Genomic DNA, 108862 nt, shown 5'->3' on the forward strand with positions numbered 1-108862 from the left:
GCAAGACGGCATTCAGGCACAGGATGATGATCGTTCCGACAATCGCGACGATGTCCGTCAGCCGGTTGTTGATGAAGTTACCCATGATCTTGCGGTTTCGAGTGAACATAACGAGTGCGATCATCGGGATCGGCAGGGCGAAGGACAGCACCATCTGGCCATAGACCAGTGCATCGGTCGTGTTGGCGCCTAGACGCACCACGGCGAAGGTTGGAAGCATCGTAACCAGGCGGCGCAACCAGACCGGGATACGGAAGCCGACGAAGCCATGCATGATCATCTGCCCGGCCATCGGAAGGCTTCCCTCACCTCCAGGAGCAACAGACCCTTCGCCCCTGTCCTCTCAGGCCCCGTCTCGCGCCTTCAACTCTAGCCTCCGCGCATGCAGCACCGGCTCGGTGTAGCCGTTGGGCTGGACGCGGCCCTTGAAGACCAGGTCGCAGGCGGCGAGGAAGGCGATCGACTTGTCGAAATCCGCGGCCATCGGCCGATAGAGCGGATCGCCCTCGTTCTGGCGATCGACGATCGCGGCCATGCGCTTCATCGTCGCCATCACCTGATCCTTGCTGCACACGCCGTGATGCAGCCAGTTGGCGATGTGCTGCGAGGAGATGCGCAGCGTGGCGCGGTCTTCCATCAGGCCGACATCGTTGATATCCGGCACTTTCGAGCAGCCGACGCCCTGGTCGATCCAGCGCACGACATAGCCGAGGATGCCTTGCGCGTTGTTGTCGAGTTCCTTCTGGATGTCGGCCTCGCTCCAGTTCGGCCGCACCGCGACCGGCACCGACAAGATGTCATCGAGTTTTGCCTTGGGCCGGTTCTTCAGCGCTGCCTGCACGGCGTGGACATCGACCTTGTGGTAGTGCGTGGCGTGCAGTGTCGCCGCCGTCGGCGACGGCACCCAGGCGGTGTTGGCGCCGGCCTTGGGATGGGCGATCTTCTGCTCCAGCATCGCCGCCATCAGGTCCGGCATCGCCCACATGCCCTTGCCGATCTGGGCGTGGCCGGCCAGCCCGCATTCGAGGCCGGTGTCGACGTTCCAGGCCTCGTAGGCGGAAATCCAGGCGGCCTGCTTCATGTCGCCCTTGCGGATCATCGGGCCGGCTTCCATCGAGGTGTGGATCTCGTCGCCGGTGCGGTCGAGGAAGCCGGTGTTGATGAACACCACGCGCTCGCGTGCGGCGCGGATCGCCTCCTTGAGGTTGATCGTGGTGCGCCGCTCCTCGTCCATGATGCCCATCTTGATGGTATTCCTGGCCATGCCGAGCAGCGCTTCGACACGATCGAAGATCTCGACGGCGAAGGCGACTTCTTCCGGCCCGTGCATCTTGGGTTTCACAACATACATCGAGCCGGCGCGGGAATTGGCGCGGCGGCCATTGGACCCGACATCGTGCAGCGCGATCAGCGCCGTCATCGCCGCATCCATGATGCCTTCCGGGACCTCGTTGCCGTCGCGGTCTGTTATCGCCGGGTTGGTCATCAGGTGGCCGACATTCCTGACCAGCATCAGCGAGCGGCCGGGTACCGTCAGCGTGCCGCCGGCGGGCGCGGTGTAGGACCGGTCGGGGTTGAGCTTGCGGGTGAACGTGCGGCCGCCTTTGCTGATCTCCTCGGCCAGGTCGCCCTTCATCAGGCCAAGCCAGTTGCGGTAGACGACGACCTTGTCCTGCGCATCCACCGCCGCGACCGAATCCTCGCAGTCCTGGATGGTGGTCAGCGCCGATTCCAGGATGACGTCGGCGATCCCGGCCGGATCGGTGCGGCCGATCTGGTTGTTGCGGTCGATCGATATCTCGATGTGCAGCCCATTTTTCACCAGCAGCACGGCGTCGGGGTTGGAGGCGTCGCCGCGATAGCCGACGAATTGTCTGGGGTCGGCCAATGTCGTGGAGCCGGCACCGGCGCTCAGCCGCAAGGCGCCATGCGCCACCGAAAGGCCGTTGACGCCGGCCCATTTGCCCAAGGTGAGCGGGGCGGCCTCATCGAGAAAAGTCTTCGTCCAGGAGACGACCCTGGCGCCGCGCGCCGGATTGAAGCTCTTGCCCTTTTCGGCGCCATCCGTCTCGGGAATGGCGTCGGTGCCGTAGAGCGCGTCATAGAGAGAACCCCAGCGCGCATTGGCGGCATTGAGGGCGTAGCGGGCATTCATCACCGGTACGACCAGCTGTGGCCCGGCGACCACGGCGATTTCCGGGTCGACATTGTCGGTGGTGACGCTGAAGGCCGGTCCCTCGGGGACGAGATAGCCGATCTCTTTCAGGAAAGCCTTGTAGGCCTCCATGTCGACGGGCGCGCCATGGTCGCGATACCAGCCGTCGAGCTTCTCCTGCATGGCGTCGCGCTTTGCCAGCAGCGCCCGGTTTTTCGGGGCGAGGTCATGGACGATGACCGAGAAGCCGCTCCAGAACGCGTCCGCCGCGATGCCGGTGCCGGGCAACGCCTCGTCAGCCACAAAATCATGCAGCTCGCGGGCAATCCGCAATCCGGCGATCTCGATGCGATCGGTCATAAGGCTTCTCCAGACGAAAGGCTTCGCGGGCCTTTGGCATGTCAGGGGTGCAGGGTCAATTCAGCTTAGGGTGAAGGTGAGCATTTTGAGCTCGTTCGAAGTACCGGGTGTTCTTCGTCCTCGGTGCTGTTTGCGCATGCCATTCTGAACCATTGCATTCCACGTCCAACGTCACGGCATGGACCCTAGGGTCTCCGCGACGTCGCTTCGCTCCTGCTCCGCCCTAGGATGACGAAGGCGGGGGATTTCAGGTCAGGCCGAGCCGAAAATGGTGGTGTCCGAGAACCGGAGCGGAGCGTACTTTTGGGTACGTGAGCACCGGAAGCGCAGGAGGCCGCCATTTGCAGGCCGGCCTCACCTGAATCTAAACCGCGATGCGCGGCCTTCCCGAGGCCACCGCCACGACATGCGCCTCGATGAACATGCGCTGGGCTTCGACGGTCGAGACACGGAATTCGGTCGTGACGTCGATCTCGGCGCTGTCGGTGCCGGCTTCCCTCGCCCGCTGGGCGACGATGGCGCGGACATCGGCCTCGGCCGCCGCGATCGCCATGGCTTCGTCGAGGAAATCGCGCACGGTTTCACCCGAGGCAAGACGGAACAGCCCTTCCTTGGGCTGGCTGACCCGCGCCTCGGCCGACACCCGCACCTGACCGACGACGGCGCCGAGCGCATTGGCGACATCGGTATCTTCCGGCACCACGCAGTCATTGCCGACCAACGGTGGCAGGCCGGCATAATGCAGCGGCGCCGAGGCGCCAAGGCCGATGACCGGACGGTCGAGCGCGACGCTGAGGCGGGCGATGCCGGGATGCGCATCGACGGCGCGCTGCACCAGCGCGTGTGCCACCGTCGCCGCGCCATCGAGCCCATCCTCGGTAAAGGCGGTTTCGAGGATGTATTCGGCCGACCAACGCGTCAGCGTCACCAGCACGCGCTCCGAGATTGCTTCGGGCGAGGCGGCGATAGGCTGGCCACGGCCGTCCCGCTTGCGCGCGAACAGCTCGGCGCCCAGCCGAGCCGCGACCGGATCCCAGTTGGCCTGCTTGCCCAGCACATGAGCGGCATCCGACGGCGTGAAGCCGGCGACATGCACCAGCCCGCGCGACACCAGCCGGTTGAGCGTCGCGTTCTGCGCGTTCGACATCAAAAGCTTGTCGATGGCGACCGGCACCGCACCGATCGTCTCATAGAGCCTGGCCTCGGCGCCGGTCAGCCCTGCGGCAAGCCGGTCCGGCACGCCGGTGCGCACCGCGAAGCGGCCGTCCATGCGGCCCGGATTGGGTGCCCGCAGCTGCCGTTCGAGTTCCGCCGTGACGGCGGCGCCATGCGCCATGCCGGCCAAAGCCAGCGGCACCAGGCGGCGCGGTCCAAGCAGGATCTTCGGGTTGAGCGCGCCGTCCTCCAGCGCCACTTCGGAATCGCCGCCGAGGCCGTAAGTGCGCATGGCGACCGCCTCGACCATGGTGCGGAAGCCGCCGACCGTGGCGCCTTCCGGATCAAGCCGCGGGCGGCCGTTGTCGAGCACGGCGACGTCGGTGGTGGTGCCGCCGATGTCGGACACAACGGCATTGTCGAGCCCGGTCATGTGGTGGGCGCCGACCAGACTGGCGGCTGGGCCGGAGAGGATCGTCTCGATCGGCCGCTGGCGGGCGAAGGCGGCCGAAACCAGCGCGCCGTCGCCGCGCACCACCATCAGGGGCGCCACGATCCTGCGTGCTTCCAAAAAGCCTTCGGTCGCCGCCACCAGCCGGTCGATCATCGAGATCAGCCTGGCGTTGAGCAGCGTGGTCAGCGCCCGGCGCGGGCCACCGAGCTTGGCCGACAGTTCGTGGCTGGCGGTGACCGGCAGGCCCGTCCTTTCGCGGATCAGGTCGCGGGCGGCAATCTCGTGCGCCGGGTTGCGGGTGGCGAAATAGGCGCAGACGGCAAAGCCGGACACCGAGGCGCCGAGTTCCGGCAAGGCGGCCTCCAGTCCGGACAGATCGAGCTGGGCGGCATTGCCATGGACATCGTGGCCGCCGGGGCAGAACACCACCGGGTCGGTGCCGAGCGCGGCCTTCAGCCCGTCGCGGGCGAGGTCGGCCTCGGAAAAACCGATCATCACCAGCGCGACGCGGCCACCCTGGCCCTCGACCAGCGCGTTGGTGGCAAGCGTCGTCGACATCGAGACCAGCTTGATGGCTGCCGGATCGGAGCCGGCCTTCCGCAGCACCGCGTCGACGGCGCCGGAAATGCCGACGGCCAGGTCATGCCGCGTGGTCAGCGCCTTGGCCTTGGCCAGCACCTTGCCCTTGTTCGGCCCCTGCTGCGGGCCCTCCGTCTCGGACCACAGCACGGCATCGGTGTAGGTGCCACCGGTGTCGATCCCGAGGAACAGCGGCTTTGGCTTGGTCTTGGCGGTCATTCTTTTGGCGGATCCGGACGGGCGAGGCTTTTTGCTCCCCGCCCTTAGCCGATACGGGCCGGCCGATAAAGCGGCGAGCGCTGGGCCAAGACGCGATGAGCGCCTGATCTCCCGTGTTGGGGAAGATCAGCAGCTTTGGCCGCAACGATATAGCGCCGCGTTGAGCCGGATTCACGCGACGCGCTTTAAGTCCTTGTTTTCATGCATGTCGTTGTCCCAAGACCGCTGCTCACCCCTTTGGGCGACATGCATTGGTGACCATCTCCCGCCAACGCTGGAGGTATTCTCACAGAACAGAAGACCAAGCCCCGCGAGGATGCCGCTATTTCGCCGTGACGGTGCCCTTCATCGAGCTGTGGATCGCACAATGGAATGGGTGCGCGCCGGCGGCCGATATCTTGACCTTGGCGCTCTTGCCGGTGGCGAGATGGCCGGTGTCGAAGGAGCCGTCGAGCGCGGTGGCGGTGTGCGTCATCGAGTCGGCATTGGTGAAGGTGATGGTGTCGCCGACGGCGACCGAGATTTTGGACGGGTTGAATTTCATGCCCTTGATCTGGACCGCGTGATTGGCGGCGTAGGCGGGCATGGCAAAGGCAAGCAGGGCAAGAACAAGCATGGTGCGCATGACGAATTTCCTCCTGAGCGCGAACCCTCATCCTACACTAACGCTGGCGAATGGCCTTTCATGCCACGAAGCCTATCTTTTTATGCGTGCCGTCGCAAAATGGCTTGTTGGCCGAATGGCCGCAGCGGCAGAGGAAGGTGCGTTGCGTGCGGTCGATCGTGTGACCGGTGCCGGTGACGATCTCGACATTGCCCTCGAGCTTGAGCGGGCCGTTGGTGGTCGGCGTCACTTTAAGCGGGCCATTCCTCGCCTCCAGCGCCGGCGTGTCCTTGAGCGGCGGTTCGCCGGTGGCGGCAAAACCTGATTTGGTGTGGTTGCCGTCGCAGAACGGCTTGTTTTCCGAAGCGCCGCAGCGGCAGAGCGTGGCGCGATAAAAGGTCTCGCCGTCGAGCACGATCTCGGCATGGACGGCCAGCGGGCCGTTTTCCCGCAGCCGCACGGTGTTGACCACCGGCGGCTGTTCCTGCGGCCCGCCGTCCTTTCTGACGTATGTGATGGCGCCGGAAGGACAGCTCTCGGCGATCGCCACCACCTTTTCGACGCTGGCCGCGTCGGGGTGGATCCACTGCCCCGGCGCGTTGGGTATGAAGACGTGCGGATCGCCAAGCACGCAATTGCGCGAATGGATGCAGCGTTTGCCGGAAAATCCGACGTCGATCTTGTCGCTTTCGACCATGCCTGCCATCGCCGCGCTCCTGCTGGCCCCGCCAGGGCTTCCTGTCACGCCGGACCGGCTCCCGCAAGCTAGTCCGATTCACGGGGTCAATTCAATTTCCTCGGTCTCGCCGCCGCTGCAAGTGTAGCAGCAGTCGTCGCATTTTTCCTTGTTGCCGGGACCGACGCCCCAATAGGTCTCTTCGTCGCCATCGACCCAGGCGCCGTAGCAGATCGACTCGCCCTCGTTGCAGGAGACCGGTATCTGCTTGGTCTCGCCATCGTCGAGATAGAAATCCTTGCCGTCGCCCGGCCAGACATAGTCACGGTCCTGGCTGTAGAGCTCGACCCGCATGGCATTGGGGTGGCTGTTCTTGATGGCGAAGGTGATATCGGCGGCATGCGCCGCCGGCGCGAACAGCGCGCCAAGAGAGAGCGCGAGCACCGTGCGGCGCGCATAAGCATAAAACATGACAACCCCCAGGAAAGAAACGGCCCACCCGGCCGTGCGGCGACCATCGCATGCCGCATTGAATCGCGGAAGTGGGCCATGCGGGCTGACCCCCGACTAAATTTGGGTCCGACGCCTCATGGCACCAGGTCGATCGTCTCGGTGGTATGTTCCACGCAGATGAAGCAGCAGGTGTCGCAGGGCTGGTCATTGTCCGGCCCGACGCCGGCGGAGATGCTGTCGTCGCCGTTGACCCAGGCGCCGTAGCAGATGTGCTCGCCCTGATTGCAGGACAGCGGCACCGATTTCTGCGAGCCCGGATCTATCAGGAACACCTGGTCGTTGCCCGGCCAGACCGTTTCGCGGTCATGGCTGAACAGCTCCACCGCAACCGCTTCCTTACGCAGGTTCTTGATGAAGAAGGCCATGTCGGCGGCCCCGGCCGAAGTGGTGAAGACAAGTGCCGCGAGCGCGGCCATGCGAAAGAGCGTCACGATCGGACCTCCCGAATCATCCCGGCAGAATCGCATGCCTGCCGCGAACTAGGAAGACGTGGAGCTCTCCGCCGTTATTTCCCGCCCCAGCCGCACCGTTTCACGCATCAGGAGGTCGAGATCCTCTCGCCGGGTGCGATGGTTGTTGATCGCCACGCGCAGGCAGTGTTCGCCATGCACCGTGGTGTCCGACAGTGCGGCGATGCCCTGTTCCTGCAGCCGCAGCATGATCTCGGTGTTGAGCGCCTTCAGCGCCTCGCCGGCGAGGCCGGGCTGATAGCGGAAGCAGACGATGTTGATGGTGGGCGGCGCGACCAGTTGCAGCAGCGGCTCGGCCTCGATCAACCCTGCGAGATAGGCCGCTTGCGCGATGTTCTGGTCGATCAGGCGGCCGAACTTGTCGACGCCATGCTCCTTCAGCGCCATCCACACCTTGAGCGCGCGAAAACCGCGCGTCGTCTGCAAACCGTAGTCGTGCAGCCATTCGCCGGAGGCGAGGCCACGCGGCATCGATTCCAGATATTCCGGCGTCACCGCGAAGGTCTTGCGGTGCGCGACGGCGTCCCTGACCAGGGCGCAACCGACCTCGAACGGCGCATGCAGCCATTTGTGCGGGTCGAGCGCGACCGAATCGGCCCATTCGATGCCGGCAACGCGATAGGCGTTCCGTGGCGCGATGGCGATGAGCGCGCCGATGCAGCCGTCGACATGGAACCAGAGGTCTTCCTCGTGCGCCAGTTTGGCAAGCGTCCGCAGGTCGTCGATCGCCCCGGTGTTCACCGTGCCGGCATTGCCGATGACACAGGCCGGCTTGAACCCGGCCGCGCGGTCCTCGGCAATCGCCGCGCGCAAGGCGGCGATGTCGATGCGCAGGCTGGCATCGGTCGCAATGCGGCGCAGCGCCCGGTTGCCGAGGCCGAGCGCTTCCATTGCCTTGCGATGGCAGGAATGGATCTGGTCCGAGCCATAGAAGCGCAATGGCTTTTCGATGGCGCCAACGCCGTGCTCGCGCACGTCGATACCGGCCTTGGTGTTGCGCGCCACCGTCAGCCCGATGATGTTGGCCATCGAGCCGCCGCTGACCAGCGTGCCGCCGGCCGAAGCGGGAAAGCCCAGCATCTGCTTGCACCAGTTGACCACCTGGCCGTCCATCAGCCCGGCGGCGTGGTTGCCGCCGCCGAGATTGGAGCCCTGGACCGCCGCCAGGAAATCGCCAAGCGCGCCGGTGAAGTTGCTCGACCCCATATACCAGGCCCAGAAGCGCGGATGGATGTTGCCCATCGGATAGGACATCACGGTGCGGGAGACCTCGCCATAGACGGCGGCAAGGGACGCCGGCGATCGCGGCAGGGGCGTCGCGAAGAACTCTCGGACATCCGCCGGCATCTCCCGCCAGACCGGGCGGTCGCGCACATCGCTCAGATAAGCGACGGCATCATCGATGACCCGGTGCGACAGGGCTTGAACATCGGCCCAGTCGGAGGGATCAAGCGTTTCCTCGGCCAGCATGCCAGAGGCTTCCTGCACGGCGTCCATGCTTCGGTCTCCCGTCAAGCCGCCGGGAACTGGCAGCCCGGCGTCGAGCGCGACAGCGCCATCTCGTCGGCGTCCATCTCGGCCTCGATGCCGTCGAACAGCGGCGTCGACATGTAGCGCTCGCCGGTGTCGGGCAGCATGCACAGGATCACCGCGCCGGCCGGAGCTTTCTCCGCGACCTGCCGCGCCACCGCGAAGGTGGCGCCGCCGGAGATGCCGGTGAAGATGCCTTCCTGGCGCGCCAGCGCCTTGGCCCATTTGATGCCTTCGGGCCCCGCGATCGGCATCACCTCGTCATAGAGGCTGGTGTCGATGGCTTCCTGCAGCACGTTGGGGATGAAATCCGGCGTCCAGCCCTGGACAGGATGCGGCTCGAAGGCAGGGTGGCTGGCGGCCGGGGCGCCATCGGCACCGCGCTGCTGCGCCTTGCCGCTGCCGACAAGCTGCGCGTTGGCCGGCTCGGAGAGCACGATGCGGGTCTCCGGCCGCTCGCGGCGCAGCACGCGCGCCACGCCGACGACGGTGCCACCGGTGCCATAGCCGGTGACGAAACAGTCTAGCCGCGAGCCGGCGAAATCATTGATGATCTCGCGCGCCGTGGTGGCCTCGTGGATGGCGGCATTGGCCGCCGTCTCGAACTGGCGGGCGAGGAACCAGCCATTGGCCTCAGCCAGTTCCACCGCCTTCTTGTACATGCCGAAGCCTTTTTCGGCGCGCGGCGTCAGCACCACCTTGGCGCCCAGCATGCGCATCAGCTTGCGGCGCTCGACGGAGAAACTGTCGGCCATGGTGACGACCAGCGGATAGCCTTTCTGCGCGCAGACCATGGCCAGCCCGATGCCGGTGTTGCCGCTGGTCGCCTCGACCACGGTCTGGCCCGGCTTCAGCGCGCCGCTGCGCTCGCCCTCCTCGATGATGTTGAGCGCCAGCCGATCCTTCACCGACGCGCCGGGATTGAAGAACTCGGCCTTCACATAGATCGTCGCATGGGCCGGCCCGAGATTGTTGATGCGGATTGCCGGCGTGTCGCCGACGGTGTCGAGAATGCTGTCGAACAGGCGGCCGCGGCCGGCCGTGGTCCTGATTTTCCGTTGCTGCAACATCTTTGATCTCCTCGATCGTCGTGTTTGTGATCACAGGCCGGTTACAATCCGGCGAGTTGGGCGGCGAGGTTTCGAGACCTTGCCGCGATAGGAATGACTTGCCGGCACTGCGGCAATGGCGGCATCCGGCGCGGAAGTTCGCCGCCGGATGCGCCTTGTCGCGTTCGGTGATACAGGAGAAGCCGACAGGCCAGCGTGGGAGCAGGCGTGGAAATTTACGTGGAATCAACCCGATCGAGACTGGACGGCGAAACGGCCGGCCTGTCGGTGCGTATGCTCGGTCCGCTGACGATCTCACGCAACGGCGTTCCGGTGGTCTTGCCCGCGTCACGCAAACTGCGCGCGCTCCTTGCCTATCTGGCGCTGGCGCCGCATCCGGTCGGCCGCGGCCGTTTGTGCGAGCTTCTATGGGACGTGCCCAACGACCCACGTGGCGAGTTGCGCTGGTGCCTCAGCAAACTGCGCGGCGCGCTCGATGAGCCGGGCCGGCGCCGGGTCTCCACGCAAGGCGACACGGTGGCGCTTGACCTGAGCGATTGTGTTGTCGACGCGCTCGAGGTTGCCGGCGCCGCCGCGCAAGGGTTCGGCACGCTCGAGGTGGAGCGCTTGCGTGTGCTGGCCAGATTGTTCACGGGAGATTTTCTCGACGGGCTGGAGCTCGAGCGCAACCCGCATTTCAGCAGCTGGCTGATCGCGCAGCGCCGCCGCTTCGGTTCGTGTCACGCGGCGGTGCTGGAACAGCTTGCCGGCAGCCTGCCTGCGGGCTGCGACGAGGCGATCAGCCATCTGCAAAGGTGGGTGGAACTGGCGCCGTTCGACGGGCGCGCGCATGCGACGCTGCTGGCCGGACTGGTCGGACGCGGCGAGATCGGCGCGGCCGAGCAGCATCTGGCGGCGGCGGCGCGGCTGTTCCAGTCGGAGGAGCTCGATTTCGCACCGGTCAACGCGGCCTGGCGGGCGATCCGCGACAGGTCGCCGGCTGCCTCGCCTCCGACCCCGCAGCCGCAGGCCCTGGTGCCCGCGGCACCACGTCTGGTGGCCACGCCCCTGGATGCTGGCCCGGTGGAACCAAACCATGCTTCGCTGGCGGTGATGCCGTTTGTCGAGGAAATCAGCGACGGCACCGGCGGCGGGCTCGCCGACGGCCTCACCCACGACATCATCACCCGGCTTGCCAAGCTCAGGGATTTCTTTGTCATCGCGCGCGGATCGGTGTTTGCGCTAGCCGAGAAGAATATCGCCCCGGAGGATGCCGGCCGCAGGCTGAATGTCGACTATGTCGCCACGGGTACGGTGCGCAGCCCGACAGGCCGGCTCATTGTCAGTGTCGAACTCATCGAGGTGCGGTCGGCCAGGATCGTCTGGGCCGAGACGTTCGAGCGCCGGCCCGACGACATCTTCGCCGTGCTCGACGATATCTGCGACAGCATCGTCTCATCGATCTCGGCCGAGATCGAAACGGTCGAACGCAACCGCGCGATGCTGAAGGCGCCCAACTCGCTCAACGCCTGGGAAGCCTACCATCGCGGCCTCTGGCACATGTACCGCTTCACCCAGACCGAGAACGAGCAGGCGCGGCATTTCTTTGACATGGCCCTGCGGCTCGACCCGACCTTCGCCCGCGCCTATGCCGGGCTGTCCTTCACCCACTGGCAGAACGCCTTCCAGCGCTGGGGCGACCGCGACCGGGAAAGTGCGCTCGCCTTCGAGAGCGCCGGCCACAGCCTGCTGCTCGACGACCACAATCCGGCCGCGCACTGGGCGATGGGCCGGGCGCTGTGGCTGCGTGGCGAACAGGACGGCTCGCTGCTCGAACTGGAACGGGCGGTGGACCTCAGCCCCAACTTCGCGCTTGGCCACTATGCGCTGTCCTTCGTGCACTCGCAGTCGGGCGACCCGCGAGCGGCGATCGGCTCATCCGACCATTCGCGCCATCTCAGCCCCTTCGACCCGCTGCTGTTCGGCATGCTGGGGGCGCGGGCCATGGCGCATGTCCGGCTCGGCCAGTTCGAGGAGGCGGCCGAATGGGCGCTGAAGGCGGCGGCGCGGCCAAACGCGCACACCATCATCCTGGCGATCGCCGCGCATTGCCTGGCGCTGGCGGGCCGGCTCGACGAGGCACGAGGCTTTGCCGCCGCCATCCGCAAGACATTGCCGCACTACTCAAGCGACGATTTCATCGACACTTTCCGCTTCGAGCCAGATGCCGCGGCCCGCTTCCGGCAAGGCGCCAGGCGCATTGGGCTGGGCTGACGCCGGGCGCAACTTTCCGCCGGTTAACAAAGTCGGAAGGGGTTGCTTAACCGTTGGCGGCTATGTCACGCCCCTGGGGGGCAAGACAAAGTGAGTATGATGAGCAACAGCCCCGAGAAGCGCAGCGAATGGCGCGCCATTTTCTATGTGCAAGCCCGCGTTGCGATCCTGTTTGTGCCGGTCGTTGCCAGTCTGCTGATCATAGCGGCACTTGCCGGCAACGAACGCAAATCCGTTCCCAATGCGCTCGACCCGACTGTCACGGGGTCGGTGCGATAAACGACTCGGCAGCCGGCAGCCAACGTCTGCCCGGAGGCTTCGAACCGCACCGACCTAAAGAATCCCGGTCACCAGTTTGTCCAGCCGGGACTTCTCCCGGTAAGCCAGCCGCACCATGATGGCACCCAGAACGCCGGTGATGGCTCCGCCGACAATGTCGGTCAGGTAGTGCGTTCCGATGTAGATTCTCGACCAGCAGATCAGCAATGCCATGACCAGAAGCGCGATCGTCCGGCGCGGAAGAGCTTGCATCGCAAAGGCCGCGACAATCGCAATGGCGGCTGTCGCGTGATCGGACGGGAACGACCAGTCGGCGCTGGGCGCAATCAACAGATGCGTCACACCGGCATCGTAGGGTCGTATCCGATGCAGGAAGAGAAGAATGAACTGGTTGGCCGCAAGACCCAGCAGAAACGCCAGGCCGGCCGAAACCGCCGCGTGACGAACATGATAACGGTCGGCCTTCGCCCACCATTGCAGGAACCACGGCCAGCACCATGAGGGGAACGCCGATTTGTGAGACGCCTATCATTGCCTTATCAAGTAAAGGGCTGATACCGGCCGCGGCGTTTATCCAGTGCGTTAAAGCTGCATCCATTTGGCGTCGGTTTCCGCGATTGGTCGTGAGGTGGATCTTTGAAGGCCGTCGATGAACACCGCATCCATCAGATTTTTGAAGTCGGCGTCTGGCTCAAGGGCGCGCATGCCCTGATCGAATGCATCGGTGGGATACTGCTCTATGTCATCTCCACCGACACCATTGCCGCCTGGGTCAAGGCTCTGACCCAAGAGGAACTGATCGAAGATCCGAACGATTTCATCGCGGGTCATCTGTTGCAGATGGCAAACCATTTTTCGATCGCCAGCAAGGAGTTTTACGCCTTCTACCTGCTCAGCCACGGCCTGATAAAGCTGGCCCTGGTCGTCGGCCTCCTGAGAGGCAAGCTCTGGTCATATCCGGCATCGCTCGCAGCATTGAGCTTGTTCATGGTCTATCAAATCTACCGCTACTCCTACACCCATTCGTTCGGCCTGCTCGTCCTGACCGTCTTCGATGCGGCCGTCATGGTGCTGATCTGGCAAGAGTGGAAGATCGTGCGACGGCGCAAGCCGGCATGACAGTTGAACTGCCGGCTGCAACGCCTGGCCGCAAGGAGCGCCCCGTTTGCCGGGGAACTCCACGCACCGTCGGACATTGTGTTCCAGACATGCAATCGGAGGATATGATGACGCGAGCCCTCGACGTGAACGAAAACACCGCGCAAAATCCGAAGCGCCCGCCGCAAACGCAGACCGGTGACACGCTCAAGAAAAAGACGGTCCGAGGCAAGGCCTTGCGGGTAAACGACAACAGCGTGGAGAACCAGGAAGCCGCCCCGCCGCCTAAACGGCAAGACTGATCGAGGAGGTGGCCGGGGTCCGGAGCCCTGTCTTAATGCGGTTCCGGACGGAAAACCGTTTCACGCTTTCCTGAGGTTGTTCAGGAGCCCGTGGCTTCCGGCAGCATTCGCTTGAGCACATCGTCCTTGCGGATGAAATGATGCCAAAGGGCCGCCGCCGCGTGCACTCCGGCTAGGATGAGGATCAGATTGGCGCAGAGGCTGTGCAGTTCCCTGATGAACCGAGCCGTGTCGCGGTCGGGAGTAACCGGAGCCGGGATGGTGAAAAGGCCAAAGAAGCTCAAGGCGTCGCCCCTGTACCACGTCAGCAGGATGCCAAGGACGGGAATGGCGACGAGCAGCCCATAGAGCAGCAGATGCGCGATCTTAGCCGCCCATCGTTCAAGCTCCGACATTTCCGTCGGCAGTCCTGGCGTTCCCAGCACCAGCCGCAGGCCGACGCGGATGACGACCAGCGCGAACAGCAGCAGCCCAAACGAAATATGAAGCCACCAGACGAGCGCACGACCGGGGTCGCCGCGCGGAAAAAGCTCCTCCATGTAGGTCAAGCCGTAAAGGCCGATGACCAGCAGAAACACCGCCCAGTGAATGGCCTTCTGCGCGCTTGTGTAGGTGGGGTTCATGCGAGTCTTCCAGTTTTGAATGATTCCAAACTATCCGCGATCATGTCAAAGCTTTGTCGGGCGGCGTTCCCTTTTTGGGCGCACTCGATGACACAGTTACGATTCCGCTGAAGAAAGCGTCCCAGGATCGGGCTCCGGTGATCGTGATCTGCCGGACAGTGGAACAGGAAACCTGTCAGTTCGCTGACAATCGGGCACCGGACGACAACGATGCGTCAGACAAGGAAAAGCCCGGACGAACCGGGCTTTTCCTTGGGCTCCGTGCGCCATCCGGCTGACGCTGCTCAATAGAAGCGCGGGATCGGGCCGTTCTGTGGCGTGGTGCGGTCGCCGAGGTCGAGAAAGACCTCGTCGACATAGCACCATCCCCAGCCTTCCGGCGGATCATAGCCCTCGATGATCGGGTGGCGGGTGGCGTGAAAATGCTTGGTGGCGTGACGGTTGGGCGAGTCGTCGCAGCAGCCGACATGGCCGCAGGTTCGGCAGAGCCGCAGATGCACCCATTGCGAGCCACTCTTCAGGCATTCCTCGCAGCCGAGCGCGCTCGGCGTCACGTCCTTGATCCCGGCTGCATGTCTACATTCATCCGCCATCACACTCTCCGATCCGTTCAGGCTCAACTATTCCCTTTGCGCAATTCCCCAGGGGAAAGCGCTACGCGCTTTTCCCGGGAAAACCGTCACACACTTTTCCTGGAATTGCCCTGCGTGGCGTGGCCGCCGTCTTGCGCGAGATATGCATGCAATGCCGCGACCACCTGGGCACCCTCGCCGACTGCCGCCGCGACACGTTTGACCGAGCCGGAGCGGACGTCGCCGATGGCAAACACCCCGCTGCGGCTCGTCTCCATCACGCCATGCGCCGATCCCAGCTCCGATCCGGTGCGCACGAAACCCCTGGCGTCCAGCGCCACGTTGCAGTTCGCCAGCCAGTCCGTATTCGGGTCGGCGCCGATGAACAGGAAGAGATGGCGGATCGGGCGCGTCGCCTGCACGCCGCTCGCGCGGTTGCGCCAACGCACGCTGGCAAGATTGCCCTCATTGCCTTCCAGCGCCTCGATCTCGGTCCCGGTCAAGATCTCGATGTTCGGCTGCGCCTTGATGCGCTCGACCAAATAGCGCGACATGCTCGCCTCGAGGCTGCCGCCGCGCGCCAGCAGCGCCACCTTGCGCACATGGCTGGCCAGGTAGACCGCCGCTTGGCCCGCCGAATTGCCGGCGCCGACCAATGCCACTTCCTGGCCGCCACAAAGCCGTGCTTCGATCGGCGAGGCCCAGTAGTGCACCGAGGTTCCCTCGAACTGCGCCAGGTTGGCGACATCGAGCCGGCGATAGCGCGCACCGCTGGCGATCACTACCGTGCGCGTCCGCACGCTCTCGCCGTCGCCGACATCGAGCGTGTAACGGGCGCCGTCGGCCGCGGCGCTCAGCAGCTTCGCCTCGTCCGGTATCACCATTTCGACGCCGAACTTCTGCGCCTGGTTATAAGCGCGCGCCATCAGCGCCATTCCCGAAATACCGGTCGGGAAGCCGAGATAGTTCTCGATGCGCGAGGAGGCGCCCGCCTGCCCGCCAAAGGCCCGGCAATCGAGCACGATGGTCGACAGCCCTTCGGAAGCCGCATAGACGGCGGCCGCCAGCCCCGCTGGCCCGGCGCCGACGATAGCGACGTCGTATAGCCTGGAAGCATCGATCGGCCGCAGCAGGCCGATGCAACGGGCGAGATCCTTCTCGCCGGGGTTGAGCAACAGCCTGCCGTTAGGACACAAAACGATCGGCAGATGATGAGGATCGACGTCGAAGCGCTCGACCAGGGTTTTGGCGCAGGGATCGCTATCGGAATCAAGCACGCGGTGCGGCTGGCCGCTGCGGGCCAGGAACCCCTGCAGCCGCAACACGTCGCCATTGTCGACGGGTCCGATGATGATCGGCCCGCTGGTGGCGCTTTCCAGCAACCCGACACGGCGCAGGATCAGCGCCCGCATGATGCGCTCGCCAAGATTTGCCTCCTGCACCATCAGGTCGCGCAGCCGCTGCGAGGGAATGACGAACGCCTCCACCGGCTCGGCGGCCCGCGCATTCACCAGCGAGGGGCGGGCCGAAAGCTGGGCCAGTTCGCCGACGAAGCTGCCCGGACCGTGGGTGACGATCGTTTCGCGCCGGCCGAGCCCGCCATCCTGGGTGATGTCCACCCTGCCCGACAAGACGACGATCAGACCGGGCGCCACATCGCCGGCGGTGACGATGTGCTCACCGGCGGCATAGGCGCTAGCCTCGCCGAAACGGCGCATGCGCTCGATGTCGGCCTCAGCCAGCGTGGGGAAGGCCTGATCGCGACGGGCGCCGAAGATGGCGGTGGCGGATTGAGACATGGCTGCGAGCGTAGCGAAGCCATCGCGCGGTTTGAAGTGGTTTGTTTGGTGCCTGGCCAGGAGGGCCGGTCGGTGGCAACAAAAAAGCCCGAACGAGCCGGGCTTTTGGGCGATCCCCGATGGAGTCGACAATGAGACCGGCTGGCTTGTCGCGGAACACCCGGTACACACGGGCGATGAGCGCGCTACGCGATCAGTCCGTTCAAAGGCCTGACGGCGATGCTGGACGGGAACACACGCTGCGACAGGGTGAACTCCGAAATACCGAGATGGTCGCGCAAAAGGCCCTTCAGCACCGCCCGAAGATCGGTCGTCGGCATAAGGTCTCGGCCTTGATGTAGTTGGGAGTCTCCGAGTCCCGGCCAGTCCGCCACAATCCGTCCGCCCTTGACGGCGCCACCCATCAGGAAGGCCGTCGTGGCGGTACCATGGTCGGTCCCCTCATTGCCGTTGATCCGCGCCGTACGACCGAACTCGGTGATGGCGACGATCACGGTATCGTGCCAGACGGACTTCAGGCCGCTGGCCAACCCCTCCAAAGCGTCATCCAAGGCCGCCAACAGCCTTGCCAGCTTTCCGTGTCCGGCGCCCTCGTTCGCGTGCGTGTCCCAGCCGTCAAAGCTGAGTGCGGCAATTCGCGGCCCAGACTCGGCCGCGAGCAGTTTCGCCGCGCCCTCCGCCGCCTCGCGGAAGGAAGGCCCTGCCGTCTTTGTGCGCGGCACGGGAACGTCGCCATGACCTGACAGACTGTCGATTTCGCGGCCTTCGACGAAGGCACGCAACAGCGCCGGATCGGTTTCGCCATAAAGCTCCATAAGACGACTTTGCGTGTCCGGAGAGGCTGACTGGAAATTTGGCGGCGTCCACGTCAATGTGGGCGCGGCACCACGGAAAATCAGCGGAACAGTGGGACTGATGGCCAGCCCGACCGGACGGGCGACCTCTATTCGGTCGCCAACCGGAAGTTCCAGTACCGCACGATTGAGCCAGCCGGATGCTGTGTCTCTTGGCCCAGGCATGCCGCTTTCCAGGACATCCTGGCCGTCGAAATGGGAACGATCCCTGTAGGGGGTGGCCGCGGCATGGACGATCAGGGCGTCGCCGGCCGCGTAGTGTGCGTGCAACGTCCGCATCGCATCATGCAAGCCGAAAAACCCATCCAGCGACAGGACACGCCCGATGCCGGCCACGCCAATTGCAAGCTCGCCCCGCAAGCGCGCATAATTCGGGTCCCCGATGGGTGGCACAATAGCCAGACCGTCCAAAGCTCCGCGCAGGACAACGACTACCATTCGTGGATCGCGCGGCGCAGCGTAGACCGTGCGTGGCATTCTCGACCAGGCAACGAAACTGCCGCTTGGGACACGTGTTGGCGGCATCGCCGTCATCTCCGCTGGAACTCCGGACTCATGAGCAACAAAGCCAGTGCCTGCGATCTGGTTGGGGCACGGGCAATATGCTCCCGCGTACGTGTGGAACAACGCTTGCCCAATACCGCATCGGTGACAGCCAGCGGGTCCAGGTCAATACGGACCCGCGCCGCCAGCTCTTCGGCGAAATCGAGACGATCGGTCATCGCATTGCCAGCCAGCCAGCTATCGGCGTGATCGGGAAAACCATTGGGGGCGTGTGGATTCCACAATGGCTGACCCAGGGCGCTCAACACGCGTGCGACCTGCGCGACATCGATGCCGAGACCCAGAGCCCTGAGAGCCGACCACAGGAATTCACATGGGCTCTTGATCTTCACCACCGGCCCCCACGCCTTGTCGTGGAGAAGCAGCGTTCGAACACACGCTTTGAGATCCCCGCCACTCTCCAGGAACACTGCCGTGATCTCTTCGGCAATGTCGGGCGCGGGGTGATCGTCAACGAAGTGACGGACGAGCTTCCAAGCGATCCGCCTTGCTGTTGCTTCATGGGCCGCGAGAGTGGACAGAACCGCTTCGCCCTGATCCACGCCGGTTTGCGGATAGTCGACATCCATGACCCGCTGGCCGCCAGGCTCATGTGCGTCCGCGACGAACCAAAAGCATCCATAGTCATCGGCAAGGTCATCGTCCCCGCTTGCGCCCCTGTAGCTCCAGCCGGTCAACACTTTTGACAGCGCGGTAACATCTGCTTGCGAATAGCCAGCCTCGACCCCTACCGTGTGCAATTCGAGCAGCTCGCGCGCGTGGTTTTCATTGCACCCGCGTCCGGACTGGCGCCCGATCACCGAATTCGGTCCGACCGAAATCGCGCTGTTGAAATAGGAAAGCATTGCCGGGTGCCGGGTTACGGCGACAAGCATGTCTTCGAATCGCCCAAGTACGAAAGGCCGAATGGCTTCCCGCTCGAATGCCGCGGCGGTGCGCCGGACAGTGCCATTGGCACCGGTCTCGACCACGAAATGGTTCGTCCAGAATGTCACGAGCCGCTCGACGAGCCCTGTCCTGACGATCAGGGCGCGGTCTATCCGGGCCTGCACTTCCGCTTCGAACACCCGGCGATCGACCGGCACGAAGAAGGAAAGGCGTCGGATCGCCGCCGAAAGGTACCCACGCGGAAGCCGATCCTGGCGATGTCGCTCCGTGATGATCTCGGCCGCGGACAGGAGATCCCCACCATTCAGGAGGGCAATGCCAGGTTCATCCAGCTCATCCAGAAGGACACTACGCGGATCGTCACCCAATAGAGACAGGTCACCCGATCGCGGCCCGAGACCGAAGCGATGAAAACCAATCGAGGCGGATGCGAAAGCCAACCTTTTGCACTCCGGATACGGAGGTAATATTGAATGGAGGTGATATTGAATGTATTTTGCAATATACGTTGCAAATCAGCAGAAAAAAGTAGCCCGTAGAGGTACTCAATTGTGCAATAGAGGTACCTGGCGGTAGGTTGATCCAGGCAGATTTGTCCTTTTGGTTTGCCTCCACCAACAGCATCCGCTTGGCTGGATCGCCGCTTAGGCGGCTGCCGGGCAGTCAAAGTCGACCACCCGGGCACATGAAATCGCCGCCATCACTTATCTTCCGGGCAGTGTCGTCCCTTTCAAAGTCGCGCTTTTGTGCGCCGGAAAGGGGCATTGTTGGTATCCCTCGCGGCGTGCCACCGCGAATGCGGCCGCAATACCAACGGAGATACAAACAAATGCGGCGGGTACCAACGCACGGCTGCGGACGCCACAGAGCACAGGCAACAAAAAAGCCCGGGGAAACCCGGGCTTTCTGTTGGTCGTCTGAACTGCTTCGGACTGTCCGAAACGGGAATTTGGTGCCCAGAAGAGGACTCGAACCTCCACTCCTTGCGGAACACGGACCTGAACCGTGCGCGTCTACCAATTCCGCCATCTGGGCTGGTGCGGGCTCATGTAAGCGGGCAAGCGATGTGTGTCAACGCGCTTTTTTCAAAGCGGTTTGCCGCTTGCCGGCTCAGCTCTCCAGCACTTCCTTGGAAGCCACGGTGGAATCGGCGTTGAGCGTGTAGATGATCGGCACGCCGGTGCCGAGCTCCAGCTTGACGATCTCCTCGCCCGACTTGCCGTCGAGCGCCATGATCAGCGCGCGCAGCGAGTTGCCGTGCGCGGCGACCAGCACCGTGCCGCCGCGCAGCACGTGTGGCTGCAAATCGTGCAGATAGTAGGGCCAGACGCGGGCGCCGGTGTCCTTCAGGCTCTCGCCGCCGGGTGGCGACACGTCATAGGAGCGGCGCCAGACATGCACCTGCTCCTCGCCCCACTTCTTGCGGGCATCGTCCTTGTTGAGGCCGGAAAGGTCGCCATAGTCGCGCTCGTTCAGCGCCTGGTCGCGGATGGTCTTCAGGTCGCTCTGGCCGACCGCGTCGAGAATGTGCAGGCAGGTTTTCTGCGCCCGGATCAGCGCCGAGGTGAAGGCGATGTCGAATTTCAGGCCGCGCGCCTTGAGCTTCTGGCCGGCGGCCTTGGCCTCGGCGTGGCCCAGCTCGGTCAGGTCGACGTCGCGCCAGCCGGTGAACAGGTTCTTCAGGTTCCATTCGCTCTGGCCGTGGCGCACGAGCACGAGGGTTCTCGACATGTTTGCTCCCTTCAGGTTGGCAAATTTGGCAGATTGGCCGCTCAGCTGAGGCCGAGCACGTCCCGCATCGAATACAGTCCCGGTTTGCGGCCACGCGCCCAAAGCGCCGCCTTGACTGCGCCGCGAGCGAAGATGGCGCGGTCCTCGGCATGGTGGGCCAGCGTGATGCGCTCGCCGGTGCCGGCCAGGATCACGCTGTGATCGCCGACCACCGAGCCGCCGCGCAGCGTGGCAAAGCCGATCGAGCCCACTTTTCGCACGCCGGTGTGGCCGTCACGGACACGCACGTCATTGCCGGCAAGCGCGATGCCGCGTCCGGCGGCGGCGGCCTCGCCGAGCAGCAGCGCCGTGCCCGACGGCGCGTCGACCTTGTGCTTGTGGTGCATTTCGAGGATCTCGATATCGAAATCGTCGGCGTCGAGCGCGCTCGCCGCCTGTTCGACCAGCACCGCCAACAGATTGACGCCGAGGCTCATATTGCCCGACTTGACGATCGTCGCGTGGCGCGCCGCCGCCTCGATCCTCGCATTGTCTTCGGCCGAGCAGCCGGTCGTGCCGATGACATGGACGATGCGCGCCTGCGCCGCGTAGCCGGCGAACTCGACTGATGAGGCCGGCGTGGTGAAATCGAGCACGCCGTCGGCCCCGGCGAAGACCGGCAGCGGATCGGCGCTGATCGGCACGCCGATGCGGCCGATGCCGGCCAGTTCGCCGGCATCCTTGCCCAGATGGGGCGAATCCGCACGCTCGACCGCGCCGATGACCCGCGCGCCGCGAATGGTATGGATGGCGCGGATCAGCGTCTGGCCCATGCGGCCGGCCGCGCCGACCACCACGAGGCCCATATCGGTTGCTGGCGTAGCGGGCGTGTCGCTCATGTCGTGCTCCCGGCGATGCTCTGCGTCTCGATGTCTTGTGATGGGATTGGCGACGAAGTCTGGATCGGCGCGGCGTCGTCGACAAGCCCCAGGCCCTTGATGCCCTGCACCCTGTGGAAGCGCGCATAGACGCTGTGCGGATCGGCCATCAGCGAGGCATGGGTGCCTTCCTCGACCAGCCGCCCCTGTTCCATGACGACGATGTGGTCGGCATTGACCACCGTCGACAGCCGGTGCGCGATGACGATGGTGGTGCGCCCTTCCATGACCGTCGTCAGCGCCTGCTGGACGCGCGCCTCGGCCTCGTTGTCGAGCGCCGATGTCGCCTCGTCGAGCAGCAGGATCGGCGCCTGCCGCACGATGGCGCGGGCGATCGACACGCGCTGGCGCTGGCCGCCCGACAGCGTCACGCCGTTCTCGCCGACCGGCGTGTCATAGCCCTGCGGCTGCTGGCGGATGAAATCGTCGGCCGCCGCCTGCCGCGCGGCCTGTTCGATCTCGGCGTCGGTGGCGCTCAGCCGGCCGTAGCGGATGTTGTCGCGGATGCTGCCTTCGAACAAATAGGGCTGCTGCGAGACATAGGCGATCGAGTTGCGCAGCGACTGCTTGGTGACCTTCGAGATGTCCTGGCCGTCGATCTCGATCGTACCGGCCTCGACGTCGTGGAAACGCTGCAGCAGCGCCACCAGCGTCGTCTTGCCGGCGCCCGAGGCGCCGACGATGGCGGTCACCTTGCCGGCGGCGGCGACAAAAGTTAGGTCCTGCAGCACCGGCGCCTCCTCGACATAGCGGAAGGACACGTTGTTGAAGCGCACTTCGCCGGAGGTGAATTTCGCCTCGGCGGCTCCCGCCACATCACCTTGCTGCGGCTCCAGGTCGAGAAGCTCGTAGATCATGCGCGCATTGACCAGCGCGCGCTCCATGCCGACCTGCATGCGCGCCAGCCGGCGGGCCGGATCATAGGCGAGCGTCAGCGCCGTGATGAAGGAAAAGACCGCGCCCGGCGGCTGGCCAAGAACGGTGGCCCGGTAGCCCGAATAGGCGATGACGCTGGCGAAGGCGACACCGGCCAGCATCTCGGAAATCGGCGTCAGCCGTTCCGAGACGCGGGCGATCTTGTTCGACCGCTGTTCCGCGTCGTTGGCAAGCTTGCCAATGCGGCGCGCCAGTTCGTCCTCCATGGTGAAGGCCTTGACGATGGCAATGCCTTGCGTCGCCTCCTGCATGGCGCCGATCAGCCGCGAATTGATCTGCACCGATTCGCGGGTGATGCGCCGCACCCGGCGCATCAGGTAGGTGACGGTGTAGATTAGCGGCGGCCCGATCAGCAGCGAGCTCAGGGACAGCACCGGATCCTGATAGATCATGACGCCGACCAGACCGACCAGCGAGACGGCGTCGCGCGCGATCGACGTCACCGTCATCGACAGGAGGTCGCGAATGCCGTTGACGTTCTCGTTGATCTGCGCCGCCAGCCGCCCGGAACGGGTGTCGTTGAAGAAGCTGACGCCGAGCTTCATCAGATGGTTGAAGATGCGCTGCTGGTATCGCGCGACCAGATTGTTGCCGATCCTGGCCATCGTCACCGCCTGGCCGTAGCCGGCAAGCCCACGCAGGATGAAAGCTCCCAGAAGTGCGGCGCAGATCCATGGGATCAGATCGCCGCGCCGTTCATAGAAGATCTGATTGACGACCGGACTCATGATCCAGGCGGAGAGGGCCGTTGTCGCGGACACGGTCAGCAGGCAGAGGATCGTGAAAATATACGCCCCTCGATAGTCGCGGCCGTTCTCCTCGAGGATGCGGCGGATGACCGCCACGATCTCGCCCGCACGGGGTTTCGACAGGTTGGGGGGTGGAAGTGTCAAATCGGAGCGCTTCGTAGGTTTCCGCTTCCCGCGGCCGGGCAATTCGGCACCCCTCTTAACGCCAAGGAGCCGGCTTGCCTATGCCTTGGGCTGACTAACTTCGTCGCGCCAGCGCCGGCCCGCCGTCTGGACGCCGAACAGCGAGGGGTTGCGGGCATAGGCGGCAAGGCCCAGGAGCGCCGCCAGCGGATGGGTTATCACGTAGACGGGCATGGTGCGCATCAGCGCGCTGTGCGGCGCCTTGTCTTCGAAGGCGGCGCGGAAATTGCCGGCTTTCAGCGCCGGCACGATCTTCTGCGCGATGCCTCCGGTGAGGAAGACGCCGCCGCGGCTCATGAACACCAGAGCGAGGTCGCCGGCGGTGCGCCCGAGGCAGGTGACGAAGGTCTCCAGCGCTTCTTGCGCGACGGGATCGGTCTTGGCCAGCGCTGCTGCGGTGATCTCGGCCGGCGTGGTGAAGGGCGACGGCTTGCCGTCCGCCTTGGCCACCGCCCGGTAGACGTTGACGAGGCCGCGTCCGCACAGGATCTGCTCGCCCGAAATGCGGCCCTCGAGCTTCTCGATATGCGGGAACACCTCGAAATCGCGCGGCGTGCGCGGGCCGATGTCCATATGGCCGCCTTCGCCGGGCACCGGTATCCAGTGACGCAGCGCATAGACCAGCCCGGCGACGCCGAGGCCGGTTCCGGGACCGAGCACCACGCGCCCGGCATTGGGTTCCGGCGCTCCGCCGCCGATCTTTTCCATGTGCTCCTCGCCGAGCGCGACGACGGCCAGCGCCTGTGCCTCGAAATCGTTGAGCACGACGATGTCGCTCAATCCCAGGCTGGCGAACATCTGCCCGGGCTTGACGATCCAAGGGCAGTTGGTGAGCTCGATCTCGTCGCCATCCACCGGGCCGGCCACCGCCAGCACCGCTGAATTGGGGCGAACGGACGAGCGGTCGAGCACCGCCGCCTGGATCGCCTCATCTATGGTGTTGTAGTTGGCGGTCTGGACGATGGTCGGCTCACCGGCCTCGGAATTGGCGTCGAGCACGATCGAGAAGCGCGCATTGGTGCCGCCAATGTCGCCGATCAGGATCGGAAACCGCAGCAAAGTATCGTCATCGCCTGTGCCTGGCATGCTCTCGTCCGTCCCCGGCGCCCCCTGACGGCGTGTCGCCGTTCTCCCGTTGACTAGCGCATGAGTTTGAAAAGGGAAAGCTGCTTCGGCGGCAGTTCGTTTCAGGTTTCGAATTGGTCCTCCATCTTTCCGAGCGCCGGTGCCGCCCCTCACCTGCCTGCCGGCATCCTCTCCCCGTATAGTGACGGGGAGAGGGGCGCTCTCAACACCGGACTCGCTAATCATCGGGGTTGCAAGAAGGGCGCCGAGGTTTCGGCCAGCCCCCTTCTCCCCGTCACTATACGGGGAGAAGTGCCCGGCAGGGCGATGAGGGGCAGCGCTGACATCAGCGACCAACTCGTCTCCAGCCCAAGTTGGAAGCTGGAGCGACTTGCCTGACGTCAGTTGCCAGGCGGCCGTGGCCGCGGCACCGGGACGCCAACCTCGGGTGTCGCGGTGAAGGCGTTCATCGAGGCCGGCAAGCCGGCCGTGCCACTGGCCGTGGTTGCGGGCACGGACGGCGCCTCAGGCTCGGGCGCGGCGACCGCGACCGGGACGGCGCCGCCGTGATAGGTAGCGGCCTCGACCGAGGCCGGCCCCGGCGCGTCGAGCACGGCGCGGCATTCCCCGGGCAGGTTCGCCATCGTCATGAGGTCGCGGGCTTTCGGCGCATCGGGGTTCTTGTTGGGACGCCAGGGCTGTTCGGTGAACCACCAGGCCAACGGCTTGCCGCAGCCATCATCGCCCGGTGTCGCCTCCTGCGCCTTGCAGTTTGGCGAGCCCGGCTGGCAGCCGATGCGCATGTGGAAATGATAGTCGTGGCCCCAGAACGGCCGGATCTTGCGCAGCCAGGAGCGATTCCCCTTGACGGTGTCGCAGAGCTTTTTCTTGATGCCGGGATTGACCAGGATGCGCTCGACCTCGGGGTAGCTCGCCGCCCGCTTCAGAAGGTTTGTGTGCTGTGGCGTCCACAGCGCGTCCTTCACCAGATGCGTCTTCTCGTCGACCATCAAGGTGGCGCTCATGCTTTCGCGTTGCGCCATCGACAGCGGGCGACTGGGCATCGGCGTCAGCCAGATGTCGGCGTCGAGCCCGATCTGGTGCGACGCGTGGCCGGTCATCATCGGACCGCCGCGCGGCTGCGAAATGTCGCCGATCAGCAGTCCCGGCCAACCGTCGGCGGCGGCGTCGCGCGACAGTTTCTCGATCAGCGCGATCATCGCCGGATGGCCCCAGCGGCGGTTGCGCGACGGCCGCATCACCTCCCAGGTCGGACCGTCCATGGGAATGGCGACGCCGCCGGCAAAACAGCCCTTGGAGTAGAAGCCGATCGACTGTGCCGATGTCGCCGCCGGCAGTTTCTTGGCGCCGAACAGGTCCTTCGCCCGTTCCTCGGCCGCTGCCGGCCACGCGGCGAGCCCGGCCAGGACGGCCAGGCCAAACGCAGCGGCCAGGATTGTCCTGCTGCCCAACGGCGACCGAACCGATGACATCATGCGACCTTTCCCTCCGCGAACCGCTGAACGGCAACCCGAATCATATCACGCCGCGCCGCCGGCTACGATCGCTAGCGCTTCATCGGGCTGCGCGGCTCGCCGTCGCGCCAGTCGCCGCTTGCCCACATATGGTCGAGAGCCGAGCGGTAATCCGGAAAGCGAAAGCGATAGCCCGCCGCCTTGATCGCCGCGTTGGCGACCCGCTTGTTCTCACCATAGAAGGATCGCGCCATGGGCGAAAGTTGGGCGGCGTCGAAGGGAATTTCGGGTGGCGGTGTGACACCCATCAGCGACGCGGCATAGGCGACGACATCCTGCGGCGGTGCCGGCAAGTCGTCGGTGACGTTGAAGATGCCGCCGGCATTGCCCCCGATGAGCTGCCAGAGCGAGCCGGCAATGTCGTCGCAATGGATGCGGTTGAACACCTGGTCGGGCTTGACCAGCCGTCTTGCGGTGCCGTTCTCCAGATTGACCAACGCGTTGCGGCCCGGTCCGTAGATGCCGGAAAGGCGCAGGATCGCCACCGGCCGGCCGATGCCCCGGCCGAGTTTCAGCCAGTCCTGCTCGGCCTCAACCCGCATCACCGAGCGCTTCGACACCGGCCGGCATTGCGCCGTTTCATCGACCCATGCGCCGTCATAATTGCCATAGACGCCGACGGTCGAGAGATAGCCGATCCATTCCAGCGCCGGCATCTGGCTGATTGCCGGACGGGCGGCGTTCAGCACCGGATCGCCGGCCTCTTCCGGGGCGACCGAAATCACCAGATGCGTCGTTTGCTTCAGCGCCTCGCCGATTTCGTCCGTCAGCGCGCCATCGAACTGCAGCGGCGCGATGCCGGCCTGGCGCAGCGCCTCGAATTTCTCCGGCGAGCGTGTCGTGCCGAGGATCGTGGCGGCATCCTTGTTGGCGCGGGCAAAGGCCTTGCCGGAATAGCCGGCGCCAAAGATGAGGATCTGGCGTTCGCTCATGCATGTGTCCCGGTTGGATTTGGCCGCGCCAGGCGCCATTCATCGCGCACGGCCCCGTCGCCCTCGGTTTTCAGGCCGGTCGCGGCCCGTTCGTAATATTCAGCATCGGGCACCAGCCGCGCCAGCGCCCATATTGCCGCGCCCCGCACCAGCGGCGAGGCGTCGTCCAGCAAGACACGCACGGTGCCGGCAAGCGAGGCGTCGCCGGAATTGCCGGCGGCGATCAGCACGTTGCGGATAAAACGATCGCGGCCGATGCGTTTTATCGGCGACCCGGAGAACAAGGCGCGGAAGGCCGCATCGTCCAGTTGCAACAGCTGGGCAAGCGACGGCTCGCGCAAATCGTCGCGCGCGGCGAGCTTGGCCTCGGAAGCCGTCTTGGCGAACTTGTTCCACGGGCAGGCGGCGAGGCAGTCGTCGCAGCCATAGATACGGTTGCCGATCTTCTCGCGAAATTCATGCGGGATCGGCCCCTTGTTCTCGATGGTGAGATAGGAGATGCAGCGCCGCGCATCGAGCCGGTAGGGTGCCGGGAAAGCATCAGTCGGGCAGGCGTCGAGGCAAGCGCGGCAAGAGCCGCAATGGTCGATCTCCGCCCGGTCGGGCACGAGTTCGGCCGTGGTGAAGATGGTGCCGAGGAACAGCCAGGAGCCATGTTCGCGGCTGACCAGATTGGTGTGCTTGCCCTGCCAGCCAAGCCCGGCGGCCTCGGCCAGCGGCTTTTCCATGACCGGCGCGGTGTCGACGAACACCTTCACGTCGCCGCCGGCGCGCGCCACGATCTTGCCGGCGATTTCCTTCAGCCGGCCCTTCATCACGTCATGGTAGTCTCGGTTCTGCGCATAGACCGAGATGGCGCCACGGTCGCGCTTGGCCAGCACTTCGCGCGGATCATGGTCGGGGCCGTAATTCATCGCCAGCACGATGATCGAGCGCACCTGCGGCCAGAGTGCGGTCGGTTCGCCGCGGCGCGCAATCGTCTCGGCGATCCAGTCCATCGAGCCGTGAAAGCCGTCGGCAACGAATTCGGCGAGGCGGGCCGGCGCCAGCGGGATTGCATCGGGAGTGGTGACTGCGACGGCATCGAAGCCGGCGCGATGCGCCTCCGCGTCGATCAGCGCGCGCAGTTTCGACGCGTCAGAAGTCGAGGTCCGCATAATGTGACACCGGCGACAGGCCGCGCACCCGATCGGTCAAAAGCGGCCGGAAGGAGGGCCGCGACTTCACCCGCGTGTACCATTCGCGCGCAGCAGGGTGCTCGCGCCAGTCGATCTCGCCGAGATAGTCGAGCACCGACAACGTCGCCGCCGCCGCGAGGTCGGCGTAGGTGACCCTGCTGCCGGCCAGCCAATGGCGGGTGCCGGCCAGCCAGTTGGTGTATTTCATATGTTGGCGGATGTTGGCGCGCGCCGCACGGATCGCGCCCGAATCGGGCGAGCCGCCGCCCGCGGTTTCCGGCATGATCGGCTTCAGCACGCGTTCGCGCACCAGATGCCGGGTGACTTCGCTTTCGGCCTTGTTGAGATACCAGTCGATGAGCCGGCGGATTTCGGCGCGCTGCATCGGGTCCTCGGCGAACAGCCGCTTGTCGCGCTTCAAGACGCCGCGCGTTTCATCGAGGTATTCGGCGATCACCGTCGCGCCGACGATCGGCACATCGCCCTCGGCCAGCAGGATCGGCAGCGTGCCGGCCGGGTTCAGCGCCAGGAACTCCTTGCGCCGGGTCCATGGCTTTTCCTCGATCAAAGCCAGCTCCTCGCCATACTCGCCGAAAGCGAGGCGGACGAAGCGGCAGGTGGCGAACATGGGATGATGGAAAAGCGTCAGCATGGTTCCGCGATGATAAAGCGCACTGGCGAATCGCCGGGCGCACCGGTAAGTCTTGGCCGCCCGGTTAGCGGGCCGTCATGGTGTTGCGACCTATAGGGGGACTTGCAGGCCATGACAAGCAAACCGTTCTGTCAGCCGTCACGCCAATGCCGAGGTAGCCATGGAAAGCCAGACCATCGTCGAAGCCTTGCTCCTCGGCCTGCTGGAGGGGCTGACCGAGTTCATACCGGTTTCGTCGACCGGCCATATCCTGCTCGCCGGCCATTTCCTCGGCTTCCATTCGACCGGCAAGGCCTTCGAGATCCTGATCCAGCTCGGCGCCATCCTGGCCATCCTGAGCGTCTATTTCCGCCGCCTGTGGCAGATGCTGCTCGACCTGCCGCATGACCGGCTGACCCGGCATTTCGTCATCGGCATCCTGGTCGCCTTCCTGCCGGCGGCCATCATCGGCGCGCTGGCGCATGATTTCATCAAGACGGTACTGTTCGAATCGCCACGGCTGATCTGCATCATGCTGATCATCGGCGGCGTCGTCCTGCTGGCGGTTGACCGCATGAACCTCAAACCGGTCTACCGCGACGTCGAACGCTTCCCGACCCGGCTTTACCTGCAGATCGGGCTTTTCCAGTGCCTGTCGCTGATCCCCGGCACGTCGCGCTCGGGATCGACCATCGTCGGCGCGCTGCTTCTGGGCGTCGACAAGCGGGCGGCGGCCGAGTTTTCCTTCTTCCTCGCTATCCCGACAATGGTCGGCGCCTTCGCCTTCGACCTGTTCAAGAACCGTAACGTGCTGAGCAGCGCCGACCTGCCGATCATCGCCATCGGCTTCGTCGCCGCCTTCGTCACGGCACTGGTCGTCGTCCGCTACCTGCTCGATTACGTCTCGCGCAACGGCTACGCGCTGTTCGGCTGGTGGCGGCTGGTGGTGGGGATCGTCGGGCTGGTGGCGCTGATGGTTTGGGGCTGAGCTCGGGGCATCGCTTCGCACATGGGGCGTCAGTGCCGCCCCTCACCTGCCTGCCGGCATCCTCTCCCCGTATAGTGACGGGGAGAGGGGTCTCTCCTCAACGATTTCGCCAATCGCCAACGTTGCAGGGATAAGCGCAAAGGTTGCAGCAGCTCCCTTCTCCCCGTCACTATACGGGGAGAAGTGCCCGGCAGGGCGATGAGGGGCGGCGCCGACTTCGGCGAATGAGTCGCCTCCAACAACAGGTCTAATTCCTTCCATAAAACGCATTCTCGACATGCACCGGCCAGCGCCAGGGCAGCACCGCGACCATGTCGAAACGCATCGACAGCTTGCCATAGTCGGGCTGGCGCGACAGCCAGATGTCGGCCGCCGCCTCGATGCGGCGTTCCGATTCATGGCCGATCGCCTCCATGGCTTCGATCAGCGTACGGCGTGCCTTGACCTCGACGAACAGCACCAGATCGCCGCGCCGCGCGATCAGATCGATCTCGCCGAAGCGGGTGCGATGGCGGCGTGCCAGGATCCGGTAGCCTTTCAGCATCAGCGCCGCCGCGGCCAGCCACTCGCCGCGATGGCCGCGCCGATAGGCTTTCTGGCGGCTGGCACTTGGGCGCTCAGCCACCGTCGCCTTCTCCGGAATTTTGTCTGACCATGATCTCTGGACAAACGGAACCGTTTGTCGGGGAAAACCGGTTTCCACTTTTCGGGATCATGGTCTGTCCTTGAGCTCCAGCAGCCGCCGATAGAGCGCCTGCTTCTGGCCGCCGGTCATCTTCGCGGCTTCGGCCGCTGCCTTGGAGGCCGGCATCTCGGCGGCGAGCGACAACAGCAGACGATCGATGTCGGCCGGCTCGTCGGCCCCGGCCTCGGCCGGACCGACGCAGACGACGATCTCACCCTTCGGCGTATCGGCCGCCGCGTAGTGGTCGGCGAGCACCTGCAGCGTGCCGGTGCGCATCTCCTCGAAGGTCTTGGTCAATTCCCTGCCGATTGCTGCTTTCCGCTCGCCGCCCAATGCCTTGACCATGGCAGAGAGGGACTCGGCCAGCCGGCGCGGCGATTCGAAGAAGATCAGCGTCGCCGGCACGGCCTTCAGGGCTTCCAGCCGCGTCAGCCGCTGGCCTGTCTTCACCGGCAGGAAGCCGGCGAACAGGAAGGCGTCGGAGGGCAGGCCGGACGCGGTGAGCGCGGCGAGGGGCGCCGACGGGCCCGGGATCGGCACGACGCGAATGCCATGCTCGAGCGCCTCGCCGACCAGCCGGTAGCCTGGATCGGACACGAGCGGCGTGCCGGCGTCCGAGATCAGCGCCACGCTCTGTCCGGCTTGCAGTGCCGCGATCAGTTTCGGCCCGGCCTCGCCGGCATTGTGCTCGTGATAGGCCGTGGTGCGGCGGCGAATGCCATAGCGGTCGAGCAGCACGCGCGACACCCTCGTGTCCTCGCAAGCGACGATGTCGGCGGCGGCCAGCGTCTCCAGCGCGCGCAGCGTGATGTCGGCCAGATTGCCGATCGGCGTCGCCACCAGATACAGCGCCGGTTCGAGCGGACGGGCCGCGATCTCGGTCTGCCCGACCACATAGCTGCGCTTGCCCGTTTCGCCGGTCACTGATGCCTTCTCCGTTCGGCCCTGTTTGGCACGGCTCACGCCCGGTTGCAAAAGCGTCGAGCGAAGTGAAATTCCCGCCATTCCTTTGCCACAGTAAGGAACGAAACCGGGTTTGGCAGATTTAGCCCCTGATTCCGAGGAGGACAGGATGGACAGCCTGAAGATACAGGACGCTTTCACGCCCTACTATGCCGGCCGCAAGCGCTTTGCCGCACCCAAGGACAGGCGTCGGCCTGCCAGGACCGAAAGCAGCCTGACCAACGAGCTGGCCGCAAGCGCCCTGCCAGCGGACATCAGGCCTTCCGACACCGAACCCGACAGCACGACGGAGCACTGACCGGACGATGCCCAATCGCTTCGATATTTTCATCACCCGTCTTGAAACAAAAAGCGCTCGCGAGGGCGTTCCATCGCATCCGATAGGCGACCAGCATCGCGCCCGCCGCGACAAGGTCGATGCCAAGCCGGTTCGCGCCGGAGAGCCACTCGCCGAGAAAGACCGCGCCAAACACCGCCACAAGCACGACGCCTGACTTCCGCCAGGCCTCCGCGCCTCCGCGATTGGATTCTGCTCCCGCCGCCGGCGCAGGTCGCGGCATGGATCCTCGGGTCCGAGGATGACGACGGCGCGAATTATTCAGCCGAGATATCGCGGCACTTTGGCCTCGAGAAGCCGCACCAAGTCCGGGTCCATGAATTCATAGTCGTCTGGTATATCGAGGCAGATGACCTTGGCTTTCTTCAGACTGGCCTTGAATTTCTTCTGCAATTTGGCACGGTGTGCCTTTTCCATGACGAAGATGATGTCGGCCCACACCACCAGCTCATGCGTCAGTGGCGTGTCGGCATCGTGGTTGGTTCCCGCCGACGCGACCTCGATGTCCCTGCGACTGGAAAACACCTGCTCGGCGGTCGGGCTGCGCAAGCGGTTCTGGCTGCAGACGAAGAGGACGTTCTTCAAGGCTTTTTATTCAAGCATGATCTCTGGACAAACGGTAACCGTTTGTCTGAGAAAACCGGCTTCCACTTTTCGGGATCATGCTTACCGCGCCAGATCGGCCACCACGGCGTCGAGCACGATCATGCCGGCCGGGGTTGCGCGGAGCCGAGCATTGCCGATCGGCGCCACCAGCCCCTCGCCCTGCAGCATCGACAGCCGCGCGCTCGACAGGCCGCGGCCGGAAAATGCTTCGTAGCGGGAGAGGTCGATGCCTTCCGCCAGCCGCAGGCCCATCAGCAGGAACTCATCGGCCTCTTCGGAGCGGGTCAGGATCTCGCCGCCGGTGACGCCATGGCCCTTGGCCTCGACCAGGTTGGCCCAGGTTTCCGGCATCCGCTCGGCGATCGTTACCGTACGGCGGCCGTTCTCGACAAAGCGGCCATGCGCGCCGGGGCCGACGCCGACATATTCGCCATAGCGCCAGTAGGTCAGATTGTGCCGGCTTTCGGCGCCCGGCCTGGCGTGGTTGGAAATCTCATAGGCCGGCAGGCCGTGCGCCGTGGTGATCTCCTGCGTCAGCGCATAGAGGTCGGCGGCATGGTCATTGTCGGGAATGACGAATTTCTTCGCCGCATGCAGTGCATGGAAGGGCGTGCCCTCCTCGATGGTCAGCTGGTAGAGCGACAGATGATCGGCGGCATGGCCGATCGCCTGTTCGAGTTCCGATGCCCAAGCCTCCGGCGTCTGGCCAGGCCGCGCGTAGATCAGGTCGAAGGACAGCCTCGGGAATATGTCCCGCGCGAGCCCGATGGCATGCAGGGCTTCCTCGACATTGTGCAGCCGGCCGAGGAAACGCAGATCCTTGTCATTCAGCGCCTGCACGCCGAGCGAGACGCGGTTGACGCCCGCCGCCCGGTAGCCGCGAAAGCGCTCGGCCTCGACCGAGGACGGATTGGCCTCCAGCGTCACCTCGATGCCATCCGGAACGGTCCAGTTCTTCGCCACTGCGTCGAGGACCCTGGCCACCGTTTCCGGCTTCATCAGCGACGGCGTGCCACCGCCTAGAAAAATGCTGGTCACCTCGCGCGGACCGGTGCGCTGGCGCATCGTCGCCAACTCGGCCTCGAAGGCGGCGGCAAAGCGCTCCTGGTCGACCGGCTGGTGGCGGACGTGGCTGTTGAAGTCGCAATAGGGGCATTTGGCCGCGCAGAACGGCCAATGGATGTAGACGCCAAAGCCGGGCGTCCGGTCGAGCAGCATGCTCATGTCGAGCCCAATCTGGCCAGATTCAATCGTGCTTCGGCAAACTTCTGGAAGGCGCGGGCACGGTGCGACAGCGCCGTGGCCTGGCCAGGCTTCCAGCCGTGCTTTTCCTCGGCGCTCATCTCGCCAAAGGTCTTGTCGAAGCCATTCGGCAGGAACACCGGGTCGTAGCCGAAGCCGAGCTCGCCGCGCGGCGGCCAGACCAGCGTGCCTTCGGCCTCGCCGCGATAATATTCGGCGTCACCGTCGGGAAACGCCAGGCAGATGACGGCGACAAAGCGCCCCTTGCGCTGCTCGGCCAAGGCAGCGCCGACTTCCTGCAGCGCCACTTCGGTGCGCTGCATGGCCATGCCGAAATCGCGCGACCCGTCCGGGGTTTCGGCCCAGTTGGCGGTGTAGACGCCGGGCGCGCCGTCGAGCGCGTCGACGCACAGGCCGGAATCATCCGACAGCGCCGGCAGGCCGGTGGCCTTCGCGGCGGCCAGCGCCTTGATGTAGGCGTTTTCCTCGAAGGTGGTGCCGGTTTCGTCAGGCTCCGGCAGGCCATACTCCTTGGCCGATTTCGCTTCGAAGCCGAACGGCGCCATCAAGTCGGCGAATTCGCGCAGCTTGCCGGCATTGTGGCTGGCGACGACGATCTTCTTTCCATCGAGAGAATGCATCAAAGGCCCCAGATTCTTGGCTCGGCGAACTCGATCGAATTGCCCGAGGGGTCGCGTATATAGATCGAACGTCCGCCTTGCGGCCACTCGAATTCGCTTTCGATGGCGATCTTCTTGCCCTCGAGATGCGCTTTCCAGCCGGCGATTTCGTCGGCGGTCGCCGCAAAGCAGAGATGGCCCTCGCCGACCGCGCCGTGCGGCGGCACCGGCAGCCGGGCGTCGGGCGCCGGCGGCACCCTGGTCGCCTCGGCATTGAAGACCAGCAGCACGCCGGGGCCGCAGCGGAAGAAGATGTGCCTGCCCTCGACCTTGCCGAGGAGGTTGAGGCCAAGCACGCCGGTGTAGAACTTCTCAGCGGCGTCAAGGTCGGTGACGTAGAGAGCCGATTCCAGAATTGCAGAGGGAGTCATGAGGCACCCCCTCTGCCCTGCCGGCCATCTCCCCCGCAAGGAGGGAGATTGGAAGCTTCGGCGTCGCCGCGCTTTCTGCTGCCTTGAAAATTGGCGAAGGCCATCGGCACAGCCGATCTCCCCCCTTGCGGGGGAGATGGCCGGCAGGCCAGAGGGGGGTGGGAAGGATCGCCAACCTCATCAATACAACCGGAGCTTACGCCACCGCCATCTGCTGGAGGCTGACCAGGCGCTGGATGCCTTTCTTGGCCAATCCCATCAATTCCGCGAACTGTTCCTCGGAGAACGGCTCGCCCTCGGCGGTGCCCTGGATCTCCACGATGCCGCCCTTGCCGGTCATGACGAAGTTGGCGTCGGTTCCGGCCGCGGAATCCTCGATATAGTCGAGGTCGATGACCGGCTGGCCGTCATGGATGCCGCAGGAAATAGCCGCGACATGGTCCTTCAGCACCTTGGCGACGCTGGCCATCTGCCGCGCCTCCATCCAGCGCAGGCAGTCGTACAGCGCCACCCAGCCGCCGGTGATCGAGGCGGTGCGGGTGCCGCCATCGGCCTGGATGACGTCACAGTCGACGGTGATCTGCTGTTCGCCCAGCGCCTGCAGGTCGACCACGGCGCGCAAGGAGCGCCCGATCAGCCGCTGGATTTCCAGCGTGCGACCACCCTGCTTGCCCGCGGAAGCCTCGCGGCGCATGCGCTCGCCGGTCGAGCGCGGCAGCATGCCATATTCCGCCGTCACCCAGCCCTTGCCGGAATTGCGCATCCAGCCCGGCACCTTTTCCTCGAGGCTTGCCGTGCACAGGACATGGGTGTCGCCGAACTTCACCAGGCACGAACCTTCGGCGTGCTTGGAGACGCCGCGCTCGAAGGAGATGGCGCGCATTTCGTCGAATTGGCGTTTGGAAGGGCGCATTCAGGCTGCTTTCTTGTCATTTTTCGGAATCTTGGCCGGCTTGTAGCCGCATGGGACGCATGGCGCAAAGGAAAATGGCCTGAAGACCCCACACGGACACCGGGTGATCTCACACAGACACCGGGTGATCTGAGACGCAGACACCGGGTGATCCGAGGCGCAGACACCGGGTGATCTGACGCAGACACCGGGTTGCGCGGGCCGTGGTGAAGTCTATATCCTTGGTACAGAGGTTTTTGCCCGCAATGACCAAGGCCGTCGATCCCAGTTCGCAGTCGCCCGCGCTTCAATCGCTAGACATGCGCTCGCGCGATATCTTCCGGCGCATCGTCGATTCCTATCTCAGGGACGGAGAACCGGTGGGATCACGCAGCCTGTCGCGCATCCTGCCGTCCTCGCTGTCGCCCGCCACCATCCGCAATGTGATGAGCGACCTCGAGCATCTCGGCCTGATCTACGCCCCGCACATCTCCGCCGGCCGGCTGCCGACCCAGGCGGGTTTGCGTTTCTTCGTCGACGCCTTCATGGAACTTGGCGACCTCTCCGACGAGGAGCGCCGCACCATCGAGGCGCAGGTGAGGGCGTCCGGCTCTGGCGCGACGCTGGAACACATGCTGACCGAGGCCAGTCAGATGCTGTCGGGCATGTCGCGCGGCGCCGGCCTGGTGCTTGCCGCCAAGAACGAGGTGGCGCTGAAGCACATCGAATTCATCCAGCTCGAGCCGACCAAGGCGCTGGCGGTGCTGGTGTCGCAGAATGGCGACGTCGAAAACCGCGTCGTCGACCTGCCCGCCGGCATCACCGTCTCGCAACTGCATGAGGCGTCGAATTTCCTCAACGCCCATATCCGTGGCCGAACGCTGGCCGAGGCGCGGGTGGAGATCGCCCGGATCAAGGAAGAGACCAGGGCGGCGCTCGACACGCTGTCGCAGGACCTGGTCGAAAAGGGGCTGGCGGTGTGGGCTGGCGCCGACAGCGGCCTGCCGGCGCGCCTCATCGTGCGCGGCCGCGCCAACCTGCTCGAAAACGTCACCGCCCAGGCCGACATCGAACTGCTGCGGCACCTGTTCGAGGACATGGAAACGCAGGATGGGCTGATCCAGCTGCTTGACCTTGCCGAGGAGGGGTCGGGCGTGCGCATCTTCATCGGCTCGGAAAACAAGCTGTTTTCGCTGTCGGGCTCGTCGCTGGTCGTCGCGCCCTATCGCGACAAGGATGCGCGCGTCGTTGGCGCGCTTGGCGTCATCGGTCCGACTCGGCTGAATTATGCCCGCATCGTGCCGATGGTTGACTATACCGCACAGCTGATTTCCCGCATGCTCCGTTGAGCCGGGCTAACCGAGGAGACGATGATGGCGCTCGAAGAACTCAAGGCCCGGATCAGCCTGCTGCTGGAGGAGATGGTCAACCAGCCGGAAGACCAGCACGAAATCCAGGAACAGTTGCGCGAAAAACTGCGGGAAATGCGGGCCATGGGCCTGCCGCTGCCGGCCGATCTCGTCGCGCTGGAAAAACGTCTCGACGACGATTTTTACGCCGCCGGGAGCTGAGCCCGAAATCGGATCCTCACGTCCTTCAACTCATCGTGCGAGACGGAACCCAAGAGCAAACCGGCCGTTACTCTCCTTCGTGACCAGGTGGAGGACGGAATGATCCGATTGGCCCGGCTGGTGCTTCCCGCACTGTTCCTCACCACCGCGGCATTCGCCCAGCAGGCGGATCAGCCGGTGCTGAAGGGCGCGGCCGCCTTCGGCGACTGGCGTGCCGACAGGCCGGGGGTGCGCCGCCTGATCAAGCCGGAAGACCTGCCGAAGCCCTACGTCACCAAATCCGCTTCGAACAGCGCCGGCCTCGCCGAAAGGCCGGCAGGTTCCAAGCCGCGACTGCCGCCGGGCTTTTCGGCCGAGCTGGTCGCGTCGGGCATCGACAATCCGCGCGTCGTGCGCGTCGCGCCGAACGGCGACCTGTTCGTCGCCGACAGCGAGGCCAACCAGATTCGCGTCTATCGCCTGGGCGAGGGCAGCGCCAGGCCCGCCAAGGACGGCATCTTCGCCGGCAACCTCAACCAGCCCTATGGCATTGCCTTCTACCCACCGGGCAACGACCCGCAATGGGTGTATGTCGCCAACAGCGACAGCATCGTGCGCTTTGCCTACCGCAAGGGTGACCTGAAGGCCGCCGGCGACCCGGAAACCATCGTCGACAACATCCCTGCCAATCATCACTGGACCCGCGACATCGTTTTCTCGCCCGACGGCAAGACGCTCTATCTGTCGGTCGGCTCGGGATCGAATGTCGGCGAGGACATGGGCAAGGCGCCGCAGGGTGGGCTCGCGGCGTGGGCGGCGTCAAAGCCGCTAGGTGCAGCCTGGGGTTCCGAGGATGGCCGTGCCGATGTGCTGGCCTTCGATCCGGACGGCAAGAATGGCCGCATCGTCGCCACCGGCCTGCGCAACTGTTCGGGCATGACGGTCCAGCCGGCGACCGGCGCGCTGTGGTGCGTGGTCAACGAGCGCGATGCGCTGGGCGACAATGTGCCGTCCGAATACGCAACCGTCATCAAGCAGGGCGCCTTCTATGGCTGGCCCTGGTATTATATCGGCAACAACGAGGATCCGCGCCACAAGGGCGAACGCCCCGATCTTGCCGGCAAGGCGACCGTTCCCGATGTGCTGATGCAGGCGCATTCGGCGCCGCTCAACATCGCCTTCTACGACGGGAAGAATTTTCCCAAGGATTACCAGGGCGACGCTTTTGTCGCCCTGCACGGTTCGTGGAACCGCGGCAACAGGACCGGATACAAGGTCGTCCGATTGCTGTTCAGGGACGGCAAGCCGACCGGCGAATACGAGGATTTCATCACCGGCTTCGTCATCTCCAACGGCGAGGTATGGGGACGGCCGGTCGGCGTGGCGATGGCGAGCGACGGCGCGCTGATCGTCAGTGAAGATGGCAACGGCACCATCTGGCGCGTCACCTATGACGGCGCTCGTTCCTGATCCTGCTTGGCGGAGGGAGAGGGGCCTGCGCGTGTCGCAGCGATATCTGGTGCAATGGATTCCACCCCCCAGGGAATTCAACCCTGGTCCGTTCCATGCGACAAGGCATTCTGATCCGAGACCAATGCCATGACCCTCACCGGATTCCTCGCCTACAGCGCCGCTCTCGGCATCGCCGCCGCCATTCCCGGCCCCGGCATCACCGCGCTCGTCGCGCGTGCGCTCGGGTCGGGTTTCCGCTCGTCGCTGGCAATGTCCTTCGGCCTGATGCTAGGCGACCTCACCTATCTGACCGCCGTGGTGCTTGGCCTCGCCTTTGTCGCGCAGACCTTCGGCATGGTCTTCCTCGCCATCAAATGGCTGGGTGTCGCTTATCTCGCCTTCCTTGGCTGGCGCTTCTGGAACAGCGGCATCACGCCCGAGACGGTCGAGGCGAGGAAAGGCAAGGGCGGGCTGTTGTCGAGCTTTGTCGCCGGTCTCACCGTCACGCTCGGCAATCCGAAGACGATGATCTTCTATCTCGCCATCACGCCGACCATCGTCGACCTGAAGACCATCACGCTGGCCGACTATGGCATTCTCGTCGCGCTGACGATCGTCGTGCTTCTGGTGGTGCTGGTGCCGTATCTGGCGTTGGCTGCCAAGGCGCGCTGGTTCCTCAAGTCGCCGCGCGCACTCAAGGCGCTGAACCGCACCGCCGCCGGCTTCATGGTCGGCGCCGCAGCGGCGATCGCCGCCCGTCAGTAGGGCTCTTTCGGCCAAAATATTCCCGGGACGGGCTTTTCCGGGAAATGCTTTTCCGGGACCGGGGCGTTTTAGACACGGGTCCCACTCGGATATTTTCAGTCGACAGTCTATCTTGCGCGACCGAAGGCTCTATCTTGCCGGCTGCAGTGCCATTGCCCGAAAATCCTCACTTGCCTGAAGTTCTGGGAGCGAAACCAATGAACAAGCCCGTCACCTCCGCCCGCGTGCCCGGTCGCGGCCGCGTCTACAGTTCCATCACCGACACGATCGGCGACACGCCGCTGGTGCGGCTCGACAAGTTCGCCAAGGAAAAGGGCATCGTCGCCAATCTCATCGCCAAGCTCGAATTCTTCAATCCGATCGCCTCGGTGAAGGACCGCATCGGCGTGGCGATGATCGAGGCGCTGGAGGCCGCCGGCAAGATTTCTCCCGGCAAGACCACGCTGGTCGAACCGACGTCCGGCAACACCGGCATCGCGCTCGCCTTCGCCGCCGCCGCCAAGGGCTACAAGCTGATCCTGACCATGCCCGAGACAATGTCGGTCGAGCGCCGCAAGATGCTGGCGCTACTCGGCGCGGAGCTGGTGCTGACCGAAGGACCGAAGGGCATGAAGGGCGCCATCGCAAAGGCCGATGAACTGGCGGCGACGATCCCCAACGCGATCATCCCGCAGCAGTTCGAGAACCCGGCCAATCCGGAAATCCATCGCAAGACGACGGCCGAGGAGATCTGGAACGACACCCATGGCGAGGTCGATATCTTCGTCGCCGGCATCGGCACCGGCGGCACCATCACCGGCGTCGGCCAGGTGCTGAAGAAGCGCAAGCCCTCGGTGCATGTCGTCGCCGTCGAGCCGGAAGCATCGCCGGTGCTGTCGGGCGGCCAGCCCGGCCCGCACAAGATCCAGGGCATCGGCGCCGGCTTTGCGCCAAAGATCCTCGACACCACGATCTATGACGAGATCGTCAAGGTCTCGAACGAAGATTCCGTCGCCAATGCGCGCCTCGTCGCCCGCCTCGAAGGCGTGCCGGTCGGCATCTCGTCGGGCGCGGCCCTGCAGGCGGCAATCGTCGTCGGCTCAAGGCCGGAGAACAAGGGCAAGAACCTGGTCGTGGTCATTCCCGACTTCGCCGAACGCTATCTGTCGACGATTTTGTTCGAGGGGCTGGGGGCTTAGTTTCTGGACGTGCCCAGGATAGATTCGCCGCGATCCTTCGTGCCCCCTCCGGCATCAAAGGTTCCGCTCTGACGCTGGCCCGCTGAAAATCCGCCCGTGGCGGCCGCCACCGCCTTGAGCACAACCTCGCTTCCGGTTCATATCGCCCCGGCCTGTTTTGAGCGGGCCGGGGGAGGAATTCATGTACAAGCTCTACACCCGTCCGGGCAGCGGCGGCTTCGTCGTCGAGGCGGCACTGGCGCTGGCGAACGCGCCATTCGAGCAGATCGACGTTCCCAAGACGGACCGGCCCGATCCGGCCTTCCTCGCCATCAGTCCCTTGAACCAGGTGCCGGTGCTGACCTTGCCGGATGGGCGCTCGATCACCGAATCGGCGGCGATCTGCGTCCTGCTTTCCGAACGCCATCCCGACGCCAGACTGGCGCCGGCGATCGACGCGCCCACCCGCGCCGACTTCCTGCGCTGGATGGCCTTCATGTCGTCGGTTCTCTATCCGGCGGTGCTGCGCTTCTACTACGCGAACCGCTATACGTCCGATGCCGACGGCACGAAGGCGGTCAAGCAGGCGGCCATCGCCGAGATGGACCGCGGCTTTGCCGTTCTTGATACAGCTCTCGAAGGCCATGACTGGCTGGTCGGCGACCTGATGTCGCTGGCCGACATCTATCTGGTCATGCTGGTGGCCTGGCATCCCGACGTCGACAAAGCGCGTACGGCCTGGCCGAACATCGAACGGCTGTGGGCCAGGCTGCGCGACCATCCGCTGATGAAGAAGCTCAACACGGCGCACGAGATGTGGCCGATCTGAACTGGCGGCGAAGCTTAATTTCGGAGCGCGGCCCGTTTTCCCTGCAGGAAGCGGCGCACCGCCGGATCGCGTTCGAGGCCGATCGCCCGCTCATAGGCTTCGGTCGCCAACTGTACCTGACCCAACCTGGCCAGCAGACCCGCCCGGGCTGCCCAATAAGGCTGATAGTCGTCAAGCCGCTTGTCGTCGCCCAGCACGTAGAGGGCCGCCAGTCCCGCCGCGGCGCCCTCGGCTTCGGCTATCGCCACCGCGCGGTTGATCGCCACCACCGGCGATCCGGCGACCGAAAGCAGCGCGTCGTAAAGCTCGCGGATCGCAACCCAGTCGGTGCGCCCCGTACGCCGGCGTGTCGCATGGGCGGATTGCACGGCTGCCTCGAGTTGGTAGCGGCCGACGAGGCCCTTGGTGGCGGCGTAACAGAGCAAAGCTTCCGCCTCGTCGACCAAGGCGTGATCCCAGAGTGCGCAATCCTGTTCGGCGAGCGGCACATAATCTCCGGCCGCATCGCGCCGCGCGGCGCGGCGCGCTTCCGCAAACAGCATCAGCGACAGCAGGCCGAGCGCCTCCGGCTCATCAGGCAGCAGCGAAGCCACCAGCCGGCCGAGCCAGATGCCTTCGGTGGCGAGATTGCGCCGCCGCGTCTCGGTGCCAGCCGGGTCGGACCAGCCTTCGGCGAAGGTCGCGTAGATGGCTTCCAGCACCGCGTCCAGCCGCTCGCCGAGTTCGGCCCGCTCCGGCACGCGGAACGGAATCCCGGTTTCGCGGATGCGGGTCTTGGCGCGCACCAGGCGCTGCCCCATCGTTGCCGGTGAGACCATGAAGGCGGAAGCGATCGCCGCCGCGTCGAAGCCCAGCACGGTCTGCAGGATCAGCGGCGACCGCACGCTCGATTCGATCGCCGGATGGGCGCAGGCGAACATAAGCCGCAGCCGTTCGTCGGGCAGATCTTCATCGGTCATGCGCGCCTCCACCTCCTCTGCGATCAGCTTGAGATGATCACGGCCGGCCTCGCTGGTCAGCCGCCGCCGCACCGCATCGACGCGGCGCCGCCGCGCCACCGCCAGCAGCCAGGCTTCCGGCTTGTCAGGCACGCCGGTTCGCGGCCAGCGTTCGAGCGCGGCGGCAAAGGCATCGGCAAGCGCGTCCTCGGCGGCCGCCACGTCGCGGGACCGTGCGGAGAGATAGGCGATCAGCTTGCCGTAGCTTTGCCGGGCGGCCGCCTCCGCGACCGCCCGCGCGGTATCTGATCCGGTGGCGGTCACGCAGTATACTTTGTCATGTATTCCTCCATCGGCCAGATCGGCCGCACTTCCATGGTGCCGGCGCTGGCACCAGGACAGCGCGACGCCCATGAAATCGCCGCGTCCATGTCCGGCACTTCGATCATGTAGTAGCCGCCAAGCTGTTCCTTGGTATCGGCGTAAGGGCCGTCAAGCACGTTGGTCTTGCCGCCGGCCACCCGCACGGAGGTTGCCACCGACGTCGGCCTCAACCGCTCGCCGCCAACGAACACGCCAGCTTTCTTCATCGCCTCGGTATAGGCGCCGTAAGCGGCGCTCATCTGGACGGCCGCCTCCTTGGGTGCCGCTGCCATGGCGGCTTCGTTGGAATAGATAAGAAGCAGATACTGCATGGTCATCTCCCGTGGTTACAGGGCCGCATCGTTGCAGGCCGAACGTATGTCGCGCGGCCATGTCCGATTTCGACAGGCTGAGGAAAAACTTTCGCGCCTGGTCGGCCATTGTGCAAGGAGACGCTGGCCGACGGCGCTACCCAGCGCCCGAACCAAGCGACACTGCATCTCTGGAACCATGCGAGTCCACGGGCACGAGCCAGCCGCGATAGCGCACGATCAGCCCGGTGAGCGGATGTGAAATCTCGACATGAAAACGGAAGCGGCCATCCTCGACCGTTTCGTAGGATGTCGAGCGCGGGCAGAGCCACATCGGCAGCGGCAGGCCCAACAGGCTCCAGTGGCGCAGGACAAGCGACAGCTTTCCCTCCTCGGCCACCAGCGCCATGGCAAAGCTCAGTGGTCCGAAGCGTTCGCAAAGCAGGCGATGCGAACGGCCCCGACCTGCGAACTGGCGGCTGGAAAAACTATGCTTGCCGAAAGTCCGCGTCCATGTCTCGCCATTCCTGTCCACGTCGAAGCGGGCACGGACCGGGATATCGGCGCTCGTCTTGGGGAAGCCGACCAGCGATGCCGTTAGCCGGCCAAGGATGTTTGATCCGCGCTCGACGCTGGCGCGACCTTCAGCCATTTTCGTGCAGTCGTGCATGCCCCGGATTTCCTCGGGCAGACGCTGCCAGGCATCGCCGAGCAGGACGGCATAGAGCTGTCTATCCGGACTAGCGTCCGTGTCGTCGCGAAAGCCGGTATGGATCGTCTTGACTGCACACAGGGCTTCGTAGTCGGCAAGCTCGAGTTCTCTCACTGCAGCACGTGCGCCGGGTGTAGGTGCATGGCCGTCCAGCGTCTTTCGAACCAGCGCCTCGACCGCCATCGACGGGATCAGTGGCCCGTCATCGCCTTCCGCCAGCAGATGCCACGAGCGCTTGACCGGCGCACCGGCCTGGCTGGCACCGGTGATTTCAACGAACATGCCGCCGCGATGTTCGCCCCAGCGCAGCCGGTTGGTCGCCCAGTACATCAGTGGAGCGAGCGGCGACAGCGAGCCGACCAGCCCGATCCGCACCAGCCAGGCAAGGCCGATCAGCGCGCGATGAAGGACTTCGGGAACCGGTCCAGCGCCCATCCAGATGGTTTTTGCCTGCGGCCAGAGTTTCCCCAGCGCGCGCAGGTCCGGCACGTCGACGAGCGAGAACAGCGTGTCGTTGAGCGGCACCCGGCCCGGCGGCGCAATGGTGTAGCGCATCTGTTCGGTGAGCGGGTGGCCTTGCATCTTGATGCCGTCGTGCACCAGCGCGACCGGCTGGCCGGCATAGCCTGCGATCGCCCGGATGACGTTTTCACCGACGCCTGCATAGGGCGACGGGGCGATGCCGCCTCTGATCATGTCGACCCGCGTCATGTCCGACGACAGCCGGCGCACCACCGCCGCCGTCAGCACCGGAAAGCTGGAAACGCCCGAGAGCACGAACAGCCCGGCTTGCCTTGCGGCCTCATCGAAAGCCGGCACGCCGGCGACGAAATCCGAGCCGTCGGCGAGATCGAAATAGTTGACGCGCTTGGCGATGCAGGCCTCGATCAGTCGATAGCGACCCTCGCCATAGGCCTGGAACGGGCCGCTGGCGTCGACCAGCGCGTCGGGGCGCAGCGACGCCAATTGCGCGGCGAGGTCGCCATCCCTGTCGAACACCGCCGGCACCAGCTGCGCGGCGACACCGCCACGGCTCCCGCACCAGGCCTCCGCCTTGGCCAGCGAGCGGCCTGCAACAATCACTGTCAGGCGCGGCTCATTCTCCAGCAGTTGGACGATGCGGCCGCCAAAGGTTCCGTAACCGCCGACAATGAGAAGTTTCATCCGCTGCTCCTCCCAGAGCCAATCTTAGCCAAGAAACCGCTCCCGCATCTCGGCGGAAGGGACCTCGCAACGGTCCTTCCGGCCGAACAGGGCGTAACGGTTCTTGGCAATGCGATTGTAGAGCCAGTCGCGAAGCGGGCGCGGCAGCAGCAACAGCACCCTGGCCGTCCGCCAGGGCCAGCCGAGTTCCAACATGACGGCAACGAAGCTGTCGAGCCCTGTGAAGGCGACGCCTTCGATCAGGACGAGATTGGTTTCGTAACTGTCCGTCCGCAGCCCGTGCTTGCTGAACAGCGCCTGGCCGAATGGCGACTGCGCGGTGGCGAAGCGGAAGCGGCTTTGGCGGTCGAGCCGGACCACCGTGCGGACGAAGCCGGAGCACAGCACGCAGACGCCATCGAAGACGATCAGCGGATGGCGTGTATCGGAGAATTCAGCGGGACGGCTTGAATTAGGCCGATTTGACTGGGGCCAATCTGAGTTGGGAAGGTCGCTCACGCGGGCCTCGGCTGCTCGTGTCTGAAGACACTAAGCCAGCCAGGGGCGGCATCAAAGACGTGGCGATGTCGCACGCCGTCTGTCGGCGAGAGCGGGACGCTCGGCGCGATAGGTCGTGGCGCGGGATTCGGCCGCTGGCCTGCAGATCCGGCTGTCGTGACGGGTCTCGAAGGTCATGATCAGTGCGCGCCCAGCGAATTGCCGCGACGGGCGCAGGCCGGGCCTGGGCCGCGCATGTAATAACGCTCGGGCCGATAGGTCGGCGCGACGAATTCGCGGATGGCGGCGGCATAGCCGATGAGGTGTGCGAGGAAGTTCATTTACCCTGTCCCTGTCCCGATTTTCGGATGTCCCTTCCGATTTGCGAGAACGATAGCATCGAGGCGTGAATAGTCGGTGAACGTGATGTTAATTTCTGGTCAAAAAGGCCTTGCTTCGTGGCCGGAATGCGGCTGATTCGGGGTGTTTCCGCGCCTTTTGTCGCCATTCCGCCCAGTGTGACTTTTGCATCACATATGTTTCGTTTGAATGTCGCCTGCGCGCGGTTCTGTTTCAATTTTTGCCGCCACCACGAAATGTCCGTGCTTGCCTGCCCGAATCCGGCGCGACCTCTCCGCATGCGGATCATCACGCGGTGGCGGAACTGGAGCGAGGTCTGTCCGTTCTCACCTTCATCTGGATCCAGAAGGGAAAATGTCATGGCGCCGCGTCCGGCCTGGAAGGGCTATCTCAAGCTGTCGCTGGTCACCTGTGCGGTCGAATTGACCAACGTCGTCACCCATACCGAGAAGGTCTCGTTCCGGGTGCTGAACCGCAAGACCGGCAATACGGTGAAACGCATCTACGTCGATTCGCAGACCGGCAAGCCGCTCGGCGACGGCGACGAGATCAAGGGCTATGAGGTCAGCGACGGCGATTTCGTCCATATCGACGAAGACGAGATCGAAGCGGTGCAGATCGAGTCCTCGCACACGATGAGCCTCGACGGCTTCGTCGACAAATCCTCGATCCAGCAGATCTATCTCGACACGCCCTATTATGTCGCGCCGGCCGACGAGGTGTCGGCGGAGGCGTTCGCTGTCATCCGCGATGCGATGGCTGGCAAGAAGATGGCCGGGCTGGCGCGCATCGTGCTCTACCAGCGCGAACGCCCGGTGGTCATCGAACCGTTGGGCAAGGGCATGGTGCTGACGACGCTGCGCTACGACAACACGGTGCGCCAGCCAGACACCGTGTTCGGCGATATCAAGGCGGTCAAGACGGACCAGGAGATGACCGATCTGGCCGAGCTGATCATCGACAAGAAGAAGGCGACGTTCGATCCGTCGAAATTCGACGACAAATACGAGGACGCCCTGCTCGAACTGATCCGCGCCAAGAAGGCCGGCAAGACGGCACCCAAGGCCAAAGCCGCGCCCAAGCCTTCCAATGTCGTCAATCTGTTCGACGCGCTGAAGAAGAGCCTGTCGTCGGACGCAGGCTCGACCAAGGCTTCGTCGGCGAAAGCCAAACCGGCGGCCAAACGCGCCAAGCCGAAAGCCGGCGCGGCCAAGCGCAAATCGGCCTGAGGAGACAGAGATGGCCAGCCTCGAACAGTACCAATCCAAGCGCGATTTCAAGAAGACGTCCGAGCCGGCTGGCAAGGTGCCGCTCGGCAAGGGGGGCAGTGCGGGCGGCATCTTCGTCATCCACAAGCACGCGGCGACGAGGCTGCATTACGACCTTCGCCTCGAGCATGACGGCGTGCTGTGGAGCTGGGCGGTGACGCGCGGCCCGAGCCTGGACCCGCATGAGAAGCGGCTGGCGGTGCATGTCGAGGACCATCCGCTCGACTACGCGCCGTTCGAGGGCACCATTCCCAAGGGCGAATATGGCGGCGGCTCGGTCATCGTCTGGGACGAAGGCACCTGGACCCCCGAGATCGATCCGGCCAAGGCGATGAAGAAGGGCCATATCAGCTTCGAGCTGCACGGCCACAAGCTGCACGGCCTCTGGCATCTGGTCAGATTGAAGCCGCGCGCGGGCGAGAAGCGCGACAACTGGCTCTTGATCAAGTCCGACGATGCCGCCGCGCGTCCCGGCGAGGACATCCTCAAGGAAGCGCCGGAATCGGTAAAGTCCGGCCTGACAATCGAGGAGGTCGGCGAGGGCAAGACCGCGAAAGGCCAGAAGCCTGACGTCTGGCATTCCAACAAGCCGGCCGCCGAGAAAGCGAAGCCCGGCAAGCGCCTCGACTTCATCGAGCCGCAGCTGGCCACGCTGGAGCGGGAAGCGCCGCCGGGCAAGGACTGGCTGCACGAGGTGAAGTTCGACGGCTATCGCATGCAGGCGCAGATCGCCGGCACCGACGTGCGATTGCTCACCCGCACGGGCCTCGACTGGACGGAAAAGTTCGGCAGCGAGATCGTCGCGGAGCTGTCCGCGCTGAAATGCAGCGACGCCATCATCGACGGGGAGATCGTCGTGCTGGCCGACAGCGGCGTCTCTTCCTTCGCGCTGCTGCAAGCCGACCTGTCGGCGAAGCGGACAGATCGCTTCACTTACTATGTCTTCGACCTGATGCGGCTCGACGGGCAAGACCTGCGCGGCGAGCCGCTGGTCGAGCGCAAGCAGGCCTTGCAGGAACTGCTCGGCAAGCAGCCCGAGAATGCGGCAATCCGCTTCAGCGACCATTTTTCCGAACCTGGCAAGATCATGCTTGAGCATGCCTGCCGCATGGGGCTGGAAGGTGTCGTCTCCAAGCGCGCCGACGCGCCCTATCGCAGCGGGCGTAGCCCCTCATGGGTGAAGTCGAAGTGTACCGCACGACAGGAATTCGTCATCGGCGGCTATTTGCCGTCGGAAAAGACGGGGCGCGGGCTGCGCTCGCTGCTGGTCGGCTATTATGAGGGCGGCAAGCTGCACTATGCCGGGCGCGTCGGCACCGGCTTCTCCGCCAAGGGCGCCACCGACCTGAAGACAAGACTCGACGCGCTGAAGGCAAAATCGTCGCCTTTCGACAAGGCCGTGCCGAAGGGCAAGGGCCTGGTCTGGGTCAAGCCGGAGCTGGTCGGCGAAGTGGAGTTCCGCAGCTGGACCTCCGACCGTATAATACGCCATGCCTCGTTCCAGGGATTGCGCGAGGACAAGCCGGCGGAGGAAGTCGTGCAGGAACAGCCGAAGGCATCGACAGGCAAGAGCCCGGCGAAGGCGAAGGCGGCATCAAGCGACGCCGCCAAACCCACCGGAACGATGACGACCACGGTAAAACTTTCCCATCCCGACAAGCTGCTGTGGCCCGAGGAAAAGATATCGAAGCAAGGCCTGCTCGACCACTACGCGCGGGTCTGGCCGCGCATGGAACAGTTCATCGTCAACCGGCCGCTCAGCCTGGTGCGGGCGCCGGACGGAGTCGGCGGACCGCGCTTCTTCCAGAAGCATGCATCCGCCGGCATGAGTGACAAGATCGCGCGGATGAAAGATCCGACGGACGGCGAGGAGATCCTGTTCGTCAGGGATTTCGACGGCGTTGCCGCATTGGTTCAATACGGCGTGGTCGAGATCCACATCTGGGGCTGTACCGTTGACGAACTGGAAAAGCCCGACCAGATCATCTTCGATCTCGACCCCGACGAAGGCGTCGAGGTCAAGGCGGTGCGCGAGGCGGCACTCGATATCAGGGGCAAGCTCGACGAGCTGTCGCTGCCGAATTTCGTCAAGACATCAGGCGGCAAGGGTTACCATGTCCTGGTACCGCTCAAACCATCGGCGGATTGGGGCGCGGTGAAAACCTTCGCCCACGATTTCGCCAAGGCACTCGAACAGGCTTCCCCCGATCGCTATACCGCAACACTGTCGAAGAAGGCGCGCACCGGAAAAATCTTCGTCGACTATCTGCGCAATGGTCGGGGCTCGACGACGGTCGCGCCCTATTCGTCACGCGCCAAGAAGGGCGCCACCGTGTCGATGCCGGTGACCTGGCCCGAGATCGAGGCCGGGCTGGCGCCAAATGCTTTCCCGATCGGCGACAAGACGACACTGAAGCAGCTGGCGCAAGCCGATCCGTGGGCGGATTTCTTCAAGCAGGGCAAGGCGCTGAAGCGGGGGTAGTCGCCCCGTCCGCAGCGTAACGATCCTTCGCGCCCCCCAACGGCCTGCCTGGCATAGGGGGCGCTGTCCCGCGGGCATCGCGAAATCAGCACCGCCAAAACCATCACGCCAGAAACACCCTCTCGAAAGCCTGCTTGCCCGGCGGCGAGAAAATGACGGCGCGGCTGTCCTTCTCGCGGCGCGCCCATTTCTCGGCGAGGATCTTGTCGAGGATGGCGGCGCCCAGCGTGCCGGCGAGGTGCGAGCGGCGGACGCTCCAGTCGAGGCAGGCGCGGCAGACCGGCCGTCGCGGCTTGGCATCGACATCGATGCCGATGGCGGCGAAATGCGATGCCGCCGACGGCCCGAGCCTGATCTCCTGGTCGTCACGCAGGATAATCTCCTTTTCGACAAGACGGTCGAGCATCGCCACGGCCTGCTCGCCAGCGAGGTGATCGTAGCAGACGCGCGCCACGCGCATGGCCGCGTCGCGCGGGCCCGGCCGCACACGCTGCGGCCCGACAGACGCGGCGACGCCGGTGATGGCCTCGATCATTCCGGCCACCTGCGGGCCGGCGAGGCCGTAGTAGCGGTGCCGGCCTTGGCTCGCCAGCGTCAGCAATCCGCCCTCCATCAGCTTCGACAGGTGCGAGCTGGCGGTCGGCAGCGATACGCCGGCCTCGAGTGCCAGTTCGCTCGCCGTCAGCGCCGTGCCGCCCATCAGGGCGCTCAGCATGTTGGCCCGCGCCGGATCACCGACCAGGCTGGCTATACGGGCAATGTCGGGCCCTTCACGCATAGTTCGTTCCTCGTCGAAGCATTCTTGTCAGATAATCACTATTCTCCGATCAGATCAAGGAGACGACGATGACAACCGCTTCCACCTCCGGACCGTTCGAGAGCCGCCAATCGTTCCCGTTCGTCACCTGGTTCCGCTCGGGCACGCTGGCCCGGTGGTATGACCGCTATCTGCAGCTGATCGACCTTGCCGAGATCGACGATCACCTGTTGCGCGACCTTGGCCTGACGCCGGAAGACGTGCGCCGAGAATGCGCGAAGTCCTTCTGGCGACCATGACCCGCAAGGAAATTGCCTAGCAGATCGGGCGGCACAACGTTTCGACACCGCTCGAACCATCGACGCAAGAACACATCCCCCTCAAGGAGACGACAATGGCCATCACCTGCTTCATCCGCTACGAAATCGACCCGTTCGGCAAGGCGGCCTTCGAGGAGTATGCCCGCAACTGGGGCCAGGCCATTCCGCGTTGCGGCGCCGATTTGATCGGCTACTTCGCGCCGCATGAGGGCTCGGCTACGACAGCCTATGCCGCCTACAACATCGAGAGCCTGGCCGCCTACGAAGCCTATCGCGCCCGGCTTGCCGCCGATCCCGCCGGCAAGGCAAACTACGAGTTCGCCCGCCGCGAAAAATTCATCCTCAAGGAGGATCGCATGTTCCTGAAACTGGCTTCCGGCCCACACGCGCCAAGGCTTGATCCTGAAAAGTTGCAGCCTTTTCAGACCGAGATCATGCCAGGGGAAAAGGTGAAAGCATGATCGCCGTCATCTTCGAGGTCGAACCGGCGGCGGGCCGGCGCGATGCGTATCTGAGCATCGCCGCCGAGCTGCGCCCGCTGCTCGACGGCATCGACGGGTTTGTCTCCATCGAGCGCTTCCAGAGCCTGGTCGACCCGAACCGCATCCTGTCCCTGTCGTTCTGGCGCGACGAGGACGCGGTCAAGGCCTGGCGCAACACCGAGGAACACAGGCAGGCGCAGAAGGCAGGACGTGGCGGTATCTTTGCCGGCTACCGTTTGCGCATCGCGCATGTGGTGCGCGACTACGGGCTGACCGAAAGGACCGAGGCGCCGCAGGACAGTCGGGCGGTGAATGGGTGAGGCCTACGGGTTGATGTGGGTGCCGCCCTCATCCGCCTGCCGGCACCTTCTCCCCGTATAGTGACGGGGAGAAGGGACAAGCTCCCGCGCCGGCGACCCCCCCTCTCCCCGTTCTTCACGGGGTGAGGGTAAGGGTGAGGGGCAGCGCTGAGCTTTGCCGCCCTTACCTACGCATTGCCGATCAGCACGCCGGCCGCGAACACCAGGGCGCCGCCGAGCACCACCTGGAAGGCGGCGCGCAGGAACGGGGTCTGCATGTAGCGGTTCTGGACGAAGGCGATGGCCCACAGCTCGAAGAACACCACCACCGCGGCGACAGCGGTCGCCGTCCAGAAATGCGGGATGAGATAGGGCAATGCGTGGCCAAGGCCACCCGCCGATGTCATGACGCCGGTGGTGATGCCGCGTTTTATCGGCGAGCCGCGGCCCGACAGCTTGCCGTCGTCGGACGCCACTTCGGTGAATCCCATCGAGATGCCGGCGCCGATCGAGGCGGCAAGGCCGACCAGAAAGGTCTGCCAGGTGTCATGCGTGGCGAAAGCAGCGGCGAAGATCGGCGCCAGCGTCGACACCGAACCATCCATCAGGCCAGCCAGTCCTGGCTGCACATAGGTCAGAATGAACTGGCGTTGCTCGGCAGCGGCCTCTTCGTCCTTCACTTCGCCCGGCACGTGCTTTTGCTCCAGACGCTGCGCCAGCGTCTCGTGCCCCTGTTCGGCCAGCGCCAGATCGTCGAGCAGTTTTCTGGTCGAGGCATCGGTGGTGCGCTTTGCCGCCTCGACATAGAACAGGTAGGCCTGCCGTTCCATCGCCTCGGCCTGGCTGCGCACATGCTCGACACCGAGCGGCCTCACAAGCCAGTCGGGCTTGCGCTCATAGTAACCCTTCACATGTTCGCGCCGGATCAGTGGAATGCGTTCGCCGAAACGCTTGCGGTGGAGCTCGATCAACGAGTCGCGATGGCCGTCCTCTTCCTCGGCCATCTCCTCGAACACCTTCGCCGATTGCGGAAAGCTTTCCGCCAGGCCGTCGGCATAGGCACGGTATATGCGCCCGTCGTCTTCCTCGGACGAAATGGCCAGCGCCAGGATCTCCTGCTCGGAGAGCGATTCGAAGGGACGGCGGCCGAAGCCGAAGCCGAAGACACGGGAAAGCATGAGGAATTCACCCTAGTTTAGAATGGTTCTAAACTAGGGTTTGACGCGCCTCCGGTCAATCGCGCGCTTGGGTCGGCGGTCAAGAATTGTTGAAGCCGCCGACCCTTCATTATTGGTGAAGATTTCCCTATATAGGCAAACCTAAGTCGATAGAAGGGAAGCCGCAGATGACGACAAAGCCACACGCACCGGAATTCGACCCGAAGCCCGTTCTCGATCTCATCGCCAGCATCGAGGCCGATTTGCAACGCCTGAAGGGCCTGGTCGAGCAGCAGGTCGAGAAATTCGATCCCGCCAATCCGCACAACAAGGCTCCGGACGGCAAGTTGACGGAAGAAGGCGTGGAGTGCTGCTACCGCATGTTCGACGAAGGCAAGTCGCGCTATTCGGTGGCCCAGCAGATGAAGATCTCCTTTGCCGCCGCCACCCACCGGTTCAACAACTGGCGCAAGTTGGGCGGCACGAAGAGGCAGCGGGCGCTTCTGGGGTGAAGAGTGATCGGCTGCAAGGCCAATTGCCGGTCTCGGCGCCGCCCTTCGTGATCCCCCAACTTTGTAACGGTCACATTTTTTCAATGGTGTGCTGCCGTTGTTTGCGGGCATCATGAGAAGAGACTGTCTCTTTTTGCTGGACCTCGCATGACCGCCACCACGCCTCCCGGCATAGCCGACCTCCACCGCGCCGCAGCCCGGCTTTCCGGGCTGATTGTTGAAACGCCGTTGATCGAATCGCCTGAACTCAACAGGCGCTTCGGCGCCCGCATCCTGTTCAAGCCGGAGACGCTGCAGCGCACCGGATCGTTCAAGTTCCGCGGCGCCTACAACAAGTTGTCATCGCTGAGCGAAGAAGAGCGCCGCCGTGGCGTCGTCGCCTTCTCGTCGGGCAACCACGCGCAAGGCGTCGCCGCCTCCGCCGCGATGTTCGGCGTCAAGGCGGTCATCGCCATGCCGGCCGACGCGCCGGCCATGAAGGTCGGCAATGTCCGCAAGATGGGAGCGGAGGTGGTGCCGTTCGACCGCTTCCGCGACGACCGCATGACCGTGGTGGGCCCTTACATGGAAAAAGGCATGGTGCTGGTGCCGCCCTTCGACGATCCGGCCATCATCGCCGGCCAGGGTACGATCGGCCTCGAATTGATGCGCCAGGTGGAAGCGCTTGGCGTGGGCCTAGACGCGGTTCTGGTGCCCTGCGGCGGCGGCGGCCTGATCAGCGGAATCTCGGTTGCCGTCAAGGACGCCTCGCCCGGCACTGCCGTCTGGGCGGTGGAGCCCGAGCATTTCGACGACACCCGCCGCTCGCTGGCCGCGGGCATCAGGGTGGCGAACGAGCCGGGCCACAGTTCGATCTGCGATGCGATCCTCACCGCCGAGCCGGGCGTGATCACCTTCGAGATCAACCGCAGGAACCTTGCCGGCGGCATCGCCGTCTCCGACAAGGCGACGGCACAGGCGATGCGCGACGCCATGGCCTATCTCAAGCTGGTGGTCGAACCCGGCGGCTGCGTCGGACTGGCGGCGCTGTCGTCGGGCGAGATCGAGCTGGCAGGCAAATGCGTCGCCGTGGTGCTGTCCGGCGGCAACGTCGATTTCGGCACCTATGCGGGGATCATGGCAGCCGCGTAGGATGGCGGCCAGTCTGGGTCACGCACCGGTCCAAAAAGCCGGAGCGCCACCGCAGGGTATCGGTGCCGATGGTCAAGGAGATTCGATATGGAGGACCGGGAGATTCGAGCGGCCCTCGATCATCACTGGGCTGCCTCCGATGCGAACGATCTCGAGGGCGAGCACCAGATCTACCGGGAGGACGCGGTGCTCGACTATCCGCAATCGGGGGAGCGCATCCGCGGGCGGCGCGACATCCAGTCGTCGCGCGCCGCGCAGCCGAACCGGAAGCGCTTCACAGTGCGGCGGATCATCGGTGCGGGCGACCTCTGGGTCACGGAATATGTCCTGGCCTATGACGGGCGGCCGTCTTACACGGTGAGCATCATGGAGTTCCTCGATGGCAAGGTGGCCCGCGAGACCCAGTATTTCGGCGATCCGTTCGAGCCGGGGCCTTCGCGCGCGCAATGGGTCGAGCGGATACCCTGAAACCCGGCCGCCGTGAGGATGATCATCCACCGCCCGATCGCACGCTCTGAATTGCCCGGCGATACTGCCGATCTCGCCCGCACCCTCATCGGCAAAGTGGTGGTGCGCGAATTGCCTGAAGGCATCGTCAGCGGCCGCATCGTCGAGACCGAGGCCTATGTCGTCGGCGACGCCGCCGGGCATGGCTACCGGGGGATGACCCCGCGCAACCGTTCGCTGTTCCTCGAGCGCGGGCATGCCTATGTCTATCTCGCCTACGGCACCTCCTACATGCTGAATGTCTCGAGCGAGACGCAAGGGGTCGGCACCGGCGTGCTGATCAGGGCGCTCGAGCCGCTCGAAGGCATCCCGATCATGCGCCTCAATCGCGGCGTCGAGCGCCTGCGCGACCTGGCGCGAGGACCAGGAAGGCTCGCCGCGGCGTTGCGGATCGATCGTTCGCTCGACGGGCTCGATCTTTGCCGGCAAGGCCCGCTGTGGCTCGCAGGCGATGACCACCAACCCGGCGAAATCGGGCAGAGCATCAGGATTGGCATTTCGAAGGATGCGGACCGCCTGCTGCGATTCTATGTCAGGGAGAGCCCTTTCGTCAGCGGTCCGGGATCGCTCAGGGACTAGACTAGTCCAGCGTGCGGCGAAACCGCAGCAGCGCCGTACCGGCAAACACCACCACGAACAGCAGCAGCCAGCCGACCTCGGTCCCTATCGCATTGAAGTCAGCGCCCTTCAGCATCACCGCCCGGGTGATGCGCAGGAAATGCGTGAGCGGGAAGATCTCGCCCAGGACCTGCGCCCAGCCGGGCATGCCGCGATAGGGGAACATGAAGCCGGACAAGAGCAGCGACGGCAGGAAGAAGAAGAAGGTCAGCTGCATCGCCTGCATCTGCGAGCGTGCCATGGTCGAGATCGTGTAGCCGAGCAGCACCAGCGCAAGCACGAACACAAGCACCGCCGACAGAAGCAGCGTCAGCGAGCCGACGAACGGGATGCTGAACAGGAGCTTCGCCGCGACCAGCACCACCGCCACCTGCACCGCGCCGACGACGAGGAAGGGCAGCACCTTGCCGAGCATGATCTCGGCCGGGCTGGAAGGCATGGCCAGCAGGTTCTCCATCGTGCCGCGCTCGGTTTCGCGCGTCAGCGCCATGGCCGTCATCATCACCATGGTCATCTGCAGGATGACGCCGAGCAGGCCAGGCACGATGTTGTATTGCGAGACGCCTTCCGGATTGTAGCGCTGGTGCACCACCACCTGCAGCTGCCCCCTGGCGCTTTCGGCGGCGGTCGCCTGCATGCCCTGCGCGCGCAGCAGCGCCTGGCTCGCCACCTTGCTCAAGGTCGAAACGGCGCCGCTCGCCGCGGAAGGGTCGGTTGCGTCGGCCTCGATCAGGATCTGCGGGTTGTCGCCGCGCTCGACCCGCCGGGCGAAATCGGCCGGGATCGTCACCACGAAAGAGACGGCGCCCTTGGCCATCAGCGCCTCGGCCTCGGCGGCGCTCTGCGCCACATAGTCGAAGTGGTAGTAGCCCGTCATCTGCAGGGCGGAGACCATGGCGCGCGTATACTGGTCGTTGCTGATGGCAACGAGCGCGGTGGGCAGGCTCTTGGGATCATTGTTGATGGCGAAGCCGAACAGCACCAGCTGCATCAGCGGCACGCCCAGCATCATGGCGAAGGTGATGCGGTCACGCCGCATCTGGATGAACTCCTTGATCAGCAGCGCGCCGAGCCCGGCGAAGGAAAAGACGCTGTTCATGCCATGTTGTCCTTCGAGCCGGACATGAACTGGATGAAGACGTCCTCGAGGCTGGTTTCGCCCAGCGTCAACGTCACCCCCTTATGCTTCTTCTCGACATCGGCGAGCGCGGCTTCGAGCTTCTCCCTGTCGGAGCCGACGACATGCAGCGTCGCGCCGAACGGCGCCACCTGGTCGACACCGGGCCGGCCATCGAGCGCCGCCGCGACCTGGTCGAGGTGCGGGCCCTGCACGATGAAAGTGGTCAGCCCGGCATTCCTGACCACTTCGGCCACGGTGCCGGTGGCCAGCATCTTGCCATAGGAGATGTAGCTGATGCGGTGGCAGCGCTCGGCCTCGTCCATGTAGTGGGTGGAGACCAATACGGTCAGTCCGCCGCTGGCGAGGCGATGGATTTCGTCCCAGAATTCGCGCCGCGCCTTCGGATCGACGCCAGCCGTCGGCTCGTCGAGCAGAAGCAGCTTCGGCTTGTGCATGATGCAGGCGGCCAGCGCCAGCCGCTGCTTCCAGCCGCCGGACAATGTGCCAGCCAGCTGGTCGCGGCGCGAGGTCAGGCCGAGTTCCTCCAGCGTTCTGGCGACATACTCACCGACCGGCTTCAGCTGGTAGAGCCGCGCCACGAATTCGAGATTCTCGCCAATCGTCAGATCCTCGTAGAACGAGAATTTCTGCGTCATGTAGCCGACTTCGCGCTTGATGCGCAGACTGTCGGTGCGGATGTTGAAGCCGAGCACCGTGCCTTCGCCTTCATCGGCCGTCAGCAGGCCGCACATGATGCGGATGGTGGTGGTCTTGCCCGAACCGTTCGGCCCGAGGAAGCCGACGATCTCGCCCTCCGCCACCGCCATCGTCACATGGTCGACGACGGTCTTGTCGCCGAAGCGCTTGACCAGGCCGTGGACGTCGATGGCGTTCATTTTCCAGCGTCCAGTTCGACATCGACGATCTGGCCGGGCTGCAGCGGGCCGGCATCGCCCTCCGGCCGCGCCTCGACCAGATAGACCAGCTTCTGCCTGTTCTCCAAGGAGTAGATCACCGGCGGAGTGAACTCCGGATCCGGCGAGACATAGCTGACCCGCGCCTTCACATCCGGGCCACAGCCGTCGCAGTGGACGTCGAGCACGGTGCCTACCTTGACCGAGGAGAAGGCGCTTTCCGGTATGTAGACCGTGAGCTTCATCGCGCCGTCGGGCAGGATCGAAATGACCGGCGCGGTCGGGCCGGCGGTGTCGCCCGGATTGCGGATGACGTCGTTGACGCGGCCGGGCGAGGGTGCGGCCAGCGCCCGCTTGGACAGTCGCCACTGCGCCTGTTCGAGCGTTGCCTGCGCCTGCTTGACCTGGTTGTCGGCGGCCTTGATCGTCTCGGCGCGCGCCGGCAGGCCGCCGACGGCGAGATTGGCTTCCGCCTGGCCGAGCTGCGCGTCGGCTGTCTCCAGCGTTGCCGACGCGGTGTCGAAATCGGCCTGGCTGCCGGTGCCGCGCTTGAACAGGTCGGCAGCGCGCGTATATTTGCGCCTTGCGTCATCCGCCTGCGCCTTGGCCATGTCGACCTGAGCCTTGAGCGCCGCGATTTCTTCCGGCCGCTTGCCGACCTGCAGATCGGCAAGCTGCGCCTGGGCCTGGGCCAGGCTTGCCTGCGCCTGCGCCACCGCGATCTTGGCATCGGCACTTTCCAGCGTCACCACGGTCGTGCCGGGCACAACACGATCGCCGCGCTTGACGGTGACCGTCTCGACCTGCGCCACCTCGATCGGCGCCAGCAGCACATAGTCGCCTTCGACATAGCCGACGGCCAGCGGTGCTGCCGGGGCACAGGCGCCGAGAAGCTGGGCGGCGAGCGGCAGCGAACACAGAAAGCTCATGGTCTTTGCCCCTTCCTGGCAGCCAATATGGCCTTGAGATTGTCCGATGTGGCCTTCACCACCTTGGCCGCCTCGGCGGCGCCGATATCGCGCCAGCCCATGCGGCGCATCACCGCTTCACGGCCGATGCGGAAATAGATGACCTGGCCGATCAGCGTGAACACGGTGAGCCGGGTCGCCTCGCTTTCGGCCGGTTCGCCCGTCGCCTGCTCCCACAGCTGGCAAAGCCGGCGGTGCGTCGGCTCGAACACGCCGTCATAGATGCGGTCGAGCGCCGCCGTCGGATGGGAGAGCTCGCGCAAGACGAACTGCACGATCTCGCCGGCCTGCGGACTTGCCACGACAAAGCCGACCATCCGTTCCAGCGCCGCGAACAGTTGCGCCCGCGCCGCCTCCGGACTGCCGGGGACAGGCGCCTGCGCATTGCCGAGCGCCTGGCCGGCAACCGTCTGGATGGTCTCGACGATAAAGTCGGCGGCAGCGGTGCGAAGGCCTTCCTTGCCGCCGAAATGATAGGCGATCGAGCCGATATTGGCTTGCGCCTCCGCGGCGATCTCGCGCGTCGAGGTGCCGTCGAAACCCTGCCGCCCGAACAGTCTCAGCGCCGCCCGGACAAGGGCGGCTCGAGTAGGCTCCGCGGGAGATGTCTCGCGGCGTGGGCTTTTGGCGTTCGACGACCTGGTCATGCAGGCTATTTAATCAATCGATTGATTAAAGTCAATCTGTGTGCGCGGCTGACTTTGCCATCGCCGGCGGCACTTGCCATCGCCGGTGGCAACCGCTTTAGTGCGCGGCCATGGGCAAGGAAGTCGAGCGCAAGTTCCTGGTCTCCAGCACCGCATGGCGGGATCTGGCGGAGGCGGATATCCGCATTCGCCAGTTCTATCTGGCCGCGACACCCGGTCGAACCGTGCGCATCCGCATCAGCGATGGCGCCTCCGCTAAGCTGACGCTCAAATTCGGCAGCAGGGCGCGCGTGCGTGACGAATTCGAATATTCGATCCCCTTGGCGGAAGCCGAGGAGATGCTGGCCTTCGCCATCGGACGTGTCATAGAGAAGACACGCCACCATGTTAGGCATCGCGGCTATCTCTATGAAGTCGATGTCTTTGGCGGTCCGCTTGCGGGACTTGTGGTCGCCGAACTCGAGACGCCGGAAGACGTGCCGGACGAAATGCTGCCTGACTGGCTCGGCCGCGAGGTCACCGGCGAGTCTAAATTCTACAACGCGTCGCTCGCCCTCGGGGGGATTCCGGAGATCGCCGCATGAGTTTTCGTATCGACCCGCGCCTGCCGCTGACCGGCGAGGTCAGGCGTATCCTGTCCGAGGAAATCGGCAAGGCGCTGGCTCATCTCGACGCCGCGTCCAGCCGGCCGGAGCAGGCGCTGCACAAATGCCGCAGGCGACTGAAGAATGTGCGCGCGTTGTTGCGCCTCGTTCGTTCCGGAGACGAAACATTCTGCGACACCGAAAACCAGTGCTACCGCAACGTGGCGGGGCTGCTTGCCGGGCCACGCGAGGCGACGGCGCTGATCGAGACCATCGACCGGCTGGCGGCAAGCTACCCCAAGGAGAGCGCCGGCGACGGACTGGGCGTTGTGCGCGACAGGCTGGTCGCTCACCAGCAGGAACTGCATGAAGGCAGCGGGCTCGAGGCGGCGATCGGCGCGGCAACCGCCGCTTGTGAAGAAGGCTTGAAGCGGACCGAAAGCCTGACCTTGCCGGATCAGCCGGAACAGGCGGCCGACGTGCTTGCCGACGGCGCTCGCAGCACCTTGCGCCGGGCCAGGAAGGCGCTCGACAAGGCCCGATCGCGCGGCGAAGCCAATGACTTCCACGATCTGCGCAAGGCGGCCAAGACGCACGGCATGCATCTGTCGCTGCTCGGCAGGCTGTGGCCGACACCGATCAAGGCCCGGCGCAAGGCGGTCGACGAACTGGGCGAGCGGCTGGGCGAGCTGCACGACGTGCTGGTGATGCGCGCACTCCTCGACAGCGGCGAGCGGCCGCTCGGATCGCCCGAGGACAAGAAGCTTCTGGGCAAGCTTCTGAAACGGTCGGAGAAGAACCTCAAGAAGACCTGCCTGGCCGAGGCAACCGAGCTGTTCGGGGACAGTCCCAAGCGCTCGACACGAAAACTGGCCCGCAAGGCACGCGACGATCTGGCCGGCGCGGCGGAAGACACTAGCGCGGTGGCCAGCTGACGAACGGTGCGGCTGGCGTCGAGCCGCCTGCATATGCTAATCGCCGTACGGCATGACCAAGCCCGGCGACACGCTTCTGGATCGACTTGGCCGCTGGCTTGCCGGGCGGCTGCAGGAAGAATCCTCCGGCTACGAACCCTACACGCCATCCGATGCCGAGACGCTGCGCCGCACGCTGGAGCCGGGCGACATCCTGCTGATCGAGGGCAACCAGAAGATCTCGGCGGCAATCAAGTACCTTACCCAGTCGACCTGGTCGCATGCGGCCTTCTATGTCGGCGATGCGTTGCCCGAGCCGGAGGACGGATCGGAGCGGCCGCGCCTGATCGAGGTCACGCTCGGCGAAGGCTGCGTCGCCGTGCCGCTGTCGCGCTATCGCACCTACAACACCCGTATCTGCCGCGCGAACGGGCTGACACCGGAGGACCGCGACAAGGTCGTCGCCTTCATGATCGGCAAGCTCGGCCTGAGATACGATCTCAAGAACCTTTTCGACATGCTGCGCTACTTTTTTCCGACGCCACCGGTGCCGGTTCGCTGGCGCCGCCGCATGCTGGCCTTCGGCTCCGGCGACCCGACACGGGCAATCTGTTCGACGCTGATCGCCGAGGCCTATGGCCAGATCCGCTATCCGATCCTGCCCGAGATCACCCGCGCGCCCGGCCGCGCCTCGGCGCAATCGAACTATTCGCGCAAGGAAATCCTGCACATTCGCCATCACTCGCTGTACACGCCGCGCGACTTCGACCTGTCGCCCTATTTCCGCATCGTCAAGCCGACGCTGGAATATGGGTTCGACTACCGGGCCGTGACGTGGGACGACAGGGCTGCCGACGCGGAGGCCGCTGACTAGCAGGCTCAACTATGCCGGCATGGGTCTCCGTGCCTTGGCGGTCCGCTCGTTTGCTGTCGCGCCGGCGTCGCGCGGATGGAGGCCGATCGGCATGATCGCCTCGAACGGCGTTGCGCCAAACGCGAACGTCCATTTGTAACCGGTGAGCCCGTCCTCCGGCGTGGTGTGCTGGTCGTGATGGGCCAGCAGTTTGGCGCGATCGGCCAGATCCTCGGCCTCGCGGCGCACCATCTCCGCCGTTTCCGGCCGCATCCGCCTGCTGAAGCTGACGAAGGTCGCCTCCCTGTCGATATGGGTGATGGCCCAGCCGACGAAGTTCTTGTTGGTCATCTCGAACAGCGGCCTCAGCGGCCCTTCGAAATTCCACTGGATCGGCGTCTCGACCAGCAATCTTGCCGACAACCCACGGCCGAGCGCGACCAGACCCAGTTCCTCCAGGTCGCGCAGATAGAGGAACATCGAAGCCTCGCTCAGGGCGTGCGAGCGCATGATGCCCTCGGGCGTGAATTTTTCCGACAACATGACGAAGACGAACAGCAGCGCCGGTCGGCCGGCCAGCTTGCGCTCGATCTCCGGCGCGATGTGGTTGACCGGTCCCGGCCCCCGGTTCATCGAGCCGAGCACGTTTTCCAGCTCGACGCCGGCGGCGGCGCAGATTTCCATCAGCCGGTCGAGCTTGCAGTTGCGCTCGTGGAAAATGCGCTTCACCGTCGGCTCGGAAAGGCCCATGCGTTCGGCAAGTTCGCGATAGGTGACGCCCTTCGCCTTCAGCGTCCGTTTCAGTGCCTCGAAGATCAGGCCGTTCATGGGATGCACCTCTTGCCGGCAGTTTCGTATCGACTTTTGATACTAGTAGTAATGAGGCTTTCGCAAAAGTATCGAAAATCATAGCTCTCCGCCGTCATCACAGGAGACCAGCCATGAACAGCTTCATCACCTCGGCGTTTCTCGTCATCTTCGGCATGGCCACGGCGCCAGTCGCCCAGGCCGGCGAGCTCTGGCGGGCCACCGGCTTCGAACAACCGGAATCGGCGCTGTTCGACGCAGCCAACAAGCGCATCATCGTCTCCAACATCGTCGGCAATCCCGGCGAAGCCGACGGAAACGGCTATCTGTCGGTGCTGTCCCTGGACGGCAAGACGGTCACCGGGCACTGGACCGACGGCATGGATGCGCCCAAGGGCATGGCGATATCGGCCGGCAAGCTCTATGTCGCCGACATCACCAAGGTTCGCGTCGTCGATCTGGCCAGCGGCAAGCTCGTCGCCAGCATCGCGGTGCCGGATGCCGTCTTCCTCAACGACATGACATCCGACCAATCCGGCAAGGTCTATGTCACCGACATGCTGGCCGACGCCATCTACCGCATCGACGGTGCCCGGCCGGAGCTGTTCGTCAAGGACGCGGTGCTGGCTTCGCCCAATGGCGTTTTCGCCGATGGCGACCGGCTGATCGTCGCGTCCTGGGGCGAGGGCATCAGGCCCGACTTCAGCACCGCCGAGCCGGGCGGGCTGCTGTCGGTCGATCTCGCCAGCAAGGTGGTTTCGCCATTGCCCGGAGCGCAGAAATTCGCCGATCTCGATGGCGTCGTCGCTCTTCGCGACAGCATCTATGCGACCGCCTACATGACCGGGACGCTCTACCGCTATCATGCGGGCGGCGCGCCGGAAGCGGTGGCGCATTTCAAGCCGGGCAGCGCCGACATCGGCACCGACGGCAAGTCGATCCTCTATGTGCCGTTGATGAACGAGGGCGAAGTGGCGGCGCTGAAGCTCGACTGAGAATGCGTGCGATGCCTCCGGATCGGCCCACGAGACTCTCGCAAGGCGTCGCCCAATCGGCATTGGACCTCCATATCGACGGGACTGCCATCTGGTCCTGCCCTTCGCCCTGGGATATCCGGCTGCACCATGAGTGTAGCCGTGAAGACATCCAGCCTGAGCGGCGCCGTTTCCCCGATGATCCCGGTGCTGGTCTGCGCGCTGGCGATCTGCCTGCTGTCGGGGATGGATGCGGCGATGAAGACCCTGGTTATCGCTGTCGGCGTCTACAACACGGTGCTGTGGCGCAGCATGGTCGCGACTGTCGTCGCGGGCGCCGCCTGGTCGGCGGGGCCACGCTCGAAGCCAACCCTTGCGGTGCTGAGGCTGCATGCGCTGCGCGCCGCGATTGTCGCCATGGTTCTCATTTGCTTCTTCTGGGGTCTCGCCAGGCTGCCGCTGGCGGTGGCGATCGGGCTCAGCTTCGTCGCGCCCTTGTTCGCGCTCTTCCTCGCCGCACTTCTGTTGGGCGAACGTATCCGGCGGCAGGCGATCTGGGCATCGCTGGCCGGTATCGCTGGCGTCGTCATCATCCTGGCCGGCCAGTTCGGCCAGGCCAGCTATTCGCAGGATGCCCTGCTTGGCACGGCGGCGGTGCTCGTCTCGACGGTGTTCTACGGCTACAATCTGATCCTCGCCCGGCAACAGGCGCAGCTGGCAAAGCCGGTCGAGATCATGCTGTTCCAGAACCTTTGCGTCGCCATCATAATGGGTCTCGCCGCACCCTGGCTCGCCGTCGCTTTGCCGGCTAATCTCTGGCTGCCGCTGGCCGGAGTGACGGTGCTGTCGCTAGCTGGGCAATTCCTGATGAGCTGGTCCTATGCGCGCGCCGAAGCGCAATATCTGATCCCGACGGAATACTCGGCCTTCATCTGGGCGATCGCGCTTGGCTGGTTCTTCTTCGACGAGCAGGCCGCCTGGACCACGCTGGCGGGAGCATGCCTGATCGTCGCCGGCTGCCTGATCGCCGCGCGCTCCAACCCGAAGCTTGCCGAGCCGATCGAGGCGGCGATTTAAGGAAGCATGTCTGACGCTGTACACCGCTTGCTTGGAAGTTAGCCAAGAAGTTGCGCGCGGTGCGCACGAATAGCTTTCGACCCAATCGAGGCGGGCCAGCTGATCCATTCGGCGCAATTTCCAGGTGATTGCCCGCCACTGTCAATGACGCTGTGACGAGATGGCGGTGCGTGCGGCTGTCATGCTAGCCTGTCGCATTGTCGTCGTTGGCGCGTGAACTCGACGGCGATCCCGTTTCATCGACAAATCGAAGGGATAAGCCGTTGAGAATCCTGAAGGCTTTCATGACGCCGGCATGCGCGGTGTCGATAATCTTGCTGCTGGCAGGTTGCGGGCATGTCATCAACAGGATGATCTGACGCCGAGCTTGCCGGTCAGGCGTCGTCGTCCACCACCTTGCGTCGCTGCAGAAGCCGCGCCACCAACCAGCACAGCATCGCCCAGACGAAGCCAGCGCACCAGCCGGCCAGCACATCCGACGGCCAGTGGACACCGAGATAGATGCGACTGATGCCGACCAGCAGCGTCGTCAGTACCGCCAGCGACAACACGTAGACCTTGGTGGTCCGGCCCGGCAGGAAGCGAGCCGCCAGCGAGCCGAGCGTCAGATAGGTCACCGCCGACAGCATGGCGTGGCCGCTCGGAAAGGACAGCGAGGTCTCGGTGACCAGATGCGAGACGAGTTCGGGCCGTGGCCGGTCGACGCCGACCTTCAGCAGGCTCGACAGCGCCTGGCCGCCGGCCACCGCTACGAAGATGAGAAACGCCGTTGCCGGGCGGCGGATCAACAGCAGGTAGATGATTGTCGCCGCCGTGATCAGCACAAGCACGCTGACGCTGCCGAGGCTGGTGATGTCGCGCATCGCGCCCTCCAGCCATGGAGCACCGATCGGGACACCCGGCTGACCGGCCTGACGGAAGGCAAGCAGGATTTCGGTGTCGAAGGCGTGCGGCGTGGTGGCCCGCGCCACCTCCATCAATTCCTCGAATCCCCACAGGCCGCCGGCGATGACCAGGCCGGCCAGCAGCACGGGGAATTCGAGCCGGTTGAGCAGAGCGTTCGCGGCGTTCTTCATCAGCTATTCGCCGTTACAATCGCGCTTGCAGATAGGGCCCGAGCGTGATCAGCGCCACGGCGGCGACCGCCAGCACGATGCCGGTTGCCTGCAGCACGTTGACGCGCTCGCCGAAGAACACCAGCGCCACGACGTTCACCGAGACCAGCTGGATGACGGCCGAGAGGCTGAACGACACCGACATGCCGAACTCGCGGATCAGCCTCAGCATGATCAGGTTGCCCAGCGAATAGAGCGCGAGCGTCAGCAGGATCTTGCCCAGGCTTGGCGCCAGTCCCCATTGCTTGGCGGCGGTCGCCGCCAGCAGGAAGATCACCGTCGAAAAGCCGAGCTGCAGCAACCCCGAAAAACTCACGCCCTGTCCCCTCTCGAAGCGGCGCGCGCCGCGTGTGTCGCAGACCTTGTTTCCGAAGCGCGCGGGCGCGTCAAGCAGACCTCTTGCCCGAACGGCGGATCGCGGATCGCGGTGGGCGGTTGAAAGTGGCGACCGGTGTCACGAAAATGTGATCGGCTGGCTATATCGGTCAAACTCGTATCCCGCTCCAGCCACTCCAATAGCCAGAGGCCAGCCCCATGACTGATCATCGCTCCCCCGACACCCGATTCGCCACCAGCCGGCTCGAGGAAAACGAAGGACCGGCCAGCAACGCCACCGACAACCGCACCATGGGCGAGATCATCGCCGCGCGATTCTCGCGCCGTGGTTTCCTGAAGGGTTCGCTGGCCGTCTCGGCGATCGCCGCCACCGTCAGCCCGCTGGCGCTGGTCAGCGCCGACAAGGCCCGTGCCGCCGAAGGCTCCGCCTTCTCGTTCGACGAACTCGAGGCGGGCATCGACGACACGCACCATGTCGCGCCGGGCTATGATGCCGATGTGCTGTTGCGCTGGGGCGATCCGCTGTTTGCCGATTCGCCGGAATTCGATCCCACGAAACAGTCGGCGCAGGCCCAGGCAAAACAGTTCGGCTACAACAACGACTATGTCGGCTATATCCCGATCGACGGCTCGGCCGAACACGGCCTGCTGGTGGTCAACCACGAATACACCAACCCGCATCTGATGTTCCCGGGCCTCGTCACCATCGCCGATGGCAAGGCCAAGCAGGCGCCGCTCAGCAAGGAGCAGGTCGATGTCGAGATGGCGGCCCATGGCGGCACCATCGTCGAGATCCGCAAGGTTTCGGGCAAATGGCAGGTGGTGCGCGACGGCAAGCTCAACCGCCGCATCACCGCCAACACCGAAATGGCGCTCTCCGGCCCGGTCGCCGGCCATGACCGCGTCAAGACCAATGCCGATCCGTCCGGCACCAAGGTGTTCGGCACCATCAACAATTGCGCCGGCGGCGTCACGCCCTGGGGCACCTATGTGATGTCCGAGGAGAACATCCACGGCTATTTCTCCGGCGAACTGCCCGAGGGCCACAAGGAAGCCGCCAACTACAAGCGCCTCGGCATTCCCGAAGGCGCCTATGAATGGGCGGCGCATTACGACCGCTTCGACCTCGCCAAGGAACCGAACGAGCCCAATCGCTTCGGCTGGATCGTCGAGGTCGACGTCAACGATCCGACCTCGACGCCGAGGAAGCGCACCGCGATGGGTCGCTTCAAGCATGAGGGCGCCGAGTCGATCGTCGCCCGGGATGGCCGCGTCGTCTTCTATCTCGGCGACGACGAGCGCTTCGACTATGTCTACAAGTTCGTCACCACCGGCCGGTTCAATGCCAGCGACCACGCCGCCAACAAGGACCTGCTCGACGACGGCACGCTGCATGTCGCCAAATTCGCCGAGGACGGTTCGGTGGAATGGCTGCCGATCGTCTTCGGCCAAGGCCCGCTGACCGTCGAGAACGGTTTTGCCAGCCAGGCCGACGTGCTGATCGAGACGCGCCGCGCGGCCGACCTGCTCGGCGCCACCAAGATGGACCGCCCCGAAGACATCCAGCCCAATGCCGTCAACGGCAAGGTCTATGTCATGCTGACCAACAATTCGAAGCGCAAGGCCGACCAGGTCGATGCCGCCAATCCGCGCGCCGCGAACGCCTTCGGTCACATCATCGAGATCTCGGAGGACGGCGGCGATTTCACTGCCGCCAGGGGAAAGTGGGAGGTGCTGCTGAAATGTGGCGATCCGGCAGTGACCGATGTCGGCGCCACCTTCTCGACGGCGACGACGGCCAATGGCTGGTTCGGCATGCCCGACAATTGCGCGGTCGATTCAGCCGGCCGGCTGTGGGTCGCCACCGACGGCCAGGGTCCGAAAGCCACCGGCCGCACCGACGGCCTGTGGGCGGTCGACACCGAAGGAGCGGCGCGGGCGACCTCAAAACTGTTCTTCCGCGTGCCGATCGGCGCCGAAATGTGCGGCCCGCTGTTTGCGCCTGACGATCAGACCGCCTTCGTCGCGGTCCAGCATCCGGGTGACGGCGGCGAGGACTGGGAGGCGTTCGGCCGCCCGTCCTACTATGAGGACCTGTCGACCCGCTGGCCCGACTTCAAGCCCGACATGCCGGTGCGGCCGGCGGTCGTTGCGATCACCAAACAGGGCGGCGGCAAGATCGCCGTCTGACACGAACCCTTTTTCAATTTTCAATCTGAAGGGGGGACTTCGGATCACCGAAGTCCCCTCCTTTTTGCACGAACTCATTCAAGCCTCGGGAAAGATTGGCAATTTACACGTGGCGCCCTAGGTCATGACCAGGAGACCCACCATGCCGAAGTCCGTCTATGACCGTGGCCTGCTCAAGCCTGGCGAGATCGCCAGGCTGCAGCGCGTCTTCGACGAGGCCTGCCGACAGCGCGAAGCGCATCCCGATTCGGCCGAGGCCCGCGAGATCGCCCTTAACCTGCTCGCCCTGCACAATGCCGGCATGGTCGAGGAGGACATGCTGATGGAAGCCGTCGGTTTCCGCCGGCTCGAGCCGAAGTCGGCATGACCCATGAGCCGGCGGCGGCCCTACCCCGCGCGCTGAACCACGGCAACGTTCATTGCGCTTCGCAATCGGAAGCCGATGGACTCGTATAATTTGATGGCAGCAGCGTTCGTGGCATAGGCGTGAAGATAGGGGATCTCGCCGCGCGCCATGATCTGGTTTGCCACGAACAGGGACAGCAGCCGGCCCAGCCCGCCGCCGCGAAACTCCGGATGCGAGCACACGCCGCTGAGTTCGGTATAGCCGGGCTGCTTCATGCGCTCGCCGGCCATCGCCACCAGCCTGCCGTCAACCTTCACGCCCCAGAAATCACCAAGGCTCAATGCCCCGAGCGTGAACGGACCGGGCCTGGTGAGCAACGCCAGTGCCAGCATCTCGGCTGCATCGTCTTGCGTCAGGGGCTGCACGCGCTCGTCCGACACGGTCCGCAACGGCGCCTCGGCAACCATCTGGACGCCGAAGGCGGTCGAGATCGCCGATAGCCCAAGAGGAAGAGCAATGGCGTCCGCCTGAAGCATGATCACGCTCTCGTTTGGGGGAACAAGCTTCGCGAGCGCCTGGAGGCTTTCCGCCTCGTCCGTGGAGGTGGCCGCGAAGGGAACGATCGACGACGGATAGCGCCTGGCGAGCTTGTCCCCTTGCGCGAAGGCCTGATGGTGCGTGTCCAGCGCGCTCCAGACGGGACGATCGAGCACGTGCCTCATTGCGCTGCGCCCTTGCTCATTTTTACACGACGATCGAGCGGGGCTGCGGCCAAACCGTCCTCGATGGCGGCCAGTTGATCAAGCAGCGGCCCTGAAAGGTCCCGGCACAAATCCGCGACGGCTCTGTCGATGCGCGGCCAGACGTCTCGCTTTGCAATATCGACAAGGCTCTGACCACTCTTTGTCAGGGAGACCATCCTGCGCCGCTGGTCGCCGTCCGATTGCGTGACCTCGACCAATCCCAGATCGGCCAGAAGCGACACGCTTCGCGTCACGCCTGGCTGGGTGATGCCGAGAGATTGCGCCAGCTCGCCGACGGGCAGCGGCCCCAGCCTGTCGAGCGCGGCCAGGAGAGGGTACTGGCTGGATTGAACCGGAACGTCCAGGCAATCGAGCAGACGCTGCGTATCGGCCTGCAATTGCTCGCCGATCCGCTTCAACCTGCTGCCCAGGCACAGGAAGCCAAGAGATCGCAGGACGTCTTCCATCATCCTCTCGCTCGCTGTTAAATCATAACATGTTATATAACAAGGCAATAAATAGGTCAATCCACGCTGTTGGGGCGTGCATCGATCCCTGTGCCGCAAGCGGATTCCCGAATCGACCGGGGTGCGCACCGCCGGTTTCCGGCGCCTCGAACCTAAATCAGCGTGAAGCGCCGGCTTGGCGGGAGACGCCAGCGGAACCGGCAATCAGCTTGGCGATCGCTTTTGCCATGATGACGGAATTGGCGAAGCAGCCGCGGATGCTTGGCCGCATGCCGGTGAACCAGAGGCCGGGCAATTTCGGATCGCTTTCGCCGCCGTTGAAAAGTGGAAAGCCCTTGCTGTCGAGCACACCCAGCTTGCCGACCATGGGCTCCAGCCCGGTGCGGTAGCCTGTCGCGGCAATGACGATGTCGGGAGCGATCAGTTTGCCATTGGCCAGGATCACACCATCGCGGGTGAATTCCCGTATTGCCGGCGCCACGACAATCCGGCCCGACTTGATGGCGTCGACGGCGCCATCGTCGGCAGCGATCGCCGTGTAGTCCGAAGCCAGGCGCGTGACGCCGCCCGACGGCGCGGGCGGCATGCCGAATTTGGTCAGGTCGCCGAAAGCCAGGCGCTGCGTCGCCGCGATCACCGCATCGGCGAGCCGCACAGGCAAGCGCGCCATGAGCGGCGAGAGCCGGTGCACGGCGATCTTGCCGATCCGTTTGGGCAGAAGGGTAGGACCGTTGCGGGCCGACAGCCAGACCGCGGCCGTGTCCACCGTCGCCAGATGATTGAGCGCGTCGAAGCCCGAATTGCCGGCGCCGACGACCAGCACCTTTTTGCCGGCATAGTCCTTCGCCTCGCCAAAATCCGCCGAATGGATGATCCGGCCGGTGAAGTCCTTCATTCCTTTCCATTCGGGAACGAAGGGCTGCCTGTCCCGCCCGGTGGCGATGACGACATTGCGGGCCAGGCGCGGTCCGGCGCTGGTCTGCACCGCCCAATGATCGCCCTTGAATGCGATCTCTTCGACAGCGACGCCGAACTGCACCGGCAGCCCGTGCGTCTCGCTGAACTCATTGAGATGGCGGATGACAAGGGTGCGGGGCGGAAAGGCCGGCGTGCCGGCGGGGAAGCTGACGCCGGGTAGCGAAGAGAGGTCGCGATGGGTGTTGAGGTGCAGGTTGAGGTGCCGCCGGTGCCGGGCTCGGCCAGCCGGCTTTCCTTTTCCAGGATCGCGATCGGCACGCCGGCCTTGATCAACGCATGCGCAGCGGCCAGTCCGGCGGCGCCGGCGCCAATGACGATTGACGGCTCGACTGCCACCGGCTGGCGCGCCACCGGTCTGATTGTCGTGTCAGCCATTGTCTCTCGAATCCTCATTCGATCCTTCCGGCGCCGCGCCTCGGTCATGGAAGCGCAAGGCACGCCGCGTCGTTCTGATATTGCGCATGATCCTTATCGCGAATCGCCAGCGATTCTCGAGCCGTGCGCCGGCCGCGGTTGCGTCCTATATGGCACATACGCCACATCGGCGGTAATCAGGTCGCGGCAATGTGATTGATTCGAGGTCCGGGGGCTTGGCGGATCTCTTGTCACCAGCGCGGGAACTCGAAACTCGCAGTCGGTTTTCGAGTTCACGGGCGAAATCAAAGCGCCACGGCGTGTCTTGCGTGTCCACAAGGCGCGCGGCGCTGCAGACGGTACGCGGAATCTCGACCATGCCCTCCTTGCGGATCTATTTCGACAAAATTCTCGAGGGGGCCGCGCCCAAGGTCCCGCGGCAGGACCTGACGCATGTCGAGCGCCTGGCGCTGGTCCGCCGCCATGGCGATTTCTCGCTCGCCTATTCCACCGCGGTGCAAGGCAAGCTTTCCTATTTCGGCGATGCCGACGGCTACATCGCCTTCGGCACCAAGATGAAGCATCATTTCGCGCTCGGCGATCCGGTGGCGGCTCCGGCCCATCGGCCCGATTACATCAGGCGCTTCGTCGAGGCCGCCGGCAGCCCATGGTTCGTGCAGATCGGCCAGGAGACCGCGTGCGTGCTGGCCAGGCTCGGCTACAAGGTCAATCGGCTCGGCATCGACACCCGCCTCAGCTTGCCCGACCATGATTTTTCCGGGAAGCGCAACGAAACCGTGCGTTACTCCGAACGCTGGCTGTCGAAGAAGGGTTTTTCGTTCGACGAGGACAAGCGGACGATCTTTCTCGACGAGATCGCCCGGCTTTCCGAAAACTGGCGCGGCGACCGCATCGTCAAACGCTGGGAGATGGGCTTTCTCAACCGCCCGTTTGCCGACCAGCTCGGTATCGACATGCGCCGTTTCGTGCTGCACGGTCCCGATGGCGAGCTCATCGCCCTGCTCGACTTCGATCCGTTGTTTCGAGACGGCAAGGTCATCGGCTACACCACGGCCTTCAAGCGCAAGCATATCAATGCCTCGCCGCATGCCGAGATCGGCCTGACCAAATTCGCCGTCGACCGTTTTCGCGAGCAAGGCATGTCGGTGGTCACGCTCGGCCTGTCGCCGATGCTCGATATCCGACCAAGCGGATTTGCCGAAAGCGATTTCTGGCGCAACACCTTCCAGCGCGCCTACGAATCGCCATGGATCAACCGCCGCAGGTTCAACCTGCAAGGCCAGGCGGCGTTCAAGCGCCGCTTCCACGGCACCGAGGAGCCGACCTATATCGCCTTCCGCAAGGGGACATATGTCGAGATGCTGGGACTGCTGCGGCTGGTCAAGGCTATTTGAGGTTCCGCGCGACCTGGGGTTTGCGAAGCTGCGTCAGTTACGCAGCCGGTAGCCGGTCCTGAAAATCCAGGCGACGATCGCTATGCAGACCAGCAGGAAGACGACGGTCATGCCGAGGCTGATGCCGACCGAGACGTCGGACTTGCCAAAAAAGCTCCAGCGGAAGCCGCTGATCAGATAGACGACCGGATTGAACAACGTCACCGTGCGCCAGATGCCGGGCAGCATGTTAATCGAATAGAAACTGCCGCCGAGGAAGGTCAGCGGCGTGATGATGAGCAGCGGAACCAGCTGCAGCTGCTCGAAACTCTTCGCCCAGATGCCGATGATGAAGCCGAACAGGCTGAAGGTCACCGCCGTCAGCACCAGGAAGGCGACCATCCAGAACGGATGCTGGATCGAAAGCGGCACGAACAGCGAGGCGGTGGCGAGGATGATCAGGCCGAGGATGATCGACTTGGTCGCCGCGCCGCCGACATAGGCGATGACGATCTCCAGATAGGAGACCGGCGCCGACAGCAACTCGTAGATCGAGCCGACGAATTTCGGGAAATAGATGGCAAAGGAGGCGTTGGAGATCGACTGCGTCAGCAGTGACAGCATGATCAATCCCGGCACGATGAAGGCGCCGTAGCTGATGCCGTCGATCTCGGTGATGCGTGAGCCGATGGCCGAGCCGAAGACGACGAAATACAGCGATGTCGAGATGACGGGCGAGACGATGCTCTGCAGCACGGTGCGAAAGGCACGCGCCATTTCCATCCGGTAGATGGCCCAGACCGCGCGCAGGTTCATGCGTCTTTCCTCACCAGGTTGACGAAGATCTCCTCGAGCGAGCTGTTTTGCGTGTCGATGTCGCGGAACTGGATACCGCCAGCCTCCAGATCGCGGATCAGCGAGGCGACGCCCGGCCGCTCGGCCTGATTGTCGTAGGTGTAGGTCAGCTGCCCGCCGTCAGGCGACAGCTCCAGCGCGTAGCGCGAGAAGGCCTCGGGAATGGCCGTCAGCGGACTGCGCAATTCCAGCACCAGCCGCTTGCGGCCAAGCTTGCGCATCAGTTCGGCCTTGTTCTCTACCAGGATGATCTCGCCGCGATTGATGACGCCGACGCGGTCAGCCATTGCCTCGGCCTCTTCGATATAATGGGTGGTGAGGATGATGGTGACGCCGTCCTCGCGCAGGCGCCGCACCATCGCCCACATGTCCTGGCGCAGCTCCACGTCGACGCCCGCCGTCGGCTCGTCGAGGAACAGGATGCGCGGCTCGTGCGACAGCGCCTTGGCGATCATCAGCCGCCGCTTCATGCCGCCCGACAGGGTGATCGCCTTGGCGTCCTTCTTGTCCCACAGCGACAGATCGCGCAGCACCTTCTCGACAAAGGCATGGTTAGCCGGCTTGCCGAACAGGCCACGGCTGTAGTTGACCGTCGCCCAGACGGTCTCGAAAGCGTCAATGGTCAGTTCCTGCGGCACCAGGCCGATCAGGCTGCGCGCGGCGCGGTAGTCCTTGCTGATGTCGTGGCCATCGACCGTGACGGTGCCCGTCGACCGGTTGACGATGCCGCAGACGATCGAGATCAGCGTCGTCTTGCCGGCGCCATTGGGACCGAGCAGCGCAAAGATCTCGCCGCGCTCGATGTCGAGGTTGACTTCCTTGAGCGCCGTGAAGCCGGTTGCGTAGGTCTTGGAGACCCCAGAAATGGAGAGGATGGAGGGCATGGCTGAAAACGGCTGCCTGAAAGAGGTGATCTGATATAGGTCGAATGTCGTTGCATGCAACCGGAAGTCAATGCCGCTGCTGACAGTTCTCGACAATCATCGCCTGCACAGCCATTGCGGCCGGTGGCGAATATGACCGCCACCGGGACCCAGGATGAGGATGGAGAGATAGACTCCAGTCAGGCGTGCCGCCCATCCATGGTGAACACGGTGCGCCGTGTGCTGTCGTCCTTGGCCCATGCCTGTTCGACATCCGCCAGCGGCACGGATGTGGTCGCGATTTCGAGGCCGGCTGGCACGGTGGCGCGCAGCAAATCGTCGATGCAGGCGATCATGCGATCGAGTGGGATGCTGCCGATGCCGCTGCCCATCAGCGTAATGGGTGACGATCGAAGCACGGCGCTCGGCAGTGCAATGTCAGACCCGCTGACAGAGCCGACCTGGACAAAGCGGATCGGCACGGCCTCAGTGCCGGCCTTGGCGGCGGCGATGAGAAGACGCTCGGCGCTGTGGCCCCAGAGATAGTCGATGACGACATCCACGCCCTCGCTGAATTGTCGCTTGAAGCTGTTCTCCAGCACCGCTTCGTCCTCGACCAGCGGTATCGTCACATCCGCCCCAAGTGCAGCGACCGCATCGAGTGCTGCCGCGTTGCGGCCGGTGGCAATGATCTTCATCGCTCCGAGATGCCGGGCGATCTGGACGGCGAGACGGCCCGCCGTGCCGGTGGCGCCATTGATCAGCACGGTTTCACCTGCCTTGAGTTTTGCCCGTTCCGTATAGGCCGCCCATGACGACATGCCGGGATTGGCGATCGCCGCCGCGGTGACGTCGTCGAGATCGTCGGGCAGCGCCACACAATGCGCCGAGGGAACGATTGTTCGTTCCGCCATGCTGCCGAGGGGCGTCTTGGGCAAGACGAAATAGACCCTTTTGCCGTCATCAAGTCGGCCGACACCGTCGATGCCGACGATGAAGGGGAAATGGCCCGAAGAGCTGTAGTGAGCACCCGAGGCGCGGCTTTTGACGACATGGCTGATGGCGGCGGCGGCGACCGCGACGCGGTTTTCGCCCGCCGCCGGCACCGGCTCCGGAAAGTCGCCATAGACAGGGGTTTGCCCGGCGCTTGAGACAATCGCGGCTTTCATGGTGGTTTTCCTTTTTGGTTCCGATACTATGTGTATAATGCACATATGAGGAGTTTCGGCATGCCGTCAACAAAAAACGTGCAAAATACACATATTGGCACGCAGCTTCGGCAACTTCACGGGGCGCTGCTCGATATCGTCGGCCTGATGAACCGGCCGCAGCGCGACGAATTGCTCATCAAGGCGGCCGGTATTCCGCTCGACCGGGCGCTGTTCCCGCTGCTCGTCGGCATCCAGCGTTTCGGGCCGATCGGCGTCGTCGAACTGGCCGACCGCGTCGGGCGCGACTACACGACCGTCAGCCGCCAGGTCGCCAAGCTCGAGAGCCTGGATCTGGTGCGGCGGCAGGGCAGTGCCGCCGACCGGCGCGTGCGCGAGGCCGCCATCAGCCCAAAAGGCGAAGCGATGACCGGCCTCGTCGACGCGGCGCGCGAGAAGATCGGCCGCGCCATCTTCGAGACCTGGGACGCGCATGACATCGAGGAACTGGTGCGGCTGATGCGCAAGTTCGCCGATGCGCTCGGCGATGTGCCGGAGACTGGCGCTTAGAGAATTTCAGGAAAACCGTGAAACAGTTTTCCCGGGAAAGGCGCGTCGCGCTTTCCCGAAGGAATTGCGTCAGAACAGAAAACGGGATGCGCCTGATACAAGCGGCAAGATTGTCCTGTGACGTTCAGCCTCGCGGCAGAACGCCACTTTGACCGACCGGCTCGACGGCCCTATTCTTGCCGGCATAAGAAGCAGCTGGAGCCCGCCAATGGACCCGCTCATCCTGTCGCGTATGCAGTTCGGCGCGAATATTTCGTTCCACATCCTGTTTCCGACAATCACCATTGCGCTTGGCTGGGTGCTGCTGTTCTTCAAGCTCCGCTACAACGCCACCGGCGATTCCGCCTGGATGCGCGCCTATTTCACCTGGGTGAAGGTGTTTGCGCTGTCCTTCGCCATGGGCGTGGTCACCGGCGTCACCATGAGCTTCCAGTTCGGCACCAACTGGCCGGGCTACATGCAGAAGGTCGGCAACATCGCCGGGCCGCTGCTGGCCTACGAGATCCTCACCGCCTTCTTCCTCGAAGCGGCCTTTCTCGGCATCATGCTGTTCGGCTTCCGCCGGGTCTCCAACCGCATCCACACGCTGGCGACGGTGCTGGTGGCAGGCGGCACCACCGTCTCGGCGTTCTGGATCATCGCGCTGAATTCCTGGATGCAGACGCCGGCCGGCTTCGAGATGCGCGACGGCGTGGCACACGCCGTCGACTGGTGGGCGATCGTCTTCAACCCGTCGATGCCCTACCGGCTGGTCCACATGCTCTTGGCCTCCGGCCTGACGGTGTCTTTCCTGATGGCCGGCCTGTCGGCGCTGCGCTACCTCAAGGGCGACCGTTCGGAATCGATGTGGAAGGCGCTACGCACCGGCGTCTTCACCGCAGCGATCCTGATCCCGATCCAGATCTTCGCGGGCGACCAGCACGGGCTGAACACGCTGGAACACCAGCCGCAGAAGATCGCCGCCATGGAGGCCAACTGGAACACCGGCCCCCACGTGCCGCTGGTTCTCTTCGCCCTGCCGGACGAGGCGGCCAGGGAGAACAGGTTCGAAATCGCCATTCCAGACGGTGCCAGCCTTGTGCTGCGGCACCGCACCGACGGTGTCGTGCCGGGGCTGAACGACTATGCCGGCAATCATCCGCCGGTCTTCCCGGTGTTCTGGGGTTTTCGCATCATGGTCGGCACCGGCCTGCTGATGCTGGCTGTCTCCTGGTCCGCCGCCTTCTTCCTCAAGCGCCGGCATAGCCTGCCGAAGCCGCTCGCCTTGCTGATGGTGCCGATGGGGCTGTCGGGCTGGCTGGCGACGCTGGCCGGATGGTACACCACCGAAATCGGTCGCCAGCCCTGGCTGGTGACAGGCGTGCTGAAGACAGCCGACGCCGTCGGCCCGGTGGCTGGCAGCCATGTCGCGCTGACGCTGGCCATCTACCTCATTCTCTATGCGTTCTTGTTGATCGCCTATCTCGGCGTGCTGGTGCACCTGGCGCTGAAGGCGGCGAAGGACGGCGATTCATCGCCGCTGCCGGGTGTGATGAACGCCGCGCTGTCGCAGCCATCCGCGGGAGAGTGACATGACCTATGACTGGCCAACCCTGCTGCCGCTGATCTTCGCCGGTCTGATGGGCCTCGCCATCCTGATCTACGTCATTCTCGATGGTTTCGATCTCGGCATCGGCATCCTGTTCGCCGCAGCGGAAGACGCCGAGCAGGATACGATGATCGCGGCCATCGGCCCGTTCTGGGACGCCAACGAGACCTGGCTGGTGCTGGCCGTCGGCCTGCTGCTGGTCGCCTTCCCGCTGGCGCACGGCGTCATCCTGACCGCGCTCTACATTCCGGTGTTCGTGCTCCTGGTCGGGCTGATCCTGCGCGGCGTCGCCTTCGATTTCCGCGCCAAGGTGCCGACCGAACGCAAGCACCGCTGGAACCGTATTTTCTTCCTCGGTTCGCTCATCGCCTCGCTGGCGCAGGGCTATATGCTGGGCGTCTATGTGCTGGGCCTCGATATCGGCTTCGGCGGCATGGCTTTCGGCGCGCTGGTGGCGCTCTGCCTCTCGGCCGCCTACGCGGCGATGGGGGCGGCCTGGGTCATCTACAAGGCCGAAGGCGAATTGCAGAGAAAGGCGGTTCGCTGGCTGCGCACGGCGCTGGTGCTGACCGCGCTGGGCATGGCCGCGGTGTCGCTGGCGACGCCGTTCGCCAGCCCGCGTATCTTCGACAAATGGTTCGTCTGGCCCTCGATGCTCTATCTGTCGCCGCTGCCGATCCTGTCGGCGCTGCTGTTCCTCTGGCTTTGGCGGCAGACCTTCCATCTGCCCAAGCCCGACGACCGCCATTCGCTGAGGCCGTTCCTGACGCTGGCCGCCATCTTCACGCTTGGCTTTGCCGGTCTTGCCTGGTCGTTCTACCCGTTCGTGGTGCCCGACAAGCTGACCATCTGGCAGGCGGCTTCGGCGCCGGAGAGCCTGGCCATCATCCTGGCCGGCACCGTGGTCGTGCTGCCGGTCATCATCTTCTATTCATTCTATGCCTACCGGGTGTTCGGCGGGAAGGCGACCGACCTGACCTATGACTGAGGTGTAGTGATTCAGGTGATGCCGGCCTGCAAAATGCGAATTGGCTGACCCTAATCCTTGTTGATTCCGCGTTGCTGACGAAAAAAGTCGTCGCGCCTGATCATCTGCCGGAAATACAATATTCATCTTCAAGCGGAATAACCCTTCTTCGGCCGGCGCGCATGAGAGCCGGCGAGAAGAAGGGCAATCCGATGCGCGATGTCCACCTCACCCCGGCAGGCCGGGAGCGCTTGGTCTTCCTTTTGCTGCGCGTGCTTGCCCTCATTGCCGCGCTTGTCCTTGCCGGCCTGCTGCCTTCGCTGGCGCACGCGCAGGAGGTAGCCAACTGGAGCGGCGTCTGGGACACCAAATGGCGCGGTGGCGGCGCCCAGATCAAGTTCGAGCAGAATGGCGCCGAGGTCAAAGGCGTCTACCCGCTCTACAATGGCCGCATCGAGGCACGGGCCGAAGGCGAAACGCTGGAAGGCCACTGGTTCGAAGGCAATCGCCAGGGCGAGTTCAGCTTTGTCCAGTCGCCCGATGGCGAGAGCTTCATGGGTCGCTTCGAATCCGCCACCGCCGAATGGTGGACAGGCGTGCGGGTCAGCGCCGTCGACAATATCGGCGTCGATCAGGCCAACCCGATGACAACCATGCGCTCGTTCCTGCAGACCATGAACGAAAGCGGCGCCGACAACGTGCCGCGCGCCACCGGTGGCGGCATGGGCCTTGCCGCGCTCGCCGCCGGCCTCATCGATGTCAGCGAGGCCGATCGCGGCGGCCTCAACATGCCCGACTACACCAAGCTGCTGTTTTCCGTCATCGACAAGACGACCTTCCGCCTGTGGAGCCTGCCTCACGATGCGATCGCCGCCGACGAGGTGACGGCCAGGCTGCAGCAATACGGCACCAGCGTCTCCTTCGACGTCACTTTCCGCCGCAAGAATGGCGCGTGGTTCATCGTCGGCCCGCCGCTGGCCGCGCTGCAGGCCAAGCTCGCCGAATTCCGAGGCGGCGCGCGGCGAAGCCGTCGACATGGTCGACGATCCCAGCAAGCTCGCCTCGCCGCGCGATACTTTCAAGATGTTGCTCGGCGGCATCTCCGAGGTCGGCGATCCGGCGGAGGCGGCACTTGACCTGCGCGATTACAATTCGGCGGTGCGCGCCGACGAGGCGATCCTGCTCGAGCGCTACCTGAAGAAGGTCATCGACCGCATCGGCTATGTCTACTGGCAGGAGATTCCCGACGATCCCAGGAGCAACACGCCCTTTGTCTATTTCGAGCATCCGTCCGGCAATGTCGTCGTCGGCCCGGTCGACACCGGCAAGGGCAAAGTCTGGCAATTCACGCCCGAGACGCTGGCCAACATCCGCACGCTCTATGCCGATGTCGAGGACGTGCCGGTGGCGCCGGAATTCGCTGCCTTCGCCAGCGGCGATCCGTTCTTCGCCACCCGGGGCTTCGCCCGCGAGATCAGCCCCGCTCTGCTTACCCGCGCCGGGCCGATCGAACGCTGGCAGTGGCTGGCGCTCGGGCTGACGGCACTGGCCGGCATCGCTTTCGGCTTCGTCGCCAACGCGCTGATCGGGCTTGTTGCCGGCGCACGCGGCGACACCGAGCGCTCGACCTTCCTGCGCGTCGTCGCTTGGGCGGTGCGCGCCATCGTGCTTGGCCTGTTCCTGTTGTTCGCGCTGCGCCCGCTCGGCCTGCCGCAGGTCATCGCGGCCCCCGTCAAGGCGGTGGCCTGGAGCCTGATCGTCATCGGCTTCGTGCCGGTGGTCTGGCACCTGATCGGCAGTTTGGCCGGCCATTATCGCCAGATGTGGCAAGTGCCAGGCTATCACGACACGCTGATTTCGCTGTCCACCGGCGTTGCCCGCGTCGCGGTGCTGGTTGTCGCCTTCCTGCTGCTCGCCGAAGTGCTTGCCATCCCCTACGAAGGCGTCATCGCCGGTCTCGGCATCGGCGGCCTGGCCGTGGCGCTGGCGGCGCAGCCGACGCTGCAGAACTTCCTTTCCGGCCTGACGCTTTATGCCGACCGTCCGGTCAGCGTCGGCGATTTCTGCAAGTTCGGCGACCAGTCGGGCACCATCGAGCATATCGGCATGCGCTCGACGCGCATCCGCTCGCTCGACCGCACCATCATCTCGGTGCCGAATTCCGACTTCGCCGGCATGCAGATCGAGAATTACGCGCATCGCGACCGCACGCGCTTCGCCACCACGCTGCAGCTGCGCTACGAGACCACGCCCGACCAGCTTCGCTACACGCTGGCCGAGTTGCGCAAGCTGCTGATTGCGCACCCGCGTGTCATCGAAGACCCATGCCGCGTCCGCTTCGTCGGCTTCGGCCCCTATTCGCTCGACGTCGACATCTCCACCTACATCATGACAGCCGACGCCTCCGAGTTCCTCGCCATCCGCGAGGACATATTGTTGTCGATCATCAACATCATGGACGAAGCCGGCGCGCAGTTCGCCTTCCCGGCGCAGCTGGAGTACAGCGCCGCCGACCTGCCCATCGACGAGGACAAGCGCGTCGCCGCCGAGAAACGGGTCAGCGACTGGCGCGAGGCGGAAAACCTGCCCTTCCCCGACTTCAGCCAGCTCGACAGGTTTGCCCTCAACAACACGCTTGCCTACCCGCCACAGGGATCGGCGCACTACCGCGAGACGGAACCCGACCCGCAATCGGCCGAGGCCAGGGCGACGCTGGAAAAGGTGCGCTGGAGCCTGCCCTGGCGAAAGGGCACGTGACGGAACGGCCAAGGGCCGGTTTCAGATCAGCCCCGAGTCGCGTGCCGCCGCCGTGGCCTGGCCGCGAGAGACAGCGTCCAGCTTGCCCAGCACCGCGGAAACATGGTGGTCGACGGTCTTCGGCGAAATGGTGAGATGTTCGGCAATCCTCTTGTTGGAGAAGCCGCGCTCGATCAGTTGCAGCACCTCCATCTGGCGCTGGGTCAGGCCGGCGCCATTCGCGCGCGTTGTACGGCGCGGCCCCCGCGCGATGTTGATGAGGCCGTTTTTCCGCATGATGTCGCGCATATGCTGGGCAACCGTCCTTGCGCCGAGGGTTTCGAAAATCTCCAGCGCCGAACGCTGGGCCGCCTCGTCGCCCCGCATCAGCGCAAGCCCTTGTTCGAAAGGGGCTTGCAGCTCTGCCCACAGAGCCGCCGCTTCCAGCCAGTTTCCCGCCAGAAGCAACCTGTAGGGAGCAGCCATGCCGTCAGTGTCACCGGAGTCGCTGTCGGGAGCCAGCAGCTGCCGCCAGCTGGCCAGTTCGGCGAAAACCGCCCGCGTGGGGGAAAGGGTCTCGGCACGGTCGATCAGGGCAAGCGCCTGCGCCTTGTCGATCTGCCCGAGCCAGGCCCGCTCGGCCATGACCGCCGCATAGGGCGCCAGGCGCTGCAGCTCGATTCCTCTTTCCAGGAACCGGCTCATCTCCTCAAAGATCGGCTCGGCCGACGGATCGCCGCGCCGCAACCGCAGTCGGGCCAGAGCCGCCAGGGCCGGATAGCGCACCAGGGCCGTCGCCTGGTCGTTGGTGATGACATCTAGCGCCTCGGCGGCGGCCTCGTCCCATAGGCCATGACGCAGCAGCAACTGCGCCTTCACGCCGCGCATATAGTCACGCCAGGTCGCGAGGTCGTTTTCGACGCAATAGTCGATGCCACGATCGAGGAAGGACCGGGCCTGGCCATAGCGGAGCTGGTTCATCTCGCTGCAGGCGCAGTTGGTGAAGGCCCGCGCCGCATGTTCCTGGAAATTGTGCTCGAGCGCGATTTCAAGGCTGCGGGCAAGCTGCTGACGGCCGGTGGCCAGGTCCAGCCACTGGCCGGCGGAGCCGACATTGTTGAGGGCATGGCAGATGATGTCCGGCCGGTTCAGCCGTTCGGCGAGCTTGATCGCCTTTTCGCCGAGCAACACCGTCTCGTCGAGCCTTTCGGCCAGCATCGCCAGCTGCGAGAGGTTGGAATAGGCCATGGCGAGTTCGGCGCTGGCCGGCACGGTCTCCAGCAGCGCCACCGCCTGCGCTCCGAAGGCATCCGCGGACGTGCGGTCGCCCAGCAGGTAGGCGAAGCGCGACAGGCATCTGAGACTGTCTCCCTCTTTCAGCGTGTCGCCCATGGCCCGCTGCAGCACGCGCGCCTGTTCCTGCGCGGCGACAGCCTCGTCGATTTGCCCGATCAGGTGGAGTTCGAATGCATAGCGCTCGTACAGATCCGCGCACTCCGCCGTCGGCAGGCTGTCGGCCTGGCGCAAGGCGACCTCGTAGTAGCCGGCGGCGTCGCGATGCGCGCCGACGCGGGAGGCCTCCCGCGCGGCGATCGGTGCCAGTTCGCGCACCGCTTCCAGATTGTGTGCCTCGACGGCGTGATGCACCAGCCGGGCGGTGGCGACGTCGCCGTTTTCGAGCAGTGCCGACAGCGCGCGCTGGTTGAACTGTCGCCTGTGGCTCGTCGACAGCATCATCTCGATGGCGCGGCGGGCGATCTCGTGCCGGAACGCGTAGCCGTCGCCGAGATCCTCGAGCAGGCCGTTCGAGACGCACTCCGCCAGTTGGCCGGCGCTGGCCACGCCGCACAGGCCCTGCAAGGCCCAGGCGTCGGCGCGCACGGGGAACACCGACACCGCGTCGAGCATCGAGCGGGCGCCGGCGGACAGGCGTTCGGCGCGCGCGACAACGGCGTCGCGCACGCTGGCCGGCAAGGCGGTCTCGTCTTCCGCGCTCAACAGTTCGGTGACGAAAAAGGCGTTGCCGGCCGTGGCCCGGTAGATGGCATCGCCGTCGCGGCCGGCGGCACCGGCGAGCGACAGGACCGCCGCCTCGCTCAGGAGCGGCACCTCGATGCGTGCGACGCTGCTGGCCGGGATTTCGCCGAGCGCGCGGCGGACGCGCATCTGTCCCTCGCTGCGGTCGGTTCGTGCCGTCAGCAGCAGAAGAATGTGGGTGCTTGAAATGCGCCGGCCGAGAAACCGCACGAAATCAAGGGTTGCGTCGTCCGCCCAATGGAGGTCCTCGATGACCAGCAGGGTTGGCTGCGCCTCCGTCTCGAAGACGTCGAGCGCGTCGGAGAACAGCGGCAGCCTTTGTCCCTGCCGGACGTCGATCGCCTGCGGCAGCGCCCATCGCGCCTCGCGGGCGAGATCGTAGAGCGGCCCCAGCGTATCGGGTATCGACAGATCCTCGCAGGCGCTGCGGAACAGGCGCGTGCCCTTGGCGACCGCGCCGATGAAGGCCTCGACAAGCGTTGTCTTGCCGGCGCCGGCCTCGCCGGTCAACGCCGCGACGCGGCCGTGGCCGCGCGCCGCCTCCGCCAAAAGGCCGTCCAGGTGCTCCAGCTGTGTCTGCCGTTCCAGAAGCATCATCACCCTCTCACAGGTCGAGGCCGGCGGCCTCACCATCTGTCCGCCAGGGTAGCCCGGGTCGGTATCCGTTTTGTGGCTCCCGACACCAAACGTTGCAAACATGGGGAATCGTCCCGCCAAAAATGGGGAAAGGCTCCGATGCGCGCCGTTGACGAGCGTGATCTTTGTCCGGCCGCGCTCGGAACGAGCGTGAATCACTGGAAAGGAAACCGACTCATGCCCCGTTACCTGGTTGAACGCACATTTCCGGATGGCCTCAATGTGCCGATGAACGATGCCGGCGCCGATGCGCTCGGTGGCGTCATCATGCGCAATGCGGAGAAGGGAGTGACCTGGGTGCAGTCCTTCGTGTCACCCGACAAGAAGCACAGTTTCTGCATCTACGATGGGCCTTCGCCCGAAGCCATCCGCAGCACCGCCCAGAAGAACTCGCTGCCTGTCGACAAGATCACGGAGGTGCGGGTCCTTGACCCCTACTTTTATCGTTGAGTCGCTCCATGGACATCAAATGGCCCTTCGCGGCGATGGCGGCTTGTCTGACGACCCGTCCAGCAAGATGTTGGCGGCTTCGAGACCAGTCGGACGAGGCCCGCTACTGGGCCGGGCTCTCCGGCGGGGTGCCTCGCTGCTGTTCGCATCATTGCGCAAGAGCCGGCGCCGGTTGCCTCCGCAGGACGACTATCTGAGACGCGACATCGGCCTGCCGGAGATCGAGGAGCTGCCGCAATACTGGGACTTCACCCGATCGGGCCGCTGATGCGTGCGGCCCAGGTCCGACCGAGCGGCCGCGGCGGCTGGCCGCTGCCATGCGCCATCAACAACGAGGAGAGAACATGAACATCCATCTGTGGACCAAGCACCTCATCAACCTGTCGATCCTGTCGATCGCGGCGACGGCCGCCAACGCCGGGGATAGCGGCACGCTGGATGCGAAGGTGCGTGCCGCCAACGGCCGCTTCGAGAACGTGGCGGCGGCCACGGCCGAGGGTTACGCACCGATCCCCTGCGCCAGCGGCATCACCGGCGGCGCGATGGGCATCCACTATGTCAATGCCGGCTATCTCAAGGACGATGCGGTCGAGCTCGCCAAGCCCGAGGCCGTCATGTACGAGCCGATGGCCGACGGAAAGCTCAAGCTGGTGGCGGTCGAATACATCACCTCGAAAGGTCCGGCGTCGCTGGAAGGGCAGCTGTTCAACTTCAACAGCGCCCCCAACCGCTACGGCCTCGGCCCGTTCTATGAGCTGCATGTCTGGGCCTGGAAGAAGAACCCGACCGGCACCTTCGCCGACATGAACCCGAACGTGTCGTGCGAGGCGATGAAGATGGGCGACTGATCCCGATTGCCGGCACGGCGCCGGCGTTCGCTCCGGTGTGGGGGGCGACCCCGATCGTCTCCACACCCGGCCCCGCGACCGATCGGCGCCAGTCCATATACGGGGCTGGGGCGGGCCGGATGCCGGTTGGTTCCCGGGGGCGCGCGGGGAGCTTCGGCTCTCCGCGCAAACATTCAGAGTCCGGACCCTAATTGCTGGCCGACAGCACCAGCACCGGCTTCTCGCTGTAGAGCTTGGGGAAGAGCTGCTTCAGGTTCGCCACCTTGGGCAGGTCGTTGTAGACGATGTATGGATAGGTCGGGTTCAGGGTCAGGAAATCCTGATGGTAATCCTCGGCCGGATAGAAGGTCTTGCCGGTCTCCAGCGTGGTGACGATCGGCTTCGGGAACACCTTGGCCTGGTCGAGCTGGGCGATGTAGTTCTGCGCGATCTTCTTCTGCGCGTCGTTCTCGGCAAAGATCGTCGAACGGTACTGGGTGCCGCTGTCCGGGCCCTGATAGTTCAGCTGCGTCGGATTGTGAGCGACCGAGAAATAGACCTGCAGCAGCTGGCCATAGGTGACAACGGAGGGATCGTAGGTGATCTCGACGGATTCGGCGTGCCCGGTGCGGCCGCTGCCGACCGTTTCGTAGACGGCGGTGTCCTTGGCTCCGCCGGTGTAGCCGGAGATGGCCTTGCTGACGCCCTTGACGTGCTGGAACACGCCCTGCACGCCCCAGAAGCAGCCGCCGGCGAAGATCGCCTTTTCGCTGCCCGGGGCTGCCTTCTCATCCATCGCCGGAGGCGGGATGACCACCGCGTCCTCGGCGGAGATCGCCGGCGACTGCCAGAAGGCGGCGCCAGCGGCGGCCAGCACGAGCGCGGCGAGCGCGCCCCTGAAAAAGTTCGACGACTGTCTGACGGCTGGTTGTTGTATGTCGGTCATGGCTGAACTCCTGTGACGTCCATCGTGTGGAGTCTATTGGATGAGATAGGATTGTGCGACAGGCGAGTTGCGGCCGACGCCTCAATTTCACGTGCGCCCGTCAATCGGTCCGGACTTGCCGGCCTGGGCCGGCAAGGGACTGTCCCCGGCTGGACAGGGAGCCCGCCGGGGACAGCCGGCCACGGACCAATCTCAGTTGGCCGGGGCCATCGCATCAGCCGCAGGCTTCATGGCGTCCGCCGCGGGCTTCATGGCGTCAGCGGCCGGCTTCATGGCGTCGGCGGCCGGGGCCATCGCGTTTGTGGCCATCGGGTCGGCAGGCTTCATGGCGTCGGTGGCGGGCTTCATCGCATCGGTCGCCATGGCGTTCGCCGGCTTCATCGCATCGGTGGCGTCGTCGGCGCGGGCGATGCCGCCGGCAAACAGCGCCGTCGAGCACAGGGCGAAAGCGAGCGCCGGCAGCGTCAGGCGGGAAAGAACGGTCATGATGGTCTCCTGGTGGGTTGATGGCGCGCCTTCCAGGCGGCCGGGTGCTTGCGGCGCCGCTCGTGCGGCGTTTGCGCAAATCTCTTGTCGAAGCGTGATTTCTAGTTGGTGGCGGCGGCCAGGATCGGCCCGCCGCCGGGCGACTGGACGAGCACCGCGGTGCTGAGGCCATCCGAAGCCGCCGGCAGGTTCAGCGCCGTGGCGTCGCCGGTCCAGCTGCCGAGTTTTTTCAGCGAATGGACGACATTGGCATGCGGCAGCGTGCGGCCGGTGTTTTCGCCGCGCGCCACCGGCACCTGGACGACGCCCTTGGTGTAACGCACCAGCCAGACATCGGCCTTGCCGCCCGGCGCCGAGCCGGCGCCGATGCTGATCTTGCCGCTGTCAAGCGACAGCGATGGGCCCTTGGCGCGGCCGGCGCTCGAGATCAGCTGCTGGATTTCGCCGGGCGCGGCGCCGACGGCGTCGGCGTGGCCGTTGACCACCACTTGCGGGGTGAACGGCCCGTCATGGCCGAGCGATGGTTCGTAGCTCACCTGGCGCTGGGTGAATTCCTGCCGGCCGAACGTGTCCTTCCAGCCGAGGTAATCCCAGTAGGTGACGTTGAAGGACAGCGCCAGCACGCCGGGCTGGTCCTTGACCTTGATCAGGTTGGCATTGGCGGGCGGGCAGGACGAGCAGCCCTGGCTGGTGAACAGCTCGACCACGGTGAGCGGCTGGGCGGCTGCGGTGCCGATCGATGCGGCCAGCGCCGCCAGGCCGAACAATAGGGTGAGCTTGCTGCGCTTGGCTTGATGTCCCGACATTGGCTGGCTCCGTGGGCGGCGCCTGGATGCGCCGGTCATGTCCCCACTTCGTCGTCGCCACGGAGTTCGTTACAGCGCTCACCGGTTTGTGATCGGCAAGGAGATTCCTGATGGCCGGAGGGACAGCACCCCCCTCTGGCCTGCCGGCCATCTCCCCCGCAAGGGGGGAGATCAACCCTCATCGCTGCCTTCGCCAATACCTTCGCAAGAGGAACACGGCGGACAGAGCTGCCAATCTCCCCCTTGCGGGGGAGATGTCCGGCAGGACAGAGGGGGTGGGAAGGATCGCCAAGCCTTCAGGCCCACAAACCCGCAAGACGTTGAACGCGGGCGGCAACCCCTACTGCGTCAGCACCGTGTTGGAGGGCCGCTGGTTGAAGTCGCACTTGCCGGTGACGTTGTAGAAGAAGTCGGCATTGGAAACCGCCGCCGGCACCGCGTTGCCGCCGTCTTCCCACGCCTGGTAGCTCGGGACGCCGCAAGGCACGGCGGTGAAGATGTCGACGGTCTGGCCGGTCGCGACCTCGGGCATGTCGGACGTGCTTGTGCCGATATAGAGCCGGTTGGAGGTGGCCGGATCGTTCGACTTCAGAACCTTCGGGTTGCCCGATGGCACGTCCATCTGCAGGTAGAGGGCGTTCATCTGGCTGACGTCGATCACCGCGCCGGTACCGTTGGCGGGATAGAATGTATCGACGCAGGTGGTCAGGTATTTGTTGCTGCCGCTGGTCTGCTGGATGGACCCGGCCGGGGCATTGTTGAAATTGCTCACCTTGGTGGTCGTGCAAACCTGCTTCTGGACGGTCGTGCTGATGTCGGCGCCGCCATTATTGGTGATGGTGTTGACGGTGGTGGTGCCGTAGCCTTTCGGGTCGCCTGCGCCGTTATAGCTGTAGGTGATCGTCATCAACGGCTTGGCCACGCTCGCTCCGAATTGCGTGCCGTAGAGCGTCATCGTCTTGCCCCAGTAGCCGGACACCTTGGAGACCTTGAAGGTGGTCTGCACCAGTGCCGGCGTCTTGGTCACCGCCGACGCGACGGCGACCGGCACGCTTTCGATCCTGGCGATCTTCATGAAAACGGTCGGCATGGAGTAGCTTGCCGTGGCCTGCGCGGTGGCGGTGCCGTTGGCGCTGACCACGAAACTGCCCAGCGTGGCGGTAGCCCCCACCGGTGCACCGTTGGCTTCGAAGGAACCCTGCAGCAGCACCTGGCGCTGCGGCAGCGTCGAGGTCGTCGGCATCGTGGTGATCGCCAGTATCCCGGCATCGAGCGCCGCTTGCATGTTCGACCTGGTCTGGACCGCCGACGTGTAGTCGACCGAGAAGCCGACCGCCGTGAGCAGCGGGATCATGCTGAGAACGAGTATTGGCGCGAGCGAGCCGCTCCGCGACTCGATAAACCTGCCTGCAAACCCCCGCATGCCTTGATCCTCACAAGAAGTATTCTCTCCTGCTAACATGCCGATCACGAATTATGCTCTAACGTACTTGGTTAAAATTTATCGATTTTCCGAGAAAGTCGCGTGGCAGGTTGACAGGGCCCGTGCCGGCTGCCCTGGCAGCGGGCGGCGGCGCTTGCCCCGGTAGCGGCTGTGCCGCTTGCCGCAGCAACCCGCCCCTGCTAAAGCGCGCGACATGAGCACGCCCCTCGACCACATCCGAAATTTCTCCATCGTCGCCCATATCGACCATGGCAAATCCACGCTTGCCGACCGGCTGATCCAGTCCACCGGCGGGCTGGAGCTGCGCGACATGAAGGAGCAGGTGCTGGACTCGATGGACATCGAGCGCGAGCGCGGCATCACCATCAAGGCGCAGACGGTGCGGCTGAAGTACCACGCCAACAATGGCGAGGACTATATCCTCAACCTCATCGACACGCCCGGCCATGTCGACTTCGCCTATGAAGTGTCGCGCTCGCTCGCCGCCTGCGAGGGCTCGCTGCTGGTCGTCGACGCGAGCCAGGGCGTCGAGGCGCAGACGCTGGCCAATGTCTACCAGGCGATCGACAACAACCACGAGATCGTCGTGGTGCTGAACAAGGTCGACTTGCCGGCCGCCGAGCCAGAGCGTATCCGCGAGCAGGTCGAGGAGGTGATCGGCATCGACGCCTCCAACGCCGTGCTGATCTCGGCCAAGACCGGACTTGGCATTCCCGACGTGCTGGAGGCCATCGTCCACCAGTTGCCGCCGCCGCGCGAAGGCGACGCGACCGCGCCCTTGAAGGCGATGCTGGTCGACAGCTGGTACGACGCCTATCTCGGCGTCATCGTTTTGGTGCGCATCATCGACGGCGTGCTGAAGAAGGGCCAGACCATCCGCATGATGGGCACCGGCGCCAAATACCTGGTCGAGCGCACCGGCGTGTTCACGCCCGCCCGCATCAATCTCGACGAGCTCGGCCCCGGCGAGTTCGGCTTCTTCACCGGCTCGATCAAGGAAGTGGCCGACACACGCGTCGGCGACACCATCACCGAGGACCGGCGCCCGACCGCCAAGGCGCTGCCCGGCTTCAAGCCGGCGCAGCCGGTGGTGTTCTGCGGCCTGTTCCCGGTCGACGCCGCCGATTTCGAGGACCTGCGTGCCGCCGTCGGCAAGCTGCGCCTCAACGACGCCTCCTTCTCCTATGAAATGGAAACCAGTGCGGCGCTCGGCTTCGGCTATCGCTGCGGCTTCCTTGGCCTGTTGCATCTGGAAATCATCCAGGAGCGGCTGGAGCGCGAATTCAACCTAGACCTGATCGCCACGGCGCCCTCGGTCGTCTACCGGCTGCTGCTCACCGACGGCTCGATGAAGGAACTGCACAACCCGGCCGACATGCCCGACGTGGTGAAGATCTCGGCGATCGAGGAGCCGTGGATCCGCGCCACCATCCTGACCCCCGACGACTATCTCGGCGGCATATTGAAACTCTGCCAGGACCGGCGCGGCATCCAGGCCGACCTCTCCTATGTCGGCAAGCGCGCCATGCTGACCTACGATTTGCCGCTCAACGAGGTCGTGTTCGACTTCTACGACCGGCTGAAGTCGATCTCCAAGGGCTACGCCTCCTTCGACTACCACCTGACCGACTACAAGGAAGGCGACCTGGTGAAGATGTCGATCCTGGTCAACGAGGAGCCGGTCGACGCGCTGTCGATGCTGGTGCACCGCACGGCGGCGGAAAAGCGCGGAAGGCAGATGTGCGAGAAGCTGAAGGAGCTGATCCCGCACCATCTGTTCAAGATCCCGATCCAGGCCGCCATCGGCGGCAAGGTCATTGCGCGGGAAACCATCTCGGCGCTGCGTAAGGATGTCACCGCCAAGTGCTACGGCGGCGACGTCTCGCGCAAGCGCAAGCTGCTGGACAAGCAGAAAGAGGGCAAGAAGCGGATGCGCCAGTTCGGCAAGGTGGATATCCCGCAGGAAGCGTTTATCCAGGCGCTGAAGATGGGCGATTGAGAAGCCGGTCGGGCGTCCGCGCGCAGCGTGGCGCCGAGACATCGATCCGGTGGATCGATGTCAGGCTTCGAAAGCGGGGGAGTTGCCGGAGGCAGCGGGCCCCCCGCCAGCGCGGCGTTGGAGCTGCGCGGTGGAGACTAAGGCAAACGCTGGCTTCGTTGCGATCACCCCGAAAACTATAGAGCGAGCTGTGGCGTTGTCGCCCTACGGTTTCGTGCTGATGTGTCGATGGCCGCGGTTCTGTACTCTTGCGCCCTGCAAGGCGGGACCCGTAAATGTTGGTGCTCGACAATCAGAAAGATTGCCAGAAAGGGTAGTCTGCAGGTTAGATATCCCAACAGCGTTTATTTCAAAGATAGAGATGGGAGCAGAGGACAACACCATACCTCTAGCCTATAATGGCAAATATCAAGAATTTTTAGGGGGATTCTAATGGGTTTCAGTCTAGCTCGTCTCACCTTGTACGGCATGATATCTTCGCTCGACGAGGATCTGCGCGCGATTATTAAATCGATTCCGAGCGAGGGAACTCGCGCCGATCTCTATGGGGAGGTGCTGTTCTATAAACTTCAGGAACGAGCAACCAAGGAAGGATTGGCGGAGGAAGCCTCGCTTGCCGATTACCTGGATCTGGGCGACACTCTCGCGTTACTATCAAAGTACAAGGGAACGCTCGGAAGTGTCGCTAAAGGGTTCTTCACGAAAAACTACCAGGCATTGATCGATCTGGTGCCGATACGAAATCGAGTTATGCATGCGCGACCTCTTCAATACATCGATCTAAGTAAAACAGAAATCGTTAGCAATTTGGTGCGAGCGCAGGCGCCGAAACTATTCCCCACGACAATTGATTTCTTGCGCGCGGTCGAAGCTGATCCAAATTTCCCATTTGCCCTAGACGTGTCTGACCTCCAGGCACAGCAAGTAAGCATGTCTCACAATCTCCCTATCCCAGACTTCGACGAGACCGGGTTTTTGGGGAGGGAAAACGACACAAACAGACTTGTAGCCGCTTGCAAAGGCCCGTGGCCCATAATTACCGTCGTTGCGGAGGGAGGCTATGGAAAGACAGCCCTAGCCCTACAGGCGGCATATCGGCTCTTGGACGACGAGAGTAAACCTTTCGAATACATTGTCTGGACAAGCTCCAAGACCACGCGTCTTACATTGCATGAGGTCGAGGAAATTGGAAATTCGATTTCGACATCAATAGGTCTTTTCCAATCTGTTTCGCAAACCCTTAGCGGGTCTACCAACGCGACGGCGGATGCCGTGGAGGAAGTTCTTTCTTACCTGAACACGTTTCGTATCCTGCTTATATTGGACAACCTCGAAACCGTACTCGATAGTACGGTGCTAAATTTATTTTCTCGCTTGAACGGCAGAAGTAAAATATTGGTTACATCTCGAGTCGGCACAGGAGAGATGAATTTCAGATTTCCTCTAGACCCTCTGAGTCGGGAGGACTCAATAAGCCTGCTCAGGGCTACTGCGAGAGCGAGGAGGGTCACCGAGATCCTAAAAATCAGTAGCGATGACCTGGCCTCTTATTGTAAAAGAATGAAATTCAATGCAGGGTTTATTAAATGGTTCGTGTCGGCCGTGCAAGCCGGTCGGCGGCCGGAAGAGGTATTGGTAGACCCAAAAATATTCTTAGATTTTTGCCTGTCTAACGTATACGACTATGTTAGTAATCACGCACGGATTTTGGCAAACGTAATGCTGTCAATCCCAGGCCGGCACAGCCAGTCTATTTTGTCGTTTATTTCTAACATTAAGGGAGACGATTTTAGGCAGGCATTGCAACAGTTGTGTTCTGCAAATTTAGCTATAATGAGCGGTGCATCGACGGGCAGCGGGTTTCAGACTGTATATGAGTTGGGCGAACTGCCCCGGCTTTTTATATTGAAAAACCACGCTCCTGCGCAATCAGAGGTTAAGGACTATCAGTCTAGAAAAAGAAAGATCGGCGAGATATATAAAGAACAATTTGCTAAGGTTGGAATTGATAGGTATTTCTTTAAGAATATTCATTTGAGAACTGCCGATGACGCGGTCGTTGCGAAGTATCTGAGAGATGCTCTTGCCGTTGCGCAGCTGTCTTATGAAAAAGCTTTGTCGTTCGTCGCCACCGCAAAAGGTTTGGACCCGGCTTATTACGAGGTATACAGAGTTGAGGCTATAATTCACAGAGCCGGGGGAAATTTCCCCGCCGTCGTGGAGGCCTACGAGACCGCTGTCAGTTGTGAGCCAAGCTCGGCTCCGCTGCGATATTGGTACGCTGGCTTCTTAATGCGCGATGCCGACGACATGGAGGGCGCTTCAGTTCAATTCCGTATCGCACTGAGCATCGATCCGACCTCTCCACAAATCGTACTTGAGTTTGCTCGCTGCCTCATGTTCGATGGGAAGTACACCGAAGCCAATAGAATGCTTCAGCCAGTTTTGCAGGACGCAGAATTACCTTCAAAATCTATCCGGAAAGCGCATCACCTTGGATTACAAATCCGACTTCGGGAGCTTTCGTCTATGGAAAGAAAAGAAGACATAGAAGGAAAGGTGGAAATACTACTATCGATTAGGAAAGGGATCGAGCAGATTCGTGCTGAGCAACTGGATGAACACATTATTGAGACGATACGAAACGCAAAGATTGTAGTGGGTAGAATTTTCGAGGAAGTGGGGGACAAATCTCTCAGTCCGATCATGCAGGAATGTAAGCGATGGTTTTTTGAACTCGACGCCGAGGCCCTTTCGCCGGGCCTGGTGGCAAAGAAGCGCCCTGAGTTCGTCGAGAGCGTTGGGCTGTCAATGGCGGGGACGATTGCGAAATATGATTTCGAAAACCATTACGGCTTTATCGAGTTAGACAATGGAAGCCGGATTTTCTTTCACAAATCGGAATTCCGATCTGGGGCAGAGCGGATAGCTGTCGGAGTGCGTGCCGCATTTGTAGTGGCGTCGGATGGGTCGCGAAAGAAAGCAACTGAGCTAGTCATATTGGCCAGCGATGGAGAGGAGGTTCGTGACTCTTACGTAGACGTGGCGCCTTCTTCCAAGCGAGTGGGGGTCATAAAAACATATCTTCGAGAAAAGGGATTTGGGTTTATATATGATTCTGATGGCAATGAGGTATTTTTTCACAAAAATAACCTCAATGAAGTCGAGCAGGTAGGGCGGATAGCGGAAGGCGAGCGCGTAGAGTACGTTATCGGGAGAAACACACGAGGTATTGTAGCTAACCAGGTGCGTTTATTGGATTAAGGTCGTTTGTTAGTCGTGCGCGGCGGCATCTCCAACAGCGGATGACCCAACACGCAGTAAATCTTGTCCGCTATGAACTACGAAAGCCGGTGCGTCGATCAGTTTATCTACGACGACGAACCAAGTGGTGCGGCGATCTTTGGCTTCTTCACGAGCGGATGACGTCCAAGCAATTTCTCACCTGCGTTCGCGTGGTCTGGTGATGGAAACCGCGCTGCTGACGATGAAGTATCAACGGCTGGGCAATGACGGCGTCGCGGCCGGGTTTCTCACTTTCCTCGCCGGCGAGAGCCTGTTGCTCGCCAGGGTCGTCGCGCCGCAGCCGAACAGCATCAGGTGCAAGGGTCTCGCGCTCGCCGCTGGCGGGCGGGATGGTCGGCCCGCCAAGCGCCGGCCGATGATCGAAAGCCGGTCCGGTCGGCTTTGCCGGGAACTTCCCGCAGCAACAAATGATGCCACGCAAGACCAGTCCGCACCCAACCCTGAGTTGGTTGATCGCGCGGCACCCGAGCGCTAGAAAAGTCGGGCGGCGGACCTTAATCAGTTCGCCAGTGGCCGGCGCGGGCTCAGGCAACTGCCCTCACCGGCATTCGCGCCGGCCATTCCCCGCACCCTTCAGTTGCCGGATCGGCCCGGGAGGGCGGATCGCCCGAGGCGACCCATCGCCGCTTGCCGCCTCGCGCTGCCCCTGAACACCGGCTTTAAGAACGCCCCGCCCTGGAGTATCCTCCGCTCCGGCTTGGGGGGATTTCCGATGCGTTCCAATCCTCTGGACATCGTCGCCGCGACCGGACTGGCGATCGGCGGCGCCTTCGGGCTTGCCGGCACCTTCGTGGGCAGCGACGCGCCGCGCGAAACGCTGTGGACGATCGACGGCGTGGCGCTGGTGGTGGCGACCGCGCTGCTGACGATGAAGTACCAGCGGCTGGGCAATGATTGCGTCGCCGCCGGCTTCCTGACCTTCCTCGCCGGCGAGAGCCTGCTGCTCGCCGGCAATGCGGCGGGGCTTGAGGCCAGCGTGCCCTCCTATGTCGGCGGCATCTCGCTTTGGGCGGCAGCACTCATCATGGTCAGCGCCCCAAAAACCTTCGCTTTGTGGATGCGGCTCACCGCGCTCGTCGCCGCCCTGCTGTTTGTCGTCTCGGCTTGCATGATCCTGTGGGGCGCGCCCTTGCTGCCGACCTCGTCGCCGCTGCCCGCCGCCGGCTATCCGTTCCTGGTGCTGACCTTCATCGGCTGGATCTGGACGCTGTTGAGGCCTGGGCGGTGAGCGGGTCGAAATTTGCAACAGGAAGACCAGCGTTGGCGCTGCCCCTCACCTGCCTGCCGGCCTCCTCTCCCCGTATAGTGACGGGGAGAGGGGCGCTGTCTTCTATGGGTTCGCCAGTTGTCGACGTCGCAAGGTAGGCATGGGCGTTGCGGCCAGCCCTTTCTCCCCGTCACTATACGGGGAGAAATGCCCGGCAGGGCAATGAGGGGCGGCGCTGACCTACGATAGGTCGGCGTCGCCGAGCTTGTATTCTCAATCCTCGCCCGGCTTTGGACGGAGAAGCCTCAGCTCTCGATCCACACCTTCTCGAAATGCTGCTCGAGCGCCTGATGCTGTTCGCAGCCTTCGATCCCCTTGCGGTAGGTGCGGAAGACCGAGCGCCAGTAGGGCTGGATGATGATGCCGCTATCGCGCAAATTCTGCTCGATCCTGGCCATGATCTCCTTGCGCGCCTTGGCGTCGGGCATGGCCAGCGCCTTGTCGAGCAGCTCGTCGAACTCCTTGTTGGCATAGGCGCTCTCATTCCGTGCAGCACCCGACTTGTAGGCGAGCGCCAGCACCTGGACGCCGAGCGGGCGGCCGAGCCATTCAGTGCAGGAGAAGGGGTATTTGCTCCAGTCGTTCCAGAAGGTGGCGGCCGGCAGCACGGTGCGCTTGATCTTCAGGCCGGCCTCGCGCATCTGCGCGGCGATGGCGTCGCCGGTGCTCTTCTGCCATTCGACATCGACGGAGATGAGGTCGAATTCGTGGTCGGCCTTGCCGGCCTCGCCGATCAGTTTCTTCGCCGCATCCACGTCGCGCCTGGCCGGGCCGATATCGGCATATTCGGGATGCATGGGGCCGACATGGTGGTTGTCGGCGGGCTTGCCGCGGCCGTCGAGGCCGAGCTTCAGCACGGCTGAGTTGTCGACGGCGAGCTGGGCGGCGCGGCGCACCTTGACGTCGTCATAGGGCGCGTTGCCGACATTGAAGCGGGCGACGATGGTGGAGCCGGTGGCGATCTCGGAATTGACCAGCCCCATCTTGCCGGTCTGCGAGACGGCATCGGAGGCGGTCTCGTGGTCGGTGTCGATCTCGCCGGATTCGAAGGCCGACAGCATGGCGTTGGGGTCGGAGCCGTAATCGACCCATTTGATGCCGTCGAGCCAGAATTCGCCCTTCCACCACGGTCTGTCCTTGCGCCTCACCTCGGCGCCGGTCTCGGCGTCCCAGCTGACCAGCTCGCACGGGCCGGTGGTGATGGAAAGCGCCTTCCTGGGATCAGCCTCGCCGTCATAGGAGCGGTGCATGATCAGCGCCGGATAGTCGGCCATGCCGGCGATCAGCGAAATGTCGGGTTTCGGCAGATTGAGCCTGATGGTGAAGTCGTCGACCTTTTGGATGCCGCCATCGACCACCTTCTTGGTGTCGGCGTTGACCAGCGCGCCCATGCGCGCGGCGACCGAATTGCCGGCGACGCCGGCCTCGCACCAGCGGGTCAGGTTGTGGATGACATCGTCGGCGTTGAAGGCATCGCCATTCGACCAGGAGATGCCCTTGCGCACATGCAGCGTCAGGGTCTTGGCGTCGTCGCTGGCCTCCCAGCTTTCGAGCAGCCAGGGCTCGAAGGAAAAGTCGGTGTTCCAGCGCACCAGATATTCGTTGCAGTGGCGGGCGACGTTGGACATTTCGACGCCGTCGAAGGTGCGCGGGTCCTTGAAACCCTTGACGTTCATGGCGACGCGCAAGATGCCGCCGCGCTTGGGCTCGGCCGCGCGGGCAGGGGTGGCGCCGAGGCCGCCCAGCGCCAGCGCGCCGGCGGCGCTGACGCCGAGACCGGCCATCAGAGCGAGATATTCGCGGCGGCTGATGCCGCCCTTCCTGAAATCCTCGGCGACGGGCCTGGCTTTCGGGTGCAGTTTCCGGTCGGTCAGCATGAACTTCATCGTCGTTCCCTCTTGTTGGTGCATGCCGCCCAAAAGTGCGCAGCGGTTTTGGGACAACGGCATGCACGAAAAAAGTCTCGTCCCGGCCGGATGCAAGGGCGGACGCGACCGCCGGGGCGCCATTGCCTGAGGCGATGATAGGGCGGGGTGACGGTGCGGAGTGTTCGGTTTTCCGCAGTTCTTGTGCGGTGCTCCGCAGGGGGTGTCCAGCTTGGGTTCCTCTCCCCCGCTTCGCGGGGGCGAGGAACCCAAGTCTTGAAAGGTCAATACGGCCACTGACCCTTGCCCAGCGCCGCGACCGCCGCCACGATCCGCGCGAAAGCCTCCGCCGCGGCCGGCACCGTGGCGCGGGCGCGCAGGAAGCTGTGCACGAGGCGGGGTTGCTCGTGCCACCACGCCTTGCCGCCGGCAGCAACAATGCGGTCGCGATAGGTCTCGCCATCCGACGACAGCGGGTCGCACTCGGCCGTGACGATCACCGTTGGCGGCAGGCCGGAGAAATCGGTGTCGCGCAACGGCGAAAAGGTCGGATCGTCCGGCGACTGCCGCCTGGTCGAGCGGATATCGCGGTAGAAGGCGATGTCGCCGACGGACAGCAGCGGCGCTTCGGCGTGCTCGAGGTAGGAGCCGGCGGTCTCGTCGCCGCCGAGTTCGGGATAGATCAGCACCTGGCCGATGGCGGCGCGGGGATGACGGCGCGTCGCTTGCGCCACCGCCGCGGCAAGATTGCCGCCGGCGCTTTCGCCGCACAGCACCAGCGGCAGGCCGGTGGTCGCCGCCGCCCACTCGAAGGCGGCCAGCGCATCGTCGAAGGCGGCGGGATGGAGATGTTCCGGCGCCAGCCGGTAGTCGACCGACAGCACGTCGAAACCGGTGCCGGCGCAGAGCTCGGCGCAGATGTCGTCATGGCTGTCGAGCCCGCCGAGGATGAAGCCGCCACCATGGTAATAGACCACCAGCGCCGGCGCCACCTTGCCGGCGCGCTGGTAGCGGCGGACCGGGATGCCGCGATCCGAGACGGCGATCAGCCCGTCGCTGGCCGTGACCCCCGGCGGGCGGCCCTGGTGGAAGGCGCGGCACATGCTGTCATAGACTTCGCGCTGCCTGTCGATCGGCAGTCCGGTGATTTCGGGTGGATACCAGGCGTCGACCGCGTCGATATAGGCCCACAGAGCGGGGTCGAGCCGGGTTACGTATTTGCCGCGAGTCCTGCGTTCGGCCGTCATAGATCAGCGTAAAGCGCGACCGCGTTGTCGAAGGTGAAGCGCAGCGGCACCGAGCCTTCGACCTGCCAGGCGGTGACGGTCTCGCCGGCCAGCAGCCGGCAGGCGCCGTCGGTGTCGGTGACGGCGCCGCCATAGAGCCGGTTGGCGAGGTTGAGGATGCCGGTCTGGTGCATGGCCGCGCTGCCGCTGCCGCAGGCATCCTTGACCAGCAGCACGCGAAAACCCCTGGCCACCGCATCCTTGACCGACGCGTCGATGCAGGCCTCGGTCCACACGCCTGATATAACCAGCCATTCGATGCCGCGCGCCTTGAGCCCGTCGGCCGCCGGACCGGTGCGGAAGGCGCTGGCCTCGGCCTTGATCAGCAGCGCCTCGCCATCGAGGGGCGCCACCTCATGGCAGATTTCGGTCAACGGATCGCTCTTGTCGGAGAAGGCCGACTTGCCGTCGGCATCGAGCGGATGAAAGGGCCGGTCCTGTTTGTCGAGATCGACGATGTAGGCCCAGTGGTAGAGCGGCACATGGTTTTGCCGCGCCGCTTCTTGCAGGCGCTGGACATTGGCGAGGATGCCGGGAAAGCCCTCGACCAGATAGCGCTTGTCCCGCCGGTGCTCTTCCTGCAGGTCGATGAAGATAGCGGCCACCGTGCCGCGCTTGATGGAGATGGGGGTTTTCATGCGGATGCGCCTGGGTCCGCGGTCAGCGCCGTTCCGGTCAGCGAGCTGGCGCGGGTCCTGGAGATTGGCTGAAAAGCGCCCACGACTTCGTCATTCCAGGGCGCAGCAGCCGCGAAGCGGCGTCGCGGAGACCCTGGAATCCATGCCGTGACCTTTGTCGAAGAGTGCTGCGGAGCAGAATTCTGCGTCGTGGCGGCGTGTTGAAGTCGCGGCATGGATCCTAGGGTCTGCGCCGCGTCGCTACGCTCCTTGCTTCGCCCTAAGATGACGAAGCGATGGGAGGCTGCGACAGTGGCCAGGGAGCGCGGAACAAGCGTCAAATCTGTTTCTCCAGAAACTCATCCTCGTAAGGAAAGCGCGACAAGAGTTCGGTGCCGGTGTCGGTGATCAGGATCTCGTCCTCCAGCTTGACGCCTTCGCGGCCGCCCTTCTCGCCGATATAGCTTTCGACGCTCACCACCATGCCTGGCACGATATGACCGTCGCGGCCATAGGTCTCGTAGTCCATGGCGTGCGCGATGAACGGCGTCTCGCCATGCATGCCGACGCCGTGCATGACCGAGGTGTAGCGCTGGTCGACGAAGCGGTCCGGGATCTTCCACGCCTTTTCGGCGATTTCGCGGAAGGCCATGCCGGGTTTGACGATCGAGATGTTGTGCTGAACCTGGTCGTGCGCCATGCGGTAGAGCGATTTCTGATAGTCGGTCGGCTTGCCCGGGCCGCAGCGGAAGGTGCGCGAGAAATCCGAATAATAGCCGTAGCAGCCGATGGTGTCGGTATCGAGCGCCAGCAGTTCGCCGGGCCGGATCTTGCGGCCGCTGGCTTCGTTGAACCACGGATTGGTGCGCTGGCCGGAGGTCAGCAGCCGCGTCTCGATGAACTCGCCGCCCTGGCGGATGACCTCGCCATACATAATGGCGAACAGGTCGTTTTCGGAGACGCCGGGCTTGATTGCCTCGCGCACCGCATAGACGGCGGCCTCGGCGCCGGCCATCGACACCTGCAGGCATTTGACCTCCTCCGGCGTCTTCACCGCGCGCACCGCCAGGATCTCGCCCTGGCAATCCTTGACCTCGCAGCCGCGCTTTTCCAAGGAGAGCGCCTGCAGGTGGCTGCAGCGGTCGAGCCCGAGCTTCATCGAGCCGCCGCCATGCTGCTTCAAGAGTTCGGCGATCTCGTCGGCGAAGGGGCCGGCGGTCTCGTCGTCGCGCCCGGAGACCGACGACCACACGAGCTTGGACGGGCGCGCCTCGTCGATCGTGTCGAGCACCATCGAGACATGGTAGCTCTGCGGGTATTCGAACAGCACGATCGGGCCGACGGTCGGGATGAAGAAATAGCGGGTCGAGTTGCGCAGGAAATAGCCGAACATGTTGCGCGAGCCGGTGGCGTAGCGCTGGTTGTAAGGGTCGAACAGCACCACGCCGCCATAGCCGGCCTCGCGCATCCAGCCGCGCAGCTTGGCCAGCCGGCCCTTGCGCAAGGCATCCGCGTCGATGAAGGACGGCTCGGTGTCCGACAGCCACATGCCGCCGGCCGGATCGGCCGCCGCCGGGTGGCGCATGCGGTCCTTGAAGTCGACATCTTCGGTGCTGTCGGGGTCGAATACGACGATGCTCATGGGTGCCTGGCCTTGGGTCGGGTTGCGAGATCAGACCATGGCGCAGGCGGCGACGAGGCATTGTGCGGAAAACCGCGTGTGTTGTGCGGAATGCCGCCGAGTCGATCAAGACGAGCCACGCCCTGCAAGGGATTAGTCGTCCAATCTCTGTTTAGCCAATTCGACCTGATAGGCGCTTCGCGGATGTCGTCTGCGCCGCCACGCGTTGAGAAATATGAAAAGCGCGAGGTACCCGGTTCCTGCAAGCAGGCCCCAACAAAAGCCAAGCATGGTGGCGGGGAGAAGGAGTATCCAAAATCCAAGAAAAACTACGACATAGTATAAGATCGACGCCCAGACATATTTCTCCATCTGAGAGCTACTCATGCCTTGAACCCGTCAGCCGCCTCTACCCAACATCACATAGGGATGTTGAAATAATCGTGCCAGCGTTGTCCGGAATGTCGCTGGGGAAATAAGAGAGGGGCGCTGCCCCGCCAGCATCTGAAAGCTAATGCCTTCGCGCCAGTTTCGGCGGATGGCCATGCTCCTCGCGAAAAGCCCGGGCAAAGCTCGACATCGAGGCAAAGCCGCAGGCCAGCGCCACGTCGCGTACGGCGAGCGTGGAATGCGCCAGCAGATCGGCGGCGCGTTTCAGCCGCAGCCGCCGGTAGTAGCCATTGGGCGAGATGGCGAGTTCGGAGCGAAAGGAGCGTTCGAGCTTGTCGGACGACACGCCGAGCCGCGCCGTCAGCTCGGCCATGCCGAGCCGCTCCTCGACCGCATCCTCCATGATGGCGATGGCCGACAGCACCAGCTCGTTCTGGACGCCGGTGCGCAGGCGCAGCGGCATCAGCTTGCGGTCGACGCTCGATCGTAGCGGGCTGTGCACGAACCATTCGGCGACGCCGGCAGCAAGCTCGGCGCCGTAGTCGTTGGTGATGATCTCCAGCATCATGTCGAGGCTGCCGACGCCGCCGGCCGAGGTGAAGCGCTTGCGGTCGATGACGTAGAGGTCGCGGCGCAGCTCGATGTTGGGAAAGGCCTCGGTGAAGGCGGCCTGGCTGGTCCAGTGCAAGGTGCAGGCATGGCCGTCGAGCAGGCCGGCGCGGGCGAGGAAAAAGGCGGCATCGGCCACCGCGCCGATATGGGCGCCATTGCGCAGGCTGCGGCGGATCCAGCTCGCCGCATCCTCGGCGACGAGATGATCGGCATCGCCGCCCGAGCAGACGACGATGCGGTCGACCTTCGGCGCGTCCTCGGCATAGAAGCCCGGCTGGATGACGACGCCGTTCGAAGCCTCGACCGGGCCCTGGGTCGCGCCGACGATGATCCAGCGGTAGCACTGCCGCTTGGCCAGGACATTGGCGGCGCGCAGCGGCTCGATGACGGAGCTGAACGCCATCATCGGAAAGCCGGGGAACACCAGCACCGCGAAGGTGAGGGGCTCGGTGGGCTTTGGGGGTTCGCGCGTGGCCATGGCGTCCGGAGCCGGGAGGATCGGGGCGCTACAATTCGGGCAGACGGGGCTTCGGGTCAACCGGGCTGGTGGTGATCCCTATCACCAGATGTCGGCGCTGCCCCTCACCTGCCTGCCGGCATCCTCTCCCCGTATAGGGACGGGGAGAGGGGTGCTGTTGTCGACGCTTTCGCCAATCGCAAGCGTTGCAAGAGAGGCGCCAGCATTGCTGCTTCTCCCTTCTCCCCGTCACTATACGGGGAGAAGGTGCCGGCAGGCGGATGAGGGGCGGCGCCGATATCGACAGTTGATCTCCTGGAAGCAGCAGGATGCTTTCTATCCCCCCAGCGCCTGCTCCAGGTCCGCGATCAGATCATCGCCATCCTCGATGCCGGCCGACAGCCGCACCAGCGAATCGGAGATGCCGATCTCGGCGCGCTTCTCGGCCGGAATGGAGCCATGCGTCATCAGCGCCGGATGCTCGATCAGGCTCTCCACCCCGCCGAGGCTTTCGGCCAGCGTGAACAGCTGCGTGCGTTCGAGGAAGCGTTTTGTGCCGGCGAGGTCGCGGTCGAGCACGGCGGTGATCATGCCGCCGAAGGCATGCATCTGCTGCACGGCGATGGCATGCTGCGGGTGGCTGGCAAGGCCGGGATAGAAGACGCGGCGCACATCCTTGCGGCCTTCCAGCCATTGCGCGATCTTCAGCCCGTTGACCGAATGGCGCTCCATCCTGAGCGCCAATGTCTTGAGGCCGCGCAGGGCGAGGAAACTGTCGAACGGACCCGAGATAGCGCCGATGGCGTTCTGCAGGAATTTCAGCTGGGCGGCCAGATCCTTGTTGTCGCCGACTATCGCCACGCCGCCGACCATGTCGGAATGACCGTTGAGATACTTGGTCGTCGAATGGACGACGATGTCGATGCCAAGCTCCAGCGGCCGCTGCAGGTAAGGACTGCAAAAAGTGTTGTCGGCGACCGTGAGCACGCCCTTGCGCCCGGCCAGTGCCGCGACGCCTTCGAGGTCGACGATGCGCAGCAACGGGTTGGTCGGCGTTTCGACCCAGAGCAGTTTCGTCTCCGGGCGGATCGCCGCCTCCACCGCCGCAAGGTCGGTGAAGTCGACGAACGAGACCTGCAGGTTGGCCGAGCGCTTGCGCACCCGCTCCATCAGCCGGAAGGAGCCGCCATAGATGTCGTCGGTGGCGACGATATGGGCGCCGGAATCGAGCAGCTCGAGCACGGTGGCGATCGACGCCGGGCCCGACGCAAAGGCGAAGGCGGCCGAGCCGCTTTCGAGGTCGGCCACGGCGCGTTCGAAGGCAAAACGGGTCGGGTTCTGGCTGCGGGCATATTCGAAACCCTTGTGCACGCCGGGCGACTGCTGGCCATAGGTCGATGTGGCATAGATCGGCACCATCACCGCGCCGGTCAGCGGGTCGTGGCTCTGGCCGCCATGAATGGTGCGCGTCGAGAAGGCCAGGCGGTTCTTGCCTGTTGATGGGCCGGATGGCGGTGTGCTGCTGGTCATCGTGCGCGCCTCAAATGGTTGATCAGGTCGATGCGGGTTATCAGGCCGACGAACTCGTCGCCGTCGAAGATGATGGCGACCTCGTTGCGGTCGAACACTGGCAGCAGCGCGTCCAGCGTCTGGCTGGCCTGCAGCGTGTGCAAATTGGAGGTCATCGCGGTGCGCACCGGGCCGTTGAAACGCTCCCAGCGGCCGTCATAGGGACCGTCGACCTTGGCCAGGATATCGCTTTCGTCGACGATGCCGACTAGCTTGCCATTGTCGAGCACCGGCAGTTGCGAAACATCGGAGCGGCGCATGCGGCCATAGGCATTGAGCAGGCTTTCGTCGGGGCCGACATAGACGGTGTCGCCGGTGCGGTGCGTGCGCATGACCAGGTCGCGCAGGTCGCCATGCTCTTCGTGTTCGGCCAGGCCTTGCTCGGCCAGCCAGAAATCGTCGAACACCTTCGACAGATATTTGTTGCCGCTGTCGCAGACGAAGGTGACGACGCGCTTTGGCACGGTCTGTTCGCGGCAATAGCGCAAGGCGGCCGACAGCAGCGTGCCCGATGACGAACCGGCGAGGATGCCTTCCTTCGACAGGAGGTCGCGGACCGCCAGCATGCTCTGCTTGTCTGATATGGAATAGGCCTTCTTGACCAGCGACAGGTCGGCATTGGGCGGCACGAAATCCTCGCCGATGCCTTCCACGGTCCAGCTGCCGGCCTCTTCCATCTTGCCGGTCTTGATCAGCGGCGCCAACACCGAGCCGACCGGATCGGCCAGCACCATCTCGGTCTTCGGCGACACTTTCGCGAAGTAGCGGCCAAGCCCGGTCAGCGTGCCGCCGGAGCCGACGCCGACGACCACCGCGTCGACATCGCCGTCGAGCTGGGCGAAGATTTCCGGGCCGGTGGTGGTCTCATGCGCCAGCGGGTTGGCCGGATTGGCGAACTGGTTGGCATAGAAGGCGCCGGGTACCTCGGCAGCGATCTTCTCGGCCATGTCCTGGTAATATTCGGCATGGCCCTTGCCGACGTCGGAGCGCGTCATGCGCACCTCGGCGCCGAGCGCGCGCAGGTGCTGGATCTTCTCGCGCGACATCTTGTCGGGCACGACCAGCACGATGCGATAGCCCTTGGGGATGCCGACCTGGGCGAGGCCGAGGCCGGTGTTGCCGGCGGTCGCCTCGACGATGGTGCCGCCTGGCCTGAGCTTGCCTTGCTTCTCGGCGGCCGCGATCATCGACAGCGCGATGCGGTCCTTGATCGAGCCGCCGGGGTTCTGGCTCTCGAGCTTGATGAACAGCCGGCACTTGCCGGTGTCGAACTTGGTCAGCTCGACCACCGGCGTCTGGCCGATCAGGTCGAGAACCGACTTATAGGGTGGACGCAGGCGGGACGACGCGCTCTCGGGTGCGGCGATCTTGTGCTCGCTCATATCGATGCTCCATGATCAAGCGACCGCCTCGGGTCGCATGATGCCGAAAAGTGTGAGCGGTTTTCGGACGACATCATGCTCTATCTATTTGATTTAGAGCCGGATTCAGATTTCGGGTCGCTTCGACCTGAAATCATCCGGCTCTGAGCGGCAGCGTATCCTCTTTTCCAGTCCTTTACAGTCGGAAAGAAGATAGATCGTACCAATCAACCAGCCAGATGCGGAATGAAATTCCGGGTTTTGCCGCGCGGAGGGAGCACACGGCGGCAGCGCACAGCTTCGCGATTGGTCGAGGCCTCGCCGCTTTCGTCATCCTGGGGCGGAGCAAGGAGCGTAGCGACGCAGCGCAGACCCCAGGATCCGTGCCGCGACTTTCATGACACGCTAAGGCGGACCAAAATCGCGTATCTCTTCGCGGCGGATAGAAGTGCCGTTCTGAGCCGCTGCATTCTTCGTCGGATGTCGCGGGATGGATCCTCGGTCAAGCCCGAGGATGACGACGCATGGCGGCGAACTCAACCGAGAAGCTGCTTGCTCAGCCGCGCGCACTGCACGCGAATATCCGGAATGGCGTCGATCTCGAAGAAGGTGCCGCGCGTCAGCGGGCCGACCGCCAGGATCTTGGCCGAAGCGGTCCCGTCGCCGGCGATGATTTCGCAATTGGCCGACACATCGAGCCCGATGCGCAGCGGATCCGGCCGGGCCAGGCCGCGGTCGACCAGCGAGCGCACCACGCTGTTCGACGAGGTCGAGATGTCCCTGACGATACCGGAGCAATCATAGATGCGGGCGACGTCGAATGTCTCGAGGCGCTGCGTGTGGCGCGACTGGACCTCCACGGTGAACCCGTCAGCCGCGGTGATGCCGACGACACGCCCGGCAACCAGGCGGATGCGGCCCGACTGCACCGCCTCGGTCACGCGGGCGTAGACTTCGGGCGCCATGCGATGGCGGTGAATATCCCACCAGGCCTTGGTGTGCTCGACGAAGCGGCGCTTGGCGGAGGACGGCCAGTTCTGCCAGATCTTCTGGTTGAACGGCCGCAGGCCGTCGACGACGTCGCGCCAGTCGATGCCGGCCTTCTGGTTTTCCCTGATCAGGTCACGGAACCAGCCGACGAAATAGGAAAGCTGGGTGCCGAGCGGAATGTCGGCGACATCGAGCTTGATCGGATTGCCCTTGCGGTGCGGCGAGGGCAGCAGGCCGCGCCGGGAAACGGCGATAATCTGCCCCCTATAGCCCCGCTGTTCCAGTGCCAGGAACGCGTCGACCATGCTGAGGCCGGTGCCCAGCACCATGACGCGGCTGTCGGGGGGCAGCGCCGTGTCGGCCTCCGAGCCCATGCGGATCGCATGGCCTTGCGCCGGCTGTTCGTCATGGCCGGTGGCGAGTATGGCCAGATGGGCGACGACGCTGGTGCCGTTGGCGAGCGCCACCTCGACGCCGGAGGCGGTCGGCGTGATCGACAGGCTCTCTTCATGGATCAGGCGCAGCCGTCCGGTCGGCTGCTCGCGCGCTTCGAGCTCGTCGAGCAGCTCGCCGAGATAGCGGGCATAGATGCTGCGCGGCGCGTAAAAGGGTGTCTGTGGCGTCTGCTCCCGGTCTACCAGGCTACGCCCCTGCAGCCAGCGCCAGAAATTGCCGGGATCGTCGGCATAGGCGCTCATACCGGCGGCGCTGACATTGAGAACATGCGCCGAGAGCAGCGTCGAATAGGCGATGCCCTGGCCGAAATGCGGGCGTTTTTCGATCAGCGTGACGCGCAGATCGGGATTGGGCGATTTCAGCAGATGCGCGGCCAGCACGACGCCGCTGGCGCCGCCGCCGACAATGATGATGGAGTTCGCGCGCCCGGTCATGCGCAGCAACGCCTTGTGAGAAGCGCCGGCGTCAGGCCTGGAGTTTCGCCAGGACCGCAAGGTCGTCGCTCGCGATATCGCGCATTTCGGCGAGGCTGCGCTGATCGAGTACCTCGGCGATCGCCTGCCGGACCTCGAGCATCAGATGTCGGACTTGGCATGTCGCCTCGTTGCAGTCTTCACAGCGCTGGTACTGGGTGCGGCTGGCGCAGGGAATGGGTGCCAGCGGCCCGTCGAGGACACGCACGACATGGCCGACCTTGATCTCGTCGGCCGGCCGGGCCAGGCGATAGCCGCCATCCTTGCCCTTGCGGCTCTGGACGAAGCCGGCATTGCGCAGCTCGCCCAGGATGGCGTCGAGGAACTTCTTCGGGATGTTGTTGCCCGTCGCGATGTCGTTGACGAAAGCGAGCTGGCCGGCGGGCAATTGCGCGAGGTGTACAAGCGCCTTGAGGCCGTATTTGCCCTTTTTTGTGAGCATGAAATCAAAATTTCTCTGTCATGCGACGGTGTGGAACCATCGGCGCCAAAACACCTGGCGCTCCGGGAATTCGCCGCGACCAGGCCGTCATCACAGATAAATTCTAGTGACATTATCTACAAGCCTAGAAACGTTGATTTTGTTTCGTTTTCAAGCCGCCGTAGCCGTTTTAACCGGCCTTAGTGCCATTAAGAGCACCGAACTACATTTCGACGGCGACAAGGCGATAAATGGTTTCCGCCGGCCTGCCGTTTCGCGCGCCGGCTCCCGCGACGCCGCGGCGCGTGCGTTGAGCGATCATGGTGGTGGGGTGCTCGCTCATCGTCGCCTCCAATTCCCTCATGTCGATAAGAATACTATACTTAACCTCGAACACGCGGGACGGCTTGTCAATTCCGTTGCTGTTTGAAGCATGGATTTGCGTGGCATTGGGCTTGGGTGAGAATTGATTGTTCAAAAAAGCCTGCTGTGCGCTCGGCTGCTCAGCCGCAGACAGGTTTTGAGGCACAGACCGCATTCGGCTCTCGGCCGTCAGGCCGGCTGAACCGAAGCCACTTTGCCGTCGGTATCGACGATGCAACTCGTTGGTTTTCCCGCGACGTTGAGTTCGACCTGGTAGCTCTTGGAATCGAGCTTGCGCGAACTGGTCGGCAACGCCTTGCTGCTATCGACCCCGCTCGCTTTCGCCGCCTCACCGGCGCAAATAAGCTGAAGATCGGCAGGTGCGGTTTCGACCGTGGTCCTCGACATCTGGTCGGGTGTCGGGGCGCTTTGGCATGCCCCTAGAACCATTGCGGTGACAATCGAGGCTGAGCCGTGAATGATCCAGTGCCTCATCCGGAACTGCCTGCGGGTCATCATGGCCATAGTCCTGTCCCCTATGTCGAATTATACGCCCGTCCTCGATCAGACGCCCTTGTAGAGGGCAGCACCCTGCATCAATACGATGACCTTCGCCCCGACCTTGACGCGTGAATGCAGGTCGATGATGTCGCCATTGTTCATGCGGATGCATCCGGAGGACACGTCCAGACCGATCGTCCAGGGTTCAGGCGTGCCATGGATGCGGTAGATCGTGTCGTGGTCGCCTTCGTAGAGATAAAGCGCTCGTGCGCCGAGTGGATTGTCGGGGCCGCCAGGCATGCCGTTGGCCCACGGGCGGGCATTGGGGTCGCGGGCAACCATTTCGGCAGGCGGCGTCCAGGTCGGCCATTCCGCCATGCGGCCAATCTTGACGATGCCTGCCCATCCGAAGCCGTCCTTGCCGACCCCGATGCCGTAGCGGATCGCCTGCTGGCCAGGCTGAACGAGATAGAGGAAATGCTGGTTGCCATCGATGATGATGGTGCCGGGCTGCTCCGCGGTCCGGAACTTGACCACCTGCGGCCGAAAAGGTTCCGGCACCTGCTTGTGAAGCTTGTAATACCGGTAGGCCTTGGTGCGATTGTAATCCGTCCATTGCCGCGTCTTGGGATCGTAGACCTGCGTTCCCGCGGCAAGGGACACGGCGGTGGAAAAAACCAACCCCAGCGCCAGCATAACCGCGAGGCCTGCCGCATGCCCGCCGTCAGTCCCCCTCGCCCGTTTGTCCGCGCCGGACCTTGTCTTCGAGAGCCTGGTCATTGCTTGGCCCACCCTTCGACGCGCGCCTCGTTCCTGGCCACCCATTGCTCGCCGTAGGCATAGGGCGGCTGCCGCTCGACCTGGAGCGCATAGCTCATGTCGATCGCCTCTTCCGGCTTGAAGTCGACGTGCTCCAGGA

General features: G+C 64.3%; 109 protein-coding genes, 1 tRNA gene and 2 pseudogenes (2 of these 112 running past the window's edge). 40 read left to right on the forward strand and 72 right to left on the reverse strand.

Annotated features, from left to right (window positions below):
• The 9 genes from AC56QQ_RS02425 to AC56QQ_RS02465 form a co-directional block, all read right to left on the reverse strand.
• Positions 1-292: the 5' portion of a divalent metal cation transporter gene (locus AC56QQ_RS02425; RefSeq protein WP_497125419.1), read on the reverse strand. Its footprint begins 41 nt before the window's first position; the window shows 292 of its 333 coding nt (coding positions 1-292); its start codon is at positions 290-292; its stop codon lies beyond the left edge, outside the window.
• A gap of 51 nt (positions 293-343) precedes the next feature.
• Positions 344-2515 carry a malate synthase G gene (locus tag AC56QQ_RS02430; RefSeq protein WP_497125420.1) on the reverse strand — a complete coding sequence of 724 codons (2172 nt, stop codon included), beginning with the start codon at positions 2513-2515 and terminating at the stop codon, positions 344-346.
• A gap of 364 nt (positions 2516-2879) precedes the next feature.
• Positions 2880-4922, reverse strand: coding sequence for a hydantoinase/oxoprolinase N-terminal domain-containing protein (locus tag AC56QQ_RS02435; RefSeq protein WP_497125421.1), 2043 nt, complete (start codon positions 4920-4922; stop codon positions 2880-2882).
• A 322-nt stretch (positions 4923-5244) separates the two neighbouring features.
• Positions 5245-5547, reverse strand: a complete 303-nt coding sequence (locus AC56QQ_RS02440; RefSeq protein ID WP_489858700.1) for a cupredoxin domain-containing protein — start codon at positions 5545-5547, stop codon at positions 5245-5247.
• A 58-nt stretch (positions 5548-5605) separates the two neighbouring features.
• A complete protein-coding gene (locus AC56QQ_RS02445; protein WP_497125422.1) occupies positions 5606-6232 on the reverse strand; it encodes a CDGSH iron-sulfur domain-containing protein in 627 nt (208 codons plus the stop codon).
• A 69-nt stretch (positions 6233-6301) separates the two neighbouring features.
• Positions 6302-6673 carry a hypothetical protein gene (locus AC56QQ_RS02450; RefSeq protein ID WP_497125423.1) on the reverse strand — a complete coding sequence of 124 codons (372 nt, stop codon included), beginning with the start codon at positions 6671-6673 and terminating at the stop codon, positions 6302-6304.
• A gap of 116 nt (positions 6674-6789) precedes the next feature.
• Positions 6790-7146, reverse strand: a complete 357-nt coding sequence (locus AC56QQ_RS02455; RefSeq protein ID WP_497125424.1) for a hypothetical protein — start codon at positions 7144-7146, stop codon at positions 6790-6792.
• Between the two features lie 48 nt (positions 7147-7194).
• Positions 7195-8682, reverse strand: a complete 1488-nt coding sequence (locus tag AC56QQ_RS02460; protein WP_497125425.1) for a pyridoxal phosphate-dependent decarboxylase family protein — start codon at positions 8680-8682, stop codon at positions 7195-7197.
• A gap of 14 nt (positions 8683-8696) precedes the next feature.
• Positions 8697-9785 (reverse strand): PLP-dependent cysteine synthase family protein, encoded by a 1089-nt coding sequence (locus AC56QQ_RS02465; protein WP_497125426.1) that lies wholly within the window; start codon positions 9783-9785, stop codon positions 8697-8699.
• Between the two features lie 273 nt (positions 9786-10058).
• On the opposite strand from AC56QQ_RS02465, the gene AC56QQ_RS02470 reads away from it, so the two are divergent.
• Positions 10059-12038 (forward strand): BTAD domain-containing putative transcriptional regulator, encoded by a 1980-nt coding sequence (locus tag AC56QQ_RS02470; protein WP_497128858.1) that lies wholly within the window; start codon positions 10059-10061, stop codon positions 12036-12038.
• A 99-nt stretch (positions 12039-12137) separates the two neighbouring features.
• The gene (locus AC56QQ_RS02475) at positions 12138-12317 is read left to right on the forward strand and encodes a hypothetical protein (protein ID WP_256754189.1); all 180 of its coding nucleotides are present in this window, start codon (positions 12138-12140) and stop codon (positions 12315-12317) included.
• Positions 12318-12371: 54 nt separating this feature from the next.
• Here AC56QQ_RS02475 and AC56QQ_RS02480 read toward each other — a convergent pair whose 3' ends face one another.
• A complete protein-coding gene (locus AC56QQ_RS02480; RefSeq protein ID WP_497128860.1) occupies positions 12372-12797 on the reverse strand; it encodes a phosphatase PAP2 family protein in 426 nt (141 codons plus the stop codon).
• A 156-nt stretch (positions 12798-12953) separates the two neighbouring features.
• On the opposite strand from AC56QQ_RS02480, the gene AC56QQ_RS02485 reads away from it, so the two are divergent.
• Together AC56QQ_RS02485 and AC56QQ_RS02490 are read left to right on the forward strand one after the other, a co-directional pair.
• Entirely contained in the window at positions 12954-13436 is a 483-nt protein-coding gene (locus AC56QQ_RS02485; RefSeq protein WP_497125427.1) for a DUF2127 domain-containing protein, read from the forward strand.
• Between the two features lie 107 nt (positions 13437-13543).
• Positions 13544-13717 carry a hypothetical protein gene (locus AC56QQ_RS02490; RefSeq protein WP_497125428.1) on the forward strand — a complete coding sequence of 58 codons (174 nt, stop codon included), beginning with the start codon at positions 13544-13546 and terminating at the stop codon, positions 13715-13717.
• 80 nt (positions 13718-13797) lie between these two features.
• On the opposite strand, the gene AC56QQ_RS02495 is transcribed toward AC56QQ_RS02490, so the two are convergent.
• The 14 genes from AC56QQ_RS02495 to AC56QQ_RS02560 all read right to left on the reverse strand — a co-directional run bounded on the left by AC56QQ_RS02495 (position 13798) and on the right by AC56QQ_RS02560 (position 28895).
• Positions 13798-14340: a cytochrome b gene (locus tag AC56QQ_RS02495; protein WP_497125429.1), complete on the reverse strand. Its 543-nt coding sequence runs from the start codon at positions 14338-14340 to the stop codon at positions 13798-13800.
• Positions 14341-14624: 284 nt separating this feature from the next.
• Entirely contained in the window at positions 14625-14933 is a 309-nt protein-coding gene (locus tag AC56QQ_RS02500) for a UBP-type zinc finger domain-containing protein (protein ID WP_497125430.1), read from the reverse strand.
• 86 nt (positions 14934-15019) lie between these two features.
• Complete coding sequence (locus tag AC56QQ_RS02505; protein WP_497125431.1) at positions 15020-16711, reverse strand: FAD-dependent oxidoreductase; 1692 nt, start codon at positions 16709-16711, stop codon at positions 15020-15022.
• Positions 16712-16896: 185 nt separating this feature from the next.
• On the reverse strand, positions 16897-18099 hold the full coding sequence (locus AC56QQ_RS02510; protein WP_497125432.1) for a DUF1501 domain-containing protein: 1203 nt from the start codon (positions 18097-18099) through the stop codon (positions 16897-16899).
• Positions 18096-19457: a DUF1800 domain-containing protein gene (locus AC56QQ_RS02515; RefSeq protein ID WP_497125433.1), complete on the reverse strand. Its 1362-nt coding sequence runs from the start codon at positions 19455-19457 to the stop codon at positions 18096-18098. Before AC56QQ_RS02515 ends, AC56QQ_RS02510 begins: the two co-directional genes overlap by 4 nt.
• Before the next feature lie 510 nt (positions 19458-19967).
• Positions 19968-20052, reverse strand: a tRNA-Leu gene (locus tag AC56QQ_RS02520).
• A 75-nt stretch (positions 20053-20127) separates the two neighbouring features.
• A complete protein-coding gene (locus tag AC56QQ_RS02525; protein ID WP_497125434.1) occupies positions 20128-20748 on the reverse strand; it encodes a 2,3-bisphosphoglycerate-dependent phosphoglycerate mutase in 621 nt (206 codons plus the stop codon).
• Between the two features lie 41 nt (positions 20749-20789).
• Positions 20790-21626, reverse strand: coding sequence for a 4-hydroxy-tetrahydrodipicolinate reductase (gene dapB / locus AC56QQ_RS02530; RefSeq protein ID WP_497125435.1), 837 nt, complete (start codon positions 21624-21626; stop codon positions 20790-20792).
• Entirely contained in the window at positions 21623-23494 is a 1872-nt protein-coding gene (locus tag AC56QQ_RS02535) for an ABC transporter ATP-binding protein (RefSeq protein WP_497125436.1), read from the reverse strand. The genes dapB and AC56QQ_RS02535 overlap by 4 nt, the downstream gene beginning before the upstream one ends.
• 78 nt (positions 23495-23572) lie before the next feature.
• Entirely contained in the window at positions 23573-24619 is a 1047-nt protein-coding gene (locus AC56QQ_RS02540; protein ID WP_497125437.1) for a glucokinase, read from the reverse strand.
• Positions 24620-24999: 380 nt separating this feature from the next.
• Complete coding sequence (mepA, locus tag AC56QQ_RS02545) at positions 25000-26094, reverse strand: penicillin-insensitive murein endopeptidase (protein ID WP_497125438.1); 1095 nt, start codon at positions 26092-26094, stop codon at positions 25000-25002.
• 71 nt (positions 26095-26165) lie between these two features.
• Complete coding sequence (locus AC56QQ_RS02550) at positions 26166-27065, reverse strand: NAD(P)-dependent oxidoreductase (RefSeq protein WP_497125439.1); 900 nt, start codon at positions 27063-27065, stop codon at positions 26166-26168.
• Positions 27062-28222 (reverse strand): tRNA epoxyqueuosine(34) reductase QueG, encoded by a 1161-nt coding sequence (queG, locus tag AC56QQ_RS02555; protein WP_497125440.1) that lies wholly within the window; start codon positions 28220-28222, stop codon positions 27062-27064. Before queG ends, AC56QQ_RS02550 begins: the two co-directional genes overlap by 4 nt.
• Complete coding sequence (locus AC56QQ_RS02560) at positions 28203-28895, reverse strand: glutathione S-transferase family protein (protein ID WP_256754214.1); 693 nt, start codon at positions 28893-28895, stop codon at positions 28203-28205. Before AC56QQ_RS02560 ends, queG begins: the two co-directional genes overlap by 20 nt.
• A gap of 160 nt (positions 28896-29055) precedes the next feature.
• Between AC56QQ_RS02560 and AC56QQ_RS02565 the strand changes: the two genes are divergently transcribed.
• Positions 29056-29862: an undecaprenyl-diphosphate phosphatase gene (locus AC56QQ_RS02565; protein WP_497125441.1), complete on the forward strand. Its 807-nt coding sequence runs from the start codon at positions 29056-29058 to the stop codon at positions 29860-29862.
• Positions 29863-30109: 247 nt separating this feature from the next.
• Here AC56QQ_RS02565 and AC56QQ_RS02570 read toward each other — a convergent pair whose 3' ends face one another.
• Both AC56QQ_RS02570 and rsmI read right to left on the reverse strand, forming a co-directional pair.
• Positions 30110-30487 (reverse strand): YraN family protein, encoded by a 378-nt coding sequence (locus AC56QQ_RS02570; protein ID WP_489863568.1) that lies wholly within the window; start codon positions 30485-30487, stop codon positions 30110-30112.
• Between the two features lie 87 nt (positions 30488-30574).
• Complete coding sequence (gene rsmI, locus AC56QQ_RS02575) at positions 30575-31471, reverse strand: 16S rRNA (cytidine(1402)-2'-O)-methyltransferase (protein WP_497125442.1); 897 nt, start codon at positions 31469-31471, stop codon at positions 30575-30577.
• A 148-nt stretch (positions 31472-31619) separates the two neighbouring features.
• On the opposite strand from rsmI, the gene AC56QQ_RS02580 reads away from it, so the two are divergent.
• A complete protein-coding gene (locus AC56QQ_RS02580) occupies positions 31620-31808 on the forward strand; it encodes a hypothetical protein (protein ID WP_497125443.1) in 189 nt (62 codons plus the stop codon).
• Positions 31809-31887: 79 nt separating this feature from the next.
• On the opposite strand, the pseudogene AC56QQ_RS02585 reads toward AC56QQ_RS02580, so the two are convergent.
• The 6 genes and pseudogenes from AC56QQ_RS02585 to rph all read right to left on the reverse strand — a co-directional run.
• Positions 31888-32007, reverse strand: a pseudogene (locus tag AC56QQ_RS02585) (EamA family transporter); the annotation flags it as partial.
• Positions 32008-32108: 101 nt separating this feature from the next.
• A complete protein-coding gene (locus AC56QQ_RS02590) occupies positions 32109-32432 on the reverse strand; it encodes a low molecular weight protein tyrosine phosphatase family protein (RefSeq protein ID WP_497125444.1) in 324 nt (107 codons plus the stop codon).
• Positions 32433-32513: 81 nt separating this feature from the next.
• Positions 32514-33677 carry a radical SAM family heme chaperone HemW gene (gene hemW / locus AC56QQ_RS02595; RefSeq protein WP_497125445.1) on the reverse strand — a complete coding sequence of 388 codons (1164 nt, stop codon included), beginning with the start codon at positions 33675-33677 and terminating at the stop codon, positions 32514-32516.
• Positions 33674-34336 (reverse strand): RdgB/HAM1 family non-canonical purine NTP pyrophosphatase, encoded by a 663-nt coding sequence (gene rdgB, locus AC56QQ_RS02600; protein ID WP_489858678.1) that lies wholly within the window; start codon positions 34334-34336, stop codon positions 33674-33676. The genes hemW and rdgB overlap by 4 nt, the downstream gene beginning before the upstream one ends.
• Positions 34336-34746: a VOC family protein gene (locus AC56QQ_RS02605; RefSeq protein WP_497125446.1), complete on the reverse strand. Its 411-nt coding sequence runs from the start codon at positions 34744-34746 to the stop codon at positions 34336-34338. Before AC56QQ_RS02605 ends, rdgB begins: the two co-directional genes overlap by 1 nt.
• A gap of 196 nt (positions 34747-34942) precedes the next feature.
• On the reverse strand, positions 34943-35659 hold the full coding sequence (gene rph / locus AC56QQ_RS02610; RefSeq protein ID WP_127261207.1) for a ribonuclease PH: 717 nt from the start codon (positions 35657-35659) through the stop codon (positions 34943-34945).
• Between the two features lie 245 nt (positions 35660-35904).
• Between rph and hrcA the strand changes: the two genes are divergently transcribed.
• From hrcA to AC56QQ_RS02640, 6 genes are all read left to right on the forward strand, one after another.
• The gene (gene hrcA / locus AC56QQ_RS02615) at positions 35905-36987 is read left to right on the forward strand and encodes a heat-inducible transcriptional repressor HrcA (protein ID WP_091575825.1); all 1083 of its coding nucleotides are present in this window, start codon (positions 35905-35907) and stop codon (positions 36985-36987) included.
• A gap of 24 nt (positions 36988-37011) precedes the next feature.
• Positions 37012-37209 (forward strand): hypothetical protein, encoded by a 198-nt coding sequence (locus tag AC56QQ_RS02620; protein WP_091576205.1) that lies wholly within the window; start codon positions 37012-37014, stop codon positions 37207-37209.
• A 99-nt stretch (positions 37210-37308) separates the two neighbouring features.
• On the forward strand, positions 37309-38658 hold the full coding sequence (locus tag AC56QQ_RS02625; RefSeq protein ID WP_497125447.1) for a PQQ-dependent sugar dehydrogenase: 1350 nt from the start codon (positions 37309-37311) through the stop codon (positions 38656-38658).
• Positions 38659-38787: 129 nt separating this feature from the next.
• Positions 38788-39405 (forward strand): LysE family translocator, encoded by a 618-nt coding sequence (locus AC56QQ_RS02630; RefSeq protein ID WP_091575827.1) that lies wholly within the window; start codon positions 38788-38790, stop codon positions 39403-39405.
• 197 nt (positions 39406-39602) lie between these two features.
• Positions 39603-40583, forward strand: coding sequence for a cysteine synthase A (gene cysK / locus AC56QQ_RS02635; protein WP_489858672.1), 981 nt, complete (start codon positions 39603-39605; stop codon positions 40581-40583).
• Between the two features lie 181 nt (positions 40584-40764).
• Positions 40765-41391, forward strand: coding sequence for a glutathione S-transferase family protein (locus AC56QQ_RS02640; RefSeq protein WP_497125448.1), 627 nt, complete (start codon positions 40765-40767; stop codon positions 41389-41391).
• A gap of 14 nt (positions 41392-41405) precedes the next feature.
• On the opposite strand, the gene AC56QQ_RS02645 is transcribed toward AC56QQ_RS02640, so the two are convergent.
• From AC56QQ_RS02645 to AC56QQ_RS02670, 6 genes are all read right to left on the reverse strand, one after another.
• A complete protein-coding gene (locus AC56QQ_RS02645) occupies positions 41406-42653 on the reverse strand; it encodes an RNA polymerase sigma factor (protein ID WP_497125449.1) in 1248 nt (415 codons plus the stop codon).
• A complete protein-coding gene (locus AC56QQ_RS02650) occupies positions 42650-43024 on the reverse strand; it encodes a YciI family protein (RefSeq protein ID WP_497125450.1) in 375 nt (124 codons plus the stop codon). The genes AC56QQ_RS02645 and AC56QQ_RS02650 overlap by 4 nt, the downstream gene beginning before the upstream one ends.
• A 136-nt stretch (positions 43025-43160) precedes the next feature.
• Positions 43161-44879 carry a saccharopine dehydrogenase family protein gene (locus AC56QQ_RS02655; protein WP_497125451.1) on the reverse strand — a complete coding sequence of 573 codons (1719 nt, stop codon included), beginning with the start codon at positions 44877-44879 and terminating at the stop codon, positions 43161-43163.
• Positions 44880-44903: 24 nt separating this feature from the next.
• A complete protein-coding gene (locus AC56QQ_RS02660) occupies positions 44904-45377 on the reverse strand; it encodes a thiol-disulfide oxidoreductase DCC family protein (protein ID WP_497125452.1) in 474 nt (157 codons plus the stop codon).
• 179 nt (positions 45378-45556) lie between these two features.
• On the reverse strand, positions 45557-45697 hold the full coding sequence (locus AC56QQ_RS02665) for a hypothetical protein (protein ID WP_013528645.1): 141 nt from the start codon (positions 45695-45697) through the stop codon (positions 45557-45559).
• Positions 45694-46077, reverse strand: coding sequence for a hypothetical protein (locus tag AC56QQ_RS02670; protein ID WP_497125453.1), 384 nt, complete (start codon positions 46075-46077; stop codon positions 45694-45696). Before AC56QQ_RS02670 ends, AC56QQ_RS02665 begins: the two co-directional genes overlap by 4 nt.
• Here AC56QQ_RS02670 and ku point away from each other — a divergent pair.
• On the forward strand, positions 46076-46945 hold the full coding sequence (gene ku / locus AC56QQ_RS02675) for a non-homologous end joining protein Ku (RefSeq protein ID WP_497125454.1): 870 nt from the start codon (positions 46076-46078) through the stop codon (positions 46943-46945). The two genes, AC56QQ_RS02670 and ku, sit on opposite strands and share 2 nt — an antisense overlap.
• Positions 46946-46955: 10 nt before the next feature.
• Positions 46956-49466, forward strand: coding sequence for a DNA ligase D (ligD, locus tag AC56QQ_RS02680; protein WP_497125455.1), 2511 nt, complete (start codon positions 46956-46958; stop codon positions 49464-49466).
• 103 nt (positions 49467-49569) lie between these two features.
• Here the strand turns inward: ligD and AC56QQ_RS02685 are convergent, their stop codons facing one another.
• A complete protein-coding gene (locus tag AC56QQ_RS02685) occupies positions 49570-50244 on the reverse strand; it encodes an ArsR/SmtB family transcription factor (protein WP_497125456.1) in 675 nt (224 codons plus the stop codon).
• A gap of 68 nt (positions 50245-50312) precedes the next feature.
• Between AC56QQ_RS02685 and AC56QQ_RS02690 the strand changes: the two genes are divergently transcribed.
• The 3 genes from AC56QQ_RS02690 (at position 50313) to AC56QQ_RS02700 (ending at position 51345) form a co-directional block, all read left to right on the forward strand.
• On the forward strand, positions 50313-50522 hold the full coding sequence (locus tag AC56QQ_RS02690; protein WP_497125457.1) for a DUF1127 domain-containing protein: 210 nt from the start codon (positions 50313-50315) through the stop codon (positions 50520-50522).
• A 95-nt stretch (positions 50523-50617) separates the two neighbouring features.
• Complete coding sequence (locus tag AC56QQ_RS02695) at positions 50618-51004, forward strand: NIPSNAP family protein (RefSeq protein ID WP_497125458.1); 387 nt, start codon at positions 50618-50620, stop codon at positions 51002-51004.
• On the forward strand, positions 51001-51345 hold the full coding sequence (locus AC56QQ_RS02700; protein WP_497125459.1) for an antibiotic biosynthesis monooxygenase family protein: 345 nt from the start codon (positions 51001-51003) through the stop codon (positions 51343-51345). Before AC56QQ_RS02695 ends, AC56QQ_RS02700 begins: the two co-directional genes overlap by 4 nt.
• Positions 51346-51512: 167 nt before the next feature.
• Here AC56QQ_RS02700 and mbfA read toward each other — a convergent pair whose 3' ends face one another.
• Positions 51513-52502, reverse strand: a complete 990-nt coding sequence (mbfA, locus tag AC56QQ_RS02705) for an iron exporter MbfA (protein ID WP_489858659.1) — start codon at positions 52500-52502, stop codon at positions 51513-51515.
• Positions 52503-52669: 167 nt separating this feature from the next.
• Here mbfA and AC56QQ_RS02710 point away from each other — a divergent pair, with 167 nt between their 5' ends.
• From AC56QQ_RS02710 to AC56QQ_RS02725, 4 genes are all read left to right on the forward strand, one after another.
• Positions 52670-52993 (forward strand): hypothetical protein, encoded by a 324-nt coding sequence (locus AC56QQ_RS02710; RefSeq protein WP_489858658.1) that lies wholly within the window; start codon positions 52670-52672, stop codon positions 52991-52993.
• Positions 52994-53140: 147 nt separating this feature from the next.
• Positions 53141-54124, forward strand: coding sequence for a threonine/serine dehydratase family protein (locus tag AC56QQ_RS02715; RefSeq protein ID WP_497125460.1), 984 nt, complete (start codon positions 53141-53143; stop codon positions 54122-54124).
• An 87-nt stretch (positions 54125-54211) separates the two neighbouring features.
• Positions 54212-54592 carry a nuclear transport factor 2 family protein gene (locus AC56QQ_RS02720; protein WP_497125461.1) on the forward strand — a complete coding sequence of 127 codons (381 nt, stop codon included), beginning with the start codon at positions 54212-54214 and terminating at the stop codon, positions 54590-54592.
• An 18-nt stretch (positions 54593-54610) separates the two neighbouring features.
• The gene (locus AC56QQ_RS02725) at positions 54611-55210 is read left to right on the forward strand and encodes a DNA-3-methyladenine glycosylase (RefSeq protein WP_497128862.1); all 600 of its coding nucleotides are present in this window, start codon (positions 54611-54613) and stop codon (positions 55208-55210) included.
• 1 nt (position 55211) lies between these two features.
• Here the strand turns inward: AC56QQ_RS02725 and AC56QQ_RS02730 are convergent, their stop codons facing one another.
• Genes AC56QQ_RS02730 through AC56QQ_RS02745 form a run of 4 tightly spaced genes read right to left on the reverse strand, consistent with a single transcriptional unit; the run spans position 55212 to position 58898 of the window.
• On the reverse strand, positions 55212-56348 hold the full coding sequence (locus tag AC56QQ_RS02730; protein WP_497125462.1) for an ABC transporter permease: 1137 nt from the start codon (positions 56346-56348) through the stop codon (positions 55212-55214).
• A complete protein-coding gene (locus tag AC56QQ_RS02735; protein ID WP_497125463.1) occupies positions 56345-57265 on the reverse strand; it encodes an ABC transporter ATP-binding protein in 921 nt (306 codons plus the stop codon). Before AC56QQ_RS02735 ends, AC56QQ_RS02730 begins: the two co-directional genes overlap by 4 nt.
• Complete coding sequence (locus tag AC56QQ_RS02740) at positions 57262-58212, reverse strand: HlyD family secretion protein (RefSeq protein WP_497125464.1); 951 nt, start codon at positions 58210-58212, stop codon at positions 57262-57264. Before AC56QQ_RS02740 ends, AC56QQ_RS02735 begins: the two co-directional genes overlap by 4 nt.
• Positions 58209-58898, reverse strand: coding sequence for a CerR family C-terminal domain-containing protein (locus tag AC56QQ_RS02745; RefSeq protein ID WP_497125465.1), 690 nt, complete (start codon positions 58896-58898; stop codon positions 58209-58211). Before AC56QQ_RS02745 ends, AC56QQ_RS02740 begins: the two co-directional genes overlap by 4 nt.
• Positions 58899-59008: 110 nt before the next feature.
• Between AC56QQ_RS02745 and AC56QQ_RS02750 the strand changes: the two genes are divergently transcribed.
• From AC56QQ_RS02750 to AC56QQ_RS02760, 3 genes are read left to right on the forward strand one after another with little or no spacing between them, the layout of a single operon-like run.
• Positions 59009-59482, forward strand: coding sequence for a CYTH domain-containing protein (locus AC56QQ_RS02750; protein ID WP_489858650.1), 474 nt, complete (start codon positions 59009-59011; stop codon positions 59480-59482).
• Positions 59479-60417 carry a CHAD domain-containing protein gene (locus AC56QQ_RS02755; protein ID WP_497125466.1) on the forward strand — a complete coding sequence of 313 codons (939 nt, stop codon included), beginning with the start codon at positions 59479-59481 and terminating at the stop codon, positions 60415-60417. The genes AC56QQ_RS02750 and AC56QQ_RS02755 overlap by 4 nt, the downstream gene beginning before the upstream one ends.
• Before the next feature lie 52 nt (positions 60418-60469).
• Positions 60470-61270: a C40 family peptidase gene (locus AC56QQ_RS02760; RefSeq protein ID WP_489858648.1), complete on the forward strand. Its 801-nt coding sequence runs from the start codon at positions 60470-60472 to the stop codon at positions 61268-61270.
• A 9-nt stretch (positions 61271-61279) separates the two neighbouring features.
• Here AC56QQ_RS02760 and AC56QQ_RS02765 read toward each other — a convergent pair whose 3' ends face one another.
• Positions 61280-62077, reverse strand: coding sequence for a helix-turn-helix domain-containing protein (locus tag AC56QQ_RS02765; protein ID WP_497125467.1), 798 nt, complete (start codon positions 62075-62077; stop codon positions 61280-61282).
• Positions 62078-62190: 113 nt separating this feature from the next.
• Here AC56QQ_RS02765 and AC56QQ_RS02770 point away from each other — a divergent pair, with 113 nt between their 5' ends.
• Together AC56QQ_RS02770 and AC56QQ_RS02775 are read left to right on the forward strand one after the other, a co-directional pair.
• Positions 62191-63051: an SMP-30/gluconolactonase/LRE family protein gene (locus AC56QQ_RS02770; protein ID WP_497125468.1), complete on the forward strand. Its 861-nt coding sequence runs from the start codon at positions 62191-62193 to the stop codon at positions 63049-63051.
• Between the two features lie 129 nt (positions 63052-63180).
• On the forward strand, positions 63181-64107 hold the full coding sequence (locus AC56QQ_RS02775; protein ID WP_497125469.1) for a DMT family transporter: 927 nt from the start codon (positions 63181-63183) through the stop codon (positions 64105-64107).
• A 374-nt stretch (positions 64108-64481) separates the two neighbouring features.
• Here the strand turns inward: AC56QQ_RS02775 and AC56QQ_RS02780 are convergent, their stop codons facing one another.
• Positions 64482-65183: a phosphatase PAP2 family protein gene (locus AC56QQ_RS02780; RefSeq protein ID WP_497125470.1), complete on the reverse strand. Its 702-nt coding sequence runs from the start codon at positions 65181-65183 to the stop codon at positions 64482-64484.
• 13 nt (positions 65184-65196) lie between these two features.
• Complete coding sequence (locus AC56QQ_RS02785) at positions 65197-65538, reverse strand: hypothetical protein (protein ID WP_091576210.1); 342 nt, start codon at positions 65536-65538, stop codon at positions 65197-65199.
• 218 nt (positions 65539-65756) lie between these two features.
• Here AC56QQ_RS02785 and AC56QQ_RS02790 point away from each other — a divergent pair, with 218 nt between their 5' ends.
• Positions 65757-67748, forward strand: coding sequence for a PhoX family protein (locus AC56QQ_RS02790; protein ID WP_497125471.1), 1992 nt, complete (start codon positions 65757-65759; stop codon positions 67746-67748).
• Between the two features lie 142 nt (positions 67749-67890).
• Entirely contained in the window at positions 67891-68115 is a 225-nt protein-coding gene (locus AC56QQ_RS02795) for a hypothetical protein (RefSeq protein ID WP_091575851.1), read from the forward strand.
• A gap of 20 nt (positions 68116-68135) precedes the next feature.
• On the opposite strand, the gene AC56QQ_RS02800 is transcribed toward AC56QQ_RS02795, so the two are convergent.
• From AC56QQ_RS02800 to AC56QQ_RS02815, 4 genes and pseudogenes are all read right to left on the reverse strand, one after another.
• Entirely contained in the window at positions 68136-68816 is a 681-nt protein-coding gene (locus tag AC56QQ_RS02800) for a GNAT family N-acetyltransferase (RefSeq protein ID WP_497125472.1), read from the reverse strand.
• Positions 68813-69304 carry a MarR family winged helix-turn-helix transcriptional regulator gene (locus AC56QQ_RS02805; protein ID WP_497125473.1) on the reverse strand — a complete coding sequence of 164 codons (492 nt, stop codon included), beginning with the start codon at positions 69302-69304 and terminating at the stop codon, positions 68813-68815. The genes AC56QQ_RS02800 and AC56QQ_RS02805 overlap by 4 nt, the downstream gene beginning before the upstream one ends.
• Positions 69305-69461: 157 nt before the next feature.
• Positions 69462-70475: a flavin-containing monooxygenase gene (locus AC56QQ_RS02810; protein WP_497128864.1), complete on the reverse strand. Its 1014-nt coding sequence runs from the start codon at positions 70473-70475 to the stop codon at positions 69462-69464.
• Positions 70463-70705, reverse strand: a pseudogene (locus AC56QQ_RS02815) (NAD(P)-binding protein); the annotation flags it as partial. The gene AC56QQ_RS02810 and the pseudogene AC56QQ_RS02815, both read right to left, overlap by 13 nt.
• A 308-nt stretch (positions 70706-71013) precedes the next feature.
• Here AC56QQ_RS02815 and AC56QQ_RS02820 point away from each other — a divergent pair.
• A complete protein-coding gene (locus AC56QQ_RS02820; protein ID WP_497128866.1) occupies positions 71014-72051 on the forward strand; it encodes a phosphatidylglycerol lysyltransferase domain-containing protein in 1038 nt (345 codons plus the stop codon).
• Positions 72052-72084: 33 nt separating this feature from the next.
• Here AC56QQ_RS02820 and AC56QQ_RS02825 read toward each other — a convergent pair whose 3' ends face one another.
• From AC56QQ_RS02825 to AC56QQ_RS02835, 3 genes are all read right to left on the reverse strand, one after another.
• The gene (locus AC56QQ_RS02825) at positions 72085-72846 is read right to left on the reverse strand and encodes an ABC transporter permease (protein WP_269904499.1); all 762 of its coding nucleotides are present in this window, start codon (positions 72844-72846) and stop codon (positions 72085-72087) included.
• Positions 72843-73769, reverse strand: a complete 927-nt coding sequence (locus tag AC56QQ_RS02830) for an ABC transporter ATP-binding protein (protein WP_497125474.1) — start codon at positions 73767-73769, stop codon at positions 72843-72845. Before AC56QQ_RS02830 ends, AC56QQ_RS02825 begins: the two co-directional genes overlap by 4 nt.
• Positions 73770-73948: 179 nt before the next feature.
• Entirely contained in the window at positions 73949-74917 is a 969-nt protein-coding gene (locus AC56QQ_RS02835) for a quinone oxidoreductase family protein (protein ID WP_497125475.1), read from the reverse strand.
• A 60-nt stretch (positions 74918-74977) separates the two neighbouring features.
• Here AC56QQ_RS02835 and AC56QQ_RS02840 point away from each other — a divergent pair, with 60 nt between their 5' ends.
• The 5 genes from AC56QQ_RS02840 to AC56QQ_RS02860 all read left to right on the forward strand — a co-directional run bounded on the left by AC56QQ_RS02840 (position 74978) and on the right by AC56QQ_RS02860 (position 80778).
• On the forward strand, positions 74978-75466 hold the full coding sequence (locus tag AC56QQ_RS02840) for a MarR family winged helix-turn-helix transcriptional regulator (RefSeq protein ID WP_497125476.1): 489 nt from the start codon (positions 74978-74980) through the stop codon (positions 75464-75466).
• Positions 75467-75674: 208 nt separating this feature from the next.
• Entirely contained in the window at positions 75675-77036 is a 1362-nt protein-coding gene (locus tag AC56QQ_RS02845; RefSeq protein ID WP_497125477.1) for a cytochrome ubiquinol oxidase subunit I, read from the forward strand.
• Position 77037: 1 nt separating this feature from the next.
• Positions 77038-78042 (forward strand): cytochrome d ubiquinol oxidase subunit II, encoded by a 1005-nt coding sequence (locus AC56QQ_RS02850; RefSeq protein ID WP_489858634.1) that lies wholly within the window; start codon positions 77038-77040, stop codon positions 78040-78042.
• Between the two features lie 161 nt (positions 78043-78203).
• The gene (locus tag AC56QQ_RS02855; RefSeq protein WP_497125478.1) at positions 78204-79157 is read left to right on the forward strand and encodes a hypothetical protein; all 954 of its coding nucleotides are present in this window, start codon (positions 78204-78206) and stop codon (positions 79155-79157) included.
• On the forward strand, positions 79057-80778 hold the full coding sequence (locus tag AC56QQ_RS02860; protein WP_497125479.1) for a mechanosensitive ion channel domain-containing protein: 1722 nt from the start codon (positions 79057-79059) through the stop codon (positions 80776-80778). The genes AC56QQ_RS02855 and AC56QQ_RS02860 overlap by 101 nt, the downstream gene beginning before the upstream one ends.
• A 21-nt stretch (positions 80779-80799) precedes the next feature.
• Here the strand turns inward: AC56QQ_RS02860 and AC56QQ_RS02865 are convergent, their stop codons facing one another.
• On the reverse strand, positions 80800-83388 hold the full coding sequence (locus AC56QQ_RS02865) for a helix-turn-helix transcriptional regulator (RefSeq protein WP_497128869.1): 2589 nt from the start codon (positions 83386-83388) through the stop codon (positions 80800-80802).
• Between the two features lie 219 nt (positions 83389-83607).
• On the opposite strand from AC56QQ_RS02865, the gene AC56QQ_RS02870 reads away from it, so the two are divergent.
• Positions 83608-83880: a DUF4242 domain-containing protein gene (locus tag AC56QQ_RS02870; protein ID WP_489858632.1), complete on the forward strand. Its 273-nt coding sequence runs from the start codon at positions 83608-83610 to the stop codon at positions 83878-83880.
• Between the two features lie 344 nt (positions 83881-84224).
• Complete coding sequence (locus AC56QQ_RS02875; RefSeq protein WP_497125480.1) at positions 84225-84728, forward strand: hypothetical protein; 504 nt, start codon at positions 84225-84227, stop codon at positions 84726-84728.
• Between the two features lie 187 nt (positions 84729-84915).
• Here AC56QQ_RS02875 and msrA read toward each other — a convergent pair whose 3' ends face one another.
• From msrA to AC56QQ_RS02895, 4 genes are all read right to left on the reverse strand, one after another.
• Positions 84916-85653 carry a peptide-methionine (S)-S-oxide reductase MsrA gene (gene msrA / locus AC56QQ_RS02880; protein WP_497125481.1) on the reverse strand — a complete coding sequence of 246 codons (738 nt, stop codon included), beginning with the start codon at positions 85651-85653 and terminating at the stop codon, positions 84916-84918.
• A gap of 192 nt (positions 85654-85845) precedes the next feature.
• Entirely contained in the window at positions 85846-86139 is a 294-nt protein-coding gene (locus AC56QQ_RS02885; protein ID WP_497125482.1) for a hypothetical protein, read from the reverse strand.
• A 101-nt stretch (positions 86140-86240) separates the two neighbouring features.
• Positions 86241-86945, reverse strand: a complete 705-nt coding sequence (locus tag AC56QQ_RS02890; protein ID WP_497125483.1) for a DUF1223 domain-containing protein — start codon at positions 86943-86945, stop codon at positions 86241-86243.
• Positions 86946-87285: 340 nt separating this feature from the next.
• On the reverse strand, positions 87286-88368 hold the full coding sequence (locus AC56QQ_RS02895) for a TadE/TadG family type IV pilus assembly protein (RefSeq protein ID WP_497125484.1): 1083 nt from the start codon (positions 88366-88368) through the stop codon (positions 87286-87288).
• Positions 88369-88582: 214 nt separating this feature from the next.
• Here AC56QQ_RS02895 and lepA point away from each other — a divergent pair, with 214 nt between their 5' ends.
• The 4 genes from lepA to AC56QQ_RS02915 all read left to right on the forward strand — a co-directional run bounded on the left by lepA (position 88583) and on the right by AC56QQ_RS02915 (position 94922).
• Complete coding sequence (gene lepA / locus AC56QQ_RS02900) at positions 88583-90388, forward strand: translation elongation factor 4 (RefSeq protein WP_497125485.1); 1806 nt, start codon at positions 88583-88585, stop codon at positions 90386-90388.
• Between the two features lie 432 nt (positions 90389-90820).
• On the forward strand, positions 90821-93652 hold the full coding sequence (locus AC56QQ_RS02905; RefSeq protein ID WP_497125486.1) for a cold shock domain-containing protein: 2832 nt from the start codon (positions 90821-90823) through the stop codon (positions 93650-93652).
• 202 nt (positions 93653-93854) lie between these two features.
• Positions 93855-94169 (forward strand): hypothetical protein, encoded by a 315-nt coding sequence (locus AC56QQ_RS02910; RefSeq protein ID WP_497125487.1) that lies wholly within the window; start codon positions 93855-93857, stop codon positions 94167-94169.
• Positions 94170-94406: 237 nt separating this feature from the next.
• Entirely contained in the window at positions 94407-94922 is a 516-nt protein-coding gene (locus tag AC56QQ_RS02915; protein ID WP_497125488.1) for a hypothetical protein, read from the forward strand.
• A gap of 284 nt (positions 94923-95206) precedes the next feature.
• On the opposite strand, the gene AC56QQ_RS02920 is transcribed toward AC56QQ_RS02915, so the two are convergent.
• From AC56QQ_RS02920 to AC56QQ_RS02980, 13 genes are all read right to left on the reverse strand, one after another.
• The gene (locus AC56QQ_RS02920; RefSeq protein ID WP_497125489.1) at positions 95207-96847 is read right to left on the reverse strand and encodes an ABC transporter substrate-binding protein; all 1641 of its coding nucleotides are present in this window, start codon (positions 96845-96847) and stop codon (positions 95207-95209) included.
• Positions 96848-97110: 263 nt separating this feature from the next.
• Positions 97111-98073, reverse strand: a complete 963-nt coding sequence (locus AC56QQ_RS02925; protein ID WP_497125490.1) for an alpha/beta hydrolase — start codon at positions 98071-98073, stop codon at positions 97111-97113.
• Positions 98070-98750: an isochorismatase family protein gene (locus AC56QQ_RS02930; protein WP_497125491.1), complete on the reverse strand. Its 681-nt coding sequence runs from the start codon at positions 98748-98750 to the stop codon at positions 98070-98072. Before AC56QQ_RS02930 ends, AC56QQ_RS02925 begins: the two co-directional genes overlap by 4 nt.
• Positions 98751-99066: 316 nt before the next feature.
• Positions 99067-100371, reverse strand: coding sequence for a M24 family metallopeptidase (locus AC56QQ_RS02935; RefSeq protein ID WP_497125492.1), 1305 nt, complete (start codon positions 100369-100371; stop codon positions 99067-99069).
• A gap of 490 nt (positions 100372-100861) precedes the next feature.
• Positions 100862-101830 (reverse strand): GlxA family transcriptional regulator, encoded by a 969-nt coding sequence (locus AC56QQ_RS02940; RefSeq protein WP_091575870.1) that lies wholly within the window; start codon positions 101828-101830, stop codon positions 100862-100864.
• Between the two features lie 315 nt (positions 101831-102145).
• On the reverse strand, positions 102146-103339 hold the full coding sequence (locus AC56QQ_RS02945) for a trans-sulfuration enzyme family protein (RefSeq protein WP_497125493.1): 1194 nt from the start codon (positions 103337-103339) through the stop codon (positions 102146-102148).
• Positions 103336-104760, reverse strand: coding sequence for a pyridoxal-phosphate dependent enzyme (locus AC56QQ_RS02950; protein ID WP_497125494.1), 1425 nt, complete (start codon positions 104758-104760; stop codon positions 103336-103338). The genes AC56QQ_RS02945 and AC56QQ_RS02950 overlap by 4 nt, the downstream gene beginning before the upstream one ends.
• A gap of 515 nt (positions 104761-105275) precedes the next feature.
• Complete coding sequence (locus tag AC56QQ_RS02955; protein ID WP_497125495.1) at positions 105276-106619, reverse strand: FAD/NAD(P)-binding protein; 1344 nt, start codon at positions 106617-106619, stop codon at positions 105276-105278.
• A gap of 31 nt (positions 106620-106650) precedes the next feature.
• Positions 106651-107100, reverse strand: coding sequence for an RrF2 family transcriptional regulator (locus AC56QQ_RS02960; protein ID WP_497125496.1), 450 nt, complete (start codon positions 107098-107100; stop codon positions 106651-106653).
• Positions 107101-107302: 202 nt separating this feature from the next.
• Positions 107303-107617, reverse strand: a complete 315-nt coding sequence (locus AC56QQ_RS02965) for a hypothetical protein (protein WP_497125497.1) — start codon at positions 107615-107617, stop codon at positions 107303-107305.
• Positions 107618-107631: 14 nt separating this feature from the next.
• A complete protein-coding gene (locus AC56QQ_RS02970; protein ID WP_497125498.1) occupies positions 107632-107967 on the reverse strand; it encodes a hypothetical protein in 336 nt (111 codons plus the stop codon).
• 39 nt (positions 107968-108006) lie between these two features.
• Positions 108007-108639 (reverse strand): L,D-transpeptidase, encoded by a 633-nt coding sequence (locus tag AC56QQ_RS02975; protein ID WP_497128871.1) that lies wholly within the window; start codon positions 108637-108639, stop codon positions 108007-108009.
• A gap of 80 nt (positions 108640-108719) precedes the next feature.
• A protein-coding gene (locus AC56QQ_RS02980) for an ABC transporter substrate-binding protein (protein ID WP_497125499.1) crosses the window boundary here: on the reverse strand, positions 108720-108862 show its 3' end. Its footprint extends 826 nt past the window's final position; 143 of the gene's 969 nt are visible here — the last part of the coding sequence; its start codon lies off the right edge, out of view — the gene reads right to left on this strand; it ends in the stop codon at positions 108720-108722.

Source organism: Mesorhizobium sp. RCAM 05099 (assembly GCF_059683685.1).

What these genes read in the sequence shown, in the direction of transcription:
- AC56QQ_RS02430 (WP_497125420.1), bottom strand. Translation starts at nt 2,515, where the DNA reads ATGACCGATCGCATCGAGATCGCCGGATTGCGGATTGCCCGCGAGCTG.
- AC56QQ_RS02435 (WP_497125421.1), bottom strand. Translation starts at nt 4,922, where the DNA reads ATGACCGCCAAGACCAAGCCAAAGCCGCTGTTCCTCGGGATCGACACC.
- AC56QQ_RS02440 (WP_489858700.1), bottom strand. Translation starts at nt 5,547, where the DNA reads ATGCGCACCATGCTTGTTCTTGCCCTGCTTGCCTTTGCCATGCCCGCC.
- AC56QQ_RS02445 (WP_497125422.1), bottom strand. Translation starts at nt 6,232, where the DNA reads ATGGCAGGCATGGTCGAAAGCGACAAGATCGACGTCGGATTTTCCGGC.
- AC56QQ_RS02450 (WP_497125423.1), bottom strand. Translation starts at nt 6,673, where the DNA reads ATGTTTTATGCTTATGCGCGCCGCACGGTGCTCGCGCTCTCTCTTGGC.
- AC56QQ_RS02460 (WP_497125425.1), bottom strand. Translation starts at nt 8,682, where the DNA reads ATGGACGCCGTGCAGGAAGCCTCTGGCATGCTGGCCGAGGAAACGCTT.
- AC56QQ_RS02465 (WP_497125426.1), bottom strand. Translation starts at nt 9,785, where the DNA reads ATGTTGCAGCAACGGAAAATCAGGACCACGGCCGGCCGCGGCCGCCTG.
- AC56QQ_RS02470 (WP_497128858.1), top strand. Translation starts at nt 10,059, where the DNA reads ATGCTCGGTCCGCTGACGATCTCACGCAACGGCGTTCCGGTGGTCTTG.
- AC56QQ_RS02475 (WP_256754189.1), top strand. Translation starts at nt 12,138, where the DNA reads ATGAGCAACAGCCCCGAGAAGCGCAGCGAATGGCGCGCCATTTTCTAT.
- AC56QQ_RS02490 (WP_497125428.1), top strand. Translation starts at nt 13,544, where the DNA reads ATGACGCGAGCCCTCGACGTGAACGAAAACACCGCGCAAAATCCGAAG.
- AC56QQ_RS02495 (WP_497125429.1), bottom strand. Translation starts at nt 14,340, where the DNA reads ATGAACCCCACCTACACAAGCGCGCAGAAGGCCATTCACTGGGCGGTG.
- AC56QQ_RS02500 (WP_497125430.1), bottom strand. Translation starts at nt 14,933, where the DNA reads ATGGCGGATGAATGTAGACATGCAGCCGGGATCAAGGACGTGACGCCG.
- AC56QQ_RS02505 (WP_497125431.1), bottom strand. Translation starts at nt 16,711, where the DNA reads ATGTCTCAATCCGCCACCGCCATCTTCGGCGCCCGTCGCGATCAGGCC.
- AC56QQ_RS02510 (WP_497125432.1), bottom strand. Translation starts at nt 18,099, where the DNA reads ATGACGGCGATGCCGCCAACACGTGTCCCAAGCGGCAGTTTCGTTGCC.
- AC56QQ_RS02525 (WP_497125434.1), bottom strand. Translation starts at nt 20,748, where the DNA reads ATGTCGAGAACCCTCGTGCTCGTGCGCCACGGCCAGAGCGAATGGAAC.
- dapB (WP_497125435.1), bottom strand. Translation starts at nt 21,626, where the DNA reads ATGAGCGACACGCCCGCTACGCCAGCAACCGATATGGGCCTCGTGGTG.
- AC56QQ_RS02540 (WP_497125437.1), bottom strand. Translation starts at nt 24,619, where the DNA reads ATGCCAGGCACAGGCGATGACGATACTTTGCTGCGGTTTCCGATCCTG.
- mepA (WP_497125438.1), bottom strand. Translation starts at nt 26,094, where the DNA reads ATGATGTCATCGGTTCGGTCGCCGTTGGGCAGCAGGACAATCCTGGCC.
- AC56QQ_RS02550 (WP_497125439.1), bottom strand. Translation starts at nt 27,065, where the DNA reads ATGAGCGAACGCCAGATCCTCATCTTTGGCGCCGGCTATTCCGGCAAG.
- queG (WP_497125440.1), bottom strand. Translation starts at nt 28,222, where the DNA reads ATGCGGACCTCGACTTCTGACGCGTCGAAACTGCGCGCGCTGATCGAC.
- AC56QQ_RS02560 (WP_256754214.1), bottom strand. Translation starts at nt 28,895, where the DNA reads ATGCTGACGCTTTTCCATCATCCCATGTTCGCCACCTGCCGCTTCGTC.
- AC56QQ_RS02565 (WP_497125441.1), top strand. Translation starts at nt 29,056, where the DNA reads ATGGAAAGCCAGACCATCGTCGAAGCCTTGCTCCTCGGCCTGCTGGAG.
- AC56QQ_RS02580 (WP_497125443.1), top strand. Translation starts at nt 31,620, where the DNA reads ATGGACAGCCTGAAGATACAGGACGCTTTCACGCCCTACTATGCCGGC.
- hemW (WP_497125445.1), bottom strand. Translation starts at nt 33,677, where the DNA reads ATGAGCATGCTGCTCGACCGGACGCCCGGCTTTGGCGTCTACATCCAT.
- rdgB (WP_489858678.1), bottom strand. Translation starts at nt 34,336, where the DNA reads ATGCATTCTCTCGATGGAAAGAAGATCGTCGTCGCCAGCCACAATGCC.
- AC56QQ_RS02605 (WP_497125446.1), bottom strand. Translation starts at nt 34,746, where the DNA reads ATGACTCCCTCTGCAATTCTGGAATCGGCTCTCTACGTCACCGACCTT.
- rph (WP_127261207.1), bottom strand. Translation starts at nt 35,659, where the DNA reads ATGCGCCCTTCCAAACGCCAATTCGACGAAATGCGCGCCATCTCCTTC.
- hrcA (WP_091575825.1), top strand. Translation starts at nt 35,905, where the DNA reads ATGACCAAGGCCGTCGATCCCAGTTCGCAGTCGCCCGCGCTTCAATCG.
- AC56QQ_RS02620 (WP_091576205.1), top strand. Translation starts at nt 37,012, where the DNA reads ATGGCGCTCGAAGAACTCAAGGCCCGGATCAGCCTGCTGCTGGAGGAG.
- AC56QQ_RS02625 (WP_497125447.1), top strand. Translation starts at nt 37,309, where the DNA reads ATGATCCGATTGGCCCGGCTGGTGCTTCCCGCACTGTTCCTCACCACC.
- AC56QQ_RS02630 (WP_091575827.1), top strand. Translation starts at nt 38,788, where the DNA reads ATGACCCTCACCGGATTCCTCGCCTACAGCGCCGCTCTCGGCATCGCC.
- cysK (WP_489858672.1), top strand. Translation starts at nt 39,603, where the DNA reads ATGAACAAGCCCGTCACCTCCGCCCGCGTGCCCGGTCGCGGCCGCGTC.
- AC56QQ_RS02640 (WP_497125448.1), top strand. Translation starts at nt 40,765, where the DNA reads ATGTACAAGCTCTACACCCGTCCGGGCAGCGGCGGCTTCGTCGTCGAG.
- AC56QQ_RS02650 (WP_497125450.1), bottom strand. Translation starts at nt 43,024, where the DNA reads ATGCAGTATCTGCTTCTTATCTATTCCAACGAAGCCGCCATGGCAGCG.
- AC56QQ_RS02655 (WP_497125451.1), bottom strand. Translation starts at nt 44,879, where the DNA reads ATGAAACTTCTCATTGTCGGCGGTTACGGAACCTTTGGCGGCCGCATC.
- AC56QQ_RS02665 (WP_013528645.1), bottom strand. Translation starts at nt 45,697, where the DNA reads ATGAACTTCCTCGCACACCTCATCGGCTATGCCGCCGCCATCCGCGAA.
- ku (WP_497125454.1), top strand. Translation starts at nt 46,076, where the DNA reads ATGGCGCCGCGTCCGGCCTGGAAGGGCTATCTCAAGCTGTCGCTGGTC.
- AC56QQ_RS02670 (WP_497125453.1), bottom strand. Translation starts at nt 46,077, where the DNA reads ATGACATTTTCCCTTCTGGATCCAGATGAAGGTGAGAACGGACAGACC.
- ligD (WP_497125455.1), top strand. Translation starts at nt 46,956, where the DNA reads ATGGCCAGCCTCGAACAGTACCAATCCAAGCGCGATTTCAAGAAGACG.
- AC56QQ_RS02685 (WP_497125456.1), bottom strand. Translation starts at nt 50,244, where the DNA reads ATGCGTGAAGGGCCCGACATTGCCCGTATAGCCAGCCTGGTCGGTGAT.
- AC56QQ_RS02690 (WP_497125457.1), top strand. Translation starts at nt 50,313, where the DNA reads ATGACAACCGCTTCCACCTCCGGACCGTTCGAGAGCCGCCAATCGTTC.
- AC56QQ_RS02695 (WP_497125458.1), top strand. Translation starts at nt 50,618, where the DNA reads ATGGCCATCACCTGCTTCATCCGCTACGAAATCGACCCGTTCGGCAAG.
- AC56QQ_RS02700 (WP_497125459.1), top strand. Translation starts at nt 51,001, where the DNA reads ATGATCGCCGTCATCTTCGAGGTCGAACCGGCGGCGGGCCGGCGCGAT.
- mbfA (WP_489858659.1), bottom strand. Translation starts at nt 52,502, where the DNA reads ATGCTTTCCCGTGTCTTCGGCTTCGGCTTCGGCCGCCGTCCCTTCGAA.
- AC56QQ_RS02710 (WP_489858658.1), top strand. Translation starts at nt 52,670, where the DNA reads ATGACGACAAAGCCACACGCACCGGAATTCGACCCGAAGCCCGTTCTC.
- AC56QQ_RS02715 (WP_497125460.1), top strand. Translation starts at nt 53,141, where the DNA reads ATGACCGCCACCACGCCTCCCGGCATAGCCGACCTCCACCGCGCCGCA.
- AC56QQ_RS02720 (WP_497125461.1), top strand. Translation starts at nt 54,212, where the DNA reads ATGGAGGACCGGGAGATTCGAGCGGCCCTCGATCATCACTGGGCTGCC.
- AC56QQ_RS02725 (WP_497128862.1), top strand. Translation starts at nt 54,611, where the DNA reads ATGATCATCCACCGCCCGATCGCACGCTCTGAATTGCCCGGCGATACT.
- AC56QQ_RS02730 (WP_497125462.1), bottom strand. Translation starts at nt 56,348, where the DNA reads ATGAACAGCGTCTTTTCCTTCGCCGGGCTCGGCGCGCTGCTGATCAAG.
- AC56QQ_RS02735 (WP_497125463.1), bottom strand. Translation starts at nt 57,265, where the DNA reads ATGAACGCCATCGACGTCCACGGCCTGGTCAAGCGCTTCGGCGACAAG.
- AC56QQ_RS02740 (WP_497125464.1), bottom strand. Translation starts at nt 58,212, where the DNA reads ATGAGCTTTCTGTGTTCGCTGCCGCTCGCCGCCCAGCTTCTCGGCGCC.
- AC56QQ_RS02745 (WP_497125465.1), bottom strand. Translation starts at nt 58,898, where the DNA reads ATGACCAGGTCGTCGAACGCCAAAAGCCCACGCCGCGAGACATCTCCC.
- AC56QQ_RS02750 (WP_489858650.1), top strand. Translation starts at nt 59,009, where the DNA reads ATGGGCAAGGAAGTCGAGCGCAAGTTCCTGGTCTCCAGCACCGCATGG.
- AC56QQ_RS02755 (WP_497125466.1), top strand. Translation starts at nt 59,479, where the DNA reads ATGAGTTTTCGTATCGACCCGCGCCTGCCGCTGACCGGCGAGGTCAGG.
- AC56QQ_RS02760 (WP_489858648.1), top strand. Translation starts at nt 60,470, where the DNA reads ATGACCAAGCCCGGCGACACGCTTCTGGATCGACTTGGCCGCTGGCTT.
- AC56QQ_RS02765 (WP_497125467.1), bottom strand. Translation starts at nt 62,077, where the DNA reads ATGAACGGCCTGATCTTCGAGGCACTGAAACGGACGCTGAAGGCGAAG.
- AC56QQ_RS02770 (WP_497125468.1), top strand. Translation starts at nt 62,191, where the DNA reads ATGAACAGCTTCATCACCTCGGCGTTTCTCGTCATCTTCGGCATGGCC.
- AC56QQ_RS02775 (WP_497125469.1), top strand. Translation starts at nt 63,181, where the DNA reads ATGAGTGTAGCCGTGAAGACATCCAGCCTGAGCGGCGCCGTTTCCCCG.
- AC56QQ_RS02780 (WP_497125470.1), bottom strand. Translation starts at nt 65,183, where the DNA reads ATGAAGAACGCCGCGAACGCTCTGCTCAACCGGCTCGAATTCCCCGTG.
- AC56QQ_RS02790 (WP_497125471.1), top strand. Translation starts at nt 65,757, where the DNA reads ATGACTGATCATCGCTCCCCCGACACCCGATTCGCCACCAGCCGGCTC.
- AC56QQ_RS02795 (WP_091575851.1), top strand. Translation starts at nt 67,891, where the DNA reads ATGCCGAAGTCCGTCTATGACCGTGGCCTGCTCAAGCCTGGCGAGATC.
- AC56QQ_RS02800 (WP_497125472.1), bottom strand. Translation starts at nt 68,816, where the DNA reads ATGAGGCACGTGCTCGATCGTCCCGTCTGGAGCGCGCTGGACACGCAC.
- AC56QQ_RS02805 (WP_497125473.1), bottom strand. Translation starts at nt 69,304, where the DNA reads ATGGAAGACGTCCTGCGATCTCTTGGCTTCCTGTGCCTGGGCAGCAGG.
- AC56QQ_RS02820 (WP_497128866.1), top strand. Translation starts at nt 71,014, where the DNA reads ATGCCCTCCTTGCGGATCTATTTCGACAAAATTCTCGAGGGGGCCGCG.
- AC56QQ_RS02825 (WP_269904499.1), bottom strand. Translation starts at nt 72,846, where the DNA reads ATGAACCTGCGCGCGGTCTGGGCCATCTACCGGATGGAAATGGCGCGT.
- AC56QQ_RS02830 (WP_497125474.1), bottom strand. Translation starts at nt 73,769, where the DNA reads ATGCCCTCCATCCTCTCCATTTCTGGGGTCTCCAAGACCTACGCAACC.
- AC56QQ_RS02835 (WP_497125475.1), bottom strand. Translation starts at nt 74,917, where the DNA reads ATGAAAGCCGCGATTGTCTCAAGCGCCGGGCAAACCCCTGTCTATGGC.
- AC56QQ_RS02840 (WP_497125476.1), top strand. Translation starts at nt 74,978, where the DNA reads ATGCCGTCAACAAAAAACGTGCAAAATACACATATTGGCACGCAGCTT.
- AC56QQ_RS02845 (WP_497125477.1), top strand. Translation starts at nt 75,675, where the DNA reads ATGGACCCGCTCATCCTGTCGCGTATGCAGTTCGGCGCGAATATTTCG.
- AC56QQ_RS02850 (WP_489858634.1), top strand. Translation starts at nt 77,038, where the DNA reads ATGACCTATGACTGGCCAACCCTGCTGCCGCTGATCTTCGCCGGTCTG.
- AC56QQ_RS02855 (WP_497125478.1), top strand. Translation starts at nt 78,204, where the DNA reads ATGAGAGCCGGCGAGAAGAAGGGCAATCCGATGCGCGATGTCCACCTC.
- AC56QQ_RS02860 (WP_497125479.1), top strand. Translation starts at nt 79,057, where the DNA reads ATGGTCGACGATCCCAGCAAGCTCGCCTCGCCGCGCGATACTTTCAAG.
- AC56QQ_RS02865 (WP_497128869.1), bottom strand. Translation starts at nt 83,388, where the DNA reads ATGCTTCTGGAACGGCAGACACAGCTGGAGCACCTGGACGGCCTTTTG.
- AC56QQ_RS02870 (WP_489858632.1), top strand. Translation starts at nt 83,608, where the DNA reads ATGCCCCGTTACCTGGTTGAACGCACATTTCCGGATGGCCTCAATGTG.
- AC56QQ_RS02875 (WP_497125480.1), top strand. Translation starts at nt 84,225, where the DNA reads ATGAACATCCATCTGTGGACCAAGCACCTCATCAACCTGTCGATCCTG.
- msrA (WP_497125481.1), bottom strand. Translation starts at nt 85,653, where the DNA reads ATGACCGACATACAACAACCAGCCGTCAGACAGTCGTCGAACTTTTTC.
- AC56QQ_RS02885 (WP_497125482.1), bottom strand. Translation starts at nt 86,139, where the DNA reads ATGACCGTTCTTTCCCGCCTGACGCTGCCGGCGCTCGCTTTCGCCCTG.
- AC56QQ_RS02890 (WP_497125483.1), bottom strand. Translation starts at nt 86,945, where the DNA reads ATGTCGGGACATCAAGCCAAGCGCAGCAAGCTCACCCTATTGTTCGGC.
- AC56QQ_RS02895 (WP_497125484.1), bottom strand. Translation starts at nt 88,368, where the DNA reads ATGCGGGGGTTTGCAGGCAGGTTTATCGAGTCGCGGAGCGGCTCGCTC.
- lepA (WP_497125485.1), top strand. Translation starts at nt 88,583, where the DNA reads ATGAGCACGCCCCTCGACCACATCCGAAATTTCTCCATCGTCGCCCAT.
- AC56QQ_RS02905 (WP_497125486.1), top strand. Translation starts at nt 90,821, where the DNA reads ATGGGTTTCAGTCTAGCTCGTCTCACCTTGTACGGCATGATATCTTCG.
- AC56QQ_RS02910 (WP_497125487.1), top strand. Translation starts at nt 93,855, where the DNA reads ATGGAAACCGCGCTGCTGACGATGAAGTATCAACGGCTGGGCAATGAC.
- AC56QQ_RS02915 (WP_497125488.1), top strand. Translation starts at nt 94,407, where the DNA reads ATGCGTTCCAATCCTCTGGACATCGTCGCCGCGACCGGACTGGCGATC.
- AC56QQ_RS02920 (WP_497125489.1), bottom strand. Translation starts at nt 96,847, where the DNA reads ATGAAGTTCATGCTGACCGACCGGAAACTGCACCCGAAAGCCAGGCCC.
- AC56QQ_RS02925 (WP_497125490.1), bottom strand. Translation starts at nt 98,073, where the DNA reads ATGACGGCCGAACGCAGGACTCGCGGCAAATACGTAACCCGGCTCGAC.
- AC56QQ_RS02930 (WP_497125491.1), bottom strand. Translation starts at nt 98,750, where the DNA reads ATGAAAACCCCCATCTCCATCAAGCGCGGCACGGTGGCCGCTATCTTC.
- AC56QQ_RS02935 (WP_497125492.1), bottom strand. Translation starts at nt 100,371, where the DNA reads ATGAGCATCGTCGTATTCGACCCCGACAGCACCGAAGATGTCGACTTC.
- AC56QQ_RS02940 (WP_091575870.1), bottom strand. Translation starts at nt 101,830, where the DNA reads ATGGCCACGCGCGAACCCCCAAAGCCCACCGAGCCCCTCACCTTCGCG.
- AC56QQ_RS02945 (WP_497125493.1), bottom strand. Translation starts at nt 103,339, where the DNA reads ATGACCAGCAGCACACCGCCATCCGGCCCATCAACAGGCAAGAACCGC.
- AC56QQ_RS02950 (WP_497125494.1), bottom strand. Translation starts at nt 104,760, where the DNA reads ATGAGCGAGCACAAGATCGCCGCACCCGAGAGCGCGTCGTCCCGCCTG.
- AC56QQ_RS02955 (WP_497125495.1), bottom strand. Translation starts at nt 106,619, where the DNA reads ATGACCGGGCGCGCGAACTCCATCATCATTGTCGGCGGCGGCGCCAGC.
- AC56QQ_RS02960 (WP_497125496.1), bottom strand. Translation starts at nt 107,100, where the DNA reads ATGCTCACAAAAAAGGGCAAATACGGCCTCAAGGCGCTTGTACACCTC.
- AC56QQ_RS02965 (WP_497125497.1), bottom strand. Translation starts at nt 107,617, where the DNA reads ATGCGGTCTGTGCCTCAAAACCTGTCTGCGGCTGAGCAGCCGAGCGCA.
- AC56QQ_RS02970 (WP_497125498.1), bottom strand. Translation starts at nt 107,967, where the DNA reads ATGGCCATGATGACCCGCAGGCAGTTCCGGATGAGGCACTGGATCATT.
- AC56QQ_RS02975 (WP_497128871.1), bottom strand. Translation starts at nt 108,639, where the DNA reads ATGCTGGCGCTGGGGTTGGTTTTTTCCACCGCCGTGTCCCTTGCCGCG.